The organism is Candidatus Nitrospira bockiana, from assembly GCF_965152565.1.
Map to the genome: position 1 here is coordinate 1,295,551 of NZ_OZ224215.1, position 113,564 is coordinate 1,409,114.

110 protein-coding genes, 5 tRNA genes and 1 pseudogene (2 of these 116 only partly in view) are annotated in these 113,564 nt (G+C 61.9%); 87 read left to right on the forward strand and 29 right to left on the reverse strand.

The features are described from left to right. The 13 genes from ACWHYV_RS06390 to ACWHYV_RS06450 form a co-directional block, all read left to right on the forward strand. Positions 1–810: the 3' portion of an NADH-quinone oxidoreductase subunit 5 family protein gene (locus ACWHYV_RS06390; protein ID WP_447979826.1), read on the forward strand. It extends 891 nt beyond the left edge of the window; 810 of the gene's 1,701 nt are visible here — the last part of the coding sequence; its start codon lies beyond the left edge, outside the window; the stop codon is at positions 808–810. A gap of 10 nt (positions 811–820) precedes the next feature. Further along, on the forward strand, positions 821–2,086 hold the full coding sequence (locus tag ACWHYV_RS06395) for a proton-conducting transporter transmembrane domain-containing protein (protein WP_447979827.1): 1,266 nt from the start codon (positions 821–823) through the stop codon (positions 2,084–2,086). 4 nt (positions 2,087–2,090) lie between these two features. Continuing rightward, a complete protein-coding gene (locus tag ACWHYV_RS06400) occupies positions 2,091–5,285 on the forward strand; it encodes a DUF2309 domain-containing protein (RefSeq protein WP_447979828.1) in 3,195 nt (1,064 codons plus the stop codon). Between the two features lie 56 nt (positions 5,286–5,341). Beyond that, complete coding sequence (locus ACWHYV_RS06405) at positions 5,342–5,701, forward strand: P-II family nitrogen regulator (protein ID WP_447979829.1); 360 nt, start codon at positions 5,342–5,344, stop codon at positions 5,699–5,701. A 23-nt stretch (positions 5,702–5,724) separates the two neighbouring features. Beyond that, positions 5,725–6,066: a P-II family nitrogen regulator gene (locus ACWHYV_RS06410; RefSeq protein ID WP_447979830.1), complete on the forward strand. Its 342-nt coding sequence runs from the start codon at positions 5,725–5,727 to the stop codon at positions 6,064–6,066. Positions 6,067–6,130: 64 nt separating this feature from the next. Beyond that, entirely contained in the window at positions 6,131–8,161 is a 2,031-nt protein-coding gene (locus ACWHYV_RS06415; protein ID WP_447979831.1) for a PAS domain S-box protein, read from the forward strand. A 28-nt stretch (positions 8,162–8,189) separates the two neighbouring features. Further along, entirely contained in the window at positions 8,190–9,617 is a 1,428-nt protein-coding gene (locus ACWHYV_RS06420) for a sigma-54-dependent transcriptional regulator (RefSeq protein ID WP_447979832.1), read from the forward strand. Between the two features lie 347 nt (positions 9,618–9,964). Next, the gene (locus tag ACWHYV_RS06425) at positions 9,965–10,939 is read left to right on the forward strand and encodes a hypothetical protein (RefSeq protein ID WP_447979833.1); all 975 of its coding nucleotides are present in this window, start codon (positions 9,965–9,967) and stop codon (positions 10,937–10,939) included. Beyond that, positions 10,936–11,379, forward strand: a complete 444-nt coding sequence (locus ACWHYV_RS06430) for a hypothetical protein (RefSeq protein ID WP_447979834.1) — start codon at positions 10,936–10,938, stop codon at positions 11,377–11,379. The genes ACWHYV_RS06425 and ACWHYV_RS06430 overlap by 4 nt, the downstream gene beginning before the upstream one ends. Before the next feature lie 29 nt (positions 11,380–11,408). After that, on the forward strand, positions 11,409–13,772 hold the full coding sequence (locus tag ACWHYV_RS06435; protein ID WP_447979835.1) for a hypothetical protein: 2,364 nt from the start codon (positions 11,409–11,411) through the stop codon (positions 13,770–13,772). Positions 13,773–13,789: 17 nt separating this feature from the next. Then, positions 13,790–14,587 (forward strand): sulfate adenylyltransferase subunit CysD, encoded by a 798-nt coding sequence (cysD, locus tag ACWHYV_RS06440; RefSeq protein WP_447979836.1) that lies wholly within the window; start codon positions 13,790–13,792, stop codon positions 14,585–14,587. Between the two features lie 55 nt (positions 14,588–14,642). Next, positions 14,643–15,656 (forward strand): L-threonylcarbamoyladenylate synthase, encoded by a 1,014-nt coding sequence (locus tag ACWHYV_RS06445; protein ID WP_447979837.1) that lies wholly within the window; start codon positions 14,643–14,645, stop codon positions 15,654–15,656. An 89-nt stretch (positions 15,657–15,745) separates the two neighbouring features. Continuing rightward, a complete protein-coding gene (locus ACWHYV_RS06450) occupies positions 15,746–17,458 on the forward strand; it encodes an IPT/TIG domain-containing protein (protein ID WP_447979838.1) in 1,713 nt (570 codons plus the stop codon). Between the two features lie 498 nt (positions 17,459–17,956). Here the strand turns inward: ACWHYV_RS06450 and ACWHYV_RS06455 are convergent, their stop codons facing one another. The 15 genes from ACWHYV_RS06455 to ACWHYV_RS06525 all read right to left on the reverse strand — a co-directional run bounded on the left by ACWHYV_RS06455 (position 17,957) and on the right by ACWHYV_RS06525 (position 34,381). Further along, on the reverse strand, positions 17,957–18,286 hold the full coding sequence (locus ACWHYV_RS06455) for a hypothetical protein (RefSeq protein ID WP_447979839.1): 330 nt from the start codon (positions 18,284–18,286) through the stop codon (positions 17,957–17,959). 466 nt (positions 18,287–18,752) lie between these two features. After that, the gene (locus ACWHYV_RS06460) at positions 18,753–19,469 is read right to left on the reverse strand and encodes a response regulator (RefSeq protein WP_447979840.1); all 717 of its coding nucleotides are present in this window, start codon (positions 19,467–19,469) and stop codon (positions 18,753–18,755) included. Further along, positions 19,466–22,168 carry a DUF4118 domain-containing protein gene (locus ACWHYV_RS06465; protein ID WP_447979841.1) on the reverse strand — a complete coding sequence of 901 codons (2,703 nt, stop codon included), beginning with the start codon at positions 22,166–22,168 and terminating at the stop codon, positions 19,466–19,468. The genes ACWHYV_RS06460 and ACWHYV_RS06465 overlap by 4 nt, the downstream gene beginning before the upstream one ends. An 86-nt stretch (positions 22,169–22,254) precedes the next feature. Then, the gene (kdpC, locus tag ACWHYV_RS06470; protein ID WP_447979842.1) at positions 22,255–22,827 is read right to left on the reverse strand and encodes a potassium-transporting ATPase subunit KdpC; all 573 of its coding nucleotides are present in this window, start codon (positions 22,825–22,827) and stop codon (positions 22,255–22,257) included. Between the two features lie 7 nt (positions 22,828–22,834). Next, complete coding sequence (gene kdpB, locus ACWHYV_RS06475; protein ID WP_447979843.1) at positions 22,835–24,952, reverse strand: potassium-transporting ATPase subunit KdpB; 2,118 nt, start codon at positions 24,950–24,952, stop codon at positions 22,835–22,837. After that, on the reverse strand, positions 24,949–26,778 hold the full coding sequence (kdpA, locus tag ACWHYV_RS06480) for a potassium-transporting ATPase subunit KdpA (RefSeq protein ID WP_447979844.1): 1,830 nt from the start codon (positions 26,776–26,778) through the stop codon (positions 24,949–24,951). Before kdpA ends, kdpB begins: the two co-directional genes overlap by 4 nt. Next, complete coding sequence (gene kdpF, locus ACWHYV_RS06485; RefSeq protein WP_447979845.1) at positions 26,778–26,867, reverse strand: K(+)-transporting ATPase subunit F; 90 nt, start codon at positions 26,865–26,867, stop codon at positions 26,778–26,780. The genes kdpA and kdpF overlap by 1 nt, the downstream gene beginning before the upstream one ends. Positions 26,868–26,877: 10 nt before the next feature. Next, positions 26,878–27,000, reverse strand: a complete 123-nt coding sequence (locus ACWHYV_RS06490) for a hypothetical protein (protein WP_447979846.1) — start codon at positions 26,998–27,000, stop codon at positions 26,878–26,880. Between the two features lie 62 nt (positions 27,001–27,062). After that, positions 27,063–28,310 carry an outer membrane beta-barrel protein gene (locus tag ACWHYV_RS06495; RefSeq protein WP_447979847.1) on the reverse strand — a complete coding sequence of 416 codons (1,248 nt, stop codon included), beginning with the start codon at positions 28,308–28,310 and terminating at the stop codon, positions 27,063–27,065. Positions 28,311–28,969: 659 nt separating this feature from the next. Next, positions 28,970–29,046: transfer RNA gene (locus tag ACWHYV_RS06500), tRNA-Arg, on the reverse strand. Between the two features lie 149 nt (positions 29,047–29,195). After that, the gene (locus tag ACWHYV_RS06505; RefSeq protein WP_447979848.1) at positions 29,196–29,579 is read right to left on the reverse strand and encodes a hypothetical protein; all 384 of its coding nucleotides are present in this window, start codon (positions 29,577–29,579) and stop codon (positions 29,196–29,198) included. A 71-nt stretch (positions 29,580–29,650) separates the two neighbouring features. Next, positions 29,651–31,015 (reverse strand): DUF4340 domain-containing protein, encoded by a 1,365-nt coding sequence (locus tag ACWHYV_RS06510; protein ID WP_447979849.1) that lies wholly within the window; start codon positions 31,013–31,015, stop codon positions 29,651–29,653. A 93-nt stretch (positions 31,016–31,108) separates the two neighbouring features. After that, the gene (locus tag ACWHYV_RS06515) at positions 31,109–32,638 is read right to left on the reverse strand and encodes a DUF4350 domain-containing protein (RefSeq protein WP_447979850.1); all 1,530 of its coding nucleotides are present in this window, start codon (positions 32,636–32,638) and stop codon (positions 31,109–31,111) included. Between the two features lie 13 nt (positions 32,639–32,651). Continuing rightward, positions 32,652–33,422, reverse strand: a complete 771-nt coding sequence (locus ACWHYV_RS06520; protein WP_447979851.1) for an ABC transporter permease — start codon at positions 33,420–33,422, stop codon at positions 32,652–32,654. After that, complete coding sequence (locus ACWHYV_RS06525) at positions 33,419–34,381, reverse strand: ABC transporter ATP-binding protein (protein ID WP_447979852.1); 963 nt, start codon at positions 34,379–34,381, stop codon at positions 33,419–33,421. The genes ACWHYV_RS06520 and ACWHYV_RS06525 overlap by 4 nt, the downstream gene beginning before the upstream one ends. Before the next feature lie 265 nt (positions 34,382–34,646). Here ACWHYV_RS06525 and ACWHYV_RS06530 point away from each other — a divergent pair, with 265 nt between their 5' ends. Next, positions 34,647–35,264: a YajG family lipoprotein gene (locus ACWHYV_RS06530; RefSeq protein ID WP_447979853.1), complete on the forward strand. Its 618-nt coding sequence runs from the start codon at positions 34,647–34,649 to the stop codon at positions 35,262–35,264. A gap of 69 nt (positions 35,265–35,333) precedes the next feature. Here ACWHYV_RS06530 and ACWHYV_RS06535 read toward each other — a convergent pair whose 3' ends face one another. The 9 genes from ACWHYV_RS06535 to ACWHYV_RS06575 all read right to left on the reverse strand — a co-directional run bounded on the left by ACWHYV_RS06535 (position 35,334) and on the right by ACWHYV_RS06575 (position 48,608). Next, positions 35,334–36,905: a maltokinase N-terminal cap-like domain-containing protein gene (locus tag ACWHYV_RS06535; RefSeq protein ID WP_447979854.1), complete on the reverse strand. Its 1,572-nt coding sequence runs from the start codon at positions 36,903–36,905 to the stop codon at positions 35,334–35,336. Beyond that, entirely contained in the window at positions 36,902–38,545 is a 1,644-nt protein-coding gene (gene treS / locus ACWHYV_RS06540) for a maltose alpha-D-glucosyltransferase (protein ID WP_447979855.1), read from the reverse strand. The genes ACWHYV_RS06535 and treS overlap by 4 nt, the downstream gene beginning before the upstream one ends. Before the next feature lie 67 nt (positions 38,546–38,612). Beyond that, positions 38,613–40,694, reverse strand: a complete 2,082-nt coding sequence (locus ACWHYV_RS06545; protein ID WP_447979856.1) for an alpha-1,4-glucan--maltose-1-phosphate maltosyltransferase — start codon at positions 40,692–40,694, stop codon at positions 38,613–38,615. A gap of 22 nt (positions 40,695–40,716) precedes the next feature. Beyond that, positions 40,717–41,916, reverse strand: coding sequence for a glycosyltransferase (locus ACWHYV_RS06550; RefSeq protein WP_447979857.1), 1,200 nt, complete (start codon positions 41,914–41,916; stop codon positions 40,717–40,719). Continuing rightward, positions 41,913–42,611, reverse strand: a complete 699-nt coding sequence (locus tag ACWHYV_RS06555) for a DUF5752 family protein (RefSeq protein ID WP_447979858.1) — start codon at positions 42,609–42,611, stop codon at positions 41,913–41,915. Before ACWHYV_RS06555 ends, ACWHYV_RS06550 begins: the two co-directional genes overlap by 4 nt. After that, a complete protein-coding gene (locus tag ACWHYV_RS06560) occupies positions 42,604–43,158 on the reverse strand; it encodes a YtxH domain-containing protein (protein WP_447979859.1) in 555 nt (184 codons plus the stop codon). Before ACWHYV_RS06560 ends, ACWHYV_RS06555 begins: the two co-directional genes overlap by 8 nt. After that, positions 43,158–46,064 carry a malto-oligosyltrehalose synthase gene (gene treY, locus ACWHYV_RS06565; protein WP_447979860.1) on the reverse strand — a complete coding sequence of 969 codons (2,907 nt, stop codon included), beginning with the start codon at positions 46,062–46,064 and terminating at the stop codon, positions 43,158–43,160. Before treY ends, ACWHYV_RS06560 begins: the two co-directional genes overlap by 1 nt. A gap of 6 nt (positions 46,065–46,070) precedes the next feature. Continuing rightward, positions 46,071–47,342, reverse strand: coding sequence for a glucose-1-phosphate adenylyltransferase (locus ACWHYV_RS06570; RefSeq protein ID WP_447979861.1), 1,272 nt, complete (start codon positions 47,340–47,342; stop codon positions 46,071–46,073). A 168-nt stretch (positions 47,343–47,510) separates the two neighbouring features. Continuing rightward, positions 47,511–48,608 (reverse strand): mechanosensitive ion channel family protein, encoded by a 1,098-nt coding sequence (locus tag ACWHYV_RS06575; RefSeq protein ID WP_447979862.1) that lies wholly within the window; start codon positions 48,606–48,608, stop codon positions 47,511–47,513. Between the two features lie 147 nt (positions 48,609–48,755). On the opposite strand from ACWHYV_RS06575, the gene glgB reads away from it, so the two are divergent. Further along, positions 48,756–50,954: a 1,4-alpha-glucan branching protein GlgB gene (gene glgB / locus ACWHYV_RS06580; RefSeq protein WP_447980692.1), complete on the forward strand. Its 2,199-nt coding sequence runs from the start codon at positions 48,756–48,758 to the stop codon at positions 50,952–50,954. Between the two features lie 7 nt (positions 50,955–50,961). Here glgB and treZ read toward each other — a convergent pair whose 3' ends face one another. Beyond that, a complete protein-coding gene (gene treZ, locus ACWHYV_RS06585; protein ID WP_447979863.1) occupies positions 50,962–52,809 on the reverse strand; it encodes a malto-oligosyltrehalose trehalohydrolase in 1,848 nt (615 codons plus the stop codon). A 133-nt stretch (positions 52,810–52,942) separates the two neighbouring features. Here treZ and ACWHYV_RS06590 point away from each other — a divergent pair, with 133 nt between their 5' ends. The 5 genes from ACWHYV_RS06590 (at position 52,943) to ACWHYV_RS06610 (ending at position 57,432) form a co-directional block, all read left to right on the forward strand. Continuing rightward, the gene (locus ACWHYV_RS06590; protein ID WP_447979864.1) at positions 52,943–53,269 is read left to right on the forward strand and encodes a DUF2934 domain-containing protein; all 327 of its coding nucleotides are present in this window, start codon (positions 52,943–52,945) and stop codon (positions 53,267–53,269) included. Next, entirely contained in the window at positions 53,266–55,416 is a 2,151-nt protein-coding gene (gene glgX / locus ACWHYV_RS06595; protein ID WP_447979865.1) for a glycogen debranching protein GlgX, read from the forward strand. Before ACWHYV_RS06590 ends, glgX begins: the two co-directional genes overlap by 4 nt. Positions 55,417–55,643: 227 nt before the next feature. After that, entirely contained in the window at positions 55,644–56,258 is a 615-nt protein-coding gene (locus tag ACWHYV_RS06600; protein WP_447979866.1) for a septal ring lytic transglycosylase RlpA family protein, read from the forward strand. 100 nt (positions 56,259–56,358) lie between these two features. Then, entirely contained in the window at positions 56,359–56,568 is a 210-nt protein-coding gene (locus ACWHYV_RS06605; protein WP_447979867.1) for a hypothetical protein, read from the forward strand. 45 nt (positions 56,569–56,613) lie between these two features. After that, positions 56,614–57,432 carry a HEAT repeat domain-containing protein gene (locus tag ACWHYV_RS06610; RefSeq protein WP_447979868.1) on the forward strand — a complete coding sequence of 273 codons (819 nt, stop codon included), beginning with the start codon at positions 56,614–56,616 and terminating at the stop codon, positions 57,430–57,432. Between the two features lie 52 nt (positions 57,433–57,484). On the opposite strand, the gene ACWHYV_RS06615 is transcribed toward ACWHYV_RS06610, so the two are convergent. Together ACWHYV_RS06615 and ACWHYV_RS06620 are read right to left on the reverse strand one after the other, a co-directional pair. Next, on the reverse strand, positions 57,485–57,916 hold the full coding sequence (locus ACWHYV_RS06615; protein WP_447979869.1) for a hypothetical protein: 432 nt from the start codon (positions 57,914–57,916) through the stop codon (positions 57,485–57,487). A 7-nt stretch (positions 57,917–57,923) separates the two neighbouring features. Then, the gene (locus ACWHYV_RS06620; protein ID WP_447979870.1) at positions 57,924–58,826 is read right to left on the reverse strand and encodes a HEAT repeat domain-containing protein; all 903 of its coding nucleotides are present in this window, start codon (positions 58,824–58,826) and stop codon (positions 57,924–57,926) included. A 779-nt stretch (positions 58,827–59,605) separates the two neighbouring features. On the opposite strand from ACWHYV_RS06620, the gene ACWHYV_RS06625 reads away from it, so the two are divergent. Beyond that, positions 59,606–59,902 carry an HIT family protein gene (locus ACWHYV_RS06625; protein WP_447979871.1) on the forward strand — a complete coding sequence of 99 codons (297 nt, stop codon included), beginning with the start codon at positions 59,606–59,608 and terminating at the stop codon, positions 59,900–59,902. Between the two features lie 11 nt (positions 59,903–59,913). Here ACWHYV_RS06625 and glgP read toward each other — a convergent pair whose 3' ends face one another. Both glgP and ACWHYV_RS06635 read right to left on the reverse strand, forming a co-directional pair. After that, entirely contained in the window at positions 59,914–62,064 is a 2,151-nt protein-coding gene (glgP, locus tag ACWHYV_RS06630) for an alpha-glucan family phosphorylase (protein WP_447979872.1), read from the reverse strand. Positions 62,065–62,213: 149 nt separating this feature from the next. After that, the gene (locus ACWHYV_RS06635; RefSeq protein WP_447979873.1) at positions 62,214–63,050 is read right to left on the reverse strand and encodes a hypothetical protein; all 837 of its coding nucleotides are present in this window, start codon (positions 63,048–63,050) and stop codon (positions 62,214–62,216) included. A gap of 109 nt (positions 63,051–63,159) precedes the next feature. On the opposite strand from ACWHYV_RS06635, the gene ACWHYV_RS06640 reads away from it, so the two are divergent. From ACWHYV_RS06640 to ACWHYV_RS06965, 66 genes and pseudogenes are all read left to right on the forward strand, one after another. Next, positions 63,160–65,178 carry an ATP-dependent helicase gene (locus ACWHYV_RS06640; RefSeq protein WP_447979874.1) on the forward strand — a complete coding sequence of 673 codons (2,019 nt, stop codon included), beginning with the start codon at positions 63,160–63,162 and terminating at the stop codon, positions 65,176–65,178. Further along, complete coding sequence (locus tag ACWHYV_RS06645; RefSeq protein WP_447979875.1) at positions 65,162–66,073, forward strand: hypothetical protein; 912 nt, start codon at positions 65,162–65,164, stop codon at positions 66,071–66,073. The genes ACWHYV_RS06640 and ACWHYV_RS06645 overlap by 17 nt, the downstream gene beginning before the upstream one ends. A gap of 243 nt (positions 66,074–66,316) precedes the next feature. After that, positions 66,317–66,401 (forward strand) — tRNA-Tyr (locus ACWHYV_RS06650). Positions 66,402–66,488: 87 nt separating this feature from the next. After that, positions 66,489–66,563, forward strand: a tRNA-Gly gene (locus tag ACWHYV_RS06655). Positions 66,564–66,675: 112 nt separating this feature from the next. Next, positions 66,676–66,751, forward strand: a tRNA-Thr gene (locus ACWHYV_RS06660). Positions 66,752–66,840: 89 nt separating this feature from the next. After that, complete coding sequence (gene tuf, locus ACWHYV_RS06665) at positions 66,841–68,046, forward strand: elongation factor Tu (protein WP_447979876.1); 1,206 nt, start codon at positions 66,841–66,843, stop codon at positions 68,044–68,046. Positions 68,047–68,097: 51 nt separating this feature from the next. Continuing rightward, positions 68,098–68,247 carry a 50S ribosomal protein L33 gene (gene rpmG / locus ACWHYV_RS06670; RefSeq protein ID WP_447979877.1) on the forward strand — a complete coding sequence of 50 codons (150 nt, stop codon included), beginning with the start codon at positions 68,098–68,100 and terminating at the stop codon, positions 68,245–68,247. Between the two features lie 145 nt (positions 68,248–68,392). Further along, positions 68,393–68,469: transfer RNA gene (locus ACWHYV_RS06675), tRNA-Trp, on the forward strand. A gap of 32 nt (positions 68,470–68,501) precedes the next feature. Next, positions 68,502–68,696, forward strand: a complete 195-nt coding sequence (secE, locus tag ACWHYV_RS06680; protein ID WP_447979878.1) for a preprotein translocase subunit SecE — start codon at positions 68,502–68,504, stop codon at positions 68,694–68,696. A 25-nt stretch (positions 68,697–68,721) separates the two neighbouring features. Further along, positions 68,722–69,258 (forward strand): transcription termination/antitermination protein NusG, encoded by a 537-nt coding sequence (gene nusG, locus ACWHYV_RS06685; protein WP_447979879.1) that lies wholly within the window; start codon positions 68,722–68,724, stop codon positions 69,256–69,258. Positions 69,259–69,342: 84 nt separating this feature from the next. Next, the gene (gene rplK / locus ACWHYV_RS06690; protein WP_447979880.1) at positions 69,343–69,765 is read left to right on the forward strand and encodes a 50S ribosomal protein L11; all 423 of its coding nucleotides are present in this window, start codon (positions 69,343–69,345) and stop codon (positions 69,763–69,765) included. Positions 69,766–69,838: 73 nt separating this feature from the next. Next, positions 69,839–70,531, forward strand: coding sequence for a 50S ribosomal protein L1 (rplA, locus tag ACWHYV_RS06695; RefSeq protein WP_447979881.1), 693 nt, complete (start codon positions 69,839–69,841; stop codon positions 70,529–70,531). Between the two features lie 53 nt (positions 70,532–70,584). Continuing rightward, a pseudogene (gene rplJ / locus ACWHYV_RS06700) lies at positions 70,585–71,043 on the forward strand (50S ribosomal protein L10); the annotation flags it as partial. Positions 71,044–71,175: 132 nt separating this feature from the next. Then, positions 71,176–71,526, forward strand: a complete 351-nt coding sequence (gene rplL / locus ACWHYV_RS06705) for a 50S ribosomal protein L7/L12 (protein ID WP_447980693.1) — start codon at positions 71,176–71,178, stop codon at positions 71,524–71,526. Between the two features lie 75 nt (positions 71,527–71,601). After that, positions 71,602–75,564, forward strand: a complete 3,963-nt coding sequence (gene rpoB, locus ACWHYV_RS06710) for a DNA-directed RNA polymerase subunit beta (protein ID WP_447979882.1) — start codon at positions 71,602–71,604, stop codon at positions 75,562–75,564. Positions 75,565–75,730: 166 nt separating this feature from the next. Then, the gene (gene rpoC / locus ACWHYV_RS06715) at positions 75,731–79,903 is read left to right on the forward strand and encodes a DNA-directed RNA polymerase subunit beta' (protein ID WP_447979883.1); all 4,173 of its coding nucleotides are present in this window, start codon (positions 75,731–75,733) and stop codon (positions 79,901–79,903) included. Between the two features lie 159 nt (positions 79,904–80,062). Then, positions 80,063–80,434, forward strand: coding sequence for a 30S ribosomal protein S12 (rpsL, locus tag ACWHYV_RS06720; RefSeq protein ID WP_447979884.1), 372 nt, complete (start codon positions 80,063–80,065; stop codon positions 80,432–80,434). 29 nt (positions 80,435–80,463) lie between these two features. Next, positions 80,464–80,934, forward strand: coding sequence for a 30S ribosomal protein S7 (gene rpsG / locus ACWHYV_RS06725; RefSeq protein WP_447979885.1), 471 nt, complete (start codon positions 80,464–80,466; stop codon positions 80,932–80,934). 124 nt (positions 80,935–81,058) lie between these two features. Then, positions 81,059–83,143 carry an elongation factor G gene (gene fusA, locus ACWHYV_RS06730; RefSeq protein ID WP_447979886.1) on the forward strand — a complete coding sequence of 695 codons (2,085 nt, stop codon included), beginning with the start codon at positions 81,059–81,061 and terminating at the stop codon, positions 83,141–83,143. A 55-nt stretch (positions 83,144–83,198) separates the two neighbouring features. Continuing rightward, positions 83,199–84,404 (forward strand): elongation factor Tu, encoded by a 1,206-nt coding sequence (tuf, locus tag ACWHYV_RS06735; RefSeq protein WP_447979887.1) that lies wholly within the window; start codon positions 83,199–83,201, stop codon positions 84,402–84,404. A 12-nt stretch (positions 84,405–84,416) separates the two neighbouring features. After that, a complete protein-coding gene (gene rpsJ / locus ACWHYV_RS06740) occupies positions 84,417–84,728 on the forward strand; it encodes a 30S ribosomal protein S10 (protein WP_447979888.1) in 312 nt (103 codons plus the stop codon). A gap of 60 nt (positions 84,729–84,788) precedes the next feature. Beyond that, positions 84,789–85,412, forward strand: coding sequence for a 50S ribosomal protein L3 (gene rplC, locus ACWHYV_RS06745; protein ID WP_447979889.1), 624 nt, complete (start codon positions 84,789–84,791; stop codon positions 85,410–85,412). A gap of 2 nt (positions 85,413–85,414) precedes the next feature. Then, the gene (gene rplD, locus ACWHYV_RS06750; protein WP_447979890.1) at positions 85,415–86,050 is read left to right on the forward strand and encodes a 50S ribosomal protein L4; all 636 of its coding nucleotides are present in this window, start codon (positions 85,415–85,417) and stop codon (positions 86,048–86,050) included. Then, a complete protein-coding gene (rplW, locus tag ACWHYV_RS06755) occupies positions 86,047–86,340 on the forward strand; it encodes a 50S ribosomal protein L23 (protein ID WP_447979891.1) in 294 nt (97 codons plus the stop codon). The genes rplD and rplW overlap by 4 nt, the downstream gene beginning before the upstream one ends. Before the next feature lie 84 nt (positions 86,341–86,424). Continuing rightward, the gene (rplB, locus tag ACWHYV_RS06760; RefSeq protein ID WP_447979892.1) at positions 86,425–87,252 is read left to right on the forward strand and encodes a 50S ribosomal protein L2; all 828 of its coding nucleotides are present in this window, start codon (positions 86,425–86,427) and stop codon (positions 87,250–87,252) included. 12 nt (positions 87,253–87,264) lie between these two features. After that, positions 87,265–87,552, forward strand: coding sequence for a 30S ribosomal protein S19 (gene rpsS / locus ACWHYV_RS06765; protein ID WP_447979893.1), 288 nt, complete (start codon positions 87,265–87,267; stop codon positions 87,550–87,552). A 30-nt stretch (positions 87,553–87,582) separates the two neighbouring features. Beyond that, complete coding sequence (gene rplV, locus ACWHYV_RS06770; RefSeq protein WP_447979894.1) at positions 87,583–87,936, forward strand: 50S ribosomal protein L22; 354 nt, start codon at positions 87,583–87,585, stop codon at positions 87,934–87,936. A 35-nt stretch (positions 87,937–87,971) separates the two neighbouring features. Beyond that, positions 87,972–88,640 carry a 30S ribosomal protein S3 gene (rpsC, locus tag ACWHYV_RS06775; RefSeq protein WP_447979895.1) on the forward strand — a complete coding sequence of 223 codons (669 nt, stop codon included), beginning with the start codon at positions 87,972–87,974 and terminating at the stop codon, positions 88,638–88,640. A gap of 65 nt (positions 88,641–88,705) precedes the next feature. After that, positions 88,706–89,119 (forward strand): 50S ribosomal protein L16, encoded by a 414-nt coding sequence (gene rplP, locus ACWHYV_RS06780; protein ID WP_447979896.1) that lies wholly within the window; start codon positions 88,706–88,708, stop codon positions 89,117–89,119. 28 nt (positions 89,120–89,147) lie between these two features. Continuing rightward, entirely contained in the window at positions 89,148–89,357 is a 210-nt protein-coding gene (rpmC, locus tag ACWHYV_RS06785; RefSeq protein ID WP_447979897.1) for a 50S ribosomal protein L29, read from the forward strand. Next, positions 89,354–89,623, forward strand: coding sequence for a 30S ribosomal protein S17 (gene rpsQ / locus ACWHYV_RS06790; protein ID WP_447979898.1), 270 nt, complete (start codon positions 89,354–89,356; stop codon positions 89,621–89,623). Before rpmC ends, rpsQ begins: the two co-directional genes overlap by 4 nt. A 79-nt stretch (positions 89,624–89,702) precedes the next feature. Further along, positions 89,703–90,071, forward strand: coding sequence for a 50S ribosomal protein L14 (gene rplN, locus ACWHYV_RS06795; protein WP_447979899.1), 369 nt, complete (start codon positions 89,703–89,705; stop codon positions 90,069–90,071). Between the two features lie 24 nt (positions 90,072–90,095). Then, positions 90,096–90,422, forward strand: a complete 327-nt coding sequence (gene rplX / locus ACWHYV_RS06800; protein ID WP_447979900.1) for a 50S ribosomal protein L24 — start codon at positions 90,096–90,098, stop codon at positions 90,420–90,422. A gap of 200 nt (positions 90,423–90,622) precedes the next feature. Next, a complete protein-coding gene (gene rplE, locus ACWHYV_RS06805; RefSeq protein ID WP_447980694.1) occupies positions 90,623–91,114 on the forward strand; it encodes a 50S ribosomal protein L5 in 492 nt (163 codons plus the stop codon). A gap of 28 nt (positions 91,115–91,142) precedes the next feature. After that, a complete protein-coding gene (locus ACWHYV_RS06810) occupies positions 91,143–91,328 on the forward strand; it encodes a type Z 30S ribosomal protein S14 (protein ID WP_447979901.1) in 186 nt (61 codons plus the stop codon). A gap of 84 nt (positions 91,329–91,412) precedes the next feature. Further along, the gene (rpsH, locus tag ACWHYV_RS06815; RefSeq protein WP_447979902.1) at positions 91,413–91,808 is read left to right on the forward strand and encodes a 30S ribosomal protein S8; all 396 of its coding nucleotides are present in this window, start codon (positions 91,413–91,415) and stop codon (positions 91,806–91,808) included. A gap of 84 nt (positions 91,809–91,892) precedes the next feature. Further along, entirely contained in the window at positions 91,893–92,429 is a 537-nt protein-coding gene (rplF, locus tag ACWHYV_RS06820; RefSeq protein WP_447980695.1) for a 50S ribosomal protein L6, read from the forward strand. A gap of 8 nt (positions 92,430–92,437) precedes the next feature. Continuing rightward, positions 92,438–92,803, forward strand: coding sequence for a 50S ribosomal protein L18 (gene rplR, locus ACWHYV_RS06825; protein WP_447979903.1), 366 nt, complete (start codon positions 92,438–92,440; stop codon positions 92,801–92,803). Between the two features lie 86 nt (positions 92,804–92,889). Beyond that, positions 92,890–93,384, forward strand: coding sequence for a 30S ribosomal protein S5 (gene rpsE, locus ACWHYV_RS06830; RefSeq protein ID WP_447979904.1), 495 nt, complete (start codon positions 92,890–92,892; stop codon positions 93,382–93,384). 4 nt (positions 93,385–93,388) lie between these two features. Beyond that, positions 93,389–93,589, forward strand: a complete 201-nt coding sequence (gene rpmD, locus ACWHYV_RS06835) for a 50S ribosomal protein L30 (RefSeq protein WP_447979905.1) — start codon at positions 93,389–93,391, stop codon at positions 93,587–93,589. After that, positions 93,586–94,032: a 50S ribosomal protein L15 gene (gene rplO / locus ACWHYV_RS06840; protein WP_447979906.1), complete on the forward strand. Its 447-nt coding sequence runs from the start codon at positions 93,586–93,588 to the stop codon at positions 94,030–94,032. Before rpmD ends, rplO begins: the two co-directional genes overlap by 4 nt. Beyond that, a complete protein-coding gene (secY, locus tag ACWHYV_RS06845) occupies positions 94,025–95,338 on the forward strand; it encodes a preprotein translocase subunit SecY (protein WP_447979907.1) in 1,314 nt (437 codons plus the stop codon). The genes rplO and secY overlap by 8 nt, the downstream gene beginning before the upstream one ends. A 5-nt stretch (positions 95,339–95,343) precedes the next feature. Further along, entirely contained in the window at positions 95,344–96,000 is a 657-nt protein-coding gene (locus tag ACWHYV_RS06850; protein ID WP_447979908.1) for an adenylate kinase, read from the forward strand. Continuing rightward, positions 95,997–96,767: a type I methionyl aminopeptidase gene (map, locus tag ACWHYV_RS06855; RefSeq protein WP_447979909.1), complete on the forward strand. Its 771-nt coding sequence runs from the start codon at positions 95,997–95,999 to the stop codon at positions 96,765–96,767. The genes ACWHYV_RS06850 and map overlap by 4 nt, the downstream gene beginning before the upstream one ends. Before the next feature lie 13 nt (positions 96,768–96,780). Further along, complete coding sequence (infA, locus tag ACWHYV_RS06860; RefSeq protein ID WP_447979910.1) at positions 96,781–96,999, forward strand: translation initiation factor IF-1; 219 nt, start codon at positions 96,781–96,783, stop codon at positions 96,997–96,999. 47 nt (positions 97,000–97,046) lie between these two features. After that, complete coding sequence (rpmJ, locus tag ACWHYV_RS06865; protein ID WP_447979911.1) at positions 97,047–97,160, forward strand: 50S ribosomal protein L36; 114 nt, start codon at positions 97,047–97,049, stop codon at positions 97,158–97,160. Between the two features lie 100 nt (positions 97,161–97,260). Continuing rightward, positions 97,261–97,641 (forward strand): 30S ribosomal protein S13, encoded by a 381-nt coding sequence (gene rpsM, locus ACWHYV_RS06870; protein ID WP_447979912.1) that lies wholly within the window; start codon positions 97,261–97,263, stop codon positions 97,639–97,641. A gap of 36 nt (positions 97,642–97,677) precedes the next feature. Further along, complete coding sequence (rpsK, locus tag ACWHYV_RS06875) at positions 97,678–98,061, forward strand: 30S ribosomal protein S11 (RefSeq protein WP_447979913.1); 384 nt, start codon at positions 97,678–97,680, stop codon at positions 98,059–98,061. Positions 98,062–98,143: 82 nt separating this feature from the next. Beyond that, positions 98,144–98,770: a 30S ribosomal protein S4 gene (gene rpsD, locus ACWHYV_RS06880; protein WP_447979914.1), complete on the forward strand. Its 627-nt coding sequence runs from the start codon at positions 98,144–98,146 to the stop codon at positions 98,768–98,770. A 63-nt stretch (positions 98,771–98,833) separates the two neighbouring features. Next, positions 98,834–99,838, forward strand: coding sequence for a DNA-directed RNA polymerase subunit alpha (locus tag ACWHYV_RS06885; RefSeq protein WP_447979915.1), 1,005 nt, complete (start codon positions 98,834–98,836; stop codon positions 99,836–99,838). Positions 99,839–99,907: 69 nt separating this feature from the next. After that, a complete protein-coding gene (rplQ, locus tag ACWHYV_RS06890) occupies positions 99,908–100,279 on the forward strand; it encodes a 50S ribosomal protein L17 (protein WP_447979916.1) in 372 nt (123 codons plus the stop codon). 147 nt (positions 100,280–100,426) lie between these two features. Beyond that, a complete protein-coding gene (gene lptC / locus ACWHYV_RS06895) occupies positions 100,427–100,987 on the forward strand; it encodes an LPS export ABC transporter periplasmic protein LptC (RefSeq protein ID WP_447979917.1) in 561 nt (186 codons plus the stop codon). Beyond that, entirely contained in the window at positions 100,959–101,546 is a 588-nt protein-coding gene (locus tag ACWHYV_RS06900) for an LptA/OstA family protein (protein ID WP_447979918.1), read from the forward strand. Before lptC ends, ACWHYV_RS06900 begins: the two co-directional genes overlap by 29 nt. Continuing rightward, entirely contained in the window at positions 101,546–102,334 is a 789-nt protein-coding gene (lptB, locus tag ACWHYV_RS06905; RefSeq protein ID WP_447979919.1) for an LPS export ABC transporter ATP-binding protein, read from the forward strand. The genes ACWHYV_RS06900 and lptB overlap by 1 nt, the downstream gene beginning before the upstream one ends. Positions 102,335–102,360: 26 nt before the next feature. Next, complete coding sequence (gene rpoN, locus ACWHYV_RS06910) at positions 102,361–103,848, forward strand: RNA polymerase factor sigma-54 (RefSeq protein WP_447979920.1); 1,488 nt, start codon at positions 102,361–102,363, stop codon at positions 103,846–103,848. A 105-nt stretch (positions 103,849–103,953) separates the two neighbouring features. Then, entirely contained in the window at positions 103,954–104,478 is a 525-nt protein-coding gene (gene hpf, locus ACWHYV_RS06915) for a ribosome hibernation-promoting factor, HPF/YfiA family (RefSeq protein ID WP_447979921.1), read from the forward strand. Between the two features lie 8 nt (positions 104,479–104,486). Further along, positions 104,487–105,353, forward strand: coding sequence for an RNase adapter RapZ (rapZ, locus tag ACWHYV_RS06920; protein WP_447979922.1), 867 nt, complete (start codon positions 104,487–104,489; stop codon positions 105,351–105,353). A gap of 165 nt (positions 105,354–105,518) precedes the next feature. Further along, positions 105,519–105,725 (forward strand): MerR family transcriptional regulator, encoded by a 207-nt coding sequence (locus ACWHYV_RS06925; RefSeq protein WP_447979923.1) that lies wholly within the window; start codon positions 105,519–105,521, stop codon positions 105,723–105,725. 14 nt (positions 105,726–105,739) lie between these two features. Further along, positions 105,740–106,831: a type IV pilus assembly protein PilM gene (pilM, locus tag ACWHYV_RS06930; protein WP_447979924.1), complete on the forward strand. Its 1,092-nt coding sequence runs from the start codon at positions 105,740–105,742 to the stop codon at positions 106,829–106,831. Further along, positions 106,828–107,379, forward strand: a complete 552-nt coding sequence (locus tag ACWHYV_RS06935; protein WP_447979925.1) for a PilN domain-containing protein — start codon at positions 106,828–106,830, stop codon at positions 107,377–107,379. Before pilM ends, ACWHYV_RS06935 begins: the two co-directional genes overlap by 4 nt. Position 107,380: 1 nt before the next feature. After that, on the forward strand, positions 107,381–108,010 hold the full coding sequence (locus ACWHYV_RS06940; RefSeq protein WP_447979926.1) for a type 4a pilus biogenesis protein PilO: 630 nt from the start codon (positions 107,381–107,383) through the stop codon (positions 108,008–108,010). Positions 108,011–108,029: 19 nt separating this feature from the next. After that, positions 108,030–108,602, forward strand: a complete 573-nt coding sequence (locus tag ACWHYV_RS06945) for a pilus assembly protein PilP (protein ID WP_447979927.1) — start codon at positions 108,030–108,032, stop codon at positions 108,600–108,602. A gap of 5 nt (positions 108,603–108,607) precedes the next feature. Next, on the forward strand, positions 108,608–110,575 hold the full coding sequence (locus ACWHYV_RS06950) for a type IV pilus secretin PilQ (RefSeq protein ID WP_447979928.1): 1,968 nt from the start codon (positions 108,608–108,610) through the stop codon (positions 110,573–110,575). Between the two features lie 10 nt (positions 110,576–110,585). Next, the gene (gene aroC, locus ACWHYV_RS06955; RefSeq protein ID WP_447979929.1) at positions 110,586–111,746 is read left to right on the forward strand and encodes a chorismate synthase; all 1,161 of its coding nucleotides are present in this window, start codon (positions 110,586–110,588) and stop codon (positions 111,744–111,746) included. A 96-nt stretch (positions 111,747–111,842) separates the two neighbouring features. Then, complete coding sequence (gene aroB / locus ACWHYV_RS06960; protein WP_447979930.1) at positions 111,843–113,000, forward strand: 3-dehydroquinate synthase; 1,158 nt, start codon at positions 111,843–111,845, stop codon at positions 112,998–113,000. Then, a protein-coding gene (locus tag ACWHYV_RS06965; protein WP_447979931.1) for a GAF domain-containing protein crosses the window boundary here: on the forward strand, positions 112,997–113,564 show its start. The gene runs 689 nt beyond the window's last position; 568 of the gene's 1,257 nt are visible here — the first part of the coding sequence; its start codon is at positions 112,997–112,999; the stop codon falls past the right edge of the window. Before aroB ends, ACWHYV_RS06965 begins: the two co-directional genes overlap by 4 nt.

The window sequence follows — 113,564 nt, forward strand, 5'->3', positions numbered from 1 at the left end:
ACGATCATGCTGACCCAAACGGACGTCAAGCGGATGCTCGGGTACTCGACCATGGGGCAGATGGGCTACATGATCATGGAGTGCGGGTTGGGGGCCTTCGCGCTGGCAATCTTCCATCTCATCGCGCACGGCGTCTTCAAGGCGACGCTGTTCTTGTCGTCCAGCAATACCATTCACGAGGCGAGGCAGGACCCGCACTTTCCGCCCGGCTATGTGCACGAGGAGGCCGAACACACCCCGCAGCTGCCGTGGGTGACGGGCGTCGTGTTGACGCTCCTCGTGCCGCTGATCATCTTGCTCGCGGCCCACGGCGTGGTCCACGTGCCGCTCCGCGATGCGCAAGGCGCCGTGGTGTTTCTCTTCTTCGCGTGGGTCACCTCCGCGCAAGCGATGTTGACGCTCTATCGGTTGCGCGCCGTCGGGAGCTGGAAGGTCGCGGTGCTGATGGTGGGCGTGATCTTCGTCGTCATGGGGACGTATCTCTGGGCGGCGGAAGCCTTCACGTACTTCCTGTATCCGGCGCCGGGCGAAGCGTCACGGTACTTCCAGGCGGCGGCCTTCCCGTTGTGGCTCTTCGACACCTTCGTCGCGGCGGTGACGCTCCTCGTCATCGGCGGATGGGCATTGGTCTACACCAACGTTCGGGGCGAACATAGCCTGGTACCGACCTGGGCCGCCGGCATTATGCCGCGCCTCTATCTGTGGTTTTGGAACGGGCTCTATCTCGATTTCGCCTACGCCAAGGTCGGGCGCCGGCTCGGCCGGGCCGCCCGACGCATCGATGCCACGGTGCCGGAATGGCTGCCGTAAGGAGGACCTGATGCCACCACTCGTCATCACCATTCTGCTTCCATTCATCGGGGCCGTCCTGAGCGTGCTGCTGCGCGGCTGGCCGTGGGCCGCCCGGTGCGCGGCGCTGGTGGTAGCCGGGGGGACCGGAGCCATGCTGCTGGCGGGTGCGCCCATCGGTGATCCGACCGCCGCCGCGATTGGGGTCGTGATCGCCATCACTGCCTTCGTCGCCATGCTCGGCGAGCGTCCCCGCCACCTCGGGGTGACCGGCCCGATCGCCCTGGTCCTCCTTGCCTTGAGCATCGGGGCGCTCGGCACTGCGGGGCCGTTGCGGCAGGTCTGGCTGATGGGCGTGATGGGAGCCATGGCGCTCCTCATGACACGACGGGGGCTCGAGCGTGCCGAGCCCCTCGTCGTAGCCGGGATCGTCGGTTGGCTAGTCGGGACCCTGGCCCTCGCGGTCGCGGCACTCGGCACGGGCGTGCCGGCGGTTGGTTTCCATCTGGTCGCCTGCGCGATCTTGCTTCCGCTGTTTCCCTTTCATGGCGCCGTCGTGAGTACGGTGACGGCCTTGCGGGGAACTCTGCCGGCCCTGCTGATCGTCGTGCTCCCGCTGCTCGGATGGCATGAGCTGTCGATCGTGCTCCCTGCTGTCCCGTCCGCTGTGCTGCCCATCATCGTGGGGGTGGCCGTCGTCGGGGCGGCGCTCAGCGCGGTGCGCGCTTTTGTGCACACCGAATTCAACCGAGCCCTGGCGGCCAGCGGCATGGTGCTGCTGGCGCTCTTTTGGGTGCACGTCGGCACGACGAGCCAGGTCGATGCCGCCACGGGGTGGTACGTCAGTGCCGTGACGCTTGCGCTGAGCGGGCTGTTCCTCGCGGGGTCGTATGTGGATGGACGCTACGGCTCGCAGGATCTCGACCGACTGCGAGGGCTCGCGGGGCCGATGCCGCGCTTCGCCGTCCTGGTCGGCGTGCTCGTCATGGCAGCCGCGGGCGTGCCGACGCTGGGGGTGTTTGCCGGATTCTGGGCCATGGTCCTGACCGTGCCGACCGCCTGGGCCCTCATCCTCACGCTCACGATCTGGTTCCTCGCCACGCTGTGGATCGTCGGACTGATGCAGCGTCTGCTGTTCGAGACGCCGCGCCTGACGGCGCCGCCCCGGGATCTCGGATGGTCCGAGGGCGTCGCGTTAGGGCTGGTGATCACCCTCCTGGGCGTCAGCGGCCTCGTCTATCCGGAGCCCGCCCAGACGAAGTCAAGCACCGCGCTCGCGATGTTCATCAGAAGGTGACCCGATGGCCACAGCAACCCGTCCACAAGAGGTCCACTACACCGAAGCGCGGCGGGTGGAACTGCGCGCCCTCGTCAAGTTGGCGGCGCATGTCGTTCCTCCGGTCTGGCCGCTTCGCACGGCGATTGCGATCAACCCACTGATCGGCCTGGAAGACCTGCCCTTCGAGGACGCGGTGCGTCAGGCGCAGGCGCGCTGGGGGGCACGCGGCTACCTGGCCAACGATCGCTACCGCGCTTATGTCCAGCAGGGGCGCATTACTCAGGACCACATCGATGCCGCGCTCCGTCCACGCGCGACGGCGCAGCCGGTCGTCCTGGGGGGCCGCACGGTCACGCACCTGGAGGTCCTGCGCGCTCAGTTGCTGCACGGATTGACTGCGCCCGACGCCGCCGCCATGGAGGCGCGGGCTGAAGACGACCCGGACGGCGCATCGATCGACGCCCTCGCGGCGCGTCTCGAGACCCTGTTGCCCGTGCCGAGCGCCGAGACGCTTCGGCGGCAACGGGTGGACGAGGACCGTGCGGGGCTCGGCCGGTCGGTGACCCTTGCGCAGTGGTGTGATCGAACGCTCGGGACGCGGCTGTGGGAGGAGCTCAATGCGCGGATGATCCGATGGGTTGCCGCGTTCGTGGATGAAGGCCATGCGGCGTGGCCGATGCCGGGGCGCGACCGTGGATTGTATGGCGCGTGGATGCGGCTCGAGGGCGCGCACGCCCGGCCAGGCGCGCTGCCGACACGGCCGGAAGAGTCGGTGCTGGAGTCCCTCGCCGCGTTGGCCGTGCCGGAGGCCAATTGGCCGGAGTATCTGGCTTGCCATCTGCTCGCGCTCCCGGGGTGGACGGGGCATATCAAGTGGCGCAGCGAGCAGCCCGACCCGGTGACGGCAGAGTGGAACAAGCATTATCCCATCGACCTCGTCCAGTACCTGGCCGTACGGCTCTGGTATGAGCGCATGGCTATCATGCAGGCGTGCGCCGAGCAGCTTGGCATCGAGGGCACTTATTCGGCGCTCGTCGACTACATGGACCGTCATCCCACCGTGTACGACTTGAGACGCCAGCGCCAGGCCGGCGGGCTCCCCGATGCGGCTCGCCGCCAGGTCGATCGGCTGGCGCACCGATGGCCGGCCGCGAGCGAGGACGCGTGGCGTGCCCTCGCCGAGCAGGTGGTGCGCCATCACGCTGAGACGACCGCCCGTGCCGCGGCGAAGGCGGCCGCCTGGCGGCTCATCCATCTGGCCAAAGCGGTGGGGTGCGAGACGGCGGACGTCTCGACCTGGCCGGCCGAAGGCGTCATGACGCTGCTGAGATGGCTGGATGAGTTTCCGGAATCGGAGCATGGGCCCTATTGGTTGGGCGCGTTTGAGGCCGGCTATCAGCAGGAGCTACTCGCGACGCTGGCCGCGCAGATCCGTCGGCTGGATGCCGGCGGTGGTAGCGCGCCGATCCGGCCGTTCGCGCAAGCCGTCTTCTGCATCGACGTGCGCTCGGAACGCTTTCGCCGCCACCTGGAGGCGTTCGGGGGATACGAGACGCTCGGCTTTGCCGGCTTCTTCATCTGCTTCATCCGGTATCGGGCGCTCGACCGGCGGCATGATGTCAACAGCTTCCCGGTCATCATGAAGGCCCGGAACACCGTGCGGGAGATTCCACGTTCGGCCGCCGCCACGGCCATGCCCCGCTACCGCGCGGGCTTGCGCCTGCTGCATACGGTGCAGGCCCTGCTGCACGATCTGAAGGAGCACGTCATCACGCCGTACGTGATGGTCGAATCGCTGGGGTGGTTCTACAGCCTGCCCTTTCTCGGGAAGACGCTCGCGCCGCGTTGGTTCAAACGGATGGGCGAGCGGCTCGCTCACCTCGTGACGCCCCCGGTGGCCACGACGCTGACCGTCGACAAACTCTCGCGCGAGGAAGTGGAAGAGATGCTGGCCGCCGACCAGCGCGCCGTCATCCGGCGTGCCCTACGCGAACGGCTCGGCCTGTCGGGCGCCGCGCTCTCACCGCAACTCGTGGAGGCGCTGCGGATCGCGGCGCTCCAGCTCGACGGCGAGTCTCCGGGGGATATCCCGGACCTGCCGCGACGTCAGGCGCAGGATTTCCTCACCGTGCTGCGCGATGAGTATCGAATCAGCCGGCGGTGGGCCGAGGCGGATATGGATCGCATCACGCAGACGGGGCTCACCCTGGAGGAACAGGTCTTCACGGTCGAGACCGCGTTGCGCATGATGGGACTCACGCAGCACTTCGGGCGCCTGGTGGCGTTCCTCTCGCACGGCACCACCATGGACAACAATGCGCACGAGTCGGCCTATGAGTGCGGGGCGTGCGGCGGCAACGACGGAAAGGCGAACGTCCGGCTGATCGCCGCCATGGCCAACAAGCCGCAGGTGCGGGAACGGCTGCGGAAGAACGGCCTGCGCATCCCGGACGACACGTACTTCGTGGGGGGGCAGGTCGATACGGTGACCGATGCGGTGCAACTCTTCGATCTTGAGGACGTGCCCGCGACCCATCGGAAAGATTTAGTGCGGTTCATGACGGATCTGAAGGAAGCGGGACTGGGAACCGGCCGGGAACGCCTGGCCACGCTGCCGGACGTCGGGCCGAGGGCACTGGCCCATCCGGAGCGGGAGACCCAGCGGCGCAGCGCGGATTGGAGTCAGATCCGCTCGGAATGGGGCCTGGCCGGGAACGCGGCGATCGTCGTAGGGCGCCGTCGGCTGACGGAAGGCGCGAACCTCGATGGGCGAGTCTTCCTCCATTCGTACGATTGGCGGGAAGATCCCAGCCTCAAGGCCTTGGAGATCATCCTCACGGCGCCCGGGCAGGTCATGGAATGGATCAATATGGGCTACTACTTCTCGACGGTCGACAATGACACGTTCGGCGCCGGGAACAAAATCTATCACAACGTGGTCGGCCGGATCGGTGTCATGCTCGGGACGCAGAGCGACTTGAAGATGGGACTTCCGCGACAGGCGGTGATGCACGGGGAGGAGCCCTACCACGAACCGATGCGGCCACTGCTCATCGTGGAGGCGCCGCGTAAGGCGCTCGATCTCTTGATCGAGCGGCATCCGATCCTCCAGCGCTTCTATTTCCATCGCTGGGTGCGCCTCGTCTCCCTCGAGCCGGAGGAGGGGCGGTTCTATCGCTACCGTGGCAAGGAGGAGTGGGAGCCATGCGATCACTAACCGAGCCGGCACGGGCAGGGACGAGGGGAGAACCATTTCGCGGTCAGGAGGGAGACATGCGGCCACTGCGTTGTATGAAACAGCTTCGGATCATCGTGTTGGGCAAGCACCGGTCCTTCATCATGGACCTGTTGGATCAGGTCCAGGCGACGGGCTACACGGTGCTGTGCCATCGCGCGGGCCACGGTCCGGTTCCCGAACCCCCGTTCATCTTCAATGAGCTGGAGACCTTCGTCATGATCACCGCGATGGTGCCCGAGGACATGATTCAGCCGATCCTGGCGGGGGTCGCCCCGTTGTTCGGCCGGCATGCCGGCGTCATGTTCGTCTCCGATTTGGCGGGCAGCCGGCCGCCGGAGCGGGTGCCCGTGGCGGAGGCCGGGCAGACCGCCGAGGTCAGCATCACGACACGCTGAGGTCTCTAGAAGGAGGAATCTCGATGAGCACATTTACCCTGCATCCGATGAAGGAAGTCCGCGTGATCGTCGCGGGCGAGCACCAGGCTTTCGTGACGAATCTCCTCGATGAGGTCGAGGCGACGGGCTATACCATGCTCGGCAATATTTCCGGCAAAGGTCATCATGGCCTGCGCGAGACGCATTTCATGTTCAGCGAACTGGAGAGCCAGGTCCTCATCATGACCGTCGTGCCCGAGGACAAGGTCGAGCCGATCCTCGCAGGCTTACGGCCGCTGTTGGACCGCTACTCCGGGGTGCTGTTCCTGTCCGATGTCCTCGTGACCCGGCGGGAGTATTTCGGGACGGCCGCCGCCGGTCGCTAGTCGCCGCCCTCGACCCCTGGCTGGGTGCCCTTGTATACTCGGCGGCATGGCGCCCCGGCGGTCCATGAGCGTGAAGCCCGCGACCGGTCGAAGCGGCTCGCGTCGCAAGGCCGCCTCCGTGGCGGCGGCGGCGCGGCGACAGGACATCGTCAGCTGGCTGTCCGACAGCACAGACGGCGGGCTCGCGGTCCTCTTGGACGGGGATGTGATTTTTCAGAATCCCCGCTTTCAGATCCTCGTGCCGAACGCCGACCCGGCGGCGAGTGCCGTCGACGCCTCCTTCACTGAGGCAAGTCTCCCACCGGCCACGCTGGCGCAGTTGTGTGCCGATGCCGGTGGTCTGGCCGGTCGGCCGATCGGCAGCCGGCACGTCCGACGTTATCAAAGCCGCGATGCGGCCGGTCTGCCCCTGACGTACGAAGGGCGATTCGTCGTCGTGCCGGCTGGCGGTCGGCAGGCGGTCTTGGTCGTGCTCGAGGACGTCACGCGCCAGGAGCACACCGCGGCGGAGGCGGTGGCCGTCGGGCGATTTCAATCTGTGTTGGCACGGATCGCGTCGCTTGCGGTCAGTGGCGTGGGGGTACAGGAGGTCATGAACGAAGCCGCCCGGCTGACGGCCGAGGCGTTGCAAGTCGAGCTCTGCAAGATCCTCATTCCCCGGGAATCGGACGCGCACCTCTATCTCGTGGCCGGGGTGGGCTGGCGCGACGGCTTGATCGGGAGCCTGACGGTCGAGGGCGGCACGCACTCGCAAGCCGGCTATGCGATCCGTGAACGTCGACCGGTGATCGTCCGAGATATGCGCACAGAGACGCGGTTCACGCCTTCCAAGCTGCTGTCCGACCACGGAGGCATCTCGGGCATGAGCGTGCCCATGATGGTGCAGGATCAGGTCTATGGGGTCATGGGCGCGCACAGCAAACGCATTCGGGACTTCACCGACAAGGAACTGCAGTTCCTCTGCTCCGCGGCCAACGCGATTGCCACCGTGCTGGAGCGATGGCGGCGGGACGAAACGCGGCTGCAGCTGTACCATCGCCTGTTCGAATTGGTTCAGGACGGCATCGTCCTCATGGATGCCGAGGGCCGCCTGCTCGAGTGGAACCCCGCGATGGAGCGGATAACCGGCTGGACGCGGGAGGACGTTATCGGTGACGGCGGCAGGGCCCACGTGCATCCTTCGACATTAGATGAGCGGCTGTGGAAGGTGCTGACCGCGGCGAGGCCCTTCGCCGACCGCCTCATGCATCGTCGCAAGGACGGGACGGAGTGCCTTGTGTGGGCCAGCATGAGCCCGGTCAAGGATCCGGACGGGACGATTCGGCACTATTTGGCCATCGTGACTGACTTGACCGAGCGCGAGGTGATGCTCGAGGCGTTGCGTCATGCCGAGCAGGTCAAGCTGGTCGGGCAGCTTGCCGGAGGGATCCTGCATGAGGTGCGTAATCCGCTGATCGGCATCGGTGGACTCGCGCTGCACATCGCCGAGCAGGAGACGGTGCCGGCCGCCGTGCGGGACAAGTGCCGGCTGATCGCACAAGAGGCAAGCCGTATCGACGACATTTTGGAATCGCATCTCGCTCAGTTGCCGCCGCGCCAGATCGAGTTTCGCCCGTGCGACTTGCCCGCGTTGCTCGAGGATACCCTCGCCCTGTTGCGGACGAAACTGACGGCCGCCCGCATCTCGGTCGTCCAGCAGATCGAGCCGGGGTTACCGCTCATCGAAACCTCACGGGCTCATCTCCAGCAGGTCTGGCTCAACGTCGTCATGAATGCCGTCGAGGCGATGGGCGAGGGCGGACGGTTGACGATCACCATGGTGGCCCAGGCGCGCAACCGACCGGGCGTCCTCACGACCATTGCGGACACCGGACCGGGGATCACAGCCGACGTGCTCGCCCGAATCTATGAGCCGTTCTTCACGAGCGGAAAGGCGAAAGGGGTGGGGTTGGGCATCACCCTGAGCCGCGACCTCGTCGAACGCTCCGGGGGGCAGTTTGCGATCATGAGTCCCCCGGGAAGCGGCGCGGTCGTGGAGATCTGGCTGCCCGTGACGCAAGGCGCCGGGAACCACCCCGGGCGTGAGGCGACGTAACCCCGGTTACCGTGTCCTGGAATTGTCCATGTCCTGGTCCATTCTCTACGTAGACGACGAGCGATCGGTGCGCGAGGCGTTCTCGCTTCGCCTGGCCGACCAGGGCTTCGTGGTCGACACGGCCGGGTCCGGCGACGAAGCCTTGAGCAAGATTCAGGCCTCCGCTCCGGATGTGGTGATCTTGGATTTGGTCATGCCGAAGATGTCGGGCATCGAGGTGCTCGTACGAATCCGGCAGATCGAGCCCACCGTGCCCGTGATCCTGCTGACCGCGCGTGGGACGGTGCGGGATGCCGTGGAAGCGATGCGGCTCGGCGCGTACGACTTCATCGCCAAGTCGATCGAGTTGGACGATCTGTTGTTGAGTCTGCGACGGGCCACCGAATTCCTGGCCGTCAGCCGACGGCTCCATCATCAGACCGGGCAGGAGGCGGAACGGTACGGGCTGGACCGCCTCATTGCGAACAGCCCGGCCATGCAGGCGCTCGTCCAGCAGGTCCGGGAAGTGGCGCGCAACGAGCGCGTGACCGTGCTGCTCCAAGGCGAGACGGGCTGCGGCAAGCAATTTCTTGCCCGGGTCATTCATTGGAACAGCCCGCGCGCCCAGCAGGCCTGCATCGAGGTGGATTGCCCCTCGATCCCGTGCGATCTCTTCGAAAGCGAGTTGTTCGGGTATGAGAAAGGCGCGTTCAGCGGGGCGGCGGTCCGCAAGCCAGGGCTGATCGAGCTGGCGGACGGCGGCACCGTCCTGTTTGATGAGATCGGTGATCTCCCGCTGCCGCTTCAAACCAAGCTGCTGCGCGTCATTGAAGAACGGAGCGTCCGGCGGGTGGGCGGCACGGCCACCATCCCGGTGGATGTGCGGTTCATGGCCGCGACGAATCGAGACTTGAAGCAGGCGGTGGCGAAAGGCGAATTCCGGGAGGATCTGTACTTCCGCTTGAACGTGGTCACGCTCACCGTGCCGCCGTTGCGTGAGCGTCGTGAGGACCTTCTCCCCTTGGCGGAGCAGTGTCTCGTTCGCTCGGCGCTCGCGCTTCGCAAACCGGCCCGGATGCTGAGCGAGGCGGCCCGCGACGTCCTCCTGCGCTATGCCTTCCCGGGCAACATCCGGGAGTTGACCAACCTCATCGAGCGCGCCGTGTTGTTCTCACCGGGCGCCGTGGTGGACGCCAGCGCCTTTCCCGCGGACCTGCAGCCGGGCACCGCACATCAATCTGTGCTGGCCTCGGATGCCACCGGGTCACGGCCGCCGAATGCCGATCCGGATGAGATCCATATGCACTTCCGACTGGGGGAACACACCTTGGCCGAGATCGAGGACTTGATCATCCAAGAGGTACTCAAGCGCACCGGCGGGAACAAGAGCCAGGCCGCCAAGTATCTGGGAATCACCCGATGGATGCTCGACCGCCGGCGCCAAAAAGACTCCCATTTCCCGTCCCCGCCTCCATAAGTCCCCGTGACTTCCCGTCTCACCCTCGGCGCTTGAATCTTGGCATCACCCCAACCTCTCACGAACGGGACGTTTCGAACCGACGTCCCAATCCTCTGACACGCTTCGTCTTGTGCCTGTGCGCCTCCGCACGATCGGTGCGGCGACGGTGCACCGGCACACAGGCCGCCGGCAGCCACTGCACAGCCCAACCGGACCCGAAATCGTAGGACACGAGAAAGGTCGAGCATATTTGGAGAGTTAGAGAGGGGGGCGACGCCGTCGACCCGCTCGGCGTTTCTGGAATTTCATTTGCTAAGCCGAGGTGGGTCGAGGCATCAACCTTTCTGGAAGGAAGAGGGTGGCGAATGGTTCACGGGGTGCTGGTCCTATTGCTGGTCTTAGGAAGTCTCTGGCACGGTCTTGCTCTGGCCCAGGCGGCGGCGGCCGAACGGGTGATTCTGTTCGTGCTGGAAGGAGTCGACCGGAGCGTGGTGCATGCCCCTGGGATGCCCGTGTTGGCCGGGCTGGTGAAGGACGGCGCCGTCAGTTGGTCGGCATCGGGCATCAGTCCCGGGCGGCGCCTGCCGACGATGACCTCGGTACTGACCGGACTGCCGGTCGACAAGCATGGTGTCACGTGGGATGCCTTCGATTTCGCGCGCGGGTTTCCGCGTGCCCCGATGGTGTTCGACTATCTCGATCTGGCCGGTGGACTGGACAGCGCGGTGTTCCTGATGGACGAGTCGCTCTACCAGCTCACCAGACCCGAGCCGTATGTCGACTACCAGCGATGCGGGGCGTTGCGGCCGGAATGCACTCCGGCCACCGTCATGCGGTACATCCGCGACTACTTCCAGAAGGCCACCAGTGGTCACGGCTACGGTCATGCGAGCGCGGCGCTGCCGCACCTGCTCGTGGTGCACCTGCCGCCAGCCGAGTCCGCGACGGCGTTGCACACGGTCGACGCGACGATCGGCTCCGTTCTTCAGCTGTATCGGGACTACGGCTTGTTGCCTCGTACCACGGTGTTCGTCAGCAGCCTGAGCGGCGGTCAGGGACACGCTCCGGCAACGGCGGGCGGCGCCGTGCCACAGCGGAAGGATGGACGCCGACTGGATGCCCCACGTAGCGATGCGCCGCGGGGAGGTGCTGTGCCGTGGATCGCGTGGGGCGCCGGCATCAAGAAGGGGCATCACATCACGGATCCGGTCTCTATTTTGGATATCGGGCCCACCGTGTTGCGGGCCTTCGGCCTCGACACCCATACCGATTGGGAGGGACGCGCCATTGACGACATTTTCGTGGCATCGGCGACAACCGAGACGGTAACGGGACGATGAGCCCATCACAGAAAGCATGGGGCTGGAATTGGAGAGCCCCCCTGCTCTGGGCGGCCGGGCTGGCGCTGATCTGCGCGCAAGGGACGCTGCTGCGGGACGCCGCGGGTGGGTCTCCGTCGGCGGGCGCGCGGATCACGATCGACGCGACGGCGCTCACGCCGCCAGGGTGGTGGTACGTGCCGGGCGTGACCCCGATCATCTGGAGCTTGGATCCCGACAGCACGGAGGCCTTTCGCACGACCGAGTCGCGCACGCTTGTGCTCACGCCGGGCGCCTATCGATTCGGCACGTTCACGTTCGACTTTCCCTTTGTGGTCACGGAGCAGGGGACGTTGGATTTCGCCTCGTCCTTGGATCACTGCGTCCGCGGCCGCGGCGACACCACGCTGACGGTGCGCTGTGGTCGAACCCAACCGTACAGCGGGCGTCCGGACTATTGAACACAGAGACGACTGGAGGAGTACAGGATATGCAGCAGCTGAAGACGTGGTTGCAGGTGGGGCTCGTGGGCCTGGCGCTTCTCGCGTCCGCCGCGCCAGGTGATGCAGCCGGGTCCGGACGTGGCGAGCGTGCCGCGGACCCCGCACAGTTGGCGCTCCGCTATGCGGAGGCGTTCGCGGCGGGCCAGACGACCGAATGGGCCCGCCGGGATCTCGGCTGCCTGCATCGGAAGGCGGTGACCGACGCTGCCGCCGCGCAGCGGTGCTGGCAGGACACGCTCGCGGCGCACCGAGCGCTCGTGGCGGACGATCCGGAGCCCGGCGTGTTCGGGGCCATGGGACGAGGCGTCGGCTTCGGCGTCCTCGCAGAGCGACACCGGTCGTCGGTCCTGTGGCGGGAGTATCCCCCGGGCGTCTTCGTGTCTCCGGCGGTCGTGCGTCAGGACGCGGGCTCCGTGCCGGTGGTGAAGATCGCCAAGGCCTGGCCGACGAAACGGATCGCGCTGGTGTTGTCGAAGGGGGCGGAGCCGGCCAGCGTGCGAGGCACGGCGGTCGACATCACCGTCGCGTACCCGGATCCCATGACGGCCCCCCTGGCGCTCAAGCCCGATGAAGTATGGTGGACGAATGGCGCGCTACGCCGGTATGGTCCGGTGCGGGAAGTGACGGCTCGGTTCGTCGTCGTCTCCGGTCTGCGGGCGCACGGATATCCGCGCGATGCAGCCGTCGTGAACGAAGCGCTGTCCGACGCGCCCTCGTTGCCCGGCGTGGAATACGGCGTGCCGCCCGAAGGCCATCGAGTGACGGAACATGCCGCCGGTCGTGCGAGCGATGGAATCATCCGCGGCATGCTGGTGCCGGGGTCCCCGCGGTGGTGGGACCGGGCCTCCGCGGACGCCGCCTTCCAGGCCGGCTTGCAGGGCCTGTCTCGCGCGACCTCGCCGCGGGATCGCGTGGCGATCTTGACGCGACTCTTGCTCATCGACGCGCGGGATCAAGCCGTGAATGCGCGGCTCGGTCGAGAGCTGTATGACGAGTTTCTCTCCGAAGGTCTGAAGCGCAGCGGCATCAACGCCGCGGAGGCCTCCTCGCGCGATCGACTCGCGGAGCTGTACTGGAATCTTCAGGCGCAAACATGGCGACAGGAGCTGACCGCTGTGGCGGCCGGTGATGAGCCGGCGGCCGATGCGCTGTATGGAGCAATTGCGGCCTTGGAGACGGCCGGCGTGGGACCGTCCGCCGCTCCCGAGATTCGCCGCCGGCTCGGAACGGTGTATCGATGGAACAACGAGGGGGAGGCGGCCCTCCGGGTGCACGAGGCGCTGCTCAAGGATCTGCCCGACACCGAAGTCGCCGAGCGGGGACGCGTGTTGGCCGAGATCGCCTGGGATCGCATCCAATGGGTGTCCTGGAACCGGCGGTATGACCATCCCTGGCTGGGACAAGCCAAGGACGAAGCCCAGCAGGCGCTGGCGATGGTGGGCGCTCCCGAAGAGAAGCTGCTCGCGACGGAATCCGTCTTGCTCGTCGAGGCGCTGGCGGTGCCGCGGAATCTCGTCGCGCTCCAGGCCAGCGCCGCGCTCGCCCGGCAGTGGCATGATCAGATTGCCGGCGTCGACAAGATGTGGGATCACCTCATCGGCAACGACGTGGTGAAGGCGGTGGTGCCCGAAGCCGAAACCATCACCTTGCTGCGCTCCGCGCGATCCCCCGACGTGCTCGAAGTGGGCATCCATGCGCGTCCCCCCGCACAGGATATTCTGCGCCACTGGGAATTCGATCGCGACGCGGTCGGCCACGTGCCGTCGACCTTCTCGGCGGTCGCGGTCGGGGAAAGCGCGACGGCGGCCTGGCGGGTCGAGCAGGATCCGGAAGCCCCCTCGCCACCCCACGTCCTGGCCCCGTCGGTCGCCTGCGGGAGCCCGCAGTGCTGGCAGCTGTTCCTGGCCGACGTGACGCCGTTCGAATATCCCGATGTGACGGCGCACGTGCAGGTCGTTTCGGGTGGTGACTCGGCCGGGGCAGGACTCGCGCTGGCTGGACGGGACGGCCAGGGACTCTATGCGGTGATCTTCCTCCCGGCGAGCAATACGATCGTGATTCAGCGGATCGAGAACGGACGGGCGGTGCTCGTCGGCAGCGCGCCGGTCAGACCGACGAAAAGCGGCTGGCACCGTCTCCGCGTGCAGCGCAGCAACTTCGTCAATGTCAGCCTGCCGCGGCTGGAAATCTATTTCGACGGGACGGAGGTGCACGCCGTGACGCAGGACGCGATTGGAGAGATCAGCCGGGTGGGCCCCGTCGTGCAAGGCGATGCCGTGGCCAAGTTCGACACGGTCCGGGTGCTCGACATGGTCTCGAACCGCCCGCTCTCAAAGCCGGCGGCCTATTAGAAGGCCATTAGAAGACCATGCAGCACCTCCGGGCACTCGAAGATCAAAGCGTCTACATCCTGCGCGAGGCCTACGAGCATTTCGATCGGTTGGCCATGCTCTGGTCCATGGGCAAGGATTCCACCGTGCTGCTCTGGCTTGCGCGCAAGGCGTTCTTCGGTCATGTGCCGTTCCCGTTGGTCCACATCGACACCGGGTACGAAATGCCCGCGCTGCTCGAGTATCGGGACCGCCTGTGCCGGGACTGGCGGTTGAATCTCGTGGTCGGCCAGAACAAGGAGGCGTTGGCGGCGGGGATGCACCATACGCAGGGACGGGTGACCTGCTGCACCGCGCTGAAGGTCGACGCGCTCAAGCAGACGATTGCCGAGCACGGGTGGACCGCCATCATCCTGGGGATCCGGGCGGACGAGGAGGGGACGCGCGCCAAGGAGCGGTATTTCTCCCTGCGGGACAAACACGGCGAATGGGATTTTCGCGATCAGCCCCCGGAGCTCTGGGATCAATACACGACCTCGTTTCCACCCGGCTCGCATATCCGCGTCCACCCGCTGTTGGATTGGACGGAGTTGAACATCTGGGAATACATTGAGCTGGAGCGCATCCCGCTGCCGGATCTGTATTTCGACCGTGGGGACGGCCAACGGTACCGCAGCCTGGGGTGTGTACCGTGTACGGGCACCATGGCATCGTGCGCGAGAACCGTGGGGGACGTTATCGTCGAATTGCGTTCGACGACCATCGCCGAACGGGCGGGACGAGCGCAGGACGAGGGGCGTGGTTTGGAACTGCTCCGCAAACTGGGGCACATGTAATCGTGGCGGTGAACGCGGGCCGGCCACCAGTCGCTCGCGATCGGGCGGGCTGGCCATGACGAGGACGAGGGTGGTCCCGGCCGGGAAGCCGGGGGCGATGCAAGAGGCTGCGGAGATCATTCGTGCCGGCGGGCTCGTCGCCTTTCCGACCGAGACCGTCTACGGACTGGGGGCGGACGCGCTCAATCCCACCGCCGTGCTCAAAATTTTCGAAGCCAAACGGCGCCCGCGCTTCGATCCGCTCATCGTCCACGTCGCAGACCGCGCGATGCTCGAACGGGTCGCGCGGCCCCTTTCCGCCGACGAAGAGCGGCTCATCCGCGCCCTGTGGCCGGGTCCCCTGACCGTGGTGGTACCGAAGCAAGACGTGGTGCCGGACCTGGTCACGGCCGGGCTCCCGACCGTCGCGGTGCGCCTGCCCAACCATCCCATCGCCCGGGCACTGATCCGGGAGGTCGGGACGCCGATCGCGGCCCCGAGCGCCAATCCCTTCGGCTATGTCAGCTCCACGACAGCCGCGCACGTGCTCGAGGGCCTCGCTGAGCACGTGGACCTCATTGTGGACGGCGGGCCCTGCGCCGTCGGGGTGGAGTCGACCATCGTCGCCGTAACCGACCGCGGTGTCGAGGTTCTGCGCCCGGGCGGTATCCCAATAAACGTGCTGGAGGACGTGATGGGCCGGGCCGTCCAGTCGTCGGGGCCGCGTGCGATGCCCTGCCTGCCCGGAAGCGCGGCGCGGCACTATGCCACGCGCACGCCGCTCACCGTGCTCGCGACACCAGGTGCGCGACCTCAACTCGCGCCGCGGGAACGAGCCGGACTGTTGGCGTGGTCCGTCCGCAAAGGCGATGAGCAGGCCTTCTCCGCCATCGAGCGACTCTCGTCGTCCGGCGACCTGCGGGAAGGCGCCCGACATCTGTTCGCGGCGTTGCGCCGGTTGGATGCCCTGGGCCTCAATCGTCTGTACGCGGAGCCGTGCGGGGAGCATGGCCTAGGCGTCGCCATCATGGACCGCTTGCGGCGGTGTGCGGTGCCGCAGGACGCGCCCACGGTCAGTCCGTCAGGATGAATCGATCACGTCCGGGGCGCGGACCTCGACTCCCCGGCACGTCGTTGAGCGGCGGGATCGTACGTGAATCTTCAACCGTGGAGCATGACATGACAATCTTTGGCCTCGGTGTGCGGTTCGGACTCGTTTTGTGTGTCCTCCCGTATGTCTTCGCCCTGTTCCCGGTCGGCGACATGGCGGAGGCGGCGTCCCGTTCGGGGAGCGCCGTGACCCTGGTGCCCCCCGTGGCGTCGCCTGGGACGACGGTCGTCCTCAGGGGGCCGAAATTCGGGGCGTTCCAGACGGCGCAGCTCAATCAGGTCCGGTTCAATGGCGTGTCGGCATTGGTCCAACGCTGGGATCCGGATCGGATCGAGGTCCGGGTGCCCTCTCGCGCCACCAGCGGGCCTGTGCACGTGGTCGTCGGCAAGAAGACGGTGGCGGCGGGGACGTTTACGGTGCAGACCCCGGTCATTGCGGCCGTCGAGCCCGCGCAAGCTGAGCCGGGCACCACGATCCGGATCGTGGGACGAGGGTTCGGTCCGACCGCCGGCTCCAAAGATCCCAACGTGATGTTCGGCGTCAACCACGTCCTCGTGGGGGGCGCGATGGTGCGGAGCGAGCACTGGCGGGACGATCTCATCGAAGTCCAAGTTCCCGCGACGGCCGCGTCCGGCGAGGTGATCGTGCAACTCGCCTCTTCCGATCCGTTGCCGGACGGCTCCTGCTGTGCGCCGGTCCAGTACGTGGCGAGCAACGCTGGGGCGGTGAGGGTGATCCCGTCGATTCGCGTCGATCCCATGGCAGGACCAGTGGGAACGAAAGTGGTGGTCTTCGGACAGGGATTCGGGACGAAGGCGTCGTCCGAGCATGCGATGCTTTTCAACGGCCATCCCGGGGCGATTGCGCAATGGACCGATACCATGATCGTGACCCATGTCCCGTTGGGGGCCACGAGCGGCCCGCTTGTGCTCAAGCGGGGCGAGACCAGCCGGACGATTGGCACGTTTGCCGTTCAGGTTCCGGTGGTGACCGCGCTGTCGCCGACACAGGCGCCGGTCGGGAGCCTCGTGCGCGTGAAGGGGCAGCATTTCGGCTCCTACTCGGAAAGCGGCTCCACGCCGTTCGCCTTCGCCGATTTCGACAAGGGGGAGAATGCCGTCGAGTTCGGAGGCGTGCCGGGCATCATTTACCGGTGGCATGACGACAAGATCGACGTGTGGGTCCCGTACAGCGCGCAGAGCGGGCCCATCGTCGTCCGCCGGGGCGGGCACCGCCCCCATCCCGACGGGTCCTGTTGTGCCGAACGAGGCACGATCGATACCGTCGCCGGCACGTTCACGCTCGTCGAACCGCGCGTCGAGTCGGTGAGCCCGACCTCAGCGGGATTGGACGAGATCATTACCATCAGGGGATCGGGGTTCGGCGCATTTCTCAAGACCGCCGAGGCGACGCAACTGGGGCTCAACGAGGCGGGACATGACTTCCTCCCGATCGACCTGCGCGAGAACGTCTCGCGAACGGAGGTGCTCTTCAACAACATTGGTGCGCTCGTCGTTTCCTGGACCGATACCGAGATTCAGGCGCGGGTGCCTCGCCGGCTGTTGTTTGGCATCGGCCAACGGGAAGCGTTTCACCCCGATCTTGCGACCGGTCCGCTCACGATTCGGCGCGGCTCGTGGGACCTCCTGCCGGATGGCCGGTGCTGCACCGCCAAGCGATGGGTGACCGCCGACGCCGGCGAGTTCACGATCCTCCGGACCGGTCTGCCGGACCAACGGTTCTTCACCGATCAGTATTTCGGGGCCAGCGCCGGCCAATAGTGCTGTCCCTGGGGGCGGTGTGCCGGACCGCGGTCCGGCCACGCGCCGCCGCTCCCGCTCTGTGCTCGCCTCGCGCCCGCGCCACTTTCTCAGTCCGTGCCGGGCCTCGATCCGCCCCCGCGTTCCTTCAGCCCGCCGGAATGTGCAGGACACGCCGCTTTTTCACACCCTGAGAGGATCAATGGCCAAACAGACATCGTTCGTTGTATCGTCGCCCGCCGCGAGTGCCAAGCCCGTCCCCCCACGCCTCCCGCCGTTCGACCCCTCAACGGGCGCCAGACCGTCACGGCAGTGGAGATGGGCGCCGGGCAGCGCGAGGTTTCCGTCTTCGAGTTCTTCACGAAGAATCGGCATCTACTCGGTTTCGACAACCCGCGCAAGGCCCTGCTCACCTGCATGAAGGAAGCCGTGGACAATACGCTCGATGTGTGGGAGAAAGCCAGGGCGGGCGGGAGACTCCACGGGGGCCAGGCATCTTCCTCAGGCGAGGCTCTCGACTCAGCAGGCCGGGCGAGATGGGGGCGGGACAGCTATGGATCGACGGGCGGCCAAGGCGCTCTGAACGTCCTGAATGATCCGTGCCATCTCCCGTTGGGGAATATCGATGGCGTCCCATTCGCTCGGGATGCCGATCCGGTGGGGACCAGGCGCCGGAGGCCAGACTTCCAATTCTTGCGCCGTGAGCGCCACGCCGCGATGCCATACGGGCCCGCTCTCCATGTCGAGGATGAGACCCCCTGTCCCGTCTTCGAGCACCGCTGCCTGACAAAAGACGCGCCACCGTTGTCCCGATCGGGACGAGGTTCGGACGGCTTTCAGCAGGGTCATCGACCGAACCGTCCAGGCAGGATATGCAGAGGACAGGACACGCAGACAGCGCTTGCGTTCGGGAGGCTCTTGGCTATCGGCAGGGGGCAGCGTTGTGAAGAGCGCCGCGGCCGCCGCTGGCGCCAGAGGGTTGTCGCAACTCTTCCTCCGACACGAACTGCACCGGCCCGCCGACCTGAACGGCAGCGAGGGTTCGTCGCGGGCTGATCCAGACGATGCGCCCCCGTTTGGTAATGCCGGGGCTGATCGAGGACCAAAAGACTGGATTGCGCGATCGGGATGAGCCTCGAGGAGTGCCAACAGCTCGCCACAGAGGATCAGGTGCGGACGGTCGAGAAGCTCGGGGCGGCCATCGCGGACCTGAACGCGGTGATCAGGGAGGTCCGAACCTACATGACAGGGGAACCCATGGGAAAAGTCCCTCCTTCAACGCAGCCCTGAGCCCTCACCATGGCGGCTCTCACTCCTATACTTCATCGACCTTGAGTCTGTAACCGACGCCCAACTCAGTAACGAGGTATCTGGGCCGGGTTGGATTATCTTCAATTTTATTTCTAAGCTGACGCATATAGACGCGAACATAGTGCGGCTCATCAAGATGCAACGGCCCCCAAACTTCTTTGAGAAGCTGACGATGCGTCACGACTTTGCCGGCATATCTCACGAGCGTGGCGAGCAGCTTGTATTCAAGAGGGGTCAAATGAACTTCGGTGCCGTTCACCATGAGCTCGCGTCGGTCGAGGTCGAGTGTCAGCGCGCCAGTTGAGAAAATGGCTTTGGTGTGGTCGACAGAGGCACGAGCCATCTGTCGAAGACTGGCCCGCATCCGAGCCAACAGTTCGTTGATGCTAAAGGGCTTTGTCACATAATCATCAGCGCCGAGGTCGAGCGCTGCGACCTTGATAGCTTCCTGATCGCGGGCCGATAACACGATGATGGGAATGGAGGTCCACTCCCGTAACTGCCGTATGATGCTGGTGCCATCCATATCCGGCAAGCCCAGATCTACCAGAATGATATCGGGATTCCTCGACGCCGCTTCCGTGAGGCCGTCACGACCCGTTCTCGCTTCGTAATAACGAAAGCCATGCTCCGTCAATGATGCACGCAAAAATCGACGAATTTCCGGCTCGTCCTCGATGATCAACGCGGTGATCGCCTGTTGATCGGCGACAGTGTTCATCGGTCAGTCCGTGATTCGATCTCCTGGTATGCCACGGGCGGTGGCGTGCCGCCGAGTGGCAAGGAAATACGAAAAGTCGCCCCCCCGCGGGCGCGATTGTACGCTTGTATTCGTCCCCCATGCGCGTCGATGATGCCTCGAGAGATTGTGAGCCCCAGCCCCACGCCACCTTCCTGGCGACCTCCACGATAAAACTTCTGGAAGATCCGCTCTTCGTCCCCGTCAGGAATGCCCGGTCCACCGTCGGCCACTTCAAGGACCAGCTCGTCGTCCTCGACCCATGCGCTCAAGTCGATCGGAGGCCCGGGCTCGCTGTACTTGATCGCATTCTCCAACAGATTGATCAGCACTTGTTGGATGAGGACGCCATCAATGGGGACGAGCGGCAAGTTTGATGCGAAATGAGTGTTGATGTGGCGGCCCTCAAGCCGCCTCTCCATCCGAGTCAAGGCACCCTCCACAACTTCTTCGATTGGATGCCATTCTTTCTTGACGTCGATGGCGCCGGCTTCCAGCCGCGTCATGTCCAGCAAGTTCCGCACGAGCCGATCCAACCGATTGGCCTCATCATAGATGGCCTGCAGCATCTGTCTGATGTGTTCGGGCTTCTCTCCATTGAGCGAGCTCAATGCCGTACTCGCCGCGCCGGTGATCGTCGCCAAGGGTGTCCGAAGATCGTGAGACACAGCGCTCAGGATGGTACTGCGAAGGCGTTCAGTTTCGGCCTGTACCTGTGCCACGTGCGACTGCTTCGCCAAACGGGCGCGCGCGAGGGCGATCGCCGTTTGGTTGGCCAGCGTCTCCAAGAGGTGCAATTGTTCAAGATCCAAACGATGCCCTTCTTGAGGAGGACGAACCGCGACAACACCGACGGTTCCCTGCGTCCCCACGAGCGGCCAGTAGAGAGCGGCTGATCCGGGCAGCGTGTCGGTCCCCAGGCCCGCCTGCTGCCCATGCTCGTACACCCACTGCGCGACGCCCTTTTCTTTGGGCGCGACTTCAAAAAAAAGGTTGTGCGTTCGCTGGAGGACGAGCCGACCCGTATCATCCGGCAAGAAGAACGCCACTTGGCTCCCGAACGTCTCGTGGATGTGGCGTGAAGCTGCGGCAATCAAATCGGTCATCTTGCGATGTTTGGCCAGCTCGCGGCTCATCGCGTACAACACCGCCGTTCGCTTCTCGCGTTGATGGGCGGCGAATGCTTCTTGGTGGAGCCGGACGGTCAGGCGACTGATGAGGAGTGCGATCGTCAGCATGACGGCAAACGTCACAAAGTATTGCGTGTCCGACACCGCGAAGGTCAGGTACGGGGGGATGAAGAAGAAATCAAAAGCCGCGACACTGGTGACCGAGGCGAGTATCGACGGGCCAAGGCCCCACCGAGTGGCAACAAAGGCGACGCCCAAGAGGTAGACCATAATGAGATTGGCCACCCCGAAGTACGGGAACAACAGCCAATTGAGGGCGGTAAAGACCGAAACGACGGCGGCAGCCTTGCCGTAGAGCATCCAGTTGATCTTCTGGCGGACCTTGTGGCGCTGCAAGGGCCGGCTGTCTCCCGCCTCTCCCGTCATGACGTAAATATCGATATCGCCGCTGTTCCTCACCAGATCCTGTACGACCGATCCCACGAGCCATTCCTTCCACCGTGCGCGCACAGGCTTGCCCACCACGATCTTCGTGACATTGCGCTCACGAGCGTATGTCAGGATCTCTTGGCTCACGTGATCGCTGGTCAGGGTGACCGTCTCGGCTCCGAGTTGCTCGGCCAGCCGGAGCGTCTCGACGACCCGGTTGCGTTCGCTGTCGGGCAAACGCAGATGTCGCGAGGTCTGAACGTAGAGGGCGATCCACTTGGCGTGGAGGCCGGCCGCCATCCGTCTCGCCGCGCGGACGAGCATGGCGCCGCGGGGTTTCATGTTGACGCAGACCAGGATCGTCTCGGCGGCGGGCCATGTCTGTGGGACGGCATGGTCTCTGCGGTAGACCTGCATCTGTTGATCAACCCGCTCCGCGGTCGAGCGGAGCGCCAATTCACGGAGGGCGATCAGGTTACCCTTTCTAAAGAAGTGCCGAATCGCTTGCTGAGCCTGCTCGGGGACATACACCTTGCCTTCCTTCAGGCGTTGGAGGAGATCATCCGGCGGCAGATCGATGAGCTCGACGTCGTCCGCCTTTTCGAGAATCGAATCAGGAATCGTCTCGCGAACCCGGATGCCGGTAATCTGGGCGACGACGTCATTCAAGCTCTCCAGATGCTGCACATTGACCGTGGTGTAGACGTTCATGCCGGCGGCGAGCAATTCCTCGACGTCCTGCCAGCGTTTTGGATGGCGGGACCCGGGGGCGTTGGTGTGGGCCAATTCGTCGATCAAGACGAGCGTGGGTCGGCGGGCCAACGCCGCATCCACGTCGAGTTCCTTCAGTTGCACCCCGCGGTGCTCGACGAGGCGCGGTGGCAACGGCTCGAGGCCTTTGACGAGCTCCTCGGTTTCGGCACGCCCGTGGGTGACGACCATGCCGATGACGACGTCGACTCCCTCGCGTTTCTGCTCGTGCGCCGCTTCGAGCATCGCGTATGTTTTCCCGACACCTGCAGTGGCGCCGAAGAAAATTTTCAGCTTGCCGCGCGTTTTGCGCACCTCTTCTTCCTGAACTCGCTTGAGCAGGGCGTCGGGATCCGGACGATGGCTTGCCATGGGTGACCTGCACTACAGGGAGCTTCAACCAGTGTACGAGCGTGAGAGGTGGCGTGCAAGAGCGCGCGACGCCTGCAGGCGGTTGATTAACGCGTTAGATCGAGGGCCAGGTTGAGCCGCAACACATTGACACGCGGCTCACCGAGGAATCCAACCTGCCGGCCTTCCGTGTGCTCCTCCACAAGGCGACGAACGAGGCTTTCACTCATCCGCCGCGCTCGCGCCACCCGGCCGATCTGGTACTCGGCCGCCGCCGGGCTGATGTGTGGGTCCAACCCGCTGCCCGACGCCGTCACAAGATCGACGGGGACTGCTCGTGTGTTAGCGGGATCCGCTGCGTTCAGCGCCGCGACTCGCGCCTTCACCCGCTCAATCAGGACGGGATTGGTGGGACCGAGATTTGAGCCCGATGAGGAGCCGGCATTGTAAGGAAACGGAACGGTGGCGGACGGGCGACTCCAAAAATATTGAGGGGCCTCAAAGGGCTGACCGATCAATTCGGAGCCGACGATTGTGCCATCCCGGACGATCAAGCTGCCGTTCGCCTGGTACGGAAACAGCAGCTGCGCAAGAGCCGTCACCGTCAGTGGATAGACGACACCCGTGAGGACCATCAAAATGATCAGCAGCATGCCAGCGGGCCGCCATTGCTCTTTCATGCTGAGCTCACACGAGATGGAGCGCGACGAGCAGCAGATCGATCAATTTGATGCCGACGAAGGGAACGAGGATGCCGCCTAACCCGTACATCAGCAGGTGGCGCCGCAACAGGAGTCCTGCCCCAAGCGGCCGGTACTTGATGCCTCTCAAGGCCAGGGGAATCAGCGCGATGATGATCAGGGCGTTCATGACCGCCGACAGGACCGCGCTTTCCGGTGTGGCGAGATGCATGACGTTGAGACGACCGAGGACCGGATAGGTCGTCGCAAAGGCGGCCGGGATGATCGCAAAGTATTTGGCGACGTCATTCGCGATGCTGAACGTCGTCAGCGCTCCCCTGGTCATCAACAACTGCTTCCCGATCTCGACCACCTCCAGTAGCTTGGTCGGGTTGGAATCCAGATCAACGAGATTGCCCGCTTCCTTTGCCGCCTGCGTGCCCGTGTTCATCGCTACGGCGACGTCGGCCTGCGCAAGTGCCGGGGCGTCATTCGTCCCATCCCCGGTCATGGCGACGAGTCGTCCTCCTGCTTGTAAATCTCGGATCAGCTGGAGCTTGGTCTCCGGGGTCGCCTGGGCCAGGAAATCATCCACTCCCGCCTCGGCCGCAACGGCGGCGGCGGTCAGTGGGTTATCGCCGGTAATCATGATGGTCTTGATGCCCATGTGGCGCAGCTGAGCAAACCGATCTTTGATGCCGCCCTTGACGATGTCTTTCAAATGGATGACGCCGAGGACCTTCCCGCCTTCAGCCACGACCAACGGCGTCCCGCCTTGTGCGGCAATCGTCTCAACCGTCTCACGAACCGAGGATGCGAACGTACCGCCCTGTTGCTTGACGTAGGCCTCGATGGTATCGGCCGCCCCTTTCCGGATCTCCCTTCCATTGAGGTTCACGCCGCTCATGCGCGTGTGTGCGGTGAAGGGAATGAACGTCGCGCCCAATTCATGAATCTCACGCGCGCGAAGACCATAGCGCTCCTTGGCCAAAATAACGATACTCCGTCCTTCGGGCGTTTCATCGGCCAGGGAGGACAGCTGCGCTGCATCGGCGAGTGCTTTCTCGTCGACTCCCTGGGCTGGAAGAAAGGCCGTAGCCTGTCGATTGCCCAACGTAATGGTTCCAGTTTTATCGAGCAGGAGCACGTCCACGTCGCCCGCCGCCTCTATGGCTTTCCCCGACGTCGCAATGACATTCGCCTGAACCATCCGGTCCATGCCGGCGATGCCGATTGCTGAGAGCAAGGCCCCGATGGTCGTCGGGATCAAGCAGACGAGGAGGGCGATGAGCACGGTGACCGTGACCGGCGTGCCGGAACCGGCGGCTTGAACGCTGTAGATCGAAAACGGAAGCAGGGTGACGGTCGCCAAGAGGAAGATGACGGTGAGGGCGGCCAGCAAAATGTTCAAGGCGATCTCGTTCGGGGTCTTTTGCCGCTTGGCCCCTTCAACCATCGCGATCATCCGATCGAGAAAACTCTCGCCGGGACTCGACGTGACGCGAATGATCAGCCAGTCCGAGAGCACCCGTGTGCCGCCCGTGACGGCGCTCCGGTCGCCCGGCTCTCGAATGACGGGAGCGCTTTCGCCGGTGATCGCGCTCTCGTCAACGGAGGCCACGCCCTCGATCACCTCGCCATCGGCTGGGATGAAATCCCCGGCTTCGGCCAGCACCAGGTCGCCCTTCTTGAGCAGGCTGGCGGGCTCCATCACATAGACCTCGCCCGGCCGTCCGAGAGAACTCGGCGCAATGATGCACTCGCGGCCCGCCGTCGGCCTGCCCAGTTTCTTGGCCTGCATCTCCCGGCGAGCCTGTCGCAGCGAGTCGGCCTGGGCCTTGCCGCGTCCTTCCGCCATCGCTTCGGCAACGTTCGCAAACAAGACTGTGAACCAGAGCCAGAGGGCAATGGCCAGGATGAACCCGGCCGGCGCCTCGCCCGTGTCGACCCAGGCCTGCACGAGGAGCCCGGTCGTGACGATACTGCCGACCCACACCACGAACATGACGGGGTTCTTGACTTGATGGCGAGGGCCGAGCTTCCAACAGGCATCGACCATAGCCTGGCGGACGATCGTCGCGTCAAAGAGCGAGCGGCCTTTTGGCTGCTTCCCACCAGCCGTCATCGTATCGCCCCCACCGAGCCGTGCACTGACGTCGTCATCACGAGGTGCTCCACGATCGGGCCGAGCGCCAATGCGGGCACAAAGGTCAGGGCGCCGACCAGGACGACGACACCGAGGAGCAGCACCACGAACAGCGGGGTGTGGGTCGGCAATGTCCCTGGCCCTGCGGGCACCAATTTCTTCCGGGCCAAAGCGCCGGCCAATGCCAACGTCGGAATGGCGAGCCAGAACCGGGCGATCAGCATCGCGACGGCGCCGGTCGTGTTGTAAAAGGGCGTGTTCGCGTTGAGGCCGGCAAAGGCGCTCCCGTTGTTGTTGCCCTGTGACGTGAAGGCATACAGGATCTCGCTGAACCCGTGCGGCCCCGGATTGAGCACGGAGGACCTGCCGGTATTGGTGGCAACCGCCACCGCGGTCAGACCGAGCACGACGATCGGCATGATCAGGATGACCAGCGAGGCCATTTTTATTTCGTAAGGTTCGATTTTCTTGCCAAGATATTCCGGCGTCCGACCGACCATGAGCCCGGCCACGAACACGGTAATGATGGCAAAGACGATCATGCCGTAGAGCCCGGAGCCCACTCCGCCGAACACTACTTCTCCGAAGTGCATGAGCAGGAGGGGCACAAGGCCCCCGAGTGGGGTGTAGGAATCATGCATGGAATTCACCGAGCCGTTCGACGCAGCCGTCGTCGCGGCCGCCCACAAGACGGAAGGGGCGATTCCAAACCGTGCTTCTTTCCCTTCCATATTCCCGCCCGCTTGTTCCGAGCTGGGGGTTTGATCGATCCCGAAGGGGATGAAGGCCGGATTGCCCTGTTGTTCGGCCCACAGCCCCGGAGGAATGACACACAGCAGCAGAATGGTCATCGCGGCAAGAAGAGCCCATCCTTGTCGGGTATCGCGCACCATGACCCCAAAGGTGTAGCAGAGCGCGGCCGGAATCAGCAGGATGGCGAGGAGCTCCGCAAAGTTGGACAAGGGCGTCGGGTTCTCAAACGGATGTGCCGAATTGACGTTGAAGAAGCCCCCGCCGTTCGTCCCCAGTTGCTTGATCGCGATCTGTGAGGCGGCCGGTCCGACAGCCAGCACCTGCTGCACAGCCGTCGTATCCTCGGTCTTCGGTTGCCCCTTCTCGTCCAGCACGGGCCGGCCGTTGGTATCGGTCACCGGGTTGGCATAGTGGGTCGGCTGGACCAGTGTCGAGGTTTGGGAGGACCCTAAGGTCTGCACAACGCCTTGCGAAACCAAGAGCAGCGCCATGAGCGCCGCAAGCGGGAGAAGAATGTACAAGACGGTCCGGACGAGGTCTCGCCAAAAATTGCCGATCGTCTCCGCCGTCCGTCGCGCCAGGCCTCGAATCAAGGCGACCAAGATCGCCATGCCGGTGGCGGCCGACACAAAGTGTTGGACGGTGAGGCCGAGCATCTGCGTGAGAGAGCTCAGGGTCGTCTCACCGCCGTAGGCCTGCCAATTGGTATTCGTCGTGAAGCTGACCGCCGTATTGAAGGCGAGATCCGGCGCGACCGCCGCTACGCCGGCCGGATTCAGCGGCAGCCACCCCTGCCCCCGCTGGAGCGCGTAGAGGACCGCGAGTCCAACGGCGTTGAACAGGAGCATCGCGAGGGCATACGTCTTCCAGTGCATCTCAGCTTCGTCCACACCGGCGAGGCGATAGATGAGTCGTTCAGCCGGTCCGAGCACGACATCGAGACCGCAGCGTTTGTCCTCGTACACCCGCGCCATGTACCAGCCGAGCGGCTTGACCAGCGCGAGGAAGACGCCGAAGTACACCGCGATCTGACTTGCACCGTTCAGGGTCATCAGAACCACTCCGCTTTGAGGAGGGCGATCATGAGATAGACGAGAAGCCCCAAGGAGAGCACGCCGCCGATCCAATACATGGCATTCATGCTCACACGCCTACAGCCGATCCAGCGCCGAAACCAGCCAGGCCGAGAGGGCAAAGAACAGCAGCGTGACCGCGACGAAGAGGATATCCATCGGCTCCGGCACCACTCGCACCATGTCGAGAAATGCGGCCATGTTTATCGGTATCACGGGGGATGTAAAAACGGTGTAAAAAGTGATCCGCCGAATACCTGACCCTAAGGCGAGTCCATCGTCCAGATCACGCTGAAGATGACCATGTGCTGGGCGGGCGTGAGGCCGATCACTCCGGGTGCGATCTCATTCCCTTTGAAGAATCCCCCGCCCGGTCCTCTCGATTCGTCATAGCGATATTCCAAGCGCATGATGGTGGTGGTCCGCTTGTACGGCAGTCTGTACTCCGCCGTCGTCGTGACCGCTCGGATGAGCTGCTCGAAGCCGGTGATGAGGCCATTGCGGTCCCAATACACTTCCGGCCTGAGCGCGACGCTCCACGGTCCCGTAATGTGCCACCGCATGGGGAACGCTGCCCCCATGTAAAAGGCACGCGGCTCGCCGATCGCACCGGCGGTCTTTTGGGTCCCCACCTGATACTCGCCGGCAAGGGTCACATCGTCGCTGATTGTCCATTCGACGATGCTGTCGGAAAATAACCGCCAGAATTCCAGAGACGTGTTCGATTGATCCGGCCCGTAATAGATGGTTTCCTTGAGGGTCCACGAAGATGTCGGCGTATACGCGAGTTGCGCCCCATAGCTCGGGAGGCTGTTGGCGTTCTGCAGATGGAAGTATTCGTTGATGATGAAGACCGCCCCGGTCCACTGATCCGTGAAGGGATAGACGGCGTTCACTCCCATCATCAGGTACGGGGAATAATCGGCAATCCAGGCTCGCGTGTAGTTGAAGTTGTCCTTGGCGTAGAGCGACTCGTAGCCGATGAGGCTGTTGAAAATACCGGCTTGGATGGTCAATCCGTTACCGACCGGAGCGAGATAGGAGACGTTGGCGCGGCCGAGGTGTCGCAGCCAGGAGGAGCCCGGGAGATGGGGCAGCCTGACGCCAAACGCGAAGTCCTTGGAGTCCTGCCCGCCCTGCGCCAGCAGTTCTAGACCAAACCGGGACTGCTCGGACGCATCCTTTTGGAGGTAAAGGGCCGCCATATTCACATCCAACTCATTGACTCGGGGCGTTGTGGCGCGGTTGCGAAACAGATGGTTCTCAGGGAAATTGAAGTTGAGTGCATAGCCGAGGTCCACGAAGCCACCGTGGTGCCAGAATGATTGAGAGGCTTGTCCCTGGTGAGGCGGCTCGCTGGTTGGATGCACTCTCGGTCCTTCGCGCAGGTCTTCTTTCGTTGGAAGATGGGAGTGGCTTTGAGGCCAGGCTGGAGTCGCTAGGGACAATACGACAGTGAAGGCGAGAACGAGTTCGGTCGTTTGCCTCCGGACTTTAAACTCGTGATGCATTGGTGTAGCTCGTTGAACAGTGGGCAACCTCGAAGTTCTGTCTCAAGCCTATCGTGACCGGTATAAAGACGGTGTCAAATTTCGAGGGAAGGATTCTGATCTTCGTTCGCTCTTTTCGGTGGGACCGTTGGCTTCGGCTGCTTGGTTAGTTCGACCACTGGAATAGCCAGAATGCGTGATCAGAGGCAGGCTTGCGGAGGACGGGAGAGAAGGCGGATTAGACGCTTGATCGGGTCTTGAGTGAGGCAGCCATGCAACAGCATGACAATCGATCATGTGAGGTTAAGCCCGCGGCGCGGCGTCTAGCTCGGCTTCACCGGCCGCTTATTGCTCCTCCTTATCGCAGTCAGCAAATCTATCAGGAAAGAAAGCACTGATTGAAAAGATCATCGCCGCCATCGCTCAACGTGACAGCACACCCTGGCGAGGGATCAAGAGGGAAGATGACCGGAGGTCTTGGATCTCCGCCGCGATGGCTCAACGCGGCGGCACACGCCAAGCGAGGGATGGAGAAGGAAGATGACTGGAGGTCTTGGATCTCCGCCGCGATGGCTCAACGCGGCGGCACACGCCAAGCGAGGGATGGAGAAGGAAGATGACTGGAGGTCTTGGATCTCCGCCGCGATGGCTCAACGCGGCGGCACACGCCAAGCGAGGGATGGTGCCCCCGACACGAATTGAACGTGCGACCCGCGGTTTAGGAAACCGCTGCTCTATCCGACTGAGCTACGGGGGCGTAGCGGTACGATACCCGACAGGGGGAGAGGAAGTCTAGGGTTTGCCGGAAACCTGGTGGGGGAACCGAGCTCTAGACGCGGGTCGGGCGCAACTCGGAGGAGTTGCGCCCGAGCGGAGACCCGCGGGTCGTCGTGACGCGCGGGTCGGCTAAAAGCGCCTGCGTGCCTCTTCGTCCCGGCGACAGCTTTCCTCGGCCACCATGCGTTGGCCGGGGGTCGCGTCTTTCGGGATCCGCGCCATGCACGCTTCCAGGGTGTCGCCGGGGGTGCCTGAGGCGACCGGGCGGGCGTCCTGCTGTCCGAAATCACGCCGGCACGTTTGCTCCGCCACCGAGCGCTGTCCCGCCGTGGCGTCTTTCGGGATGCTGTTCAGGCACGCCTGTAGAGGGTCGGCGGCCGCATTCGTTCCGCTCGTCGCGCTCATCGAGCTTCCGTTCGAGCCGGCCATCCCACCTTTGTCGCTCCCGGCACAAGCGCCCAGCATGAGACCGGCTGCGATGATCGAGACGAGAGAAAGAGATCGGATAGTCATCAGTCCCTCCTTATAGAAGTCAGGTGCATCACTATAGGGCCATCACCGGCGATTGGCAATAGGACATGTACTTACGTTCCTTCACTCCGCGCGGCAAACAGCTCGTGTCTCGTCGGAACTTGCGTGAGCAGATCCGACCGTGCTTGGTACAGGCCCGGTAAGCCGCGCCCGATGGCGTAGACCAGCCCGCCGGTTTGCGACCCCAACGCCAGCCGGCCCGCGACCTTGCCGTCCTTTCCTATGGCCGTGAACTCCGCCGCCGGCGACGCCAGGCCGTAGGGCGCCAACGGCCCCGCTTGTTTCACCACGCGGATTTCAGCCGGCAGCTCGACCACCCGGCTCACGAAGACGGCCGCCTTCTCCTGGTCGAGGGCCTTCGCCGGCTCCTCCTCCAGCACCCACACATTGTTCTGCCGGATCAACGTATAGTGTTCGGTCCGAGTTTTGACCTCCAGCATGGCGATGTCGTCCCCCTCGACGCCCAGGAGCCGCTTGTCCTGCAACGTGAACAGCTCCTTCGTCAGCTCTTTGATCGCCATCGGGTTGATCCGGTAGACCGGGCCGTCCCCGTTCGTCACGGCGAACGCCTCCCCGCTGTTCGGGTCCGGTTGGTAGAGCTTGACCATGACGTCATTGCCGCCCGCGTGCAGCGTGACCTTTACATCGGGCTTCGTCAACCGCCTCACCAGCTCGTCGCGCTCGGGCCCGGGATCGACAAAGCCGATCGCCTTGAGGTCCTCGATTTTCAGCAGCAGCGTCCGCACTTCGGGCTGGTCCGCCTGCGCCTCGATGGGATAGCGGATCACCCACTTCGGCTTGGCCTTATCCTTGTCCGATCGATACAACACGATCTCCGTCTTGGGGTAGGTCAAGCGGACCCGGTCCACCTGACCGGCGGTCACGGGCACGATATCCTTTTTGCGGAGATTGAAGAGCGTCTTATTGAGGAAGTCCTTCGCGGCAAGATCCGTCAACAGCACCTTCTTGTCGGACGCGCGCATGGCGTACAGCGTGGAGGAAATCGGCCCGCTGTCCCCGATGGACAGGGTCTCCTGCCGGCCGTCGGCGCTGACGACCAGCGACACCGCCGGCGGGTCCAGCCCGAAGGGCGCCAACGCCGCCGCCTGGTCTTCGACGACCCGGGTGACTTTCCCGACGACCAAGGCGCGGACCATCCCCTCCACCGTCCGTGCATCGGCCTCGGCTTGGAGCGGGGAGGTAATCTGCCACTTGTCGTTCTTGGTCAGCACGATCTCGCCGGTCGCCGTCCGCACCGTGAGGCCGCTGATCTCGCGCTCGGTGAACGGCAGAATTTGCTTCTCGGCGGTCTCGGCCTCGGTTTTCGACCGCTCCGTCGGGAGGTCGACGAAGTACACGTAGGCTCCGAGACCAGCGAGCGTGAGCGCCATCAGGATGGTCAACCAGTGTCGTCTCATGCCTTCAAGTGACCGCTGTGCGTCGGCTCGAGGTGAACGTGGGCGATCGCCGGCCGTGACGTCGGCGTAAGCCGTTTCCCATTAGAGCCGGCGTCAGAGCCGGCGTCGTTTTCTCCAGATCATCATGCCCCAGAGAAACGTCAGTGAGGGAAGGAGGAGGACCTGCACGTACAGGAGCACGCGTTCTTGCATCGGATTGGGGATGAAGGGACGGAAGGCCGGTTCCTTGGCCGTGATCGAGATCAGGTCGCGCTCTTCGGCGAGCCAGCCGATGACGTGCAGCAAGAAGTCCGTGTTCCCGGGAAAGTTGACGTAGGCGTTGGCTGCAAACGAGGAATTGCCGATCACGACGACGGCCGGGCTCGGTTTACCGGCCTCCGGGCGTGTCTTCGGCGTGAGCGCGAACGCCAGCGGCAGCGGGCCTTGCACGTCCTCCTGCGCGTTGAAGCTCACGACCCGTCCCTTCAAGTCCGTCTCGGCCCAGCTTCGCGGCGACGTGCGGGCCAGCGGCACATGCTCCCAATCCTTGCCTTGATCCTCATGAAAGACGAGATGGCGGGCCGTGGGGAAGAGGACCGCCGAGGTCAGATCCTGGGTAATGTCATGGTGGGTGAACGTGCGAACGAGCAGGGCGGTGAGATCGCCCTGCGCCAAGCGGTCCTGCAGATCGACCAGGACGCCCTTGCCGGCTTCCACGCCCCACTGCCCGAGCAGCCATCCCAAATCGGCCTCGACGTCGGGGTCGAGCATGATCAAGACGCGCCCGCCGCTCGCGACGTAACGCTGGAGGCGTTGCTGCTCTTCCTGCGTCACCGGGCGGCGCGGCCCTGCGACGACCAGCACGGCCGTGCCCGCCGGCACCTCGCTCTCTTGCAATAGGGACAGCGTGGCGGTGTCGTAGCCTTGTTTCGCCAGGGCATCCTTCACGAGGGAAAAGCCCATCCGTTCGGTGTCCCCGATCGCATGCTCCCCGTGCCCTTCCAAGAAGCGCACCTTCTTCTTGGATTCTCGGGAGACCCGGACGACGGCGCCGGTCAATTCCGCTTCGGACGGTGCGGTCACCCGGGTGGACTGCTCCCCGCTCTCGACGACCGCGGTGTCCAGGCGCGAGATCCCGTACTGTCGTGCGACGCCCGGCTTTCGCTCGGGATCGACGAACTCGACCTTCACCTTGTCGCTGGCCTGCCGGTAGCTGTCGAGGAGGTCCCGGTAGGTCGTGAACGACGGGCTGCGTTCCTGGGTGAACACCGTGAACTTGACGTCCTGCTTCAAGCCGCGCAGCACCTGAAACGTCTGCGGCGCCAGCGTAAAGTGCTGCGTTTCCGAGAAATCCCAGCGCGTCGAATGCCGGGCGGCCAGGAAGTTGACGATGACGAGGATCCCGACGAACAGCAGGACCATGAGGATGCTGTTGAATCCCAAGCGGGTGGACCGGCGCGCCGAAAACGCCTTGAGGGCCTCGAAGTGCGCGACGAAGAATCCCACCAGGCCGACGAGCCCGAGGACTTCGAACGCCGTGACCAGCCAGAGCTTCTCGGGAGCGAGGCTGTAGAGGACGAGGCCGCCGACGGCGAGCGCCGCGCCGACGATGCCCAATGCCGGTGTGAAGCGAGTCATCCCCATCGGCGTCGCCTCCCTACTTCCACCGTTGGGCCTCGACGACCCGATAGGCGAGAAAGAGCATGAGGATGATTCCCGAGAGGTAGTAGACGAGGTCCTTCGCCTCGATCAGCCCGCGGACCAGCCGATCGTAGTGCTCGATGAACGAGACATAGGAGAGGAGCGTGCCCAGCGGGCTGTCGCCGATCATGCCCCCGAAGGCGCCCAGCAACCACAGGATCAGGAGAAAGCCGAGGCTGAGGAACGCGGCGATGATCTGGTTTTCCGTCATCGCCGAAGCCAGCAGGCCCGTCGCCAGGAACAGGGCGCCCAGCAGGACGAGCCCGAGATAGCCGCTGAATACCGGGTTCCAATCGAAGCTGCTGAAGGCGGAGAGGATCAGCGGCACGAAGCCGGTCAACGCGAGCAGGCCCAGGTAGACGAGGTAGACGCTGAGGAACTTGCCGACGACGATTTCATTGAGGCCGATCGGAGAGGTGAGCAGCAATTCGAACGTCTTCAGCTTCCGCTCCTCGGCGAACAGCCGCATCGTCAGGATGGGCAGGATCAGCACCAGGACCAGCGCCATGTTGTAGAACGTGGGGCGGAAGACGAGATCGTTCAGGTTGAGCTGCGCGGCGGCGCCTTGGATCTGCATGAGTTGCATGGCGCGGACCCCGGCGCCGAAGACGTAGGCATAGGAGAACAGCCCGAAGATCAACAAAAAGACCGCGCCCACCACGTAGACCACGGGGGAGACGAAATAGGACCGAAGCTCTTTCGCGACGAGAGCGTTGACCGGCGTCATGGCGTGGCCTTCTGCGCGGCGGCTTCGGCGATCCCTTCTTCGTGCTGGGTCAGGCGCAAGAAGACGTCCTCGAGCGTCATCGTGATCGTTTTCAGCTCCAACAACCCCCATCCTTGGCCGACCACGAAGCGCGCGATGTCCTCACGGATGTCGCGCCCCAACTCGCATTCGACCAAGTAGGTCCCCGGCTCCGATTGCTCGAACAGGCCGACGATCCCCGGCAGCGTCCGGAGCCGCTGCGCGGCGTCGCTCGGCGCGTTCTTGATCGTCACGCTGATTTTCTCCGACCGGCGGAGCCGCGCCGAGAGTCGCTCGGGCGTGTCCTCCGCCACGATCCGGCCGGCGTTGATGATCACCACCCGCTGGCACACCGCGGTGGCCTCGGGCAGGATGTGCGTGCTCAAGATCACCGTGTGCGACCCGGCCAGGCTCTTGATCAGATCGCGGATCTCGATGATCTGCTTCGGGTCCAGGCCCACCGTCGGCTCGTCGAGGATCAACACCGGAGGGTCGTGCAGCAGGGCCTGAGCGAGGCCGACGCGCTGCTTGTAGCCGCGGGAGAGGTTGCCGATCAACCGATGTCGCACGTCGCCCAGCGACAGCCGCTCGACGACCTGGGCTTGCCGCGCCCGCAGATCGGCGGCGCTCATCCCTTTGAGCCGCCCCGTAAAGGTCAGGTACTCGGTGACCGTCAGCTCCTGGTAGAGGGGCGGGGTCTCGGGCAGATAGCCGACGCGGCGTTTGACCTCCTGCGGCTGCTCGAAGCAGTCATACCCGGCCACCCGCGCGGTCCCTTCCGTGGCCGGCATGAAGCAGGTCAGGATGCGCATGGTCGTCGTCTTCCCGGCTCCGTTGGGGCCGAGGAAGGCGAGGACCTCGCCCTTGGCCACGGTGAAGCTGACGCGGTCGATGGCCGTCAGGTGGCCATACCGCTTGGTCACGTCGACGACTTCGATCATCGGGAGACGGCTGGCGCGGCAGGTCGGAAGGTTCTGGCCATAAGAGAACCCGCGGCCTCAACAACCGGCCCGCGGGTCGCGGGAGGGATGATAACCATCGGGTTCGGGCCAGTCAAGCCCGAAGGCCGGACGGGTCCGCGCATTTGCCTGGTCACGGGATTTTGATATAGTACCTCCCCTTAATGAGCGGTCGCCGCCGGCCGGTTCGACTCCTTGGCCCGTCCGTCCACGCGGCCCCGACCCACGATTTGAAAAGGAGGAGATCGTGAAAGATGCCGGTCACTACCTCGTCGGCTTCATCGCAGGCCTGCTGCTCGCCGGATGTGCGGCGAAAGGCGAAGTGGTTCCGATCAACCTGATCCCCGTCGTCCAGACGAGCGCGGCCAAGCCTGAGGCGCATGTGGCCATCGAGACGTTCGAGGACACCAGGCCGGAACAGGGCCGTCTGGGCACGCGCCAACATTTTTGGGGCGGGCAGTCCTATTTCGAGATCCCGGGAGGTAAAGCCGGCGAGGCGGTGGCGAAGGCGGTGCACGATTACCTGAAGGCGAAGGGCTGGCACGTCGAGATGGCGCGGTCCTTGGACGGGGTTGAGAAGCCCGACGTGGTCCTCTCGGGCAAGATCCTCACGCTCTCGGTCGACGCGCAGAGCAAGTTCATGAAGACGGAGATCGCGGCGAAGACCAAGATCGCGATCCAGGCGCAGAATGCCGCGGACGGCAGCATCGTCCGGATGACGCTCAACGGCGCCGGCAACGAGAACGTCTTCTGGTTCGATCCGGAAGATGCCCAGAAGCTGCTCAACGACGTCCTGGTGGAAAGCCTCGACAAGCTGGTCACCGATACGAAGTTCGAGAACCGGCTGCTGCGCTTGAAGCAGTAGGGGGTGGAACCGGACTGACCCGACACGCGGCGGAGAGGGCCGAGGCGCCTGGCCCTCGTCGAGGGCCGGCTACGAGGGGGGAGTGCCGGCCAACCCGAGCAACCGCCGGATGCCGTCGAGCGGTATCCCGATCCAATCCGGGCGGTTGTTGAGTTCGTACCCGAGCTCGTAGACGGCCTTGTCCAATTCGAACAGCGCCAGTAATTCGGTGAATCGAGCGCGGTCCGCGGGGAGGAAAGAGACCTGCCCGACCGGGGCCGCCTCGAGATAGCCGTCCAAGAACGCGCGGCGGGCGAGGCCGACCCAGGCCTCGGCCAACCGAACCTCGCGGGCCTCGCGCCGTTCCGGTCCGTACGCGGTCGAGGCTGCGTAATCGAACGACCGCAACATCCCGGCCACATCTTTCAACGCACACTGCTTGGCGCGCCGCGCCGCGAGGGGACGGGCGGGTTCGCCCTCGAAGTCCAGGATCACCCAGGCCTGATCCGTCTCGCTCCGGATGACCTGGCCCAAATGATAATCGCCGTGGACCCGGATCTTCTCAAGTGTTTCCGCCTCGAACCGGGTCCATCCCTCACAGGTGGCCAGGCTCCGCCGTTGGATCTCTTCCACGTCGCGCAGATCGGCCGACCGTGTGCCGGAGGCCGCTGAACCGCGGCGTAGCTGCGACAGGACGGCGCGGATCTGATCGACCATCCCATCGTGCCAGGCCTGCCAATCGAGCCGCGAGACCGGTTCGGGCCGGAAGGCCGGATCGTCGGTCTCTCGGCCGAGCGCCCGGTGGAGCGCGGCGGTAACGCTCCCCAGCCGCTGCATCTGCTCGATGAACGGCCCCGACCGCCGCTGAACGACCGCCTCGACCTCGCGCGGACTCGCCGGCTCCTCCTGTAGGGTCGCCTGCACCTGCCGGGCCTCCGACACGGCATACCGCCACGCATCGCCGCGATTCGGAATGAACGTCTGGAGCAGGGCGGCGGAGGCCTGGAGCAGCGTGCCGTCCGGGGAGGAGGCTTCGTACTCCACGGCTCCAAGGAACACGGGAACGTGTCGAAAGTCGGTGTGCGTCGTGAGGAAGTGGAGGACCTCGCGATCCGGGTTGATGCCCGGCTCCACTTTCCGGAGGACCTTCAGCATCACCCGGTCGTCACAGACGACCGAGGTGTTGCTCTGCTCGCCCGAGAGCCGCCTGGCGTGCCGAACGGGGGCGTCGAGGAGGCCGGCGGCCGCCGACGTCCGCCGCCCGGTGAAGAGCCCGCGCTCGCTCGTCCACTGGCATTCGTTCACGATGCCGTCGATCAGGGCCAGGCATCCGGCTTCATCCGCGGTCGCGTCGACGGCCTTCCGTGGTTCGAGCGTGGGGAGCGGAAGCGTGGGGCTCGAGCGTTCCTGTCCGGACGGGGGAACGATGACGAGCGGGACGAGGTAGAGGTCGGGCGGGCCGTCGGCATAATCGACTTGGACGATCGCGAGCACCATCGGGCGCCCGCTGCGGGGGACCGGGGCATAGTCGAAGAGGCGGACCGTCTCGATCCGGCGGTCCTTCGCGCGGAACCAGCGCTGCTGAACCAGGTAAGCGGGGAGGCGGTCGGCGTCCCGATGCAAGGCGTCGACGGCCGCCCGGATGTCGGCCTCCACGATCATCGACGCCCGATCTTCTGCTCGATGCGAAACCAGTAGTAGCCGTAGGGCGCGAGGCTGAGCTGATAGGGGTGCTCGGCGACTCGTGGAAACCGTGTTTCTCCGATGAGCTCGACCACGTCGGCCCCGATGAAACGGCGCAGGTCCAGCTCGACGGGCTGGGCGGTGCCCGCGAGGTTGTTGACGATCAGCAAGGTCTCTCCTTCGTACTTCCGCACGTAGGCCAGAATCGAGCGGTTGGCCGGCTTGAGGAACTCCAAGGTGCCGCGGCCGAACGTCTTGTGCCGTTTGCGGACGGCCAGCATCCGCTTCGTCCAGTTGAGCAGCGAGTTCGGAACCCGGAGCTGCGCCTCGACGTTCAAGGCCTGATAGCCGTAAACCGGATCCACGTTCAGCGGCAGGTACAACTGCGCGGTCTCCGCGCGCGAGAACCCGGCGTTCCGGTCCCCCGTCCACTGCATGGGCGTGCGCACCCCGTTGCGGTCGCCCAGATAAATATTGTCCCCCATCCCCAGCTCGTCGCCGTAATAGAGGACCGGGGTGCCCGGCATCGTGAGCAGCAGGCTGTTGAGCAGCTCGATCTTCCGACGGTCGTTGTCCATCAGCGGGGCCAGCCGCCGGCGAATGCCGATGTTGATGCGCATGCGGGGATCGGTGCAGTACTCGCGGTAGAGATAGTCGCGCTCGTCGTCGGTGACCATCTCCAGGGTCAGCTCATCGTGGTTCCTGAGGAACAGCGCCCATTGGCAGTTGGGGGGGATCGGCGGCGTCTGCATCAGGATCTCGGTGATCGGATGGCGGTCGGCCTTCTTGATCGCCATGAAGATGCGGGGCATCAAGGGGAAATGGAAGGCCATGTGGAACTCGTCGCCGTTGGCGAAATAGGGCCGGACGTCGGCCGGCCATTGGTTCGCTTCGGCGAGCAGCATGCGGTCCTCGAACTCGGCGTCGACCGCCCGCCGGATCTCCTTGAGGATCTCGTGCGTCTCGGGGAGGTTCTCGCAACTCGTTCCTTCGCGCTCGACCAGGTACGGCACGGCGTCGACCCGCAAGCCGTCGACGCCCTTGCTCAGCCAGAACTTCATGATCGTGATGACTTCTTCCAGGACGCGCGGGTTGTCGAAGTTCAGATCGGGCTGGTGGCTGAAGAACCGGTGCCAGTAGTAGAGCTTGGCCTCCGGGTCCCACGCCCAATTGGATCGTTCGGTGTCCGTGAAGATGATCCGCGTCCCGGCGTATTTCTTGTCCGTGTCGCTCCAGACGTAGTAGTCGCGGTACGGTGAAGAGGGGTTCCGGCGGGCCTCCTGGAACCACGGGTGCTGATCCGACGTATGGTTGATGACCAACTCGGTGATGACGCGGATCCCGCGGCGATGGGCTTCATCGAGAAAGACCTCGAAGTCCTTCATCGTCCCGTAGTCTTTGTGGATGTCGAGATAGTCGGCGATGTCGTAACCGTCGTCTTTGAACGGCGAGGGATACATCGGCAGCAGCCACAGGGCCGTGACGCCAAGATCCTGGATGTAGTCGAGCTTCTCGGTCAGCCCGCGGAAGTCGCCGATGCCGTTGGCGTTCGAATCCAGGAACGCCTTGACGTGCAGCTCGTAGATGATCGCGTCTTTGTACCAGAGAGGATCAGTCATTCAAGCCATCAGCTCTCAGCCATCAGCTTTGGGATTTGGTGATCGCTGGCGGCTGAGTGCTTCTCTGCTACATGAAATAGTCATAGTCCTGCTCCCGCCGCGTCCAGCGCCGGACCGCGAAAATCGCCGCGGGATCTCGGAACGGGTCCAACAGGATCGTGTGGGTGTCCCCGGTCACGAGATACCGGCGCTCGGTCAGCAGGTCATGGAGCTGATAGGTCTCGTCCGCACGGATGCCCAGGTCGGCGAGCGGGATGACCAGGCGGGCGGTCTGCGTTTGGAACGGGTTGAGGTTGACGGCCACGAGCACCGTATTCAGCCGGTCGAAGGTCGTCTTTCCGTAATAGAGGACCTGGTCGTTGTCCGTCTCGTAGAAACGCAGATTTTCATATTCATGCAGCGCCGGCTGCTCTCGGCGGATCCGATTGACGGTGGTGATGTAGTCGACGAGGTTGCCCGGACGATCCCAATCCCACACCTTGTACTCGTATTTCTCGGAGTGGAGATATTCCTCGGTGCCGGGGATGGCGCGGTTCTCGCACAGCTCGTAGCCGTTGTAGATCCCGTACGACGGCGACAGGGTGGCGGCGAGGACCAGGCGCGACATGAACGCGGGCCGGCCGCCTTGTTGGAGGATCTCCGGCAGGATGTCCGGCGTGTTCGTAAAGAAGTTCGGCCGAAAGTATTCCTTCATCTCGCTCTGGGTCAGCTCCGTCAAGTAGTCGGTCAGCTCTTGCTTCGAGTTGCGCCAGGTGAAGTACGTGTACGACTGCGTGAAGCCGGCCTTCGCGAGCGCCCGCATCATCTTCGGCCGCGTAAAGGCCTCGGACAGGAAGATCACCTCCGGGTGGTTCCGCTGAACCTCGCGGATCAGCCATTCCCAGAACATCACCGGTTTGGTGTGCGGATTGTCGACCCGGAAGATATGGACCCCGTGGTCGATCCAGAACAGGATGATCCGTTTCATCTCGTTCCAGAGCGCCCGCCAGTCTCGGCAGTAGAAGTCCAGCGGATAGATGTCCTGGTACTTCTTCGGCGGGTTCTCGGCGTATTTGATGGTCCCGTCCGGTCGGTGATAGAACCACTCGGGGTGCTGCCTGACGTATGGATGATCCGGCGAGCAGTTGATCGCGAAGTCCAGGGCGACTTCCATGCCGTGACGCCGGACGGCGGCCACGAACCGGTCGAAATCCTGGAGCGTTCCGAGGCTCGGCTCGACGGCATCGTGCCCCCCGTGCTCGTTGCCGATCGCATAGGGGCTTCCGGGGTCGTCAGGTCCCGCGTCGAGCCGGTTGTTCGGGCCCTTCCGGTTCGTCCGGCCGATCGGGTGGATCGGCGGCAGGTACAGGACATCGAACCCCATCGCCTGGATCGCCGGGAGCCGGCGCTCGCAATCTTTGAACGTGGCGCTTCGGCCGGGCACGGTGCCCTGCGAACGCGGGAACATCTCGTACCAGGCGCCGTACCGGGCGAGGACGCGATCGACCACGACCTCGAGCTCTTTGGGATAGATCGTGAGCGCGCCCCGCTCCTCATGGACGCGCACGAGTTGCGCCAGGCTCTCGGCGAGCGCCCAGTCGGCCTGTTCGGCCTGCGTCGCTGATGTCGTCCATCGATGCAGGCTCTGCCGAAGCTGAACCTGGTCGCTCCCGTGCGCGCGCTCGGCTGCCGCCTCGACCAAGGCGCGTCCCTCCAACAGCTCGCTTCCGATGTCCGGCTGGGTCTTGAGTTTCTTGGCGATCTCTTGCCGCCACGATTCGAAGGGGGAGACCCAGGCGACGATCGTGTAGCGGTAGCGCGTGTTCTCGGTCAGGTCGAACCATCCGGCCCAGCGATCGTTGTCGACATGGACCATGGGGGACTCTCGCCACGCCGATTCATCGGCCTTTCGAAAGCGGACGACCGCGGCCAACACGTCGTGGCCTTCCTTGAAGATGTCCGCGGTGACCTCCAAGCGGTCCCCCACTTCTCGCTTGACCGGGTAGCGCCCGCCGTCGAGCTCGGGAGCGACCCGCTCGATCACGATCGTGGCGAGGCCGTCGGGAAGCTCGCGCGCGGGAGCCGGCTCGTCGGCCGGGCGCGGCGCGCTGAGCGTCGCCCTCGGCGACGCGCCCTTCTTCTCTTCCTCTCGCGGTGTCCGTGAGCTCATCGTCCGCCGTTCAGCGGGGCCGTTAGGATCGTCCGAGCAAAATCATCAGCGACAGGTAATCTTCGACGTGGCGCGTGATGAGAAAATTCTGCCGGACGCGCTCGTGCGCCCGGCGTCCCATCTCGTCGGCGATCGTCGGGTTGTTCAACAGGTAGCGCGCATAGAACGCGGTGCCCTCCACGGAGTTCGCCGTATAGCCGGTCTGCCCGAACATCACCTGCATGGTGATGCCGCCCGTCTCGCTGCCGATCACCGGCTTGCCCTTCCACATGGCCTCCGTGACGGCCAGTCCGAAGCCCTCCCGGAATGACTTCTGCAGCACGAGCGTCGCCCGGCGCTGGAGCGCGTTGATCCGGAGCGGGGCCTCGGATTCGAGTGGGAGGATGCGGATGTCCTCGTCCTTGTCGGCCGCATCCCGCGCGGCGCTCAAGACCGCCTGTTCATCGACGTCGTCGGGCGCGACCCGGCCGGCCAAGACCAGACAGCAATCGTAATGGGATTTGATGAGCCGGTAGGCGGCAATCAATCCCCGGAAGTCGGTGAAGCGGTTGAACGCGGCGACCTGGAGGAGCATCGGTTTGTCCCGGGGAAGGTCGAGTCCCTCCAACACCCGGTCGATTTCCTCGGGCGTCATCTCGCGGTTCTTCTCGCTCAGGGGATCGATGGAGGGGTAGATGAGGTACTGGGGCAACGGCAGCGGTTGCGCGAACTGGGGGAGCGAGAAGACCGCGGCGTCGTACTTGGCGATGTACGGGCGCACGAAGTTCCATACGCGCCGCTGCGGCCGGGAGACGTCCAGATAACAGCGCCAGATCCAGCGGGAATCGGTGGGCGCGTAGTCGATGAGGCCGAGGGGATGCGGATCGTGGGTCATCACCACGTCGGCGGTGAGATCCAACGTCTGCACGGCCTGGCGAACCGCGTCCCGGTAGGTGTCCACCAAACCGTCGGGAACGCGGACGTCCTCGCCTTGGAGCCCGTTCCGAAACGTCCGTCCCGCCTCGTTGAACGGACCCGTCCCGCGCATCACCTCCCACTGGGCCTTGACGCCGACGTCGGCCAGCAGGGGGATGAGCGTGTGCAGCATCTCCGAGGCTTCATCGCCTTGCCGTTCCGCGGTCACGTGGAGCATCCGCTTGCCGCTCACCTCGGCACTGAGCCGATAGAGCAGGTCCACGCGGCCGGGCGGGGCGATCTGGCGGTAGTCGCTGAGCGAGATCATGAGGAGGCAACCGCCGTCTGGCTGAGCGTCTGGGTCAAGTAGTCATCCACGAGGGTCAGCATGCGGCCGCGGATGCCTTCCAACGTCAGCCCGATGGGCTGGATGGCCGCCAAGCGCGTGGCCAGGTCGGGAAGGTTCAAGCCCTCGGGGGAGCCGATCCAGATGACGAAATCGCCGCCCTTCCGTCCCTTCCGGATCTTGGCTTCACAAATGTGATTGAACAGGGCGCTGCGATCGACGCAGGACAGCAGCTCGCGAAATTCACTCAGGCTGTTGGCCGAGAGCTCGAGGTCGACCTCCAGGATGTGCGAGCTGACGAACTCGAACGGTTCGCCGTGGATCACCCGAGGCACGTTCCACAGCGAGGTGAGATGCGCGTCGATCGTCGCGACGATTTCCGCTCGCAAGGCCTCCAGGTCTCGGAACTCGAAGGGATCGATCAAGCCCAGCCGCTCGCTGAGGATCCGGTCTCGGACCGACACGGCGGCCCATGTGGCGAAGTCGCTGGGGAAGAGGGTCGGGCCCGCCTCGTAGCGCAAGAAATAGCTGTGGGTATGGTAGTAGATCGAATCGGCGGGGACTTCTTCGATCGCGTTCATCAGTTGCTGGATGTCGGCGGCCTTCCGCCCCAGCATTTCCCTGAGCTCCACGCACCCGACGAAGTGGAAGGGCGTGCCTGCCCGCCGGTCATTCATGGTCCTGCCCCCGCACCAACTCGGCTTCGGTCCGGACCGCCTCGAGCGTCGCCTCGATGACGTTGCCGAGCCGCCGCGCCGTCCGTCGAATCGTCTGCCGCGCATCCGTCGTCAGGGCCTCCAGGGCTTCCCGAGCCTCGAACGCCACCCCGGCGAGCTCCTCCTGCGCCGTGCGGGCGCCGCGCGAGATTCGGCGGCGCAGACGGTGTCCCGGTTCCGGCGTCGTGAACAGCGTCACGGCTGTACCGACGACCACGCCGGTCATGAACGCGGCGAGCAGCGCGCTGGCCGTAAACCTTCGCTCCGGTCGGCTTTCGGTCTTCATCGGTCGTGCTCCTTCTCGGGGACGTTCGGCCGTGTCCCGTCTCGCGTGGCAGGCGATGGCGGCGATCCCGCCGGCGATCGCCGTTCCGGCGGTGAACGCCCCGGCTGCCAGGGCCGCCTGGCGCCACTGTGGGGGCAAAACCCAGCGCCGGCCGCCGTCCTGTCGGCGCACGTGCGCCTCGCCGCCCAACCAGGCCGTCTGGTCTTCCTGCACCGTGGGCATCACGCCACCTTCTCCAAGAGCGCCACCGGAGCATCGGCGAAGACGCGAGACAACGACAGTGCCGGCCGGGTCTCGACGGGCACGGCGGTGATGACGTCCCCGGTGAGCACGTGCCGGAAGCGGCTCTCGAGCGAGGCGCCTTCGGGCAAGGCGAGCCACGTGTCCTGCCAGACCTGGGGATCCACGGGCGTGGCGGAGGGCTCGGTCAGGAGGCCGGCGACCAGCCGGGGCGCCACCGTGATCGCCATCGCCGGGCCTTGGGATCGGGCGAACGCGCACACGTGTTGCTTCTTGGCTCCCAGGCCCTCGAGCGGCGTATAGTCGCCGTCTTGGAACAGGCCGGCGTGGCGGCGTCGGTAGCGCAGCGCCGCGGTCGTGACATACAGCTTCACACGTCCATCGGTATAGCGGGCGAGCAGGTTGCGCATCAAGGGCCGCCGGTCCTCGCTCTCGTGCATCGCTCGGTCGAGCTCGTTCAGGAGGGCGACCCGGTGCGCATAATCCACATGGCGCCGGTTATCTGGGTCGACGAGGCTGAAGTCCCAGACCTCGGTGCCCTGATAGAAGTCCGGCACACCGGGCGCCGTGATCTTGATGAGCACCTGAGAGAGGCTGTTGTAGGCGCCCAAGCGGGCGATCTTCTCGTGGAAGGCGCGAAAGCTTTCGAGGAACGGGTTGGGCCGCGTCCGATCGAGGATGGCCTCGACGAACTTATGGACCGCCTGGTCGTATTGCTGGTTGGGATTGAGCCAACTACTGTGCACCTTCGCCTCGTGCAGCGCTTTTTCCATGTACCGTTGGATCCGCCCGCAGAACGCCCGGTACGTGCTCTCCTCGATCGGCTCGAAGGGCCAGGCGCCGACCAGCGTCTGATAGAGGAGGTACTCCTCGTTCCGGTCGGGCACGGGCTGCCCGTCGAGGTCGGTCTTGAACTTCTTGTTCAGCTTGCTCCACAGCGCCAGATGGCTTCTCCAGGCGGCCGGCATCTCGGACAGCACGTTGATGCGCGCCCGGACGTCTTCGCTCCGCTTCGTGTCGTGCGTCGACGTGGCCGACAAGCTCACACGCCATTGCGCCTGGCGCTCGCGCATGCGCTCGTGGAACGTCGGGACCGGGATCCCGAACCGACTCGGCTCTCCGCCGACCTCGTTCAACGACACGAGCCGATTGTAAATATACATGACCGTGTCCTCAACGCCCTTGGCGGTCACGGGACTCGTGAGCTGCTGGAACTTCATGACGAAGTTCAACCGCTCGTTGCGGTCGACCCGCAGACGGTCCTCTTCGCGGTTCAGCAGGATGTTCTCGATGAAATCGAAGACGAGCCCGCTGACCGCCGGATTGCGCCGCTTCGCCTTGGTCACCGCCAGGCGGATATAGGCGCGGTCGCGGTCGGTGACGCCCTCGGACTCCGGCCCGACGTAGGTCCGATAGACGGGGAAGCAGGCGATGATCTCGCGAATGGCGTGGATCAGGCTGTTGAGGGTGAAATCGCGGGACCGGCGGTCCCGCTCCGAAAAACTGTTCAGAAAATGACCGAGCGTGTTGACCTCGCTGGCCATGGAGGCGCTCATGATCAATTCCTTCTTTTCATACGCCAATTCCTCGTAGGACAACCGTTGCCGGATGAACTTGGCGTAGAGCTCGTCGAAGGCGTGCTCGTGGGCGCTGTCGACGAAGAGCGCATTGAGGAGGCTCAGGAACTCGTATCCCGTGGTGCCGTAGACGGGCCACCCGCTCGGCAGGCTCTCCCCCTTGCCCAGAATCTTTTCGACGATGAGATACAGCGGTCGGTCCGTCTCGTGGGCGAGGGGCAGGTTGGTGCGCGCCCAGGATTGCAGTTGACACAGATACTGATGAGGATCGTACAGGCCGTCGACATGGTCGACCCGGAGGCCGGTGAGCGCGCCCTCCTTGAGCAGGCGGAAGATCAACTGGTGCGTCTCCTGGAAGACGACCGGGTCCTCGACGCGGATCGCCGCCAATTCATTGATGTCGAAGAATCGCCGGTAGTTGATTTCTTCCGCCGCCACACGCCAATACGCCAGGCGGTAGGGCTGGTCGTTGAGCAGGGCGTCGAGGAGGTCGAAGCTGCGCGGATCATCCTTCCGGCCGTTGAACGCCCGGACGTTCTCCTCGAGGAAGGCGGCGACGAGCGGGCTGTCGCGGGTCAGGCGGTCCAACCGCTTCTTGATGATTTCCTTCTCGCGCGCGCGCTCCTCGAGCTTCGACGGGTCGCGCTCTTCCCGCCCGGGTAAATGATGCATGGCGGTCAGGATGCTCTGCAGCTCCAAGACGTCGGGATGGCCGGAGCCCGCGTCCTGAATCAGCTCGTCTAGCCGATAGGAGAGCACGTGGACCGCCGACTTGGGAGCGATGGGGAGGGTGTAGTCGTAGTAGGTCACGACGAAGGCGCCGTCCCGGTACGACAGCGTGATCTCCTGGTTTTCCAGGACCACGCCGTAGAGGTCGCCCAAGATCGGGAGCAGAATCTTGTTCTCGAGCTCGGGCTTGACCGGGTGCCAATCGATATCGAAGAACTCGGCGTACCGGGAGCTGGGGCCGTTTTCCAGGACGTCCAGCCACCAGGTGTTGCTGGATCGCGAGATCCCCATATGGTTCGGCACGACGTCCAGGATCTGGCCCATCCCTTCGGCGCGCAGCGCGGTGACGAAGACGGTGTAGTCCGACTCGGTTCCGATTTCGGGATTGAGGATCCGGGGGTCCGCCACGTCATAGCCGTGGGAACTGCCGGGGGTCGCCTTCAAGTAGGATGACGCGTAGCAGTCGGTGATGCCGAGCCGAGCCAGATAGGGGACGACCGCGGCCGCATCACGGAAGGTAAAACCCCGGTTGAACTGAAGCCGATAGGTGGAGACGGGGATGCGGGTCGGGCCGGCGGTCATGCTCCCTCACGACGCCATGGAGTGGTGATAGAGGCGATGACGGCCGCCCATCTGTCCCTGCGGCAGCACGACCACACCGGACTCCGTGACATGGAAGCGCCGTCGGTCGGCCTCCTGGTCGAATCCGATCGAGGTGCCCTCGGGGATGGTATTGAACCGATCGACGATGACGCGCCGCAACCGTGCCTTGGGGCCAATCACCGCGCCATCGAGGATCACACACTCATCCAGCGAGGCCCCGCGCTCGATCGTGATGTCCCGTCCGATGACGGAGCGGCGAATGTCGGCCTCGACGAGGCGGCTCCCCTGCCCGACGACGGTGCCGTCCAATCGGCATCGGACCAAGCTGGATGGCGGGGCATCGTACCCGTCGGTCATGATCGGCCATTGGCTGTTGTGCAGGTCGAAGGCCGGCGCCTCGCCCAGGATGTCCATGTTGGCCTGCCAGTAGGCTTCCAGCGTCCCCACATCCCGCCAGTACGCCGGCTCCTCATAGGGCTTCAACTCGGGGATCACGTTGTCACAGAAGTTGTAGGCGAGGACCCGGTGGGTGCCGATCGTGCGCGGGAGGATATCCCGCCCGAAGTCGTGGGCGCCAGGCGTCGCCGCATCATGCTCGAGGATGTCCAGCAGCAGGCCCGTCTCGAAGAGATAGTTGCCCATCGAAGAAAAAGCTTGGCCGGGATCCTGGGGCATCGGCTTCGCCCGGGCCGGCTTCTCCTCGAAGCCGACGATGCGGGGGGCCGGGTCCGGGCCGCCCTCGGTGACCTCGATGATGCCAAACCCCTTGGCCGCCGCCAGCGGGACGGGTCGAGCCGCGACCGTGATCTCGGCCCGGTGGTCACGATGGAAGTGCACCATCTGCGCGATGTCCATGCGGTAAATGTGGTCTGCGCCGAACACGGCGACGAGGTCGGGGTTGAAGTCTCTGATGAGGTTGATGTTCTGGTACACGGCGTCCGCCGTTCCTTCGTACCACCCCTCCCGCGCCCGCATCTGCGGAGGGACCACCGAGACGAATTCGCTTGGGGCGCGTTCGCCGATCCGCCACGCTCGGCGCAAGTGTTCGATCAGGGATTGCGACCGGTATTGGACCAGCACGTACATGGATCGGATACCCGAGTTGAGGAAGTTGCTGAGCACGAAATCGACGATCCGGTATTTCGCGGCGAAGGGCACCGCCGGCTTACTGCGGTGCTCGGTCAAGGGCATCAGGCGTTCGCCCTTGCCTCCCGCCATGATCATCGCCAAGACCTTGGGCCCGGTCGTGAGATTCATGGGTCCAGCCGCTCGGCCTCGGTCCCTGAAGACGGCAAGCCGACCTCTCGACCCCTACTCGGAATTCCTACCATCGACGCCATCTTACGCTCTTTCGGCCTGCTCCGTTGTAGGGGGCGTGACAACCAGCCATAGGAAAAAGATTTACGTACAATAGGGTGCATCCGGCTACCTCGCGTGTGGCGGCTGGGGCTCGGAATCGGATGCCGTCGGTGAGGCGCTTCCGACAGACGGACCGCCGGCGTGCAGATGCACGGTCCGTTGCGGGAACGGGATTTCGATGCCTTCCTCTTTGAAACGTTTGAAGATCCGCTTGCGCAACTCATGCTGGGCCAAGTACTGGTCGGTAAACTCCTGCACTTGGCAAATCAGCGTGAAGTCGAGCGACGATTCCCCGAAGCCCGGGATGAAACGGACGAAGGCCGGCGGTTCGGCCAGCAGACCCGGAATGTGACCAACGGCGCGCGTCGCCTCTTCCACGAGGAGGCGCTCGACGTGATCGGGATCCGAGCGGTAGGACACGCTGATCGGAATGAGCAATGACATCCGGGGTTCCGGGAGATAGTAATTGGTGAGCACCGACTGGGTCAGCTTGCTGTTGGGCATGATGACCATGTTGTTGGGCAGCATGCGGATGCGGGTCGTGCGCCAACCGATATCCGCCACATACCCTTCCTGCCCCGTTTCGAGCTTGATGAAGTCCCCCACGCGGATCGGTTTTTCGACGAGCAGATGGATGCCGGCAAAGAAGTTGGAGAGGGTGTCCTGCAGGGCGAGCGCGACGGCGAGCCCGCCGACGCCCAACGCCGTGAGGACGGGGGTGATGGAAATCCCCAGACCGCCGAGCAGGACGAGGCCTCCGGTGATCCAAATCACCACCTTGATGAACGTGAACGACAGCCCCGGGAGGGCCGCCATGTTCTGCTTCATTCCCTCCCGGAGGGCGGCGCCGGAGAGGTTGGCGACGGCGACTGTGACGGAGATGACCAGCAGGCTGAACAGGACCTTGAGCGCGGCGGCGCTGAGGCGCGGCGGCACCTCGGCGGTATCGATCGCGACGTAGAGGCCGATGAGGACGCACCAGACCAGCGACGGCAAGCGGAGGCCGGCGAGCAGGAGCGGGCTGAACGGCGATCCGGTCGCCGACGCCCACCGTCGGAGGGCCCGGAAGGTCAGGTATCGAAAGGCCAAGGCCAGCAACGTGACGAGGGCGAACATCGAGGCCGCGGTCAGCGCCTGGACCGCGGACGGGGACCCGATCGGCATCGCAACCTCCCTGTCAATGACGAGACCCCTGCGGGGGACTCCAGAAACGCACTATAGCGGAACCGCTGTAGGCTCGCCAGAGACAGATGTCTGCCGAGAGCGCCATCATTCGAATTCCGGAGGGTGATGGTTTATGATACGGCCATGATGCGAACCATCGATGAGGATGTGAGCCGATTGTTGCGTGCGGAGCATTGGGACCCGTTCGCGGTCCTGGGCCCGCATCATGAGCTGAAGGAAGGGCGTCCGGTGGTGGTCATCCGGGCCTTCCTGCCGGAGGCCGCTGAAGCCCGGGTGCTGCTCAACGGTGATGCGCCCCGGCCCATGACGAAGATCGATGAGCAGGGCCTCTTCGAGGCCGTCGTGCCGGACGGGGCGCTGCGCCAACCCTACCTGCTCGACGTCCGGGATCACTCCGGCTCGGTCACGCAGCGCCACGATCCCTACGCCTTTCGCAATCTGATCTCCGACTTCGACCTCCATCTCTTCGCCGAGGGGCGATTGTTCCGCGGCTACGATCTCCTGGGCGCCCACCCGGTCACGATGGACGGCGTCGCCGGAGTGCGTTTCGTCGTATGGGCTCCGAACGCCATGCGGGTGAGCGTCGTCGGGGACTTTGACGGATGGGACGGTCGCCGGCATCCCATGAGGAGCCGAGGAGCCTCCGGGCTCTGGGAGCTGTTCATCCCCGATCTTCCGCTCGGGACCCGGTACAAATACGAGATTCGATCGCGAGCGGGCGGCGCCCCCTTCCTGAAGGCGGACCCGTATGCCTTTGCCGCCGAGCTTCGACCGAAGACCGCCTCGATCGTCACCGACCTGTCCGGTTACGTCTGGCGGGACGGATCATGGATCGAGCGACGTCGGACACAGGATCCTCTCGCGCAGCCGATCGCGATCTACGAGGTCCATCTGGGCTCGTGGCGTCGAGTGCCCGAGGAGGGCAACCGCTGGCTGACCTATCGGGAGCTCGCCGCGCAATTGATTCCCTATGCGAAGGACATGGGCTACACCCATCTCGAGCTGCTTCCGGTGACGGAGCACCCGTTCGACGGGTCCTGGGGATACCAGACGACCGGCTACTTTGCTCCGACCAGCCGGTTCGGCGAGCCGAAGGATTTCATGGCGTTCGTCGATGCCTGCCACGAGGCCGGCCTGGGCGTCATCCTCGACTGGGTCCCCGCCCACTTCCCCGATGACCCTCACGGGCTGGCCTGGTTCGACGGGACGCATCTCTACGATCATCAGGATCCGCGCCTCGGTTACCATCCGGAATGGCACAGCCGAATTTTCAATTTCGGCCGCGTGGAGGTGCGCAACTTCCTGCTCAACAGCGCGCTGTTCTGGCTCGACCGGTACCATGTGGACGGGCTCCGCGTCGATGCCGTCGCCTCGATGCTGTACCTGGATTACGCCCGGCAGCCCGGGGAGTGGCTGCCGAACCAATACGGCGGCAACGAGAACCTTGAAGCGATCTCGTTCCTGAAGGAGTTCAATGCGTTGGTCCACCAAGAGCATCCGGGGGTGCTCACGATCGCCGAAGAATCCACCGCCTGGCCGGGAGTCTCGCGCCCGACCTACACCGGCGGGTTGGGCTTCAGCCTGAAGTGGAACATGGGGTGGATGCACGACACGTTGGAGTATTTCAGCCTGGATCCCATCTACCGTCGATTCCATCAGAACAAGATCACGTTCGGCTTGGTCTACGCCTTCAGCGAAAACTTCGTCCAAGTGCTCTCGCACGATGAAGTGGTGCACGGGAAGAAGGCCCTGCTCGACAAGATGCCGGGTGACCACTGGCAGCGGTTTGCCAATCTCCGCGCCTTACTCGGCTACCTGTATGCCCATCCGGGAAAGAAGATGCTGTTCATGGGGGGCGAGTTCGGTCAGTGGTGGGAGTGGAATCACGACGACAGCCTGCAGTGGCATCTCTTACAGTATGAGCCGCACGAGGGCGTGCAGCGCTATGTCCGGGATCTCAACCGCCTCTATACGGCGGAGCGGGCCCTGCACGAAGTCGACTTCGACTGGTCGGGGTTCCAGTGGATCGACTTCAGCGACGCCGACCATGCCGTCATCGCCTTTGTCCGCCGAGCCAAGCAGCACGACGATGCCATCTTGTGCATCGGGAATTTCACGCCGGTTCCCCGCGAACGGTACCGGATCGGCGTTCCTGCGGCCGGCTGGTATCGAGAGCTGCTCAACAGCGACTCGCAGCTCTATGGCGGCTCCAATCTCGGGAACGGCGGCGGCGTGGAGGCCGAAGCCGTCCCTTGGCATGGCCAGCCGTACTCGATCCTCCTCACGCTGCCTCCGCTCGCGATGCTGTTCCTCAAGCGCGCCTAGCGAGGCTTCAGGGGCTCTTCGTATACACGATCACGCCGTAGGCCGGGAGGAGGACCTCGACCGGTCGGCCACCGAGTCGAAGGTCGGCCGGGGGCGGGTCGACCGAGCCGCCCCCGAAGTCCCGGCTCCAACTCCACACGGATCGCCTCCATCGTCCATCCGGGTCCGCCAGTTGCAGCCGCGTCTCACTCTTGTTCATGCTCAACAGTACCAGCGCCTCCGTGGCGTCCGGGCCGCGATGTTGGACGGTGATCACCGCCGCGTCTTCATAGGACCTCACCTGATGCGCGATCGCCGCCGAAAGGGATGGGAGGCTCGTCCGCAGGCGTAGGAGACCTCGGTACCAGGCCAGCAACCGGCTCTGCCGCTCGTCCAGCGGGTCCTCTCGCAGCCGGGACCGCGTGAACGTGGCCGGATCGGCGGGGTCCGGAACATCGGTCCACCCGAACGCCTCGAACTCCCGCCGTCGTCCCGCGCGCACTGCCTCCACGAGACCGGGGTCGGCATGATCGATGAAATACTGGAACGGAGCGGTCTCGCCGTATTCCTCGCCCATGAAGAGCATCGGCGTGTGCGGGGCGAGGAGCACGGCGGCGGCGGCGACCTTCAACGCTTCCCAGGGCACCAAGGTGCTGAGACGATCGCCGAAAGCCCGGTTGCCGATCTGGTCATGGTTCTGCGCGCAGACGACGAGCTGCCGGGGGGGGACCTGTCGCGACGAATTGCCGTGGCGACGGCGGCGATGCCGAGAGTGTTGCCCGGCATAGACGAAGCCGTCCTGGATCGCCGTGGCCAAGTCGGAGAGCCGGCCGAAGTCCTCGTAGTAGCCGTTTCGCTCGCCAGTCAGCAGCGCATGGAGGGCATGATGGAAGTCGTCGCTCCATTGCGCGTCGAGCCCATAGCCGCCTCGATCGGGCGGTGAGATGGCGCGGACGTCGTTGAGATCACTCTCGCCGATCAGCAACACCTCGCGGCTCAGGCGCCGTCCTTCGCGGTGCACCGCATCGGCGAGCTCACGCAGGATGTGCGTCGCGCTGAAGTCGTAAATGCCGTGGATGGCGTCGAGACGAAGCGCATCGACATGATACTCGGTGATCCAGTACAAGGCGTTGTCGATGATGAACCGCCTGACGTCGTCGGAATCGGGACCGTCATAGTTGACGGCCCTGCCCCACGGGGTGCGGTACCGATCCGTAAAATAGGGTCCGAACTCGTCGAGATAGTTGCCTTCGGGGCCAAGATGGTTGTACACCACATCGAGAATGACGGCCATGTCGTGGCGATGGCAGGCATTGACGAGCGCCTTGAGGCCGTCCGGGCCGCCATACGTCGATTGCGGGGCGTACAGAGAGACGCCGTCGTAGCCCCAATTGCGTGCACCGGGGAATTGGGCGACGGGCATGAGCTCGATGGCGGTCACGCCGAGTTCTCGGAGAGCGGCCACACGGGGAATGAGGCCGGCGAACGTCCCGGCGCGGGTGAACGTCCCGACGTGCAGCTCATAGATGATCAGCTCATCCAGGCGTCGCCCCGCCCACGCCTCATCGGACCACCGAAAGGCGTCCGGATCGATGATCATCGAGGGACCATGAACGCCCTCCGACTGGGCGCGTGAAGCCGGGTCCGGCCGGGCGGTCTTGCCGTCGAGCACATAGAGGTACCGTTCGCCCGGGCGTGCGCGGGGGGCTTCGGCGACGAAGTACCCATGCTCCTGCCGTAGGGCTTGGACATCGCCTTGTCCGATGATCCGGACTTCCAAGCGGCGGGCGTGCGGCGCCCAGACGGTAAAACGGACGCCCGAATCTCCGAGCACGCACGCCCCTAATTCCAACTTCCAGCGTCCGGATTCCGGCATCCGCTCAGTCTGCCAGATTCGGGCGGGAGGTTGCCAGAGACGCGTCGACTGACAGGAAAATTGGTCCCGCTCTGATAGGGTGCAGGGTGAGTCGCTGGCTATGCTGTCGGACCGATGAAGTAGGAGGCCTCATATGGCAAAGCGTCGAGGATCCATTGATACACGTGATACACGGACCGATGAGCCGGCAAGCGCCAAGCGGACGTCACGTCGTGCGGCCATGGAAAAGGAATCTTCGAACGGGGAGGGGCAACACGGCCGGGAGGGGGCGGCGCCGGACGCCGCCGCTCTCGACATGGCACTCTCCGGTCCCGAATTCAATGCCCGCGTGGCGCGCAAGGCTTTTGAGCTGTTCGAACGCCGTGGGCGTGGAGACGGCAACGATGTTCAGGACTGGCTCGAAGCCGAACGGATCGTGAAAGAAGAGATTGAACACGAACGCCGGGCTGGCGCCCGATGAGGATCTGGCCGGGGCGTTCATACCCGCTCGGGGCGACGTGGGACGGCCAGGGAGTGAACTTCGCGCTCTTTTCCGAGAACGCAACGCAGGTCGAGCTCTGTTTGTTCGCCGGGCCGGATTCCAGCCATGAATCCCATCGGATCGTCCTCGAGGAACGGACCGACCAGGTCTGGCATGTGTACCTGCCCGAGATCCGACCGGGACAGCATTATGGGTACCGGGTCCATGGTCCCTACGATCCGCAGGCCGGCCATCGATTCAACCCGGCGAAGCTGCTGATCGATCCCTATGCCAAGGCCATTGCTGGAACGGTCGAATGGTCGGATGCCATGTTCGGCTACCGGATCGGCGACCCCGCTGAGGACCTGTCTAAGGACGAACGCGACAACGCGGACAACGTCCCGAAGGGCGTGGTCATCGATCCAGCCTTCACGTGGGGCGGGGATCAACTGCTGCGGACGCCCTGGGATCAGACGGTCATCTACGAGGTCCACGTCAAAGGCTTCACCGCCCGGCATCCCGACGTGCCCGAGGCGCAGCGGGGGACCTATGCCGGGTTGACCTCGCCGGCCGCGCTCGACCACCTGAAAGCGCTCGGCATCACGGCGGTCGAATTGCTCCCTGTCCACCACTTCGTGCGTGACAAGCATCTGTATGACCGGGGTCTGACCAATTATTGGGGGTATAACTCCATCGGGTTCTTCTCGCCTGATATCCGGTATGCCACGGCGACGAAGGCCGGCGAGCAGGTTCGAGAATTCAAAACGATGGTCAAAACGCTTCACAGCGAAGGTCTCGAGATCATTCTCGACGTCGTCTACAACCATACGGGCGAAGGGAACCATCTGGGGCCGACCCTTTCATTTCGCGGCATCGACAACGCCGCTTACTACCGGCTCGTCCCCGACAACAAGCGGTACTACATGGACTACACCGGGACGGGGAACACGTTGAACGTGACCCACCCAAGGACCCTGCAGCTCATCATGGACAGCTTGCGGTATTGGGTCCAAGAGATGCATGTCGACGGCTTCCGGTTTGACTTGGCGTCGACCCTCGCCAGAGAGTTGCACGACGTCGATCGGTTGAGCGCCTTTTTCGACATCATCCACCAGGATCCCGTGCTCTCGCGGGTCAAACTGATCGCGGAGCCGTGGGATCTGGGTCAGGGCGGGTATCAGGTGGGAAATTTTCCGGTCGGGTGGGCCGAGTGGAACGGGCGTTATCGGGATACGATCCGGCGGTATTGGAAGGGAGACGGCGGCCAGGTCGCGGAGCTGGGCTACCGGCTGACCGGGAGCAGCGATCTGTACGAGGCCAGCGGGCGGCGACCGCATGCCAGCGTCAATTTCGTGACCGCGCATGATGGATTCACGCTCAACGACCTCGTGAGTTACAACGAGAAGCACAATGAGGCGAACGGCGAAGGCAATCGAGACGGGACCGACGACAACCTCAGTTGGAATTGCGGGGTGGAAGGGCCGACCGATGATCCTGAGATCGTGGCGCTGCGGGAGCGGCAAAAACGGAACTTTCTCGCGACGCTGTTGCTGTCCCAAGGCGTGCCGATGATTTGCGGAGGAGACGAAATCGGACGCACGCAACAGGGCAATAACAACGCCTATTGTCAGGATAACGAGCTGAGTTGGTACGACTGGAAACTGGATCGCTTGGATCGTGAACTGTTTACGTTCGTCCAGCGCCTGATCGCACTGCGCCGGGAGCAGCCGGTGCTGCGCCGCCGCCGGTTTTTTCAGGGCAGCCGACTGCGCGGCTCGGAAGTCAAAGACATCGCCTGGTTCCGTCCTGATGGGAAGGAAATGACCGACGAGGATTGGAACAAGGGCTATGTCAGATGCCTGGGCATCCGCCTGGCCGGCGACGCGATCGAGGAGTCCGATGAGAAGGGTCGCCGCATCCTGGGTGACACGCTCATCATCCTGCTCAACGCCCATCACGAAATGTTGCCCTTCACCATGCCGGCGCACAAGCGCGGCGTCCGCTGGGAGCCGATCCTGGACACGGCCGACCCGGAGGCGGAAAAGGAGATCGGACTCCTCAAAGGTGGGGACATCTATGATCTCGGCGCTCGCTCGTTGGCCGTCTTGCGGTTGCGCGGTCATGACCGCCGTGCCGCGCCCTCGTGACGGGTTCCTCGGGCATCCGACCAAAGTTGGTCGGATCGTCCGACGAAAGTCGAATTGACTCGGCTTGGCGGTGTTTGTTACCGTGGCGCCCTGACGTCATCCCGCCGATTTCTTCGGGCTTCATCTTCTTCGTTTCGTTCATGTAGTCGCTTCCGTTGTCCGTGGCCGGTTTCGTGATGACCGTGCAGCATGGAGGATCTATGAGTCTCGAGAGACGCCCTTACATCATGGCGCTGTTTCTGAGCGGCAGCTTAGTGGTGAGCGGGTGCGCGGCATTGACGAAAGGACAAACCGACCTGGATGTCGGTATGAAAGAGCGCGGCATCGCATCCTGGTACGGCGACGACTTCCACGGATGGGTCACGGCCAACGGCGAGATCTACGACATGTACGCGCTGACCGGTGCACACCGGACCTTACCGCTTGGTACGGTCGTTCGCGTCACCAACGTCGTCAACGGCCGCCGCGTCATCATTCGGATCAACGACCGAGGGCCGTACGTGCATGGGCGCATCCTCGACCTGTCGTTCGCTGCCGCCGAGCGCTTGGATATGCTGCGGGACGGCGTGTCGGCGGTTCATCTCGAAGTCGTCGGCCATCAGCCGTTAGGCCTGTGGCCGGACAGCGAGCAGCGGCCCTTCCCCGACGTTCCCTACTTCCAGGCAACCTCCACAGGATCGCCCCCGCCCTTCGCGACTATCTGGCCGAGCCTCGGGCACGGACATTCCCGTCCGCACGTGATTCCGACCGATCTTCTCCGGGAACGGCATGCCCGGCGGGTCGGCGATATTCTCGCCGCCGACTGCCGGACCGATGTGGTGGCTGAGTTGCACATCGCCTGACCGGTGCCCGCTTCTGAAAACGTCGTCGTGTTGACAGCCTCGGTCCGCGTCTACTAGACTAATTCACCTTTGTGCTCATGGAATGGAGGAGTTGCCCGGCATGGCCAAGAAACGTCCGATAGAGGTGGATGAGGAGCGGTTGGAAAGGAAAGTTCGGGAACGCCGACGGGCCGCCGAGAATGCCGAGGGAGATCCGTCGATTCGCGCGCTGCACAAGCGATTGAAGCGGGTCCAGCGGAAGCGCCGGCGTTTGGCGACCCGCAAGCAACATGCGATGGGCAAGGGGCAGAAAGAAGGAGCAAGCGCCTGAAGGGTCGTCTGGCGCTGCATGGAACAGAGATCACGGAACAGAGATATGGAACAGGAACAGGACAAGCGAGAGCAAGAGTCCACGCTGCAGACGGAAGCTCACCGTGATGAGTTGGCTGATCGCATGTCGGAAGCCATGCTCGGAGGGGAGTCCGATACGGCCGGCCAAGCGGTCGGGGAACCGGGAGAAACCGTTCTTGAAGAAGAACGCATCAAAGATGAAATCGAGATCCAGATCGATCTGCTGAAGGACCCCGATTGGGCTGTGCGCCGCGAGGCGGTCATCACGCTGGGGGAAATGGGTGATGAGCGTTGTGTCGCCCCGCTAGTCCGCGCGTTACAGGACGGTGATTGGCAGGTCCGGGAGGCGGCGATCGAAGCGATCGGCATGGTAGGGTCTCCGGCCGTGGAGCAGACGACACGACTCCTCAGGTCTTGGGATCATCGCAAGTACGCCATCCGGGCGCTCGGGAAGATCAAGGACGAGCGGGTGTTGGAACCGTTGATCAGCCAACTGCGGAACGACGAGTTTGCGGAAGATGCGACCGAAGCCCTGGTCGAGCTCGGACAGCCGGCCGTGGAGCGCCTCAAAGCGGCCTTGAACGACAAGGACGAGAACACACGCAAGCAGGCCGTCATTGCGCTCGGGCGCATCAAAGATCCGGCCGCCATCGACGCCGTGATCGAAAAACTACAGGACAAGGACTGGTACACACGCTTGACGGCCGCCGCTGCCCTGGAGCAAATCGGTGATGAGCGATGTCGTGAAGCGATCAAGCCGTTGCTGAAGGACCCCGACCTGGTGGTACGGATGCGGGTCGAGCGCATTCTCGCCGCGTGGAAGAAACGAGCCGCCAACGCTTAGTGAGCGCGAGCTGTCGGCCGTGTGAAGCGGGTCTCGTCTACTGCGTTCCTTCTTATCGGTTCAGTCCCTCCATCTCCTTTTGGATTTCCTCGATCCGCCTGAGTCCCACATTTTTCCCGGATGTCAACTCGTGCTGTGCCGCACGAATCTTTGCAATCAACGCAGCGATCTTGGCCGCTCGGTCCGTGGCCCCGTCGGCGATTTTGGCGCGTTCGAGATCGTCGGCCGCATCGCTCAAGGCTCTGGCCGCCGTGCCGAAATTTCTGTCCAATACTTCCGCTTTCGCTTGAATGACTTGGGCCTTGGCATCGACCAACCCTTGGTGCCCTCGAAAACTCCGCTCCACGCTGATCGTCGTCTCTAACACGTCACGGGACACCTTCCCCATCGTCTTGGTCCAGTCCCCGGCTGAATATCGGCCGACATAGACTCCCGCTCCGAACGCTGCCGTCAGGAGGACCAGAAGCCCGAGAAATCTCAGCATAGGCGCCTCACTTCCTGGTCGCAGTGAGCTGCAGGATGCTGCCCGCGGCAGCAAGGCGGATCGCCGGGTCCGTGTCCAGCAGCATTTCTTTGGCGATCCGCAGCGCTTCGCGGCTCCCGAGCTTTCCCAACGCTCGTGCCGCGGTCAACCGCGGTTGCGGCTGAAGGTCTACGCGGAGTGCCTCAAGGATCGGTAGGCCGGCCGTACTCCGTGCCTGGCCGATCGCCTGTGCCACGGCGCTGCGAATCGAGGGATCGGGGTGTTTCGAGAGCTCGCGGGCCACGAGCAGTGCTTCCGCGTCGTTCAGGCGCAGGAGGCCCTCGACTGCCCCGGCGCGAACATAGTCGACGGGGTCTCTTGCGGCCTGCCAGAGGATCGGCTTCGTATGTGCCAGCTTCAATCGCCCTAATGCCGCCGCCGCCATGCCGCGCACCCGTGGATCGTCATCGCCGATCGCGTGCATCAGTGGGGCGGCTGCGTCCGGTGATCCCGTCTCGCCGAGGGCTCCCGCACCGAAGGCGCGTACCATGGTCTCCGGATCATAGACGGATTGGGTGAGGAGCTTGAGACCGCCCGGCTGGTTGATCCGTGCGAGGACACCGAACGCCGCCATCCGCGCATCCGGCTCAGGCAGCGTCGCGGCACCCGCCACCTCCTCCATCGCCGACGGCTGCCCCAGCTTCGCGAGTGCGGCCAGGGCGAACACATATGGCGCACCTTCTTCAGAGCGCGCGATGGGACGTAACAGCTCGACTGCCGTGCGGTCGCCGGCTTCCCCTAAGGCATTCATAGCCGCGATGCGGACGCCGGGGGCCGGATCCTGTAATGCACGCTTGAGCATACCCAGCACAGAGGCCCTCTTCGCTCCCTTCCCCGTGGTCGCGAGGCGTCCCAACCCTTCGGTTGCCATGGCTCGAACCAGTGCGGAGGAATCGAAAAGGCCATCCTGTAGAAGAGGCGACAGGTCCGGTGTCTGCGCATCTCGCAATGCCGTAAAGGCGGCGATGCGAACGTGTTCTTGCGGGTCCCGTACGGAACCGGTCACAAAAGCCACTGCAATTTCGCGCAGCAGACCGACATCGTCGGAGCCGCCCGTTTCGGTTAGACGCCGGTATGTCTTGTATGCGGCTTCAGGCCGCCCTAGGCGCAGGTAACTGCGGGAGGCGGTCTTCAGGAGCGCGGCGGGCGGCTCTTGCCCTGCCGGATACGCCTCAAGGAGCTGAACCACCTGATCGAATTGACCCTTGTGGAACGCAGCGTCGGCCTGTTGCGGTGCGGCGTGCGTTCCCGCCGCTTCGGCTGGTTGCCAATCGAATCCAACCGAGGCAACCAGTACAGTGGCAAGTATCACGCTGAAATGGAGGGGCATCACTCGTCACTGAGGGTACGAATAGAACATGCTAACATCGCGCACTTCGTCTCGCAATGCAGCCTGCCAATCGACAGGATGTCCGAGCCGGCAAGACGCCAAGGCCTTTAGCGGGGGGGCGGACGGTGAACGATTCTTCGGGCCTATGCGAGGCATTGACGCCGGGCGATCGGCCGTCGATACTTCAGCCCGCTATGTCGATCGCATCGTGCCGTATTTGTTCAGGCCAATGGCCTCCCTCGGAATCGTTTATTGCAGCATGTCGGCTTACCACGGTTTATCTCTTCGACGATCAGTTCTTCCCCGGCTGGACTGTTCTCGTGCTGAACCGCCATGCCACTGAGTTGTTCGAGCTGTCCGGAGAGGAACGCGGACAGCTGGTCGAAGAGCTCAACGAAGTTTCGGCCGCCCTCAACTCGGCCTTTGATGCCGTGAAGATCAATTACGAGCTGCTCGGGAACCAAGTGCCTCACATGCATTGGCACCTGATTCCTCGTCTGCGGACTGATCCGGCGCCGCGAGAGCCCGTTTGGACGGTCTCTCATGACCCGCTGGCCCTCACCGCCGAAGAGCGGGGCCGGCGCATTCGACTCATCCGGTCGTATTTGAAACGATGAAGGCGAGCGGGTCACGCGCTGCGGGGGGATGAGGCGGATTCCGCAGCCGGTGCATAGAGGAGTTCCATGTACTCCTTCACCATCCGCCTCGTGCAGAATCGCGGCGCGATCGTCCGGATGGCATCCTTGACGATCTGGATCCAACCCCGCGGGATGCCGTCTCGGTCTCTCATGTAGTACAGCGGCACGACGTCGTGCTCAAGAATGCGGTAGAGGCATTCGGCGTCGTGCTCGTCTTGGGCTTGCCAGTCGGCGAGATGCGAAGAGGCCGGGATCGGCCATCCGTTGGCGCCGTCATAGCCTTCCTGCCACCAGCCGTCCAGGACACTGAGATTCGGGACACCGTTGAGGGCGGCCTTCTGCCCGCTCGTGCCGCTCGCCTCCATCGGCGGTCGCGGCGTATTCAGCCACACATCGACTCCCTGCACCAGAAACTTGGCCATGTGCATGTCGTAATCTTCCAAAAACGCGATGTGGCCGCCCAGTCCATGGTCCTTACAGTACGTGTACACCTGATGGATGAAGTATCGGCCCGGTTCATCGGCCGGGTGCGCTTTGCCGGCAAAGATGATCTGGACCGGTCGCCAACGGTCGTGCAGAAGTGCCTGCAGTCGGTTCAAAGAATGGAAAATGAGCGGAGCTCGCTTGTACGTGGCAAACCGACGTGCAAAGCCGAGGGTCAGGGCTTCCGGATCCAGAAGCGTTCCGCTCGCTAGCACTTGTAACGGCTGCAAACGCTGATGCATCCACCCGGCACGCGCGCGTTCTCGAATGAAGCCCATCAGTTTGCGTTTCATCGCCTGCCGGACGGCCCACAGTTCGGCATCAGGGATCTCCATGACCCGGTGCCAGAGCGCAGGGTCATCCTGGTAACGCGTCCAGTCGGGGCCGAGGTACTTGCTGTATAAATGGTTCATCTCCGGGGCGAGCCAGGTCGAAATGTGGACGCCGTTCGTAATGCTCCGAATCGGGACTTGATCCTCCGCGTGGTTTGGCCAGAGGTGCTGCCACATCTTACGGGTAACCCGCCCGTGTTCACGGCTGACCCCGTTAACGTGGGCGGACATCCGGATGGCCAAGGCCGTCATATTGAAGCCCGCGCCGGGATAGTCCGGGTGTTGTCCGAACTCAAAGAACTGGTCCCGACTCAGTCCCACCTGTTCCCAGTAGCCCTGGAAGTAGCGCTCCATGAGGTCGAATGGGAAGACGTCGTGCCCCGCGGGGACCGGCGTATGGGTCGTAAAGATCGTCCTCCGACGCACCTGTTCGATCGCCTCTTGATGTGCGTACCCCGCGCGAACGAATTCACGGTAGAGTTCGAGAGTCAGAAATGCCGAGTGGCCCTCATTAGCATGCCAAACGGACGGCTGAAGCCCCACCGCGCGGAGAACCCGCACGCCGCCGATTCCGAGTAAAATCTCCTGGCACAGGCGCACTTCTTGATCGCCTCCGTACAGGCGGGCCGACAACTCGCGATCACGGGGGGCATTATCGGGAACGTCGGTGTCCATCAGATAGAGCGTCACGCGGCCGCATCGAATCTGCCAGACCAGGACGGTGACAGGGCGTGAGCCCATCTCCACCACCACCTGGCAGGGAACCCCGCTCGGGCTCAGTGCCGGCGTGATCGGCGACTCCAGCCGGTTGAACGGTTCATAATGCGCTTCCTGCCAGCCCTCGGGACTGATGCGTTGATGGAAGTAGCCTTGGGGATACATGAACCCGAGGCCCACGATCGGAATGCCGAGATCGCTGGCCTCCTTGCAATGGTCTCCCGCCAGGATCCCGAGCCCGCCGCTATAGATCGGAACCGAATTATGGAGGCCGAATTCCGCCGAGAAATAGGCGATCGTCAAATCCCGTTGGTCGGGATATTGCTGGGAAAACCATGTGCCTTCCCGGCTCATGTACTGGTCGAACGCTTTCAAGACCGCGGAATACTGGCGGATGAAAACCGGGTCCTCACTGAGCGCGGTGAGTCGGTCCGGCTTCAGTTCTTGGAGCAGCTTGACGGGGTTGTGATGGGAGAGACGCCAGAGCGTAGGATCGATGGTTTCGAACAACTGCCGCGCTTCGGGTTTCCAGCTCCACCAGAGGTTGTGAGCGAGTTCTGAGAGCCGGTTGAGACCGCCGGGCAGAGACACCGGTTGCCTGTCAGTCACACTGCCTCCTTAACATCGACATCATCAAATTACCCTTGAAATCACCCTTGTCAAACGAGCCGTACAAAAAAAGGGTAAGGAATAGGAGGGAAGAGGCACGAGGTGGATGCGTCCTCATACCCCTTACCGCGTACCCCTTACCCCATTGATTATGCGTGACCGACCTGCTGCCAGGGTGCCCAGCCGGGCGAGAATGCCACGGCTGCATAGCGCTCGCCGAGGATCCGGGTTACTCGGTTCATCAGGCGAGAGAGTTCACGCAGTTCTTCGGGGGTCAAATCACGGCGGAACCGCGGGTGCACGCCCCAACGGGTCTCCACCTCTTCCCCTTCCATCGATGACATGACGCTGACGAGCTTGATTTGGTTCCCGGTGCTCGGAGGGGTCGGCTCGGTGGCCGCCTGCACCTGTTCGCGTTCAGCCGTGGTCCCGGACTGCGGCGGCACGCTTCTCTCGAATGCGGCTTTCAGCGCCGGCACGATGGCACTCGCACAGAGGGTAGCCGAGGAGATCACCAGTCCGTTACCCGGCATATTCAAAAGGTGGGCGACTCGCTCGGCGAAGAATTTCAGGAACTCGTCCTTCTGAGGGTCGTCCTCGGTCACGACGAAGGCAAAACGCTCGTACGTCTGCCGGCTCTCGGCGACGGCCCGACCAATCGTGAACGTCACTTCCATCTGGTCGGCGTTCTGGGCCAGTGCTGGTGCCAGGACATTGCTCAGTTGCTGGCTGACCGTGTCTTCGAGGCTGTTCATGAACTCGGGGCGATCCCGCAAGGGAAGGTAAAAGGCCGAAAGGCGATCCACCAGGTTGAAGAAGACCTTCAGAAATTCCAGGTAGATGGTCCACTCTTGGGTGGACTTCAACTTCAAAGCTTGCTCGGGCGCGGCGCGCTTGAGCATCGCGACGGCCTCGGCGCAAACCGTCAAGATCAGCCCTGCGAGGTCGCGAAGAATTGCCGCATAAGGACCTTGAGATGCCGACATGGTCGCTCCAATGTGGCCCATATTATATACAAGTCGCCGCGGCGGTCCAAGTCACGATGCTTGCACCTGAAGGCATCCAACGGTATAACGACTCGACGAGGAGGCCGACATGGACCGTGATCCGAAGCCTTACGTGCTCCGTCGACTGTCTGACTCCGTGAGCCCGGCACTGTCCGTCGATTACGCGCAGGCGCTGAATTCACAGCAACTGGCAGCGGTCACGGCGGTCGATGGTCCGGCCCTCGTCATCGCAGGGGCCGGGAGTGGAAAGACGCGGACGCTCGTGTGCCGGGTGGCCTACCTGATCGACAACGGCGTCGATCCGGGCAACATACTCCTTCTGACGTTTACACGGAAGTCCGCTCAGGAGATGCTCAGCCGGGCGGGGCTGTTGATCGGCTCGCGGAGTGAGCGCGTCTTCGGCGGGACCTTTCACTCCGTGGCCAATGCGCTGCTGCGCCAATACGCCCGGCCGATCGGTCTTGCTCCCGGATTCACCATCCTGGACCGCAGCGATGCCGAGGATCTGATCGGGCTCTTACGGGCGGACCTGGGCCTGAGCGAGAAAGACAGGCGGTTTCCGCGCAAAGGCACCATCGCCGAGGTGTTCAGCAAGGCCGTCAACACGGTCCAGACGGTCGACGAGGTGGTGCTCGCCGATTACCCCCACTTCTCAGAGCACCTCGATGATCTGCAACGACTTCGGCATGCCTATGAGGCGGACAAGCGGAAGCGACAGTTGCTGGATTATGACGATCTGCTGGTCAAGCTGCGCGACCTGTTGACCACGGACCAGGCCATTCAGCGGACGATCAGCCAGCGGTTCCGATACATCCTCGTCGATGAGTATCAGGACACGAATCGCCTCCAGGCCGAATTGATCCGAAAGCTGGCCGCCAGTCACGACAACGTCATGGTCGTCGGAGATGATTCGCAGTCCATCTATGCCTTTCGAGGCGCGACGTTCCGGAACATCATGGAGTTTCCCACCCTGTTTCCCGGTTGCCGGATCTACAAGCTCGAAGAGAACTACCGCAGCACGCAGCCGATTCTCAACGTCGCCAATCGCGTGATCGAGGGCGCTGCGGAGAAGTACACGAAGCATTTGTTCACGCGAAAGCTCGACGGACCTCTTCCGGCCCTCGTCCAGGCGGGAGGTGAGAACGCTCAGTCTCGATTCATCTCTCAACGGATTCTCGAGCTCCGGGAAGAAGGTGTGCCGCTGGATGAGATTGCGATCCTGTTCCGCTCTAGTTTTCATTCCTTTGATCTGGAAATCGAACTCTCGCGTAGGGATCTTCCGTTCGTGAAGCGTGGTGGGTTCAAGTTCATCGAAACCGCCCACGTCAAGGATCTCTTGGCACATCTTCGGATCATTGAAAATCCGCTGGACGCCGTCAGTTGGAACCGCGCGTTGATGCTGGTCGAAGGGGTCGGGCCCAAGAAAGCGCAGGAGTTGATCGCTGCCTTCATGAAAGAGGAGCGAGTGGGGCGCCATCCGTTAGCGGTACTTCGTGAGGCGAGCGGGCGGGCATCGAGGTCGCTGAAGGAGCTTGCCAACGTGCTGGAAGAAGCGAGCCGCGCTGCGGCCATGAGCCCGGCCGAGCAGGTGAACCAAATTTACGGCTACTATCTCCCGATCCTCAAAGAGCACTACGATGACTATCCCAAGCGGGTGCGTGATCTCGAACATCTCTATGCGATCGCCGAACGGTATCAGAAGCTCGATGGGTTCCTTGCCGACCTCGCCCTCGAACCGCCCGACGAAAGCGTGGCCGGCGTCGAAGGCCCTGACCGTGACGATGAGCGGGTCGTTCTTTCGACCATCCATTCGGCGAAGGGCTTGGAATGGCAGGCCGTCTTCGTCATCTGGGCCGTCGATGGTCGGTTTCCATCGGCCTATTCCTTCGCGAGCGAGGACGAGTTAGAAGAGGAGCGCCGTCTCTTCTATGTCGCCGTGACGCGGGCGAAACACTATTTGTTTGTGACCTATCCCATCAATGTCTACGACAAGGCCACAGGCGCCGTTCTGTCCAAGCCGTCTCGTTTCTTGGACGATGTCCCATCCTCCTATCTCGAGACCTGGGCACTGGTCGAGGAGGGTGGCTATCATGACCGGTGGCTATAGGCGGTTTGCCCTGTCGGTCGCGCTGGGAAGCGCCATTCTTCTCGCCACGATACCGGTGGCGCGTCATGTTGAGGCCGGAGGTGAGACCGACAAGGCCGCCGGCGATTTTTGGCAATCGTTCCTTCCTCAAGCCAAAGCAGCAGGCCTTCCCACGCAGTTTCTTCTTTCCATTCCACACGACTTCTTGATCTTGGAATTCGACGATCTCCATGCCTTCGCCGCTGAGTATCACCCGGAAGAGCATCGCCTGGTGCTGAACCAGGCGCTCTCTTTCAATGCGGCCGGTGGTGTGCTGAAGCCCATCTCGCAGCTCTCGCCCCGTGAAGTCGGAACCGTCTATCATGAGCTGTTCCATGCTTATATGGATTTCGCTGCTTCCCTTGACGCGCATCCGGGGGCCGATGAGCGGATTTCTCGGCTGATCACGTTCGCCAGAGAGCGTCAAGCGTGCCGATACCGGCAGGTGAGCATCACCCCCATCCTCCAACGAAAGACTCGAACGGAGGTCCGCCATCTCACTGATCGGGAGTCCTGGGAGGCGCTGAACGAGACCTGGGCCGTCTTCGTGGGTTGGGCTGTATGGACCAAGCTCGAACTCCAACGCGGGCGGGGGGGCATGGCGGGCCCATCAGCCAGACTCCAGGCCGAGTGGCTGAAACGATTGAGGAAGGCCGATCGCGAGGGCGACCTAATTGGGTATTACGAGCCGGAACAGGAGGCTGAGCGGGCGATTACTCGGAAGCGATTCCTTGCACCTTCCCATCGGATCACACCGGCCGAGGTTCATAAGTTGTTGACGGAAGTATTGGAATTTTCAATTGAAGACGCCGACAAGGCGGTTGGGGTCATGGAGCCCAACCGGCCTCCAATGCCTGGGAGTCCACCGTGCCCGTAATCTCCTCGCTCTCGGCAATCTGCTTTCGTCCCGGGATGACCCCAGGAAGAAATTTCTCCGAATCCCCGTTTGGCCCCTTGACACAAGGCTATATCGTTCGTAAAATTGCACGCTTCCAAGTCCAATGTCATCCCCAGCCTGATCAGTAATCCCTCGTGTGGGTTCGTAACGAAGGGGAAAGCTGTGACTGGGATCGTTTGCTTTTGAGTCAGAACCTGAAGTGAGATGCGGCGTTTGATGTTAGGGCAGGTACCCAAGTGGACAAAGGGGGCAGACTGTAAATCTGTTGCCATCGGCTTCCAAGGTTCGAATCCTTGCCTGCCCACCAGAGGGAAGGCTCAGGTTGAGGTTGAGGCCATAAACCGTGTTCGTCCCTCAACCTTAACCTTGACCTCCATCCGTATTCTAGAAGCTTGCGGGCGTAGCTCAGTGGTAGAGTCCCAGCCTTCCAAGCTGGCTGTCACGGGTTCAAATCCCGTCGCCCGCTCCAATTTTTCGGAAGGGCCGAAAGCGGTCATCACCATCCGTTAATCGCCAGAGGACGAACTCACGGCCGTCGACTTCCCGCGAGTCACGAATCACGGTGAACGTTCACGAAACAGGCCCACGTAGCTCAGTTGGTAGAGCACGTCCTTGGTAAGGACGAGGTCACGCGTTCGATCCGCGTCGTGGGCTCCACGAGAACAACATCCGTCGTTAGCCGCTAGTGTGTATCCCGTCTCACGGTGGCTTGACAAGTGATCCACTAACGGACGAAGGAGGGCAGTATGGCGAAGGCGAAGTTTGAGCGACGCAAGCCCCACGTGAACATTGGGACGATTGGGCACGTGGACCACGGCAAGACGACGCTCACGTCCGCGCTGACGAAGATCTGCAGCGAGCGGGGCATGGCGAAGTTCGTAAGCTATGACGAGGTGGCGAAGGCGAGCGAGTCGCAGGGGCGGCGAGACGCGACGAAGATCATGACGATTGCGATTTCGCACGTCGAGTACGAGACGGACAAGCGGCACTACGCGCACGTGGACTGTCCGGGGCACGCGGACTATGTGAAGAACATGATCACGGGCGCCGCGCAGATGGACGGGGCGATCTTGGTGGTGAGCGCCGCGGACGGGCCGATGCCGCAGACGCGCGAGCACATTTTGTTGGCGCGGCAGGTCGGGGTGCCGTACATCGTCGTGTTTTTGAACAAGGCGGACAAGGTGGACGACAAGGAGCTGCTGGACCTGGTGGAGTTGGAAGTGCGGGAGCTGCTGACGAAGTACGAGTTTCCGGGGGACAAGATTCCGGTCATCACGGGGTCGGCGACGAAGGCGATGGAGGGGGATCAGAGCGAGATTGGGGTGCCGGCGATCCTGAAGCTGTTGGAGGCGATCGACACGTACATTCCGACGCCGGTGCGGGCGGTGGACAAGCCGTTTTTGATGCCGATCGAGGACGTGTTCACGATCAGCGGGCGGGGCACGGTGGTGACGGGCCGGTGCGAGCGGGGTGTGGTGAAGGTGGGCGATGAAGTGGAGATCGTGGGGCTCCGGCCGACGCAGAAAACGGTGGTGACGGGGGTGGAGATGTTCCGCAAGGTGCTCGATGAGGGGCAGGCGGGGGACAACATCGGGGTGCTGTTGCGGGGGACGAAGAAGGAAGAGGTGGAGCGGGGGATGGTGCTGGCGAAGCCGGGGAGCATCACGCCGCACACGAAGTTCAAGGCGGAGATCTACGTGTTGACGAAGGAGGAGGGCGGGCGGCACACGCCGTTCTTCAACGGGTACCGGCCGCAGTTCTACTTCCGGACGACGGACGTGACGGGGGTGGTGCAGTTGAACCCCGGGGTAGAGATGGTGATGCCGGGGGACAATGTGGCGATCACGGCGGAGTTGATCTCGCCGATTGCGATGGATCAGGGGTTGCGCTTCGCGGTGCGGGAGGGCGGCAAGACCGTCGGCTCCGGCATCGTTACGGAAATCTTGGCGTAAAGGGCAGCGGGTTCACCGTTCGCACTCGGAACCACGACGAAGGGATAAGTCATGAGGGAAATCATTTCGATGGCGTGTTCGGTGTGCAAGCAGCGCAATTACTCCACAATGAAAAATAAGAAGAATGATCCCGATCGGCTCGAGCGCAACAAGTTCTGCCGCTTCTGTCGCAAACATACCGCGCACAAAGAGGTGAAGTAGATCGGGCTGTGGGATTGCTCGGGTAGGCAAAGGGCGATCAGCCGGCCACGCCGCGGGCAAGATGAAACTGGGGGCGTAGCCTCTGCAACGTCGAGGGTTGCGCCGAGCCCGAGAGCCAAGCGCGGTCTCTTTCAATCGCCTGCACAGGGGCATGGTGTTCAACGGCTAGCACGTCGGTCTCCAAAACCGAAGGTCCGGGTTCGATTCCTGGTGCCCCTGCCATAGCATGGCAGTGCCATTGAGCGGAGCAAGCGATGTTTCAAAAAATGTGGGCATCTGCAGTCGAGTTTTTCAACGAAGTGAAGAGCGAGTTTCGGAAGATCTCGTTTCCAACCAAGAGTGAGACGGTGGGATCGACGACGGTGGTGATCGTTTTTTGCATCATCATGTCCCTCTATCTGTCCGTGGTCGATTCGTTCCTCGTCTGGCTCGTCAGCAAGATCATCTGAGGCGGTCGCGGCTTTGAGGGGGGAGATGGCTAAGAGCTGGTATGTGATTCATACCTATGCGGGGTTCGAAGGACGCGTGAAGGCCAGTATCGTTGAACGCGCAAACCAGATGGGATTGGTCGACCAACTCGGACAGGTTTTGGTCCCGACCGAGGATGTCATTGAGATCAAGGATGGCAAGCGCCGTACCTCGCGCCGAAAATTCTTCCCCGGCTACGTGCTCGTGGAATTGGAAACCCCGCCGACGGATGAAGCCGTTCAAATGATCAAGGAGACTCCGAAGGTGACGGGGTTCGTGGGCGGCGGGACAAAGCCGGTCCCTCTCACCCAAGAGGAAGCAGAGTCGCTGCTCAAACAGGTGGACTCGGGCACGGCGACGCCACGCGAGCAGATTCGGTTCGTCAAAGGAGACAATGTCCGGATCATCGACGGCCCATTCATGGGTTTCAATGCGTTGGTGGACGAGGTGGACAGCGATCACAATCGTGTGAAGGTCTTGGTCAGTATTTTTGGACGATCCACACCGGTGGAACTGGGCTTTTTGCAGGTTGAACGGATCTAGAGGCAATGCCGGCCTCTCTGCATCATCGGATGGCTTGCTGAAGGCGCGCGGCTGCAAGGTTGTCCGGCTAGCTAAGGAGCAACAATGGCAAAAGAGATTACGGCTCAAATTAAACTGCAGATCCCGGCTGGGAAAGCGAATCCAGCTCCGCCGGTTGGCCCGTCGCTTGGTCAGCATGGCGTCAACATCATGGAATTTTGCAAGCAATTCAACGCGCGGACCCAGAAAGAAGGGGACAGCATCATCCCGGTCGTCATCACGGTCTACAAGGATCGGACCTTCACCTTCGTCACCCGCACGCCGCCTGCCTCTGACCTTCTCAAGAAGGCGGCAGGGGTGATCAAGGGTGCCGGTGTGCCGCACAAAGACAAGGTGGGCAAGATTACCCGAGCGCAGTTGAAGGAAATCGCCGGCAAGAAGATGTCAGACTTGAATGCGGCCGATCTCGAGGGGGCGATGAGAATCATCGAAGGCACCGCTCGGAGCATGGGCATTGTGATCCAATAGTGGGCCGGCGGTTCTGGTGGCGAAACGAGCGGCACGACGAGCGTTCGCCCAGTGAGTAGAGAGGAGCGAGAATATGGGGAAGAAGTGGGAAGCGGCGGCCGCCAAAGTTGAGCCCAGGCTCTATCCGTTGCGTGAAGCGGTCGATGTCGTCAAGCAGGTGGCGTTTGCCAAGTTCGACGAGACCGTCGATTTGGCTCTCCGGCTTGGGGTGGACCCCAAGCGCGCTGATCAGATGGTGCGGGGAACTACGCTGCTGCCGAACGGTACAGGGAAGAAAGTCCGTGTGCTCGTCTTTGCGAAGGGGGAGAAGGAGCAGGAAGCGCGAGCAGCGGGTGCGGACTACGTCGGCGCCGAGGACTTGATGGAAAAGATCAAGGGCGGGTGGATGGATTTCGACCAAGCCATTGCGACCCCGGACCTGATGGCGTCTGTTGGGAAACTCGGCAAAGTTCTCGGCCCCCGCGGTCTAATGCCAAACCCCAAGACGGGTACGGTCACGTTCGAGGTCGGCAAGGCGATCAATGAAATCCGCAAGGGGCGCGTGGAATACAAGGTCGAGAAGGCTGGCATCGTTCACGTGCCGATCGGCAAGGTGTCGTTCGATGCGGAGCGTCTCTACGAAAATGCCACGGCCGTCTTGGAATCGATCATCAAGGCGCGGCCGGCTTCCGTCAAGGGACGTTATCTCAAGACCGCCACGATCTCCAGTACCATGGGTCCGGGCGTGAAGTTGGACCCCGTGGCGATTACCAAGCAGTGGAGCTAGGGGAGCGGTCCCAGCCATCACGCTCTCGGTCGGAGTCTGGAGAGGAGACCCGCATGAATAAGGAAGAGAAGGCTACAGCGATCGCCGAGCTACATGAAAAGTTCGTCAAGGCCAAGCTAGCGGTCATGACGGAGTGCTCGGGCTTGGAGGTCAATCAAATCACCGAGTTGCGCAAACAGTTGCGCGCAGCCAAGGCTGAATTCAAAGTCGTCAAGAACACTCTGGCGGCCCGGGCGGTCGACGGCACGTCACTGGCCGGAGCGAGAGCTTATTTCAAAGGCCCGTTGGCGCTGGTCATTGGCTATGACGACCCGACCCTCCCGACCAAGATCCTTCGCGACTTCATCAAGGCTGAAAAGCGCGAGGAGAAGATGCGGATCATGGCGGGGGTGCTCGAAGGCCGGGTGTTATCGACTGAGCGCCTGCTCGAGGTGGCGAGCCTCCCCTCGAAGGAAGTCGTGCTGTCGATGTTGCTGTCGGCGATGCAAGGGCCGGCCCGAAACCTTGTGTCGGTCCTCAGTGGAGTGCTCAGAAAACTGGTGGGTGTATTGGTGGCAATTCAGGACAAGAAGAAAGGAGAGGGAGACATGCCTACAGCCGAGGGGAAGCTTTCACAGGAGGAGATCATCAACGCAGTCGGAAGCATGAGTGTATTGGAGCTGTCCGAGTTGGTCAAGGCGTTCGAGAGCAAGTTCGGGGTCACGGCGGCCGCTCCTGTCGCGGTTGCGGCGATGCCGGGCGCGGCGGGTGCCGGGGCGGCGGCGGCTCCAGCGGAAGAAAAGACGTCCTTCGATGTCATCCTCGCGAGTGCGGCCGCGGATAAAAAGATCCAGGTCATCAAAGTCGTGCGCGAGCTTACCAGCTTGGGTCTGAAGGAAGCCAAGGACCTGGTCGAGGGCGCCCCCAAGCCGGTGAAGACCGGCGTGACCAAGGAAGAAGCCGACGCGATGAAGAAGAAGCTCGAGGAAAGCGGGGCCAAGGTCGAAATCAAGTAGGAGCGGGACCATGCGACGGAGTGAAGCAGGCCGGGCCATGCACGTTATGGGCGTTATGGGATGGAGGAGCCTCGGATGTTAGACACGTCTGTCAATGGACTGATCGAGCGGAAAGATTTCTCGAAAATCCGTGCGAACATTGACATTCCCGACCTCATTGGAATCCAGAAACGTTCCTATGAGCAGTTTCTGCAGTTGGAGAATGATCCGGAGCGCCGCGAGGACAAGGGGCTGCAGGCGGCCCTGGTCAGCGTCTTTCCGATAGCGGACTACAACAATACCGCGGTCCTGGAGTTTTCCAGCTATTCCTTGGGTACGCCGAAGTACGATGTGCGAGAGTGCCTCGAACAAGGCATGACCTACGCCGTGCCGCTAAAACTTCGCGTGCGATTGGTGGTCTTCGACAAGGAAGACAAGGGCCCGAAAAAGAAGGTTCTCGACGTCAGGGAACAGGAAGTCTACGTCGGTGAGCTCCCGCTCATGACGGAGCGGGGCACGTTCATCATTAACGGGACGGAACGAGTCGTCGTGAGCCAGCTCCATCGCTCCCCCGGCGCCTCGTTTACTCATGACAAGGGACGGACGCACGCCAGCGGCAAGGTGCTCTATTCCGCCCGCATCATTCCGTACCGCGGCTCGTGGCTGGATTTCGAGTTCGATGCCCGCGACATTCTCTATGTCCGGATCGACCGACGGCGCAAGATGCCGGCCACGATTCTGCTCAAGGCCTTCGGCTATTCGAGCGACGACCTCCTGAAGATGTACTACGCGGTGGAGGAAATCCGGGTCTCCAAGGGCAAGTTGCTGCGCAAACTGGACCCGGAGCTGCACCACGGGCTGAAGTGTCCGATCGAAATCACGGAGAAGGGCAGCAAGGAGCCGATCGTCCGTGAAGGCGCCAAGTTGACCAAGAACACGATCACGCGGCTGAAGGCCGCCGGCATCAAAGAAATTCCGGTCAATCCCGCGGATCTCGTCGGCCGTGCGGTGCTTACCGAATTGGTCGATCCAACCACCAAGGAGAAGCTGCTCGAGAAGAATCACAAGCTGACCCAGGCGGTGTTGGACAAGATCGTCGAGAGCAACATCGACAGCTTCAAGGCGATCTACCTGGACAGCCCAACCGCTACCCCCGTGATTCTCGACACCCTCGAAATGGAGCACACGGAGTCGAAGGAAGAAGCGATGGTGGAGATCTACAAGCGGCTCCGACCCGGGGAGACGCCGTCGATCGAAACCGCCAAGGTTCTCTTTGAAAACCTCTTCCACAATCCCAAGCGCTACGATTTGTCTCCGGTCGGGCGACTGAAGCTCAACAAAAAGCTGGGGCTGGACCTCCCGCTCGAACAACGGACATTGACCGCGCAAGACATCGTCGAAGTCATTCGCTATCTCGTGAACCTGAAGATGGGAAAGGGCGAGATCGACGATATCGACCACTTGGGGAACCGGCGCGTCCGGTCGGTCGGCGAGCTGCTGGAAAATCAGGTGCGGCTTGGGTTGGTCCGGATGGAGCGGAGCATCAAGGAGCGGATGAACCTTCTGGACATGGAAACCGTGCTCCCGCACGACCTGATCAACGCGAAACCGGTGGTTGCGGCGATCAAGGAATTCTTCAGCAGCAGCCAGTTGTCGCAGTTCATGGACCAGACGAATCCCCTTGCCGAGATTACCCACAAGCGGCGCTTGTCGGCCTTGGGACCCGGTGGCCTGACACGGGAGCGCGCTGGATTCGAAGTCCGGGACGTCCATCCGTCGCACTATAGCCGTATCTGCCCCATCGAGACGCCGGAAGGCCCGAATATCGGGTTGATCACTTCGCTGGCTACGTACGCCCGGATCAACGACTTCGGTTTCATCGAAGCGCCCTATCGCAAGGTCAAGAAGGGACGTGTGACCGACGAGATCGAATTCCTCTCCGCCATTGAGGGTGATCAATATGTCATCGCACAGGCAAACTCGAAGGTGGACAATGGCGCCCGTCTGGTGTCCGAGACGATCTCGGCGCGGAAGGGCGGGGACTTCATTACGACTACGCCCGATCGGATCGAGTACATGGACGTCTCACCGAAACAGGTGGTCAGCGTAGCGACGGCGCTCATCCCCTTCTTGGAGCATGACGACGCCAACCGAGCGCTGATGGGATCGAACATGCAGCGCCAAGCCGTCCCCCTGATCCGCACCGAAGCTCCCCTCGTCGGGACCGGCATGGAAGCGGTGGTTGCGAGGGATTCAGGATATGTCCTGCAAGCCAAGCGGGCCGGGGTCGTCGAGAGCGTCGATGCGACCCGGATCGTCGTCAGGGCGGAGCCTAAGAAGGGTGAGAGTTCCAGGAAGGAAGGTCTTTTGGATGTGTACGACCTGATCAAGTTCCAGCGGTCGAATCAGAACACCTGCATCACGCAAAAGCCGGTGGTCCGAGTCGGACAGCCAGTCAAGAAGGGGCAGGTGTTGGGGGACGGTCCGGCCATGGACCGCGGCGAACTGGCGTTGGGGCAAAACGTCCTCGTCGCCTTCATGCCGTGGGGCGGATTCAACTTCGAAGATGCGATCCTCATCAGCGAACGTCTCGTGAAGGAAGACAAGTTTACGTCGATCCACATCGAGGAGTTCGAGGTGGAGGCACGGGATACCAAACTGGGGAAGGAAGAAATCACCCGGGATATCCCGAACGTGGGCGAGGAAGCGCTTCGAAACTTGGATGAGAGCGGCATCATCAGAATCGGTGCGGAAGTCAAGCCAGGGGACATCTTGGTCGGCAAGGTGACACCCAAAGGCGAGACCCAGTTGACGCCCGAAGAGAAGCTGCTGCGGGCTATCTTCGGGGAGAAGGCCGGTGATGTGAAGGACACCTCGCTGACGGTGCCGCCCGGCGTCGAGGGCATCGTCGTCGACGTGAAGATCTTCTCCCGAAAAGGGTTGGACAAGGACGAGCGTTCCAAGAGCATCGAGAATGAAGACGTGCTCAAGCTTCAGCGTGATCACCAGGAGGAGCTGCGGATCATCGAGGAAGAAAAGAACAAGAAGATCCGCAAGTTTCTTCTCGGCAAGGTCGTGGGGCGCGACCTCATGGATGCGGAGACCGGGGAGGTCACGCTCAAGAAGAAGGGCAAGCTCACCGCCGAGGTGCTGAAGAAGCTCGGCGACGATCAGATCCGCCACATTACGCTCGCGGATCCCGACGAACAGAAGCAGTTAGAGGAGATCGAACGGCTCGCCAAGGAGCAAATCGAGATTTTGCAAACGTTGTACGACGACAAAGTCGGACGCCTCAAACGGGGGGATGAGCTGCCCCCGGGCGTCATCAAGCTCGTCAAGGTCTATATCGCCATGAAGCGGAAGGTATCGGTCGGGGACAAGATGGCCGGCCGTCATGGGAACAAGGGCGTGGTTTCGCGGATTCTTCCGGAAGAGGACATGCCGTATTTGCCGGACGGGACGCCGGTCGAGATCGTGCTCAATCCGCTGGGCGTGCCGTCGCGCATGAACGTCGGCCAGATTCTCGAAACTCATCTCGGCTGGGCAGCGAAGGCCTTGGGAATCAACGTATCGAGCCCGGTCTTCGACGGTGCCTCGGAGACCGAGATCAAAGACCTCTTGAAGAAGGCCAAGCTGCCTCCGAGCGGACAGACGACGTTATTCGATGGTCGGACCGGGGAGCCATTCAAGAGCCCGGTGACCGTGGGCTACATGTACATGCTGAAACTCCACCATTTGGTTGACGACAAGATCCACGCGCGATCGATCGGGCCCTACTCGCTGGTGACCCAACAACCTCTGGGCGGAAAGGCCCAGTTCGGCGGGCAGCGGCTGGGCGAGATGGAGGTATGGGCACTTCAGGCGTACGGGGCTGCCTCCACCCTTCAGGAGTTCCTCACCGTCAAGTCGGACGATGTTCCGGGCCGGTCTCGGATCTACGAGGCGATCGTCAAGGGGGAAAATTTCCTCGAGCCGGGCTTGCCAGAGTCCTTCAACGTCCTCGTGAAGGAGCTGCAGAGTCTGGGCCTCGACGTGGAACTGATCAAATCAAGGGATTGAACGAGACATCTCTCACTGAATGTTAACCGACCGTTCGACATGGTCTTCCAGTAAGGCCGCAGGCGAATCAAAAACCGCAGGCGCGGCTTTGCGCTCCGTCGAGGAGTTCTGCGAGCCGAGAACGCAGATGGAAGCCATGTTCAGCGGTCGTGAGGAGGGATAAACCTTGGAAGGCATCTATACACTCTTCGAAAAGCCTCGCGACTCGATGTCATTTGATGCCATGCGGATACGGATCGCCTCGCCCGAGAAGATCCGTTCCTGGTCCTATGGCGAGGTCAAGAAGCCGGAAACCATCAACTATCGGTCCTTCAAACCCGAAAAGGACGGATTGTTTTGTGCGAAGATTTTCGGTCCGATCAAGGACTGGGAATGTAACTGCGGCAAGTACAAGCGGATGAAGCATCGCGGCATCGTTTGCGACAAATGCGGCGTGGAAGTCATTCAGTCGAAAGTGCGGCGCGAGCGGATGGGGCACATCGAGCTCGCCGCACCGGTCGCCCACATTTGGTTCCTGAAAGGTGTGCCGAGCCGCATTGGAACGTTGCTCGACATGAGCCTCAAGCACCTGGAGAAGATTCTCTACTTCGAAAGCTACGTCGTCACTGATCCCGGTAACACGCCGCTGAAACCGCAGGAACTGCTCACCGAGGACCGCCTGCGCCAGTTGCAGGAGGAGCATGGAGCGGGTGCGTTCAAAGCGGGAATCGGGGCCGAAGCGATTCGTGAATTGCTGCGGAAGATCGATATCAATGCGCAGTGGGACGAGCTCCATGCAAAATCCAAAACGACCACGTCCGTCGCGGTCAAGAAGAAGCTGGCCAAGCGTCTGAAAGTGATCGAAGCCTTCCGCAAGTCGGGGAACAAGCCCGAGTGGATGATCATGGACGTCATCCCCGTGCTGCCGCCGGAATTGCGGCCGTTGGTTCCTCTCGACGGCGGACGATTCGCGACGTCCGACCTGAATGATCTGTACCGCCGTGTCATCAACCGCAACAATCGATTGAAGCGGCTGATGGAGCTCAAAGCGCCGGGTGTGATCATCCGTAACGAAATGCGGATGCTGCAAGAAGCGGTCGATGCACTCTTCGACAACGGCCGCCGCGGCCGAGCGATTCGTGGGCCCAACAAGCGTCCGTTGAAGTCGCTGAGCGACATGCTGAAGGGGAAGCAGGGCCGGTTCCGCCAGAACCTCCTTGGGAAGCGCGTCGATTATTCAGGCCGATCCGTGATCGTGGTAGGACCCGAGCTCCGACTGAACCAATGCGGCCTGCCGAAGAAGATGGCGTTGGAATTGTTCAAGCCGTTCATCTTCCACAAACTGGAAGCCCGCGGAGCGGCGACGACGATCAAAAGCGCCAAGCGGTTGGTGGAAAAAGAACGACCGGAAGTCTGGGACGTGTTGGATGAAGTGATCCGGGAGCACCCGGTCTTGCTCAACCGCGCCCCGACGCTGCACCGCCTCGGCATTCAGGCCTTCGACCCTGTGTTGGTCGAAGGCAAGGCGATCCGGCTGCACCCGCTCGTGTGCGCGGCTTTCAATGCCGACTTCGACGGCGACCAGATGGCTGTTCATGTCCCGCTGTCCGTCGAAGCGCAGATCGAGGCGCGCGTCCTCATGATGTCGATCAACAATATTCTCTCCCCAGCCAATGGCAAGCCGATTGCCGTGCCCTCTCAGGACATGGTGCTCGGCTGTTACTGGCTCACCAAGGAACGGGCAGGCGCCAAAGGAGAGGGGAAGGTCTTCGCCTCGCGCGAAGAAGTGCGGATGGCCTACGATGCCGGGGAAGTCGAAGAGCACGCCAAGGTCAAGGTACGTATCGACGGCACCCTCGTCGCCACGACCGTCGGCCGCGTCCTACTGGGGGAGATTTTGCCAGCGTCGGTTCCATTCGCTCAGGCGAATCAGGTCATGACGAAAAAGGAGATGACCAAGCTCATTGACGCGGTCTATCGACAGGCGGGTCATCGGGAAACCGTCATCCTGCTCGACAAGATCAAAGATATCGGGTTCTCCTATGCGACGAAGGCCGGCGCGTCGATCTGTATCGACAACATGCACATCCCGGCCAGGAAAGAAGAGCTGATCAACCGCGCCCAGCGCGAGGTCAATGAGATCGAAAAACAGTACAGCGAAGGGTTGATCACCAACGGGGAACGGTACAACAAGGTCATCGACATCTGGGCGCACGTCACCGAACAGGTCGCAAACGAGATGATGAAGGAGTTGAGCGTCGGCGGTGACGGAAACGCCTTCAACCCCATCTTTATGATGGCCGACAGCGGTGCCCGCGGCAGCTCGCAGCAGATCAGGCAGTTGGGAGGCATGCGCGGTCTTATGGCAAAGCCGTCGGGCGAGATCATCGAGACCCCGATTACCGCGAACTTCCGCGAAGGCCTCACGGTGTTGCAGTATTTCATCTCGACCCACGGCGCGCGGAAAGGGCTAGCGGATACAGCGCTGAAGACGGCCAACTCGGGCTATCTGACACGGCGGTTGGTGGACATTTCGCAAGACGTCATCGTGACCGAAGAGGATTGCGGCACCACCGATGGCATCGTCGTGACGGCCTTGGTCGAAGGCGGTGAGATCATTCAGCCCTTGGAAGATCGTATCCTGGGCCGTCTGGCGGCCGATGATATCCGCGATCCGCTGACGGGCGAAATCATCGTTAAGGCTCACGAGGAGATCGACGAGGAGCGGGCGAGAAGCATCGTGGAAGCCGGCGTGGACCGTGTCAATATCCGGTCGGTTCTCACCTGCCAATCACGGCGGGGGGTCTGCGTGAAGTGTTATGGCCGCGACCTGTCGCGCGGGCGATTGGTCGAGAAGGGCGAGCCGGTCGGGGTGATCGCCGCGCAGTCGATCGGTGAGCCGGGCACGCAGCTGACGATGCGGACCTTTCATATCGGCGGAACGGCCAGCAAGGTCGTCGAGCAGACCGTGCTCGAAGCCAAGCATGCCGGCTCGTTGAAGTACATGAGCTTCGACGCGAAGAAGAACGCGGACGTTCACAATCCCAGTATTGCCGTCAAGAACAAGGAGGGCGAGTGGGTTGTGATGAACCGCAATGCGAAGATCGCGATCTATGACGAGAACGGCCGTGAGCGCGAGAAGTATCCGGTCGTGTACGGTGCGCGGATCAAGATCAAGGACGGCGGCCACGTCGACATCGGCCAGAAGCTGGTCGAGTGGGACCCCTATTCGTTGTCGATCCTGACCGACGTCGGCGGGAAGGTCGCCTACGGTGACATCATTGAAGGCGTGACCATGAAGGAGGAGTTCGACGAGGTGACCGGCCTCTCGCGCAAAGTCGTCATCGAACATGCCGGAACCACGTTGCGCCCACGTATCTCCATCAAGGACGAGAGCGGAAAGACCGCGAAGGTGAGCGGAGCGGCCTCGGTGGCACGTTACCTCTTGCCGGTAGGAGCGCACATCCTCGTGGAAAAGGGCAGCACCGTCCATCCAGGCGATGTCTTGGCGAAGATTCCACGCGAGACGACGAAAACCAAGGACATCACTGGTGGTCTGCCGCGTGTGGCCGAATTGTTCGAAGCGAGAAAGCCAAAAGAACAGGCGGTCATCAGCGAGATCGACGGAGAGGTGTCCTACGGCGGATTCGTCAAGGGTATGCGGAAGGTCATCGTCGATAACAAGCTCGGGGATGTCAAAGAGTATTTCATCCCGAAGGGGAAGCACGTCAATGTGCATGAAGGCGACTGGGTCCGGGCCGGTGAACCGTTGATGGACGGCTCGGCGAACCCGCACGATATCCTCGACGTGCTGGGGCCGAAGGAGCTCCAGAAGTATCTGGTGGATGAAGTGCAGGACGTCTACCGCTTGCAGGGTGTGTCGATCAATGACAAGCACATTGAGATCATCGTCCGCCAAATGTTGAGAAAGGTGCGGATAGAGGATCCCGGCGACACGGAATTTCTGCCGGGCAGTCAAGTCAGCAAGTTCACGTTTGAAGATGAGAACGAACGGGTGCTTGCGAACGGTGGAAAGCCGGCCCTTGGCAAGCCGGTGCTGCTGGGGATCACGAAAGCGGCCCTCACGACCGACAGCTTCATCTCGGCGGCGTCCTTCCAAGAGACGACGCGTGTGCTGACCGAGGCGGCGATCAACGGAAAGGAAGATCAGTTGCTCGGCCTGAAGGAAAACGTCATCGTCGGCCGACTCATACCAGCTGGGACGGGGTTCGAGGAGTATCGAGACACGTTCGTTCTCAGTCCCAAGCAGGAACCCGCGGCCGCGGAGCTCACAGGTGAGACGGTCGCGATCGGGCAAGACGCACAACAGAAAGTGGAAGCCGGTCCAACCGGCGGGTGATCGAGCACCTGTGGCGCTCACGGCTTGACAGTGAGCGCCGCGCTCATTATAATCCGTCGGCTTTGGCGAAGGGCCGGATGCAAAGGCCTGGAGCCTTCATCGAGCCGTTAACGGAACGGAGTTCGGTTAGCCACTGGCTCTGGAGAGGAAGAAGAGCGGATGCCGACGATCAATCAACTAGTAAGGCAAGGACGGGCCCTCGCAAAGGGCAAGACCAAAAGCCCGGCGCTCAAGCGTTGTCCGCAGAAACGCGGAGTTTGCATTAGGGTCTACACCTCCACGCCGAAAAAGCCGAATTCCGCTCTCCGGAAGGTGGCGCGGGTTCGGTTGACCAATGGGATGGAAGTGACCTCCTATATTCCGGGCGTGGGACACAACCTGCAGGAACACTCGATCGTGCTCGTCCGCGGCGGACGTGTAAAAGACCTTCCCGGGGTTCGATATCACATCGTGCGGGGCGCGCTGGATGCGGTGGGCGTGGCAAACCGCAAGCAGGGACGGTCGAAGTATGGGGCCAAGAAGCCGAAGTAATGCAGAGGATCTGAGAAAGAAGGCGTGCCATGCCGAGACGACCGATTTTTGGACAACGCGAAGTTGCACCTGATCCCAGATATCACGACAAGTTGGTGGGGAAGTTCGTCAACGTCTTGATGTCTGGGGGAAAGAAAAGCGTCGCCGAGCGGGTATGCTACGGCGCGCTCGACCTGATCCAGCAGAAGACGGGAAACGATCCGTTGAAAGTGTTTCGCTCAGCCGTCGACAATGTGAAACCCGTCGTCGAGGTCAAGTCACGGCGGGTGGGCGGGGCCTCGTATCAGGTGCCCGTCGAAATCAGACCGGTTCGGCGCACATCGTTGGCACTGCGGTGGATTGCTGAATATTCCAAGGCCCGCGGCGGGAAGAGCATGTCGGAGAAGTTGGCTGGTGAGTTGCTGGACGCGGCCAACAACACCGGCGCTTCAGTGAAGAAACGGGAAGACACACACCGCATGGCTGAGGCCAACAAGGCCTTTGCCCACTACCGCTGGTAACCAGGGTACAGACGTAAGCTGTACGTGCTGCAGTTGGGCCATGCTGCAGGGGGCAAGGCGACGCCTTGCCATTCGTGGCAACCCTCAGTGGCGGCTGCAGCATCGTTATTTTTCGGAGGATCACGTGGCCAGGCGAGTTCCCCTGGATCGAACAAGAAACATCGGCATCATGGCGCACATCGATGCCGGAAAAACGACGACGACCGAGCGGATTCTGTTCTATACGGGTGTGTCGCATCGTATGGGCGAGGTGCATGACGGCGCGGCGACCATGGACTGGATGGAACAAGAGCGCGAGCGCGGTATTACCATCACCTCGGCCGCAACGACCTGTTTTTGGCGTGACCACCGCATCAACATTATCGACACCCCCGGGCATGTGGACTTTACGATCGAGGTTGAGCGATCCCTGCGTGTGCTCGACGGTGCCGTGGCGGTCTTCGATTCCGTGCAGGGCGTGGAGCCGCAGTCCGAGACAGTCTGGCGTCAAGCTGATAAGTATCGTGTGCCTCGTATCGCGTTCATGAACAAGATGGATCGGATCGGAGCGGATTTCTTCGCAAGCGTGCAATCAATGGTCGACCGTCTTGGCGCCAATCCGGTTCCTATTCAGTTGCCCATTGGCCGTGAGGCGGACTTCAAGGGATCCATCGATCTCATCACGATGAAGGCCTACGTCTACGACGATGAGACGCTCGGGGCGAAGTACAAAGTCGAGGAGATTCCGGCTCACTTGCTCGAACAGGCTCAGCAATATCGCGAAAAAATGCTCGAAGCGGTCGCCGAGCACGACGAGCAGGTACTGGAGCGATATCTCAATGGGGAAGCACTGACGGAGGCTGAGATCCAGCGCGCGATTCGTGCCGGGACGATTGCGATGAAGGTGACGCCCGTGCTGTGCGGAGCTTCTTTCAAAAACAAGGGCGTACAGCAACTCTTGGACCGGGTGGTGGACTTTCTGCCTTCTCCGCTCGACATTCCGCCAGTGGTCGGGGTGGACCCGAATACCGGCAAGGAGCTGAAGCGGCAGCCGAGCGATGATGAGCCGTTTGCCGCGCTCGCCTTCAAGATCATGACGGACCCGTTTGCCGGTCAGTTGACTTACTTCCGTGTGTACTCCGGCACGCTCAAGACCGGGACGTCGGTCTACAATGCTACCAAGACGACGAAAGAGCGAATCGGGCGGCTCTTGAAGATGCACGCAAACAAGCGCGAAGAGATCGAGGAAGTCTATGCCGGCGATATCGCCGCCGCGGTTGGTCTTAAAGGAGCGACGACGGGGGACACGCTCTGCGATGAGAAGCACCCGATCTTGCTCGAGGTCATGAAGTTTCCTGAACCCGTGATTTCGATGGCGATCGAGCCCAAGACCAAACAGGATCAGGAAAAGCTCGGATTCTCGCTTCAGAAGCTTGCCCAAGAGGACCCGTCCTTCCGTGTGCGCACCGATGAGGAAACGGCCCAGACCATCATCTCCGGCATGGGAGAGTTGCACCTGGAGATCATCGTCGACCGGTTGTTGCGGGAATTCAAGGTTGAGGCCAACGTCGGGAAGCCGGAGGTCGCCTACCGTGAGACGATCCGTCGGCGGGCGGAGGCTGAGGGGAAGTATATCAAGCAGACCGGCGGTCGCGGTCAGTATGGCCATGTCGTGATGACGGTCGAGCCGAGCGAACCAGGGGCGGGCTTCGAGTTCGTCAACAAGGTCGTGGGTGGTGCAATCCCACGCGAATACATTCCAGCGATTGAAAAGGGCGTACGGGAACGGATGGAGTCGGGCGTGCTTGCCGGTTATCCGGTTCGTGACGTTCGCGTCACGATTACGGACGGGTCGTATCACGACGTGGACTCCAATGAAATGGCGTTTAAAATTGCTGCTTCGATGGGGTTTCAGGAGGCGTGCCGAAAGGCGGATCCGGTCTTGCTCGAGCCGATTATGAAGGTCGAAGTGCTCGTGCCGCAGGAATACATGGGCGATGTGATCGGAAACCTCAACGGTCGACGTGGAAAGATCCAGGGCATCAAGGTGCGGGCTGGTTCTCAGGCCATTGACGCGGCGGTTCCTCTCAGTGAGATGTTCGGCTATGCGACCGATTTGCGGTCTCGTACGCAAGGGCGCGCCACGTACAGCATGGAGTTCGAGCGGTATGAACTGGTCCCCAAGCAGATCGCCGAGCAGATTATTGCGAAGAACCAGGGCGCGGTGTAAGGCGGCCCGCCGTAATATCAATTGTGATTGGATGAGTGACTAGAAGGAGGAGGGTATGGCGAAGGCGAAGTTTGAGCGACGCAAGCCCCACGTGAACATTGGGACGATTGGGCACGTGGACCACGGCAAGACGACGCTCACGTCCGCGCTGACGAAGATCTGCAGCGAGCGGGGCATGGCGAAGTTCATAAGCTATGACGAGGTGGCGAAGGCGAGCGAGTCGCAGGGGCGGCGGGACGCGACGAAGATCATGACGATTGCGATTTCGCACGTCGAGTACGAGACGGACAAGCGGCACTACGCGCACGTGGACTGTCCGGGGCACGCGGACTATGTGAAGAACATGATCACGGGCGCCGCGCAGATGGACGGGGCGATCTTGGTGGTGAGCGCCGCGGACGGGCCGATGCCGCAGACGCGCGAGCACATTTTGTTGGCGCGGCAGGTCGGGGTGCCGTACATCGTCGTGTTTTTGAACAAGGCGGACAAGGTGGACGACAAGGAGCTGCTGGACCTGGTGGAGTTGGAAGTGCGGGAGCTGCTGACGAAGTACGAGTTTCCGGGGGACAAGATTCCGATCATCACGGGGTCGGCGACGAAGGCGATGGAGGGGGATCAGAGCGAGATTGGGGTGCCGGCGATCCTGAAGCTGTTGGAGGCGATCGACACGTACATTCCGACGCCGGTGCGGGCGGTGGACAAGCCGTTTCTGATGCCGATCGAGGACGTGTTCACGATCAGCGGGCGGGGCACGGTGGTGACGGGCCGGTGCGAGCGGGGTGTGGTGAAGGTGGGCGATGAAGTGGAGATCGTGGGGCTCCGGCCGACGCAGAAAACGGTGGTGACGGGGGTGGAGATGTTCCGCAAGGTGCTCGATGAGGGGCAGGCGGGGGACAACATCGGGGTGCTGTTGCGGGGGACGAAGAAGGAAGAGGTGGAGCGGGGGATGGTGCTGGCGAAGCCGGGGAGCATCACGCCGCACACGAAGTTCAAGGCGGAGATCTACGTGTTGACGAAGGAAGAGGGCGGGCGGCACACGCCGTTCTTCAACGGGTACCGGCCGCAGTTCTACTTCCGGACGACGGACGTGACGGGGGTGGTGCAGTTGAACCCCGGGGTAGAGATGGTGATGCCGGGGGACAATGTGGCGATCACGGCGGAGTTGATCTCGCCGATTGCGATGGATCAGGGGTTGCGCTTCGCGGTGCGGGAGGGCGGCAAGACCGTCGGCTCCGGCATCGTTACGGAAATCTTGGCGTAAGCAGGAGACGTTGTGAAGGTTGATCAACGTATTCGCATCAGGTTGAAGGGGTTCGACTACCGGGTGCTGGATCAATCGGTAGCTGAAATCGTCGAAACCGTCCGGCGGAGCGGCGCCAAGATCGCCGGCCCTATTCCGCTCCCTACACGTATCGAGAAATTTACCGTTCAGCGTTCGACGCACGTGGACAAGAAGTCCCGTGAGCAGTTCGAGATTCGGACCCACAAGCGTCTGCTAGACATCATGGAGCCGACCCCCGAGACGATGGATGCGTTGATGAAACTGAATTTGGCGGCGGGTGTCGATGTCGAGATTAAATTGTAATGATCCTGAGTGCGTGATCGACACGGGTGAACCGTCGCCTCAATGGAAGCTGATAACACCATGACGAATGGACTGCTGGGCAAAAAATTGGGCATGACGCAGCTGTATGACGAAGCAGGCCGTCTGACCCCCGTGACCGTGGTCGAGGCTGGTCCATGCCGGGTCGCCCAGATCAAGACTAAGGAGCGGGACGGCTACGAGGCGGTCCAACTGGCATTTGGGGAAGTGCCGACCCGTAAGGTCAGCAAGCCGCTGCTCGGACATTTCAAGAGAGCCGATGTGCCGGCCAGCCGACGGTTGCGCGAATTCAAGGCGCTGGGCGACGTCCAAGTGGGACAGGTCGTGAGAGCCGATGTCTTTCAGAAGGGCGAGTTCGTGGATGTCGAAGGGGTGTCGAAGGGAAAAGGCTACCAAGGCGTCGTGAAGCGGCACCATTATCGCGGCGGTCCGGAAACGCACGGATCGATGTTTCATCGTGCTCCTGGGTCCATCGGCAGCAGCTCCTATCCCTCGAGGGTCTGGAAAAACAAGACCCTCCCGGGTCAGATGGGGCACGAGCGTGTCACCGTGCAGCGATTGAAGGTCATGGAAGCCAGGCCGGATGAAAACCTGCTCTTCATCAGTGGGGCGGTGCCGGGGCCGACCGGGGGATGGGTTGTCGTGCGCAAGTCAAAGAAGGGCTAGTCATGGCGACGTTGGATGTAGTCGATCTCCAGAAGCGTAAGGTGGGATCAGTTGAGCTGAGCGACGCAGTGTTCGGGGTGGAGTCCGATCCCCATCTGGTCCATGCCGCCGTCGTCATGCAGCAGGCGTGTGAGCGCCAGGGCACCTCGTCGACGCTTCGGCGCGGAGAGGTTAGCGGGTCTGGAAAGAAGCCGTGGAAGCAGAAGCATACGGGCCGGGCGCGTGCTGGTTCTATCCGGTCTCCGGTCTGGCGGCACGGCGGAAGTGTCTTTGGTCCGAAGCCCCGAGACTATTCGGTCAGCTTTCCGAAACGGCAATATCGCGCAGCGCTTCAAGCGGCGCTGTCCGCCCGGGTTGGCGAGGGCGCCGTGACAGTGGTCTCCGACCTGTCGATTGCAGAGCCGAAGACAAAGCTTCTGTCAAAGGCACTGGCACAGTTGGGCCTCACGTCAAAGACTCTCTCAAAGACTCTCATCGTAGCCGCCGAGGAGCAGGCCGACCTGGCTCGCGCGGCGAGGAACCTCCCAGGCGTCAAGCTCGTGACACCAGACAAATTAAATGTCTACGACATCCTCCGGTACCAGGCGATTCTTATCGTTGAGCCGGTGTTGCCTCGCATTCAGGAGAAGTGGGCATGAAGCGTGAGCCGCAAGATATCCTGATCCAGCCGCTCTTGACCGAAAAGCTCACGGCCATGCGGGAAAAGGACAACAAGGTGGGCTTTATCGTGCGCGGGGATGCCAATCGTGTCGAGATCAAGCGCGCGGTCGAAGTGGCGTTGAAGGTTCGGGTCGATCGGGTCAATGTTATGAACATGCTTGGAAAGACGAAACGGCTCGGACGGTTTGCGGGGAAGCGCCCTGACTGGAAGAAAGCCATCGTGACATTGAAGGAAGGCGAGAAGCTCGAAATATACGAAGGAGTCTAGCGGGACGGATTCTCTATGTAAGACATGGTCGTGCTCCGATCCTCTCCTCCTGCCACGACACCGCATCCGCTTTGGGGTTGACGCATGGGACTGAAGCAATACAGACCGACTTCGCCCGGTCGACGACAGATGGTCGTGCTGACGAACGAAGGCTTGACCATCAAAGAGCCCGAAAAGAGCCTAACGAAGTTCCACCCCCGATCGGGCGGGCGGAATAATGATGGCCGCATGACGGTCCGCTTCCGAGGGAGCGGCCATAAGCGGCTCTATCGGGTGATCGATTTTAAACGAGATAAGCATGGTGTTCCGGCCGTAGTGAAGGCGATTGAATACGACCCGAACCGCTCGGCGCGGATCGCTCTGTTGGCGTACGCAGATGGCGAAAAGCGATACATTCTGGCTCCCGAAGGTCTCCGTGTGAAGGATGTCGTGCAATCTGGGCCCGATGCCGAGGTTAAGCCGGGGAATGCGTTGCCCTTGATCAATATGCCGCTGGGAACCACGATTCACAACATCGAGCTGAAGCCGGGCAAAGGCGGGCAATTGATCCGAAGCGCCGGGGGCTTTGCGCAGGTCATGGGTCGTGAAGACGGCTATGTCCAAGTTCGGCTGAAGTCCGGGGAGATGCGCCGGATCCTGCAGACGTGCATGGCCACGGTCGGGCAGGTGGGCAATCTCGATCATGAGAACGTCTCGATTGGGAAGGCCGGACGATCGCGATGGCTGGGGAGGCGGCCGCATGTTCGTGGCGTTGTCATGAACCCCGTGGACCATCCTCACGGAGGAGGTGAGGGGAAGTCGGGTCAAGGGAATCCTCACCCGGTTTCTCCATGGGGGTTGCCGACCAAGGGCTACAAGACACGCAAGAACAAGGCGACGGAGAAGTTCATCATCACTCGACGGAAAAAATAGTCGGAGCATGCTATGCCGCGTTCAGTGACGAAAGGCGCGTTCGTTGACGATCATTTGCTCAAGAAAGTTGAGCAAATGAATCAGACAAAAGATCGGAAGATCATTAAGACCTGGTCCCGCCGGTCCACGATCACCCCGGAGATGATCGGGAACACGATCGCCGTCCACAACGGGAAGAAGTTCATCCCCGTATTCGTCACCGAAAATATGGTTGGACACAAACTCGGAGAATTCGCGCCGACCCGGTTCTTCAAAGGGCATGGTGCTGCCAAGACTGAGAAAGCCGTTGCGTTGAAGTAGTCCTGCTGACCGGGATGGTGTGAGGAACACATGGCAGAAGCGAAGGCAGTATTGAGGTTCGTGCGAGTCGCTCCGCGTAAGGCGCGCCCCATCATCGATATGATTCGTGGTCAGCGCGTGCCGCAGGCCTTGACGCTTCTCAAATACACGCCGCGGAACGCCGCCCGTGTCGTGGAGAAGATCCTTCGATCGGCAGTGGCGAACGCCGAGCAAAAGGAACTAGGCGATAGCGAGGAGATGTGGGTGTCAAAGGCGTATGTGGATTGTGGGCCAACCTACAAACGCTTCCATGCTCGGGCCATGGGGCGGGCTGCATCAATTCACAAGCGGACCAGTCATATCACCGTGGTCGTGGCCGCGCCCGACACACCCATGGACAGGTAACCGCATCAAGGTCTTATAAGTTAAGGCAGGAGCTTATGGGTCAAAAGACGCATCCGGTCGGATATCGATTAGGGTACAACCGTCCGTGGAGCTCCCGCTGGTATGCGGGCAAGGATTTCGCGAAGCTCCTTCATGAGGATATCGCGATCCGAAAAATGGTCAAGGAGCGTCTGTACCATGCCGGTGTGTCGAAGGTCGAAATCGAGCGGTCTGGCGATCAGACGAGGGTGATCATCCACACGGCCCGGCCAGGCATCATCATCGGACGTAAGGGGGCGGAGGTCGATAAGCTCAAGGCCGCTCTCGAAAAGCAGTACGGACGGCAGGTCTACATCACCGTGAAAGAGATCAAAAAGCCGGAGCTCGATGCACAACTTGTGAGTGAAAACATTGCCGTGCAACTCGAAAAGCGGGTGGCGTTCCGTCGAGCGATGAAGCGGAGTATCGCAGCTGCGCTCCGTCTTGGGGCGCAGGGCATACGAATTAATGTTGCGGGACGGCTCGGTGGCGCCGAGATCGCGAGGACGGAATGGTATCGAGAAGGCCGGGTGCCGCTGCACACGCTTCGCGCTGATATTGATTTCGGATTTGCCGAAGCGCATACGACCATGGGCCAGATCGGCGTCAAGACCTGGATCTATCGGGGAGAGACGGTTCCCGCACGGGCTGAGCGAGGTGACAGCGGCGGCTTTGATCGCGGATGATCGGCTGAGGCGGACAGGGCGTCGTGATCTTCCCGAAATCTTTCGAGAGAGGACAGTAGTCGAGCATGTTGGCACCGAAGAAAGTCAAGTTTCGGAAAATGCAAAAAGGCCGAATGCGTGGCAAGGCCTATCGAGGTGGGCAGATCACGCTGGGAGAGTTCGGGCTGAAAGCGTTGGAGCCGGGGTGGGTGACCAGCCGGCAGATTGAAGCGGCCAGAATTGCCATCACGCGCCATGTCAAGCGAGGCGGGCAGGTGTGGACACGGATCTTCCCGGATAAACCCATTACGAAAAAGCCGGCCGAAACGCGTATGGGCAAAGGCAAGGGAAACCCCGAGTTTTGGGTGGCCGTCGTCAAGCCCGGGCGGATCCTCTATGAGATGGACGGTGTCACCAAGGAAATCGCCCAGGAAGCCTTGCGCCTGGCTGCGCACAAGCTACCCGTCGCAACGAAATTCGTTGTTCGGGGTGCGGTGTGAACCGGTCGGGAAGAACGGGGAACCGAGCATGGATGTAAAGGATCTACGGGGATTGACGGAGGTCGAGCTTGGCGAGAAGGAGCGCCAGCTCAAACAGGAAGTCTTCAACCTGCGTTTCCAGTTGGCAGCCGGGCGAATTGAGAATCCAATGAAGATCCGACAGACCCGCCGGGATTTGGCGCGTGTCAAGACCGTGTTGCGCCAGAAAATGATCGAGGGGCAAGGGCAGACATCATGAGCGATACATCCGAAAAGCGGCGGCATTGGTTCGGAAGCGTGATCAGCGACAAGATGAATAAGACCGTCGTCGTGGCGGTCGATCGCTTCGTCCGTCATCCCGTCTACGATAAAGTCATTCGACGTGTCACCAAACTCAAAGCGCATGACGAAGAGAACAAGTGCAAGGTCGGCGACCGGGTGAAGCTGATTCAGACCCGACCTATCAGCAAGCAAAAGCATTGGCGCGTCGTGCAGGTGATGGAGCGCGGGCAACCGGAATCATAGCGCGTGTTGGAGTTATGAGTCCTGAGTGTCCAATTCATAACTCACCACTCACAACTCAACATTCAACCGTTAGGCGATCATGATTCAGAATTACAGTTATTTGGACGTCGCGGACAATTCCGGGGCAAAGCAAGTCATGTGCTTTCACGTGTTGGGCGGCTCCAAGCGGCGCTACGGTTCGCTCGGGGATATCGTCGTCGTTGCCGTGAAGGAGGCGATTCCCCAAGCGACGGTCAAGAAGGGAGATGTCAGCAAGGCGGTGATCGTGCGGACGACCAAGGGGGTCCGGCGCGAAGATGGGTCCTACATCAAATTTGACCGTAACGCCTGCGTGCTGATCAACGCTCAAGGGGAACCCATCGGCACGCGCATTTTTGGGCCAGTCGCACGAGAACTGCGGTGGAAGAAGTTCATGAAAATTATTTCCTTGGCGCCGGAAGTGTTGTAGGTGACGATGAGGCTGACTGGATCGATGATGAAGTCGAAGATCAAGAAGGGCGACAGCGTCATGGTGGTGGCCGGTCGAGAACGTGGCAAGACAGGAAAGGTGTTGGCTCTCAACGTCTCCGAACAGCGGGTGACGGTCGAGAAGCTGAACATAATCAAGCGCCACACCAAGCCCAACCAAAAGGTCCGGCAGGGCGGAATCATCGAGCGGGAGGCGCCGATCTCGATCGCCAACGTCATGTTCATGTGCAGCAATTGCAATAAGCCCGTCCGCCTCGGGGTGAGGACGCTTGCCGACGGGCGCCGTGTACGGTTCTGCAAAAAGTGCCAGGAAGTCGTAGAACGGGCATAGGGATCTGAACAATGGCCAAGACGGATAAAGCAGCCGGAGACAAGGCGGGCGATAAGAAGGCGGGGAAGGCAGGTAAGAAAGAGGCGGCCGGTGTGAAGCCGGGGGGCCAGACCGAGGCCCGAGGGGCCGAGCGTCAGCCAGATGAAAAATTGACGCCGAGGCTTAAGGAAGCCTATCGAAGCCAGGTCGTGCCGGCCCTTATGAAAGAGTTCGGCTACAAGAATCCGATGCAAGTTCCGAAAATGGAACGGGTCGTACTGAACGTCGGCATGGGCGAAGCGATTCAGAACGTCAAGTTGCTCGAGAGCGCGGCGAACGAGTTGGGGATCGTGACGGGTCAACGGGCGGTGGTGACGAGAGCGAAGAAGGCTATTGCAGGGTTCAAATTGCGTCAGGGGATGCCGATCGGGGCGAAGGTCACGCTACGCGGCGACCGGATGTATGAATTTTTCGACCGCCTCGTGACGTTGGCGCTCCCCAGAATCCGCGACTTTCGAGGGGTGAGCCCAAAGGCGTTCGACGGGCGAGGGAACTATACACTGGGTCTGAAGGAGCAATTGATTTTTCCGGAGATCAACTACGACAGCGTGGCCTCGATCCACGGGATGGATATTACCATTGTCACGACGGCGAAGACGAACGACGAAGGGAAAGCGTTGCTTCGCCACATGGGCATGCCCTTCCGCACCTAGCGTCATCATCAATCAGTATGGAGTACACGTGGCACGAAAAGCGTTGCGCAATAAAGCAGCTGCCAAACCCAAGTTCAGCACGCGGGGCTATAATCGGTGCCCGAATTGCGGGCGCGTCAGAGGGTTTCTGCGTCGGTTCCGATTGTGCAGAATCTGTTTTCGCTTCCTGAGCCTGCGGGGAGAGATCCCTGGTGTGAGAAAGGCGAGCTGGTAGTCACGAAGAACAAACCATCGGCGCCAGCTCCGCCCGTCGAGTCGAGCGGAAGGCTGATCGGTTGATTCGGGAGTAGCAGACACCATGACGACGGACCCCATTGCAGATCTCCTGACACGCATCCAGAACGCCCTCGGCCGAGGGCATGAAACGTTGACAGTGCCGGCGTCACGATTGAAAGCCGAGATTCTTCGAGTGCTGAAAGCTGAGGGATTTATCACCTCATACGAACGGCAAGAGGTCGACGGCCATCCGGTCCTCAAGGTACAACTCCGGTATGTCGGTGAAGGGCAGCCGGTGATCACGGGGATGCGGCGTATCAGTAAGCCGGGAAAGCGTGTGTACGTCGGCCGGCGCAATCTCACGCACGTGATGAGCGGTATGGGGCTGTCGATCGTATCTACGTCAAGGGGTGTGATGACTGATCAAGAGTCGCGGCGGGCCGGATTGGGGGGCGAGGTCCTCTGCCAAGTATGGTGAGCGGTCGAGGAGTTGGTGGGACGATGCACGTGGTCCGGGCATGGTCAAGTGCTCGACGACGGGCAAGAAACAAACGGTGAATGCATGTCTCGTGTTGGACGTAAACCGATTCCGATTCCGAAAGGTGTGGAAATCACGACGAACGGCCAGTCTGTCGCTGTCAAAGGTCCGCTAGGTCGTCTCGAGTGGTCCCTCGTCCCTGGGATCTCCGTGTCCGTCGCCGATGGTCATGTACAGGTCAATCGTGCGGCCGAGGATCCAAAAGTCAAAGCGCTGCACGGCCTCACGAGAGCGGAAATCCAGAACATGGTCATTGGGGTCACCAAGGGCTATGAAAAAAGCCTTGAAATCACCGGCGTCGGCTACAAGGCGCAGTTGCAAGGCAAGAGCCTGAGCCTGAACGTCGGGTATACCCATCCCGTGGTGTACGACCTTCCGGCTGGCGTCGAAGCGAAGGTTGACAAGCAGACGTTGATCGTCGTCAAGGGCATGGACAAGCGAAAGGTCGGCCAAACGGCCGCTGATTTGCGGGCGATCAAACCACCTGACGTGTACAAGCAGAAGGGCATTCGATACGCGGGCGAACCGTTGCGGAAGAAGGAAGGGAAAACTGGAAAGTAGGCAGAGCTATGGTGACCAGCGACAAAGTTGAAAAGCTCCAACGAAGAAAACGGCGCGTCCGACGGCGGATATTCGGCGATACGGGACGTCCTCGGCTCAGCGTGTTTCGGAGCAAGAAGCACATCTACGCCCAAATTGTTGATGACACGACTGGCAAGACATTGGCAGCGGCATCCACGCTGGACAAGGCCTTGAAAGCGACACTGGCATCGAGCAAACCTCTCGACGCGGCGAAGGCCGTGGGCCAAGCTCTGGCCGAGCGTGCAAAGGCTGTGCAGATCGAAGCGGTTGTGTTCGATCGAGGGGGACGGCTGTTTCACGGTCGGATCAAAGCGTTGGCAGAAGGCTCTCGCGAACGCGGCCTGAAGTTCTGATATGGGCGAGATCGAGGTTCCCGGTAAAGGTAGGGACGGCCGAATCTCAATCTCACCAGTATCCCCAACCTTACTGAGGAGCACACGTGCGGATCAATCCTGAAGAGCTGAGTCTCAAAGATAAGGTCGTGTACATCAATCGCGTTGCCAAGGTCGTCAAGGGCGGGAAGCGCTTCAATTTTTGCGCCCTCGTCGTCGTCGGTGATGGGCAGGGATGGGTCGGAATTGGAAAGGGGAAAGCGGCCGAAGTGCCGGCGGCCATCTCGAAAGCCGTTGAGCAGGCGAAAAAGCACCTCGTTCGAATTCCTCTCAAAGAGCAGACGATTCCTCATCAGGTGCATGGGCTGTTCGGTGGTGAGCATGTATTGCTCAAACCCGCGGCTCCCGGCACGGGGATCATTGCCGGCGGAGCCGTCCGTGCCGTCGTGGAATTGGCCGGTGCGCAGAACATCATTGCGAAGACCTTGGGCCGTGGCAATCCTTTCAATACAGTGCGGGCCACGATCGATGGCCTGTGTCAGTTGCGCGACCCGGCGGAGGTGACGCGCATTCGACGGAGCGGACTTGAGCAGGTGGGGTGAGCAGATGAGAAGTTCGGCATCTGATCAGGAAACCTTGTCCATCAGCTTGAAGCGAAGCCCGATCGGGACGCCGTACAAGCATCGCCTGGTGCTCCGCGGTCTGGGGTTGCGTAAACTGCATGATGCCGTCACGCGTCCGAACACCTCTCAGGTCAGAGGCATGATCGAAAAGGTCGGCTACTTACTGGAAGTGAAGGTCCTATGAAGCTTCATGATTTGACTCCTGCTCCTGGGTCGCATCGTAAGCGCAAACGAATTGGACGAGGGCCGGGCTCCGGTCACGGCAAGACCGCGACCAAAGGCCATAAGGGATTGCTGGCACGCTCCGGTGGGGGCAAGCGCCCAGGGTTTGAAGGCGGTCAGATGCCCTTGGTGCGGCGAGTCCCGAAGTATGGCTTTTCCAATCCGTTTCGAACGCACTACAACGTCGTCAATTTAAAGTCGCTGGCCAAGCTGGATGTGAATGAAATTACGCCTCAGGTGCTGGTCGATGCCCGAGTCATCAAGAGGACGAGGCTCCCGGTCAAGATTCTCGGCGTCGGCGACGTAACGAGGCCGATGATCATTCAAGCGCACAAATTCAGCAAGTCAGCGGAGGAAAAGATTCGGGCTGCCGGCGGGCGGGCCGAGGTTATCCCCGGTGTTTGAACGTCTCGTCACCAGCTTCCAGAACATCTTCAAGATTCCGGAGCTGCGCATCCGCATCCTGTTCACGCTGCTGATGCTCGCGGTGTATCGGGTCGGCGCTCACGTTCCCACGCCGGGCATCAACAACGACGAACTGGCGAAGTTCCTTCAGAAAGAGGGGGGGGCGCTTCTCGGATTCTTGGACATCTTCTCAGGCGGAGCCTTGTCCCGGCTCACGATCTTCGCGCTCGGCATCATGCCGTACATCAGCGCGTCGATCATTCTCCAGTTGCTGACGGTCGTGATCCCGCACCTTTCGAAGCTCGCGAAAGAAGGGGAGCGCGGCCGGAAAAAGATCATTCAGTATACGCGGTACGGCACGATTGGCATCGCCCTGATCCAGGGGTTCGGGATCGCGATTGGTCTCGAGGGAATGAACCAAGGCGCCTTCGTCCTGACGCCGGGGTGGGGGTTCCGGCTCATGACGGTCATCACCCTGACGGCGGGCACCGCCTTTCTCATGTGGCTGGGTGAGCAGATCACCGAGCGGGGAATCGGGAACGGTATTTCGTTGATCATTTTTGCCGGCATCGTGGCCCGTCTCCCGGCCGCGGTGGCTCAGACGTACGATCTGTATCAGGTCGGCCAACTCAGCTTCTTCCTGCTGGTCAGCCTGGCGGTGGTGATGCTCGGGGTCGTGGCCGCGATCGTCTTCTTGGAAAGCGGTCGGCGAAAAATTCCGGTCCAATACGCCAAACGGGTCATCGGCCGAAGGGTCTATGGCGGGCAAAGCACCCACATTCCGTTGAAGATCAACACAGCGGGCGTCATCCCGCCGATCTTCGCCTCCTCGATCATCGCGTTCCCCGCGACAATCGCCGGCTTCATTCAGGTGCCGTGGGTGCAGTCGATCGGGGCACAGCTAGCTCCGGGTTCGGTTCTCTACACGCTCATGTATGTCGGGCTGATTATTTTCTTTTGCTTCTTCTATACGGCGGTCGTCTTGAACCCGGTCGACATGGCGGATAACATGAAAAAATACGGCGGGTTCATTCCTGGAATCCGGCCGGGACAGCGGACATCGGACTACATCTACAAGGTGCTGACCCGGATCACGCTGGTTGGAGCCGTCTATTTGGCGATCGTCTGTGTCATTCCTGAATTGCTCATCTACAAGCTGAACGTCCCGTTCTATTTCGGCGGGACTTCATTGCTCATCGTCATCGGCGTCGGCTTGGACACCGCACAGCAAATCGAATCCCATATGCTAATGCGGAATTATGAAGGCTTCCTCGCGAAAGGCCGACTCAAGGGACGAAGCGGGTGACGGTGGTGCGGATCGTCTTACTCGGGGCTCCCGGCGTCGGGAAGGGCACGCAGGCGGATCGCTTGTCCTCCACGCTCGGGTACCCTAAGATTTCCACCGGTGACATACTCCGAGAGGCGGTCAGAAGGCAAACCCCGCTGGGCCGGGAGGCGAAGGCGTTCATGGACCGAGGGCAACTCGTCCCTGACCCCGTGGTCATCGGTCTTGTCCATGAGAAGCTGGACGAGCCAGGGTCCGCGAAGGGGTTCGTGCTCGACGGCTTTCCCAGAACGGTGGCGCAGGCGGAAGAGTTGGACAAGATCCTCCAGGAGAAGGGACATCGGCTGGACCGGGTGATCAACGTTCGGGTGCCGCGCGAGGAAATCGTTCGGCGGCTGACCGGTCGGCGGAGTTGCTCGATGTGTCAGGCTGCCTTTCACATGGAATTCGCGCCGCCCAAACAGGATGGTCTGTGCGACCGCTGCGGTGGCACGTTGGTACAACGTAGCGACGACCGACGGGATACCGTCGAGGCGCGACTCTCGGTGTATGATCAGCAGACGGCGCCCTTGATCGAATATTACGGCCGGCGGGGGCTTCTTTCCGAGCTCGATGGTGTAGGCTCTATTGAACAAGTTCAAGAGCGACTGCGCGCTCTTTTCCAGGCGCAAGGCTTGGCATGATCGTCTTGAAGACCCCAGAGGAGATCGAAATCATGGCCCGGGCCTCACGCCTGGTGGCGGAAACACTGGTCCTCTTGCGGCGCGAAATACGTCCGGGCATCACGACGAACGAACTGGACCGGCTCGCCGAAGAGTACATCCGCTCTCATGGCGGGATTCCCGCCTTCAAGGGCTATCGGGAGTACCCGAAGACGCTCTGTGTCTCGGTCAATGACCAGGTGGTCCACGGCATTCCGTCGAAACGGGCGTTGAAGGAGGGGGATATCGTCGGTCTGGATCTTGGCGCGATCGTCGATGGTTTCTACGGGGATTCCGCCGTCACCGTCCCCATCGGGCAGATCAGCCCCCGTGTCGCCGAGCTCCTGCGTGTCACGGAGGAGTCATTGTATGCCGGCATTGCCAAGGCGGTCGTCGGGAACCGGCTCTCCGACATCTCGCACGCGATCCAACAGCGGGTCGAAGCGGCGGGCTTCTCCGTTGTCACAGATTTTGTCGGGCACGGAATCGGTCGGCAACTCCACGAAGAGCCGCAGGTGCCGAACTATGGGCGACCCGGTCAGGGACCTCGGCTTCAGGAGGGAATGGTGCTGGCACTTGAACCCATGGTGAATATGGGGCGTAGCGAGGTCCGCGTGCTTGCCGATCGCTGGACGGCCGTCACAGCGGACGGCAGCCTGTCGGCGCACTTTGAGCATACCATCGCCATCCAAGCGGACGGGCCGCCCCGAATTTTAAGTCAGGTCCCTGAACTGATCGCCACGTGTTAATCGGTTCGTCGTCATGGCAAAAGAAGACGTCATAGAAGTTCAAGGGACGGTGGCCGAAACGCTTCCAAACGCGATGTTCCGCGTGCAGTTGGACAATGGCCACAAAATTCTGGCGCACATTTCTGGTAAGATGCGAATGCATTTTATTCGCATCCTGCCCGGGGATAAGGTCACGGTCGAGCTGTCTCCCTATGATCTGACGCGGGGACGGATCACCTATCGGTTCAAGTAAACCGGACGAGGATCGTCCGACATCCGGCGCGTCGGAGCTGAGGAGTTATGAAGGTCAAATCATCGGTCAAGCCAATTTGCTCAAAGTGTAAGGTCGTGCGGCGTCGTGGTGTCGTCCGGGTCCTATGCGACAACCCTCGCCATAAGCAACGGCAAGGCTGACAGCAAGCATTGTTGGACGTTCGTGGTGGTCCCCGCGCCGTGAGCAAGGCGCGGGCATCACACGAGCGGAGGGCGACTAGCGGGATCCGGGGGAGGACGTATGGCTCGTATCGCGGGGGTAGATTTGCCGAGGGACAAGCGGGTGGATGTCGGGCTCACCTACATCTATGGCATTGGACGGGCGACGGCGGCACAGATTCTCAAAAAGGCCGGCGTGGACGCGTCGATTCGGGTCAAGGACTTGAGCGAGGACCAAATCGTCAAGCTGCGCGAAATCATCGACCGGGATCATGAGGTCGAAGGCGATCTTCGCAAGGAAGTGACGATGAACATCAAGCGACTGGTGGACATCGGCACCTATCGCGGATTACGCCATCGGCGGGGCTTGCCGGTCCGAGGACAGCGGACCAAGACCAATGCCCGGACACGAAAGGGCAAGCGAGCGTCCATGGGTAAGGCGAGGAAGCCGGCCGGCGCGTAAGACCCCGCACCATACGGAAACGAAAAGGATTCGATCATGAGCGTCAAGAAGGGGAAGAAGAAAGAGCGCAAGCTCGTCCAGAGCGGGATTGCGCATATTCAGGCGTCGTTCAACAACACGATCGTGACCATCACCGACATGAGCGGCAATTCGGTGGTGTGGGCGAGCGCCGGCAATCAAGGGTTCAAGGGGTCGCGCAAGAGCACGCCGTTTGCGGCGCAGCGTGCGGGGGAAGCCGCTGCGAGAAAAGCCATGGAACACGGGATGCGCCAAGTCGATGTGTATGTCAATGGGCCCGGGTCCGGTCGGGAGTCGGCGATTCGGTCGCTCCAGAGCGCGGGTCTGCGGATCAACTTAATCCGTGACGTGACGCCGATCCCGCATAACGGATGCCGGCCGCCCAAACGCAGGAGAGTCTAAGAGGGTAACCGTTACTCGTTAATCGCATAGAAACGGGAGCCGGACGCGTAACGAATAGCGATTGACGACGAAGGAGGAGTCAGTGGCAAAGTATCGAGGACCAGTGTGCCGGTTGTGTCGGCGGGAAGGCGTCAAACTGTTCTTGAAAGGCTCTCGCTGCATGACGGAAAAGTGCGCAGTCGAACGCCGCAGCTACCCTCCCGGTCAGCATGGACAGGGAAGACAGCGTCTGTCCGAATACAGCGCACAGCTTCGAGAGAAACAGAAGCTCAAACGGATCTATGGCTTGCAAGAGCGCCAATTCCGAGGTCTCTTCTCGCGGGCCGAACGAAAACCCGGCGTGACCGGGGAACACCTGCTGAAGTTGCTCGAATGCCGGCTCGACAACGTCGTCTATCGCCTCGGCTTCGCGGCATCGAGGAAAGAAGCCCGTCAGTTGATCAACCATGGACATATCCTGTTGAACGGACGAAAAGTGGACGTTCCCGCCGCCTTGGTCAAGCCCAACGACGTCATCGAAGTCCGCGAGCGTAGCCGATCGCTCGTGCCGATTCAGGCTGCGCTGGATGCGGTGGATGGGCGTGGGATTCCAAATTGGCTCGAGCTCGACAAGGGGGCCTTCAAAGGGGCGGTGCGAGGAATTCCCACCAAGGACGACATTGCGCTCCCGGTCAACGAGCAGATGGTGGTCGAGCTCTATTCGAGATAGCGGTCTGATCGCTCCTCGAGGCGGCGCTCGAGCATGAGCAGTGACTGAGGCGAAGGGGGGATTATGATCAAGGGCATGAAAGACTTCCAGATCCCCATGCGGGTGGAGGTCGACAAGGACACGCTGTCTCCGGTCTATGGCAAGTTTACCGCGGAAGCGTTCGAGCGCGGATTTGGGACGACCATCGGGAATTCCCTGCGTCGTGTTCTGCTCTCGTCGTTGACGGGCGCATCGGTGACCACCGTCCGGATCGAAGGTGTCCTGCATGAATTTTCAACGATCCCGGGGGTGACCGAAGATGTGACGGGCATTATCCTCAACGTGAAGAGCTTACGGTTCAAGCTGCACACGGATAAGGCCAAGACCATCCGTCTCCGGAAAAAGGGGCCGGGTGAAGCCAAAGGATCGGACGTCATTCATGACGCGGACATTACCGTCCTCAATCCGGATCTCCATATCGCCACGTTGGACAAGGAAGCGACCCTCGATATGGAAATGGTCGTCAAGCCCGGCCGCGGGTACGTTCCGGCCGAACGGAACAAGGAGGAAGGCCTCCCGATCGGCGTCCTGGCTGTCGATTCCATTTTTTCACCGGTCAAGCGCGTCAACTTTCAGGTAGAAAACGCCCGGGTCGGCCGGATGACGGACTACGACAAGCTGACGATCGAGGTCTGGACCGACGGTAGTCTGACGCCGCGGGATGCGTTGTCCGAGGCGGCCAGTATCCTTCGCGAGCATCTGGACATCTTCATTCATCCGGAGAGCGCCGGCGAAACAAAGACCGATCAACGGAAAGAGGAAGAGCAGGGTGCGATCAACAAGAATCTTTTCCGCAGTGTGAATGAGCTCGAGTTGTCGGTCCGCGCCGCGAACTGCTTGAAGAACGCGAACATCAAAACGATCGCCGATCTCGTGCAGAAAACCGAGATGGAAATGTTGAAGACCAAGAATTTCGGGAAGAAGTCCTTGAATGAGATCAAGGAAATCTTGTCCGAGATGGGCCTGGGATTGGGGATGAAGCTGGACTCCATTTCAGCGGGGCAAGGAACGGGCAAATCGGAAGGATAGCGAGGGACTACCGTGCGGCATCGAGAAAAAGGACGACAACTCGGTCGTGACACTAAACATCGGCGGGCTTTGTTCCGAAACCTCGTCACGTTGCTGCTTGAACATGAGCGCATCGAGACGACCGAGGCCAAGGCCAAAGAGGTGCGTGGCTTTACCGACCGGATGATCACGCTCGGCAAGGAAGGGGACCTCTCGGCCCGTCGCCGGGCCTTGGGCTTCCTGAAGAACAAGGCGGTCGTGTCGAAATTGTTCGCCGACGTCGCCGGTCGATTCAGAGATCGCAACGGCGGTTACACCCGCATCATCAAGACGCGGCGGCGCCTGGGGGATGCCGCCGACATGGTCGCGATCGAACTCGTCGTGAAAGGCTCGGAGGCTGAGAAAACGACGCAGTCCCCTGCCGCCGATAAGAAAGCCGCTCCTTCAGCCGCACAGGCTTGATCGCTCCGACCGCTCTCCTTTTTCTCCTCTGTACAACCTTGCTGGTCGTTGAGCCATCCGGCTCAACGACCTTTGTTTACAGCACACTATCCCTATGCTAGTATCATGCCTGGCGAAGTCTCTCTAAGCATTTGATTGAGAAGGTTGATGTGGCGTTCCTGGGCCAGAAAGATCCTTCTGGTTCTCAGCGGTGTGTTGGCCGTCTCCCTCGTGTATGTTCTCATCACCCGAACGGAATCAGTGCCTCCGCCGGTCACGACGGGCACCCTCGCGCATGAAGATGCCGGCATCGAGCGGTTCTCGTTCACCCAAGCGAAAGCGGGGACGGTGCAGTGGCATGTGCAAGCTCAGCGCGCGCGCATGATTGAAGCCGAGCATCGGGCTCTGTTGGAGGATGTCGAGGTGACGCTGTACGGGCAACACGGATGGGAGCTCAAGCTCAAGGGCGATGAGGGCACGATCGATACGGCGAACAAGAACTTTACGCTGGTTCAACGAGAGGGGCCGATCGCGGTCCGTTTGCAAAATGGGTATATCATCTATACCAATCACCTCACTTGGACCGACGACCGCGGCGAGGTGAGAACCGAGGATCCGGTGCGGATTGTCGGAGACGGCATGGAGGTCAAGGGCCGGGGCTTGATTGGAAAGTTAGCCTCTGAGGAGTTTCGGATCTTGGATGATGTCCACGTCGAAATTGTCCAGTAGCTTCTTGGCCGCCTGGCTGACGTACACGGCTGCAGTCGTCTCGGCCGACATGCCGCCCGCTAAGGCTTCGAGTCCCGATGACTCGCGGACGACGATCACCTCCCAACGTATGACGGTCAAGAATCAAGAGAACAAGGCGATTTTCGAAGGTGATGTGGTCTTGACGAAGGGCGCACTCATCGTACACTCAGATCACATGGTCGTCACGTTCAAAGCCGCGGACCAGCCGGAGGGCAATGGGAAGGTGTCGGAGAACGGTCGCGAGAAGTCCGGGGCGGCGAGATCGGATCTCCCCGTCATGTCGAACCGCGCCGTCAGTATGATTGAGGCCACCGGAAAGTTGGTCAAGATCATCAAAGCGGACGGCCATGCCACGTGCCGGAAGGCGGTGTATGATGGGGCTGAAGACAAGATTGTACTGACTGGCGACCCGGTCGCGTGGCAGAAGGGCACCCGAGTGACCGGACAGAAGATCACCATGTATTTGACCGAGGACCGGAGCGTCGTAGAAGGCGGCTCACGCGTCTCGATCGAGCAGGAGAGCGGAGGGTCGCGTTGATGCAAACGTGCGAAACGGCCAAGACCGTTCCTGCGGCTGTAGAGAGAACAGCGGCGCAGCCGAAATACGCCCGGCTCGAAGCCCGTGGTCTCCGCAAGAGTTTCAAGGGGCGGGAAGTCGTCAAGGGTGTGAGCGTGAACGTGGGGGCCGGCGAAGTGGTCGGCCTGCTCGGCCCGAACGGGGCCGGCAAGACGACGATCTTCGACATGATGGTCGGCCTCTGCCAGCCGGATGCCGGAGAGATTCTTCTGAACGGGGAATCGATCACCGATCTGCCCATGTACAAGCGGGCACGACGCGGTATCGGCTATCTGCCGCAGGAGTCGTCCGTGTTCCGGCGGCTGTCGGTCGAGGAAAACATCCTGGCGATCTTGGAAACCCTCGGTCTTTCCGCCCAGGAGCGCTCCGCACGTCTGGACATGTTACTGAACGAGTTGGATTTGACGGCCTTGCGAAAGAGCAAGGCATATGCGCTGTCGGGCGGCGAACGGCGGCGGCTGGAGATCACGCGCGCGCTCGTGATCAAGCCAAGCTTTCTCCTGCTCGACGAACCGTTCGCCGGTATCGATCCCATCGCCGTAGGAGATATTCAACACATCGTGACGCGTCTCAAGAGCAAGCAGATCGGAATCTTGATCACCGACCACAATGTCCAGGAGACGTTATCGATCACGGACCGTGCCTACATCATCAATGAAGGCGGCATTCTGGAGACGGGAACGCCGGACCAAATCGTGAACAGTTCCACCGCGAGAGCCATCTATCTGGGAGAACGCTTCCGGCTGTAACCGCGTAGTCGTGCGAAGAGGACGGTATGAAACTGCGACTGGATCTTCGTCTCAGCCAAAAACTGATCATGACGCCGCAGTTGCAGCAAGCGATCAAGCTGCTGCAACTCTCGCGCTTGGAGTTGCAGCAGACGCTGACGCAGCATTTGATGGAAAACCCGCTGCTCGACGAGATGGCCCCGGACGCCGACGAGGCGGGTGAGGAGTGGAACCAGGACAAGCCTGAAGCTCCGGCAAGCGAAGCCGAAGAGGCGGCGACCGCCGAGCGCGAAACGGCCGAGGAGTTGTCGCCGAGCAGTTGGGAGGATTACTTCGACAGCGATCGCCGAGTGGGGGATACCGAATACCCCTCGTCGTCGCAGGACGACTTCCCCTCTTATGATCAGACCGTGGTAAAAGCCCAAAGCCTCGAGGATCATCTGCTGTGGCAGTTGGGTCTCTCCGGCCTCGGTGATGCCGATAAAGCGATCGGACGGCTGCTCATCGGAAACATCGATGACGACGGATACTTGCGGACGCCGATCCAGGAGATCGCCGCTGAAGCCGGCGTCACGCCCGAGCGTGTGGAGTCGGTCCTGAGCCATATTCAGACGTTCGACCCCCCTGGTGTCGGGGCGCGCGATCTCGAAGAGTGCCTGCTCATCCAATTGGGGTCGCTCGACCGCACCATCGGGATCGTGGACGGGCGCCGGATTCGACTCAAGGGGTCATTGGTCGAAGGCATCATCAAGCATCATCTGAAAGACCTCGAGAAGAAGCATTACGCCCGCATTGCAAAAGCGCTCAACGCCACACCCGAAGAGGTGTTCGCTGCGGCCAAGATCCTCGAGGCGCTCGAGCCGAAGCCCGGACGCCCGTACTACCAGGCGGACAACTACGTGATCGTTCCCGACGTGTTTGTCGTCAAGAATGAAGGGGAATGGGTGGTGCTCTTGAACGACGACGGCATGCCGAGGCTCCGCATCAGTCCGTATTACAAGCAATTGATGGGATCGGGAAAGAATCCGTCGGATGCCACGAAGGCGTACCTGGAAGAGAAGCTTCGGGGCGCCCAGTGGATCATCCGCAGTATCGAGCAGCGAAACAAGACGATCATCAAGGTGGTCGGCAGCATCATCAAGTTCCAGGAGGAGTTCTTCGAAAAGGGCGTGCAATATTTGAAGCCGTTGGTCTTGAAGCAAGTGGCCGAAGACATCGGCTTGCATGAATCGACGATCAGCCGCGTCACGGCGAACAAGTACATGTATTGCCCCCAAGGCATCCTGGAGCTGAAATACTTCTTCAATACCGGGATACAGCGCGCCGATCACAGCCAGGACGAGCTGTCATCGGTGACCGTGCGGGAGATGATTCGCAAGATGGTGGCTGAGGAGGACGCGCAGCATCCGTTGAAAGACCAGGAAATCGCGGCGCGTTTGAAAAGCCAGAACATCCTGATCGCCCGCCGCACCGTCGCGAAATATCGATCGGAAGTCAACATTCCCTCGGCCAGCCAGCGCAAGCGGTTCTTCTAGGCCGCCGATGCGAACGCGCGTAACTCCTCTCTGTCAACCGTGCGACCGTCCCATCCGCAGTGGAATGGTCGCGACCCAAGCCATTGCTCTCAAGAGGTGAAGTTGATGCAGGTGATGATCACAGGGCGGCATATCGAGGTGACTTCCGCATTGCGGCGGTACGTCGAGACGCGTTTGAAGCGCCTGGAGCGCTATGGCGTCAAGATGGGTGGGGTGCAGGTCATCTTGAACGTCGAAAAATATCGGCACACGGCGGAGGTGATCGCCCCGGTCAATGGTGCGGTCATCCAAGGTAAGACTTCGACGACCGAGATGTACGCCTCCATTGATCAGTTATTCGACAAAGTGAGCCGTCAGCTCGTGAAGCGGAAGGAAAAGCGAACCGATCACAAACCTCGCCCGGTGCGTGCTCGTGCGCTGACGAAAGCGCCCAAAGTGGAGACGCCGGCGCCCGAGATCGAGACGGTCCGCACGCCGCTCCATGCGCTCACGGTGGCGCAGGCGGTGGACAGGCTGGATCGTGAGTCCTTGGATTGGCTCGTTTTCAAGGATCGTCTGAGCGATGAGGTTCGTATCTTGCGCCGTAGTGAACGAGGCGTGCTCCAATTGATCGAGCCGCAGGCGTCCTGACGACGAGTATGCAATCGCTCCGGCTGGTCATCATCAGCGGTCTTTCCGGGTCCGGTAAGACCCACGCCATCAAGTGCTTTGAAGACCTCGGCTTCTTCTGCGTCGATAATCTCCCTCCCGCACTGCTGCCGAAGTTCGCGGAGTTGTGTCTGCAGCGGGGGAAGGACGTTCAACATGTCGCGCTCGGAATGGACATCCGTGAGCGCGGCTTCCTCTCCGACTTCTTTCGGAACCTGGAAGCGCTCAAATCCGAAGGCTATTCGGTCGAGCTCCTGTTTTTGGAGGCACGCGATGAAATTTTGGTTCGGCGCTTCTCGGAGTCCCGACGGCCGCATCCTCTGCTGCCCCATGCTCCGGTGCTCGAGGGGGTCCGGCTCGAGCGCGAGCGACTCACCGAGTTGCGGCAGCGGGCCGACCAAATCCTCGACACGTCGGACATCACCGTCCATGAATTGAAAGACCTGCTCGCCCGCCACTATGTCGAACAAGAGCAGGGCTATCGGCTCACGATTTCGCTGCTGACATTCGGGTTCAAGTACGGCGTACCGTACGACATCGATTTGCTGTTCGATGTGCGGTTCTTGCACAATCCCAATTTCGTCCTCGACCTGAAGCCGCTGACCGGCGAAGACCCGCGCGTTCAGTCCTACGTCATGGATGATCCCAACACCAAGTCATTGCTCGATCATCTCGAGTCGTTGTTTCGATTCCTCTTGCCGCTGTACGAGCGTGAGCGTCGGAGCTATCTCACCATCGCAATCGGCTGCACCGGTGGTCGGCACCGTTCGGTGTCCGTCGCGACGTTCCTCAAGCAGACCTTCTCGGCGATGGGACACGACGTGGCAGTGCGGCATCGCGATTTGCACCGCTCGTAATCGACTGCTGGTGCACGCCTGCGTACAGTCCCTTCTTGATCGCAGAGCCTGACCGGTCCCCGAACTCCGCAAGAATCCTGCCCAACTTGACAGCTCTAATATATTGACTATACTTAGTCTCAGGTCTGAAACGCGCGCAATTTCAATAACTTATAAGTCATGAATGTGAAGACCCCAGACGACACGAAGAAGCGCTACAAGACCTATGAAGTGTGCAAGCTCTTCAACGTTTCCCGGGCCACGCTGTTCCGTTGGGAGCGTGAGGGCCTCATCTCCGGGCCACCGCGGGACTGGCGGAATTGGCGGATCTACACCGCACAGAACATCAAAGAAATCACGCAGATTATCCGTGGAAAGAACGGGACACATTAAGTGAAGGATAGGCCATGAAGTTGGATCTGGCTCTCGGGGCTCTGTTGGGGCGCAATCGACAGCTGGTCGGGCTCGACATCGGCTCGAGCGCCATCAAGCTCGTGCAAATGAAGGAGGTCAAGGGGAAGTACAGCCTCCAGAAATTTGCATTGAAACCCTTGGAGCCGGAAGTCATCGTCGACGGCACCGTCATGGATGCGGGCCGTGTCGTCACGGCGATCAAAGAGCTCGTGAGTGAGACGAACACCAAGCTGAGACAGGTTGCCATCTCGGTCTCGGGGCATTCGGTAATCGTGAAGAAGATTACCCTCCCGCCCATGGGGGACGACGAGTTGGAGAATGAGGTCAAGCTGGCCGCCGAGCAGTACATCCCCTTTGACCTGAACGAAGTGAACCTGGACTTCCATGTCCTGAGCGCCAATGAGCAGGCGGACGATGGACAGCCGCAGATGGCCGTACTACTGGTCGCGGCAAAAAAAGACAAGATCAACGAGCTGACCGAAGTGGTACGCGGGGCCGGTTTGACGCCGAGCGTGCTGGACGTCGATGCTTTTGCCGTCGAAAACATGTATTGCCTCAACTATGACGCCCAACCCGACGATGTGGTCGCTCTCGTCAACATCGGCGCGAGCGTGATGAATATCAATATCTTGAAGGGCGGCATGTCGCTCTTCACCCGTGACATCGCCGTCGGCGGCAGCGGCTACTCGGAGGCGATCCAGCGAGAGCTGGGGGTGTCGTTCGAAGAAGCCGAATCGATCAAGAAAAGCGGCCAGTCGAACGTGGCCGATCCGGACACGCTGACGACGATCCTGGAAGGGGTCAACGCGGAAATCGGGTCCGAGATCGCGAAGTCGATCGATTACTTCAAAACCACGGTGGTCGGCGGTGACCTCTCGAGGATCATGTTGTCCGGCGGCTGCGCGAAGGTCACCGGCCTTGCGAGTCAGTTGAGCGAGCGCATGGGCGTCCCCGTCGAGCTCGCCAACCCTTTCCGAAATATTGACACGAGCGGGGCCGGGCTGGACGAGGAGACCTTGTCCGAACTTGGGCCTCTAGCCGCGGTCGGCGTCGGCTTGGCCCTTCGCACCATTGGTGACCGATGATCAGAATCAACCTCCTTCCGGCTCCGCGTACCAAGGGCGGCAAGCGACAATGGGACGTCCGCCTGGAAGTCTTCAGCGCTCTTGCCGTCGTGATCCTCGTCGTCGGGGCGTGGTTCTTCTACGGCGAATTGCTCGAAGACGAGATTGCGACCAAGCAGATCGAGAAACAGGACAAGGAAAAACAGCTCGCCCTGCTCAAGGAAAAGGTGAAACAGGTCCAAGACTTCGAGCAAAAGAAAAAACTGCTGGAAGACAAGAATCGCATCATCGACGAGCTGGAGAAATCCCGAGCGGGCCCGGTCCGTGTCCTCGACTATGTCAGCCAGAGTCTCGAGCCGCTGAATATCTGGCTCGTGCGCATGACCATCAAGGGCAACATGGTGGAAGTCGAAGGGAAGGCGTTGACGAACGATGACGTCGTGGAGTTCGTGAACAATCTGCGCCGGTCCGACTATTTCTCTACGATCCGTCTGGTCGAGACGCGCTCAGGCACCGAGGCGAAGCTCAACGTCTATCAGTTCAAGCTCAACCTTGCGATGAAGGTGTGATGTGACCTCCCCTAAACTCGACCTCGAGCTCCTCCGCAAAATTTCCTTCGCGAAGAAGGTCGCGTTGCTGGGCGTGGTGCTGGCCGCGATCAGCGCCCTCTACTATTACTATGTGGTCATGCCGAAGTACGACGTGCTCACGGCCATGCAAGAAAACATCGCCAAGCTCGACACCGAGATTCAAGCGACGACGATCAAAGTGCAGCACCTGGACGCGCTGTTGGCCGCGAACCAGGAACTGGAGAAGGAGCTGGAGAAGAAAAAGGAGCGGTTGCCACCCGAGGAAGAGGCGGTGATGCTCTTGAAGCAGTTGTCGGATCTCGGGGTTCGGTTGGGCCTCGACATCAAGCTGTGGAAGCCGGGGAATCAGACCGAGGATCCTTCCAAGTTGTTCGTACGGATGCCGGTGAGCGTCGAGGTCACGGGGGCCTATCATACCGCGGGTGTCTTCTTCGATCGGATCAACAAGCTGCCCCGCATCATCAACGTGTCGGATGTGCGGATGGGGTCTTCGAAGGTCGAACAGGACCGCGTCCTCATCCAGACGGCGTTCGAGCTCACGGCGTTCGTCGCGCCGCCTCAGGCGGCGCCTGCTCCGGCCCAGCCGGCCGAGGCTGCGGTAAGGAAATAGGGCGGGAGGCGAGCGAGGTATGCTGAAGCATGATGGTGGAACACAGTGGTGGGGGGCGGCCTTCGGAATGTTCCTGATCGTGCTCGCATGCACGCCCAGCTTCGCGGCCGATCTGGCCGCCGTCAATCCTCAGCCGGCGTCGATTCCGGGGATGGCGCCTGTGGGAACGCCGCCAGCGGGTGATCCGGCGCCGATCGGGTCTCGTGTCTCAGATGGCTCCTCGGCGATCCCCGCCAACGAGTACACGTACAACCCGTCCGGCCGGCGCGATCCGTTTGCCGCCATCCTCAAAGATGGGCGGGGGGACAGCAACGAGGACCTCAGTATCCCACCGCTGCAGCGCCTGTCCCTGACGGAGTTGAATCTGATTGGAATCATTTGGGGCGGGTTCGGCTACAGCGCGATGGTTCAGGCGCCGGACGGTCGAGGGTACACGCTGAGGCCCGGCACGCGGATCGGCCCGAACAACGGCGTGGTGAGCTCGATTACCGAGAATGCGATCGTGGTCCACGAGCGGTTCACGGATGTGTACGGCAATAAGCAGGTGCGCGAGTACGTGAAACTCCTGCATGCAAAAGAGGGCACAGAATGAACGCGATGCGTCGATCAATCACTCTCCTGCTGTTGTTGCTTGGCGTTCACGGGCTCGTGACAGGGGCTCCCGTGGTGAGCGGGGCTCCTGCCGATGAAGGGCCGGGGAGCGAAGCCGATCTCCTCACCCCTTCTGCCCCGTTGCCGATCCAGGGAGAAGGGGCGGTTGTGCCGTCCACGCTTTTGACCCTTGGGAAGAGCCTGACGAAGATCGACGTCCAGAAACATGAGCATGAGCTGACCGTGATCCTTATCGCAGACGGCGACGTCAAGTCCGAAGTAGTTCGCATGGGCGAAGGACGCTTGGTGGTGGATGTCCCCGATCTCGCCTCGTCCCTCGACGCGTCGACGGTTCGGGTGGATCACGAGCTGGTCAAGCAGATCCGGGTCGGGCAACATGCGAAGAAGGTCCGGGTGGTTCTCGACCTGGCGGCACCGATCGACTATGCGGTGAATGCCGAAGGAAATCGGATCGCCGTCCACGTCAAGCCGGCTCCTACCCCGGCTACGAGGCCGCGCCCGATCAACGCCCGGTCCGACAAGGCGGTTGAGCACGATCGGCCGGTCGTTCGGGTGTCGTCCGGGGCTCGGGTGCCCTTCCCGGAACGGTTGGCCATGATCGCATCTCGGCCGGCGTTCGCACAGATGGCGCCGGACGCCAAGGATCCGAACTTCGAGGAATTCGGACAGAAGCGCTACGCGGGGCGCCGCATTTCGCTCGATTTCCAGGCGGCCGACATCAGCAATGTGCTGCGGCTCATCGCGGAGGTCAGCGGGTTCAACATCGTCGTCGGTGAGGGCGTCAAATCGAAGGTGACGATGAAGCTCGTGGGGGTGCCGTGGGACCAGGCGCTCGACATGCTGCTCAAGATGAACAATCTCGGGATGATTCGTGAGGGTAACATCGTCTGGATCGATACGCTGGCGAATATTGCGCGGCAACAGGAAGAGGAAGCCAAGGCCAAAGAGTCGCGCGTCAAAGCCGAAGACCTCGTCACCCGGATCATTTACGTGCAGAATCTCACAGCCCAAGAGTTGCAGACGACGCTCCGGCAATATCTAAGCCCGCGAGGACAATTGACGATCAACGTCGGCAGCAACGCGCTCGTGATCCAGGATACGGAATCCCGTGTTGCCGCGTTCGCCGAGCTCGTGCGCAGTCTCGACCTGGAAGTGCCTCAAGTTCAGATCGAAGCTCGGATCGTGCAGGCGGATACCTCCTACTCGCGCTCGCTCGGCGTGCAGTGGGGCATTGCCAATTCGGCCGGCTCCAACAATGGGCAAGGCACGAGTTTCGTCGGCAATCCGACGGGCGGGTTTTCCGAGCAGCAAACGGATACCAAAGGGACGATTACCCGAAACTTCCTGGTGAATTTGCCTGCCGCCGTCACCGGCTTGAGCAGCATTCCGGCCGCTGGATTCACGTTCGGCAAAATCGGGACGCGGGATGGGTTCACCTTGGATCTTCGCCTGTCGGCCGGCGAACTCCTCGGCTTGACAAAGGTTATCGCCGCTCCTAAGATCATGACCGTCGACAAGCGGGAAGCCAAGATCGCCCAGGGCGAGTCGATCCCCTTCCAGACGACGTCGTTACAAGGCACGCAGACGACGTTCGTGGATGCGAATCTTGAATTGCAGGTGACCCCGCAGATCACCTCCCGGGACCCCAAAGAAGTGGGGAAGCAGGTGTTGATGAAGATCCGGGCGACGAGAAACTCGGTCGGCGCCCGCAGCAACCCGGCCGGCCCGAGCATCGACAAGCGGGAGGCCACCACGCAGGTGCTGGTTCGGGACGGCGAGACCATGGTGATCGGCGGGATCTTCGTCGACGACCAACGCAACAACGTGGCGGGTGTTCCCTATCTCTCACGCATTCCGGTGCTTGGCTGGCTTTTCAAGAACAAGAGCGAAACGGTCGCGAAACAAGAGCTGTTGATTTTCCTCACGCCGACGATCATGAAGTCGACATCATGACCCAAGGATTATGCTCCGGTACCTGAACGGAGGCGAGTCTCACGGCAAGTACCTCCTCGCAGTTCTCGAAGGCGTCCCGGCCGGACTTCCCCTCACCGCTGATTTCGTCAATCACGATTTGGCCCGCCGCCAGAAAGGCTATGGCCGAGGCGGGCGCATGCGCGTGGAAGAGGACCGCGTCGAATTCGCCTGTGGTGTGCGGAAGGGGAAGACGCTCGGGAATCCCATCGGTCTGCTCATCGCGAACAAGGACTGGGAGAACTGGAAAGAGGTCATGGCGCCTGAGCCGGGGCCGACACCGACCGAGAAGGTGGTGACGCGCCCCCGTCCCGGCCACGCCGATCTCGTCGGGGCCATCAAATACGGGCACCGGGACATCCGGAACGTCCTCGAAAAGGCCAGCGCCCGGGAGACCGCCATTCGTGTGGCGGTGGGCGCGGTCGCCAAAGCCCTCCTCGTCCCATTCGGGATACGGATCGTCAGCTACACCACGGAAATCGGCGGAGTGACGGCCAAACCCGTCGATGATCCCCTCATCGCCTACGAGCGGGCCGAAGGATCGGACGTGCGGTGCCCCGACGAGGCTGTCGGGGCGCAGATGATCGAGCGGATTCGAATGGCCAAGCACCGGGGGGATACGCTGGGCGGCGTGTTCGAGGTCGTCGTCCTGGGCGCGCCCATCGGGCTCGGGAGCTACAGTCAGTGGGATCGGCGTCTGAGCGCCCGGCTTGCCATGGCGGCGATGAGCATCCAGGCCATGAAGGGCGTGGAGATCGGGATGGGGTTCGAGGCGGCCCGGCGATGGGGCTCGGAGGTCCACGACGAGATCTATTATGATGAAGCGGCCAAACGATTTGTGCGGAAGACGAACAATGCCGGCGGCCTGGAGGGAGGGATCACCAACGGCGAGCCCATCGTGTTGCGCGTCGCGATGAAACCCATCTCGACCTTGTACAGCCCGAAGAAGAGCGTGGATATCGAAACCAAGCAGCCGTTCGACGCCACGGTGGAGCGATCGGACATCTGTACCGTCCCGGCGGCCGGAGTCGTGGGAGAAGCCGTCGTCGCCTATGAAATGGCGAACGCCATGATCGAAAAATTCGGCGGAGATAGTCTGGAGGAGATGAAGCGCAATTACGAGGCGTATCAGGCGTACGTGAAAGCCTTTTAGTTTTCCGCCTTCATGTGATACCATCCCGCATTTCCAGCTCCAATCCAGATTGATCCCACCCGGTCCGGACGATCGTGCCGCGGGCGGCGCCGCTCCATGACGCATTCGGTTTTGCAACAGGTCAAGGTCTCCCTGGGCGAGCGAAGCTATGACATCTTGGTAGGGAGCGGCCTGCTCGATCGCATCGGGACGTGCTTGAGCGGCGTGGTCCGCAGCCCCCAAGTCGCCGTGGTCGCCGATGCCACCGTGGCAGGTCTCTACGCCAAGCCGGTGCTCCGCGCGCTGAAGCGGTCGGGTTACCAGGTCCGTCTCATCATTCTGCCGCCCGGCGAACGGACGAAGACGCTCCGAGCGCTCGCTTGCATCCTGGACGAGCTGGTCGCCGCACGCTTCGAGCGCGGGGCTGCCCTGGTCGCCTTGGGCGGTGGGGTGATCGGGGACCTCGCCGGATTTGCCGCCGCGGTCTACCTTCGGGGCATCGCCTTCATCCAAGTCCCCACGACCCTGATCGCCCAGGTCGATTCGAGCGTCGGTGGAAAAACCGGCGTCAATCACCCGCTCGGGAAGAATTTGATCGGCGCCTTCCACCAGCCTCGGCTGGTCCTGATCGATGTCCGGACGCTTCAGACTCTCCCCCGCCGCGAGTGGGTGGCCGGGCTCGCGGAGGTGATCAAGTACGGCGTGATCGCCGATGAGCGATTCTTCGCCTACCTGGAGGAACAAATGGAGGCGCTCCTGAAGATGGACGAAGAGGCGATCGTCCGCGTCGTCACCCGATCGTGCGAGATCAAAGCGGCCATCGTCATGGAAGATGAACGGGAGTCGGACCGCCGGCGGACGCTCAACTACGGCCATACGATCGGGCATGCTCTCGAGGCCCTCGGCGGCTATCGGCATTTGATCCATGGTGAGGCGGTGGGCATCGGGATGGTGCAGGAAGCCGGGCTCGCCGCCGCGTTGGGCTATTGCTCGCGTAACGTCGTCCTACGGCAGCGGGAGCTCGTCGGCCGTGCCGGCCTCCCAACCGAGCTGCCGAAGATCGGCTTTCCGCAGTTGTGGCGGGCGATGCAGCACGACAAGAAGGTCGCGCAAGGCCGGGTCTATTGCGTCGTGCCCCAGCGGATTGGTGAAGTCTGCATCGTGCCGTTGGAACGGGAAGCGTGCCGCCGCTGGTTCGCGGGACGCCGACCGGAGCGGACCGCGACGTCGTCTCGAACGCGAGCGGTGCGTCCGGTAAGCGGGAGAGGGGAATGAGCGGCGAGCGGACGAGTCAATCGGTCTCTTCACTCGAGCGGGCCTTGCGGGAAAAATCCCGCGAGGTCGAGGTGCTGCACAAGATCAGCGATTCGATCAGCAGCACCCTGGACCTTGAAATCATCCTCTCGCACATCGTCGACATCGTGACGGAGGTCACGAAGGCCGACGCATGTCTGATTTATCTGCTCTCCGGCAGCCGGGAGGAGCTGATTCTGCGGGCGTCCAAGAACCCGCATCCCAAGTTGATCGGCCGCATCACGATCGGTCTCGGCGAGGGCATCACCGGGTGGGTCGCGCGCGAGCGCACGAGGGTCGTGATCAGCAGCAATGCGAGCGACGATCCTCGGTTCAAGTTTTTTCACAATCTTCCGGAAGACCGATACCAGGCGTTCGTCTCCGTCCCGATCATGGCCAAGAAAGAGGTCGTCGGCGTGATCAATGTCCAGCACAAACGGCCGCGCCGCTATCGCTCCGATGAGCTGGCGCTTTTGACGACGATCGCGAATCAGGTCGGCGGGGCGATCGAGAACGCGCGCCTCTATGAAGAGATGCGCCGGAAGG

What these genes read in the sequence shown, in the direction of transcription:
- ACWHYV_RS06395 (WP_447979827.1), top strand. Translation starts at nt 821, where the DNA reads ATGCCACCACTCGTCATCACCATTCTGCTTCCATTCATCGGGGCCGTC.
- ACWHYV_RS06400 (WP_447979828.1), top strand. Translation starts at nt 2,091, where the DNA reads ATGGCCACAGCAACCCGTCCACAAGAGGTCCACTACACCGAAGCGCGG.
- ACWHYV_RS06405 (WP_447979829.1), top strand. Translation starts at nt 5,342, where the DNA reads ATGCGGCCACTGCGTTGTATGAAACAGCTTCGGATCATCGTGTTGGGC.
- ACWHYV_RS06410 (WP_447979830.1), top strand. Translation starts at nt 5,725, where the DNA reads ATGAGCACATTTACCCTGCATCCGATGAAGGAAGTCCGCGTGATCGTC.
- ACWHYV_RS06415 (WP_447979831.1), top strand. Translation starts at nt 6,131, where the DNA reads ATGAGCGTGAAGCCCGCGACCGGTCGAAGCGGCTCGCGTCGCAAGGCC.
- ACWHYV_RS06420 (WP_447979832.1), top strand. Translation starts at nt 8,190, where the DNA reads ATGTCCTGGTCCATTCTCTACGTAGACGACGAGCGATCGGTGCGCGAG.
- ACWHYV_RS06425 (WP_447979833.1), top strand. Translation starts at nt 9,965, where the DNA reads ATGGTTCACGGGGTGCTGGTCCTATTGCTGGTCTTAGGAAGTCTCTGG.
- ACWHYV_RS06430 (WP_447979834.1), top strand. Translation starts at nt 10,936, where the DNA reads ATGAGCCCATCACAGAAAGCATGGGGCTGGAATTGGAGAGCCCCCCTG.
- ACWHYV_RS06435 (WP_447979835.1), top strand. Translation starts at nt 11,409, where the DNA reads ATGCAGCAGCTGAAGACGTGGTTGCAGGTGGGGCTCGTGGGCCTGGCG.
- cysD (WP_447979836.1), top strand. Translation starts at nt 13,790, where the DNA reads ATGCAGCACCTCCGGGCACTCGAAGATCAAAGCGTCTACATCCTGCGC.
- ACWHYV_RS06445 (WP_447979837.1), top strand. Translation starts at nt 14,643, where the DNA reads ATGACGAGGACGAGGGTGGTCCCGGCCGGGAAGCCGGGGGCGATGCAA.
- ACWHYV_RS06450 (WP_447979838.1), top strand. Translation starts at nt 15,746, where the DNA reads ATGACAATCTTTGGCCTCGGTGTGCGGTTCGGACTCGTTTTGTGTGTC.
- ACWHYV_RS06455 (WP_447979839.1), bottom strand. Translation starts at nt 18,286, where the DNA reads ATGACCCTGCTGAAAGCCGTCCGAACCTCGTCCCGATCGGGACAACGG.
- ACWHYV_RS06460 (WP_447979840.1), bottom strand. Translation starts at nt 19,469, where the DNA reads ATGAACACTGTCGCCGATCAACAGGCGATCACCGCGTTGATCATCGAG.
- ACWHYV_RS06465 (WP_447979841.1), bottom strand. Translation starts at nt 22,168, where the DNA reads ATGGCAAGCCATCGTCCGGATCCCGACGCCCTGCTCAAGCGAGTTCAG.
- kdpC (WP_447979842.1), bottom strand. Translation starts at nt 22,827, where the DNA reads ATGAAAGAGCAATGGCGGCCCGCTGGCATGCTGCTGATCATTTTGATG.
- kdpB (WP_447979843.1), bottom strand. Translation starts at nt 24,952, where the DNA reads ATGACGGCTGGTGGGAAGCAGCCAAAAGGCCGCTCGCTCTTTGACGCG.
- kdpA (WP_447979844.1), bottom strand. Translation starts at nt 26,778, where the DNA reads ATGACCCTGAACGGTGCAAGTCAGATCGCGGTGTACTTCGGCGTCTTC.
- kdpF (WP_447979845.1), bottom strand. Translation starts at nt 26,867, where the DNA reads ATGAATGCCATGTATTGGATCGGCGGCGTGCTCTCCTTGGGGCTTCTC.
- ACWHYV_RS06490 (WP_447979846.1), bottom strand. Translation starts at nt 27,000, where the DNA reads ATGGCCGCATTTCTCGACATGGTGCGAGTGGTGCCGGAGCCGATGGAT.
- ACWHYV_RS06495 (WP_447979847.1), bottom strand. Translation starts at nt 28,310, where the DNA reads ATGCATCACGAGTTTAAAGTCCGGAGGCAAACGACCGAACTCGTTCTC.
- ACWHYV_RS06505 (WP_447979848.1), bottom strand. Translation starts at nt 29,579, where the DNA reads ATGACTATCCGATCTCTTTCTCTCGTCTCGATCATCGCAGCCGGTCTC.
- ACWHYV_RS06510 (WP_447979849.1), bottom strand. Translation starts at nt 31,015, where the DNA reads ATGAGACGACACTGGTTGACCATCCTGATGGCGCTCACGCTCGCTGGT.
- ACWHYV_RS06515 (WP_447979850.1), bottom strand. Translation starts at nt 32,638, where the DNA reads ATGGGGATGACTCGCTTCACACCGGCATTGGGCATCGTCGGCGCGGCG.
- ACWHYV_RS06520 (WP_447979851.1), bottom strand. Translation starts at nt 33,422, where the DNA reads ATGACGCCGGTCAACGCTCTCGTCGCGAAAGAGCTTCGGTCCTATTTC.
- ACWHYV_RS06525 (WP_447979852.1), bottom strand. Translation starts at nt 34,381, where the DNA reads ATGATCGAAGTCGTCGACGTGACCAAGCGGTATGGCCACCTGACGGCC.
- ACWHYV_RS06535 (WP_447979854.1), bottom strand. Translation starts at nt 36,905, where the DNA reads ATGATCGTGGAGGCCGACATCCGGGCGGCCGTCGACGCCTTGCATCGG.
- treS (WP_447979855.1), bottom strand. Translation starts at nt 38,545, where the DNA reads ATGACTGATCCTCTCTGGTACAAAGACGCGATCATCTACGAGCTGCAC.
- ACWHYV_RS06545 (WP_447979856.1), bottom strand. Translation starts at nt 40,694, where the DNA reads ATGAGCTCACGGACACCGCGAGAGGAAGAGAAGAAGGGCGCGTCGCCG.
- ACWHYV_RS06550 (WP_447979857.1), bottom strand. Translation starts at nt 41,916, where the DNA reads ATGATCTCGCTCAGCGACTACCGCCAGATCGCCCCGCCCGGCCGCGTG.
- ACWHYV_RS06555 (WP_447979858.1), bottom strand. Translation starts at nt 42,611, where the DNA reads ATGAATGACCGGCGGGCAGGCACGCCCTTCCACTTCGTCGGGTGCGTG.
- ACWHYV_RS06560 (WP_447979859.1), bottom strand. Translation starts at nt 43,158, where the DNA reads ATGCCCACGGTGCAGGAAGACCAGACGGCCTGGTTGGGCGGCGAGGCG.
- treY (WP_447979860.1), bottom strand. Translation starts at nt 46,064, where the DNA reads ATGACCGCCGGCCCGACCCGCATCCCCGTCTCCACCTATCGGCTTCAG.
- ACWHYV_RS06570 (WP_447979861.1), bottom strand. Translation starts at nt 47,342, where the DNA reads ATGAATCTCACGACCGGGCCCAAGGTCTTGGCGATGATCATGGCGGGA.
- ACWHYV_RS06575 (WP_447979862.1), bottom strand. Translation starts at nt 48,608, where the DNA reads ATGCCGATCGGGTCCCCGTCCGCGGTCCAGGCGCTGACCGCGGCCTCG.
- glgB (WP_447980692.1), top strand. Translation starts at nt 48,756, where the DNA reads ATGCGAACCATCGATGAGGATGTGAGCCGATTGTTGCGTGCGGAGCAT.
- treZ (WP_447979863.1), bottom strand. Translation starts at nt 52,809, where the DNA reads ATGCCGGAATCCGGACGCTGGAAGTTGGAATTAGGGGCGTGCGTGCTC.
- ACWHYV_RS06590 (WP_447979864.1), top strand. Translation starts at nt 52,943, where the DNA reads ATGGCAAAGCGTCGAGGATCCATTGATACACGTGATACACGGACCGAT.
- glgX (WP_447979865.1), top strand. Translation starts at nt 53,266, where the DNA reads ATGAGGATCTGGCCGGGGCGTTCATACCCGCTCGGGGCGACGTGGGAC.
- ACWHYV_RS06600 (WP_447979866.1), top strand. Translation starts at nt 55,644, where the DNA reads ATGGCGCTGTTTCTGAGCGGCAGCTTAGTGGTGAGCGGGTGCGCGGCA.
- ACWHYV_RS06605 (WP_447979867.1), top strand. Translation starts at nt 56,359, where the DNA reads ATGGCCAAGAAACGTCCGATAGAGGTGGATGAGGAGCGGTTGGAAAGG.
- ACWHYV_RS06610 (WP_447979868.1), top strand. Translation starts at nt 56,614, where the DNA reads ATGGAACAGGAACAGGACAAGCGAGAGCAAGAGTCCACGCTGCAGACG.
- ACWHYV_RS06615 (WP_447979869.1), bottom strand. Translation starts at nt 57,916, where the DNA reads ATGCTGAGATTTCTCGGGCTTCTGGTCCTCCTGACGGCAGCGTTCGGA.
- ACWHYV_RS06620 (WP_447979870.1), bottom strand. Translation starts at nt 58,826, where the DNA reads ATGGCAACCGAAGGGTTGGGACGCCTCGCGACCACGGGGAAGGGAGCG.
- ACWHYV_RS06635 (WP_447979873.1), bottom strand. Translation starts at nt 63,050, where the DNA reads ATGTCGGCATCTCAAGGTCCTTATGCGGCAATTCTTCGCGACCTCGCA.
- ACWHYV_RS06640 (WP_447979874.1), top strand. Translation starts at nt 63,160, where the DNA reads ATGGACCGTGATCCGAAGCCTTACGTGCTCCGTCGACTGTCTGACTCC.
- ACWHYV_RS06645 (WP_447979875.1), top strand. Translation starts at nt 65,162, where the DNA reads ATGACCGGTGGCTATAGGCGGTTTGCCCTGTCGGTCGCGCTGGGAAGC.
- tuf (WP_447979876.1), top strand. Translation starts at nt 66,841, where the DNA reads ATGGCGAAGGCGAAGTTTGAGCGACGCAAGCCCCACGTGAACATTGGG.
- rpmG (WP_447979877.1), top strand. Translation starts at nt 68,098, where the DNA reads ATGAGGGAAATCATTTCGATGGCGTGTTCGGTGTGCAAGCAGCGCAAT.
- secE (WP_447979878.1), top strand. Translation starts at nt 68,502, where the DNA reads ATGTTTCAAAAAATGTGGGCATCTGCAGTCGAGTTTTTCAACGAAGTG.
- nusG (WP_447979879.1), top strand. Translation starts at nt 68,722, where the DNA reads ATGGCTAAGAGCTGGTATGTGATTCATACCTATGCGGGGTTCGAAGGA.
- rplK (WP_447979880.1), top strand. Translation starts at nt 69,343, where the DNA reads ATGGCAAAAGAGATTACGGCTCAAATTAAACTGCAGATCCCGGCTGGG.
- rplA (WP_447979881.1), top strand. Translation starts at nt 69,839, where the DNA reads ATGGGGAAGAAGTGGGAAGCGGCGGCCGCCAAAGTTGAGCCCAGGCTC.
- rplL (WP_447980693.1), top strand. Translation starts at nt 71,176, where the DNA reads ATGAGTGTATTGGAGCTGTCCGAGTTGGTCAAGGCGTTCGAGAGCAAG.
- rpoB (WP_447979882.1), top strand. Translation starts at nt 71,602, where the DNA reads ATGTTAGACACGTCTGTCAATGGACTGATCGAGCGGAAAGATTTCTCG.
- rpsL (WP_447979884.1), top strand. Translation starts at nt 80,063, where the DNA reads ATGCCGACGATCAATCAACTAGTAAGGCAAGGACGGGCCCTCGCAAAG.
- rpsG (WP_447979885.1), top strand. Translation starts at nt 80,464, where the DNA reads ATGCCGAGACGACCGATTTTTGGACAACGCGAAGTTGCACCTGATCCC.
- tuf (WP_447979887.1), top strand. Translation starts at nt 83,199, where the DNA reads ATGGCGAAGGCGAAGTTTGAGCGACGCAAGCCCCACGTGAACATTGGG.
- rplC (WP_447979889.1), top strand. Translation starts at nt 84,789, where the DNA reads ATGACGAATGGACTGCTGGGCAAAAAATTGGGCATGACGCAGCTGTAT.
- rplD (WP_447979890.1), top strand. Translation starts at nt 85,415, where the DNA reads ATGGCGACGTTGGATGTAGTCGATCTCCAGAAGCGTAAGGTGGGATCA.
- rplW (WP_447979891.1), top strand. Translation starts at nt 86,047, where the DNA reads ATGAAGCGTGAGCCGCAAGATATCCTGATCCAGCCGCTCTTGACCGAA.
- rplB (WP_447979892.1), top strand. Translation starts at nt 86,425, where the DNA reads ATGGGACTGAAGCAATACAGACCGACTTCGCCCGGTCGACGACAGATG.
- rpsS (WP_447979893.1), top strand. Translation starts at nt 87,265, where the DNA reads ATGCCGCGTTCAGTGACGAAAGGCGCGTTCGTTGACGATCATTTGCTC.
- rplV (WP_447979894.1), top strand. Translation starts at nt 87,583, where the DNA reads ATGGCAGAAGCGAAGGCAGTATTGAGGTTCGTGCGAGTCGCTCCGCGT.
- rpsC (WP_447979895.1), top strand. Translation starts at nt 87,972, where the DNA reads ATGGGTCAAAAGACGCATCCGGTCGGATATCGATTAGGGTACAACCGT.
- rplP (WP_447979896.1), top strand. Translation starts at nt 88,706, where the DNA reads ATGTTGGCACCGAAGAAAGTCAAGTTTCGGAAAATGCAAAAAGGCCGA.
- rpmC (WP_447979897.1), top strand. Translation starts at nt 89,148, where the DNA reads ATGGATGTAAAGGATCTACGGGGATTGACGGAGGTCGAGCTTGGCGAG.
- rpsQ (WP_447979898.1), top strand. Translation starts at nt 89,354, where the DNA reads ATGAGCGATACATCCGAAAAGCGGCGGCATTGGTTCGGAAGCGTGATC.
- rplN (WP_447979899.1), top strand. Translation starts at nt 89,703, where the DNA reads ATGATTCAGAATTACAGTTATTTGGACGTCGCGGACAATTCCGGGGCA.
- rplX (WP_447979900.1), top strand. Translation starts at nt 90,096, where the DNA reads ATGATGAAGTCGAAGATCAAGAAGGGCGACAGCGTCATGGTGGTGGCC.
- rplE (WP_447980694.1), top strand. Translation starts at nt 90,623, where the DNA reads ATGAAAGAGTTCGGCTACAAGAATCCGATGCAAGTTCCGAAAATGGAA.
- rpsH (WP_447979902.1), top strand. Translation starts at nt 91,413, where the DNA reads ATGACGACGGACCCCATTGCAGATCTCCTGACACGCATCCAGAACGCC.
- rplF (WP_447980695.1), top strand. Translation starts at nt 91,893, where the DNA reads ATGTCTCGTGTTGGACGTAAACCGATTCCGATTCCGAAAGGTGTGGAA.
- rplR (WP_447979903.1), top strand. Translation starts at nt 92,438, where the DNA reads ATGGTGACCAGCGACAAAGTTGAAAAGCTCCAACGAAGAAAACGGCGC.
- rpmD (WP_447979905.1), top strand. Translation starts at nt 93,389, where the DNA reads ATGAGAAGTTCGGCATCTGATCAGGAAACCTTGTCCATCAGCTTGAAG.
- rplO (WP_447979906.1), top strand. Translation starts at nt 93,586, where the DNA reads ATGAAGCTTCATGATTTGACTCCTGCTCCTGGGTCGCATCGTAAGCGC.
- map (WP_447979909.1), top strand. Translation starts at nt 95,997, where the DNA reads ATGATCGTCTTGAAGACCCCAGAGGAGATCGAAATCATGGCCCGGGCC.
- infA (WP_447979910.1), top strand. Translation starts at nt 96,781, where the DNA reads ATGGCAAAAGAAGACGTCATAGAAGTTCAAGGGACGGTGGCCGAAACG.
- rpmJ (WP_447979911.1), top strand. Translation starts at nt 97,047, where the DNA reads ATGAAGGTCAAATCATCGGTCAAGCCAATTTGCTCAAAGTGTAAGGTC.
- rpsM (WP_447979912.1), top strand. Translation starts at nt 97,261, where the DNA reads ATGGCTCGTATCGCGGGGGTAGATTTGCCGAGGGACAAGCGGGTGGAT.
- rpsK (WP_447979913.1), top strand. Translation starts at nt 97,678, where the DNA reads ATGAGCGTCAAGAAGGGGAAGAAGAAAGAGCGCAAGCTCGTCCAGAGC.
- ACWHYV_RS06885 (WP_447979915.1), top strand. Translation starts at nt 98,834, where the DNA reads ATGATCAAGGGCATGAAAGACTTCCAGATCCCCATGCGGGTGGAGGTC.
- lptC (WP_447979917.1), top strand. Translation starts at nt 100,427, where the DNA reads ATGTGGCGTTCCTGGGCCAGAAAGATCCTTCTGGTTCTCAGCGGTGTG.
- ACWHYV_RS06900 (WP_447979918.1), top strand. Translation starts at nt 100,959, where the DNA reads ATGATGTCCACGTCGAAATTGTCCAGTAGCTTCTTGGCCGCCTGGCTG.
- lptB (WP_447979919.1), top strand. Translation starts at nt 101,546, where the DNA reads ATGCAAACGTGCGAAACGGCCAAGACCGTTCCTGCGGCTGTAGAGAGA.
- rpoN (WP_447979920.1), top strand. Translation starts at nt 102,361, where the DNA reads ATGAAACTGCGACTGGATCTTCGTCTCAGCCAAAAACTGATCATGACG.
- hpf (WP_447979921.1), top strand. Translation starts at nt 103,954, where the DNA reads ATGCAGGTGATGATCACAGGGCGGCATATCGAGGTGACTTCCGCATTG.
- rapZ (WP_447979922.1), top strand. Translation starts at nt 104,487, where the DNA reads ATGCAATCGCTCCGGCTGGTCATCATCAGCGGTCTTTCCGGGTCCGGT.
- pilM (WP_447979924.1), top strand. Translation starts at nt 105,740, where the DNA reads ATGAAGTTGGATCTGGCTCTCGGGGCTCTGTTGGGGCGCAATCGACAG.
- ACWHYV_RS06935 (WP_447979925.1), top strand. Translation starts at nt 106,828, where the DNA reads ATGATCAGAATCAACCTCCTTCCGGCTCCGCGTACCAAGGGCGGCAAG.
- ACWHYV_RS06945 (WP_447979927.1), top strand. Translation starts at nt 108,030, where the DNA reads ATGCTGAAGCATGATGGTGGAACACAGTGGTGGGGGGCGGCCTTCGGA.
- ACWHYV_RS06950 (WP_447979928.1), top strand. Translation starts at nt 108,608, where the DNA reads ATGCGTCGATCAATCACTCTCCTGCTGTTGTTGCTTGGCGTTCACGGG.
- aroC (WP_447979929.1), top strand. Translation starts at nt 110,586, where the DNA reads ATGCTCCGGTACCTGAACGGAGGCGAGTCTCACGGCAAGTACCTCCTC.
- aroB (WP_447979930.1), top strand. Translation starts at nt 111,843, where the DNA reads ATGACGCATTCGGTTTTGCAACAGGTCAAGGTCTCCCTGGGCGAGCGA.